The sequence below is a fragment of the Paraburkholderia bannensis NBRC 103871 genome (assembly GCF_000685015.1).
Classification (GTDB): Bacteria; Pseudomonadota; Gammaproteobacteria; order Burkholderiales; family Burkholderiaceae; genus Paraburkholderia; species Paraburkholderia bannensis.
On record NZ_BAYA01000012.1, the window covers coordinates 57,236 to 172,129 of the forward strand.

The 114,894-nt window shown below is 64.0% G+C and carries 99 protein-coding genes, 1 tRNA gene, 1 pseudogene and 1 riboswitch (1 of these 102 running past the window's edge); of the genes and pseudogenes, 43 read left to right on the forward strand and 58 right to left on the reverse strand.

Annotated elements, in window-relative coordinates; genetic code table 11:
- Positions 1-579, reverse strand: the 5' portion of a protein-coding gene (gene recA / locus BBA01S_RS19170) for a recombinase RecA (RefSeq protein ID WP_027817874.1). The gene continues 498 nt to the left of window position 1, outside the view; 579 of the gene's 1,077 nt are visible here — the first part of the coding sequence; its start codon is at positions 577-579; its stop codon lies beyond the left edge, outside the window.
- Between the two features lie 284 nt (positions 580-863).
- On the opposite strand from recA, the gene BBA01S_RS19175 reads away from it, so the two are divergent.
- The 4 genes from BBA01S_RS19175 (at position 864) to BBA01S_RS19190 (ending at position 5,292) form a co-directional block, all read left to right on the forward strand.
- Positions 864-1,598, forward strand: a complete 735-nt coding sequence (locus tag BBA01S_RS19175; protein WP_027817875.1) for a response regulator transcription factor — start codon at positions 864-866, stop codon at positions 1,596-1,598.
- Positions 1,599-1,611: 13 nt separating this feature from the next.
- Positions 1,612-3,165: a sensor histidine kinase gene (locus BBA01S_RS19180; RefSeq protein WP_027817876.1), complete on the forward strand. Its 1,554-nt coding sequence runs from the start codon at positions 1,612-1,614 to the stop codon at positions 3,163-3,165.
- 284 nt (positions 3,166-3,449) lie between these two features.
- The gene (locus tag BBA01S_RS19185) at positions 3,450-5,108 is read left to right on the forward strand and encodes an MFS transporter (RefSeq protein WP_027817877.1); all 1,659 of its coding nucleotides are present in this window, start codon (positions 3,450-3,452) and stop codon (positions 5,106-5,108) included.
- Between the two features lie 107 nt (positions 5,109-5,215).
- Positions 5,216-5,292: transfer RNA gene (locus tag BBA01S_RS19190), tRNA-Met, on the forward strand.
- Between the two features lie 104 nt (positions 5,293-5,396).
- Here the strand turns inward: BBA01S_RS19190 and BBA01S_RS41805 are convergent.
- From BBA01S_RS41805 to BBA01S_RS19210, 4 genes are all read right to left on the reverse strand, one after another.
- Complete coding sequence (locus tag BBA01S_RS41805; RefSeq protein ID WP_042297538.1) at positions 5,397-5,879, reverse strand: GNAT family N-acetyltransferase; 483 nt, start codon at positions 5,877-5,879, stop codon at positions 5,397-5,399.
- A gap of 1 nt (position 5,880) precedes the next feature.
- Positions 5,881-6,153, reverse strand: coding sequence for a type II toxin-antitoxin system TacA family antitoxin (locus BBA01S_RS19200; RefSeq protein WP_042297562.1), 273 nt, complete (start codon positions 6,151-6,153; stop codon positions 5,881-5,883).
- A gap of 226 nt (positions 6,154-6,379) precedes the next feature.
- A complete protein-coding gene (locus tag BBA01S_RS41810) occupies positions 6,380-7,393 on the reverse strand; it encodes a sensor domain-containing diguanylate cyclase (protein WP_156965993.1) in 1,014 nt (337 codons plus the stop codon).
- A 154-nt stretch (positions 7,394-7,547) separates the two neighbouring features.
- Positions 7,548-8,201, reverse strand: a complete 654-nt coding sequence (locus tag BBA01S_RS19210; protein WP_084162315.1) for a FadR/GntR family transcriptional regulator — start codon at positions 8,199-8,201, stop codon at positions 7,548-7,550.
- 150 nt (positions 8,202-8,351) lie between these two features.
- Between BBA01S_RS19210 and dgoD the strand changes: the two genes are divergently transcribed.
- Entirely contained in the window at positions 8,352-9,500 is a 1,149-nt protein-coding gene (gene dgoD / locus BBA01S_RS19215) for a galactonate dehydratase (protein WP_027817880.1), read from the forward strand.
- Positions 9,501-9,821: 321 nt separating this feature from the next.
- A complete protein-coding gene (locus BBA01S_RS19225; protein ID WP_027817881.1) occupies positions 9,822-10,121 on the forward strand; it encodes a hypothetical protein in 300 nt (99 codons plus the stop codon).
- 18 nt (positions 10,122-10,139) lie between these two features.
- Here BBA01S_RS19225 and BBA01S_RS19230 read toward each other — a convergent pair whose 3' ends face one another.
- Positions 10,140-11,066 carry a CopD family protein gene (locus BBA01S_RS19230; protein WP_027817882.1) on the reverse strand — a complete coding sequence of 309 codons (927 nt, stop codon included), beginning with the start codon at positions 11,064-11,066 and terminating at the stop codon, positions 10,140-10,142.
- A gap of 604 nt (positions 11,067-11,670) precedes the next feature.
- Between BBA01S_RS19230 and BBA01S_RS19235 the strand changes: the two genes are divergently transcribed.
- The 4 genes from BBA01S_RS19235 to BBA01S_RS19255 all read left to right on the forward strand — a co-directional run bounded on the left by BBA01S_RS19235 (position 11,671) and on the right by BBA01S_RS19255 (position 16,633).
- Positions 11,671-12,426: a c-type cytochrome gene (locus BBA01S_RS19235; RefSeq protein WP_027817883.1), complete on the forward strand. Its 756-nt coding sequence runs from the start codon at positions 11,671-11,673 to the stop codon at positions 12,424-12,426.
- A gap of 21 nt (positions 12,427-12,447) precedes the next feature.
- A complete protein-coding gene (locus tag BBA01S_RS19240) occupies positions 12,448-13,743 on the forward strand; it encodes a c-type cytochrome (protein ID WP_027817884.1) in 1,296 nt (431 codons plus the stop codon).
- A gap of 297 nt (positions 13,744-14,040) precedes the next feature.
- Positions 14,041-14,661 carry a PAQR family membrane homeostasis protein TrhA gene (gene trhA, locus BBA01S_RS19245; protein WP_027817885.1) on the forward strand — a complete coding sequence of 207 codons (621 nt, stop codon included), beginning with the start codon at positions 14,041-14,043 and terminating at the stop codon, positions 14,659-14,661.
- A 283-nt stretch (positions 14,662-14,944) separates the two neighbouring features.
- Positions 14,945-16,633: a DEAD/DEAH box helicase gene (locus BBA01S_RS19255; RefSeq protein ID WP_027817887.1), complete on the forward strand. Its 1,689-nt coding sequence runs from the start codon at positions 14,945-14,947 to the stop codon at positions 16,631-16,633.
- Between the two features lie 81 nt (positions 16,634-16,714).
- Here the strand turns inward: BBA01S_RS19255 and BBA01S_RS19260 are convergent, their stop codons facing one another.
- Positions 16,715-17,548 (reverse strand): ferritin-like domain-containing protein, encoded by an 834-nt coding sequence (locus BBA01S_RS19260; protein ID WP_042297541.1) that lies wholly within the window; start codon positions 17,546-17,548, stop codon positions 16,715-16,717.
- Between the two features lie 887 nt (positions 17,549-18,435).
- Between BBA01S_RS19260 and BBA01S_RS19270 the strand changes: the two genes are divergently transcribed.
- Positions 18,436-18,633 carry a hypothetical protein gene (locus tag BBA01S_RS19270; RefSeq protein ID WP_027817889.1) on the forward strand — a complete coding sequence of 66 codons (198 nt, stop codon included), beginning with the start codon at positions 18,436-18,438 and terminating at the stop codon, positions 18,631-18,633.
- Positions 18,634-18,898: 265 nt separating this feature from the next.
- On the opposite strand, the gene BBA01S_RS19275 is transcribed toward BBA01S_RS19270, so the two are convergent.
- Positions 18,899-19,288 (reverse strand): hypothetical protein, encoded by a 390-nt coding sequence (locus BBA01S_RS19275; protein ID WP_027817890.1) that lies wholly within the window; start codon positions 19,286-19,288, stop codon positions 18,899-18,901.
- A 222-nt stretch (positions 19,289-19,510) separates the two neighbouring features.
- Here BBA01S_RS19275 and BBA01S_RS19280 point away from each other — a divergent pair, with 222 nt between their 5' ends.
- Complete coding sequence (locus BBA01S_RS19280; protein WP_027817891.1) at positions 19,511-20,197, forward strand: HAD family hydrolase; 687 nt, start codon at positions 19,511-19,513, stop codon at positions 20,195-20,197.
- 131 nt (positions 20,198-20,328) lie between these two features.
- Here the strand turns inward: BBA01S_RS19280 and ribB are convergent, their stop codons facing one another.
- From ribB to BBA01S_RS19300, 4 genes are all read right to left on the reverse strand, one after another.
- On the reverse strand, positions 20,329-21,048 hold the full coding sequence (gene ribB / locus BBA01S_RS19285; RefSeq protein ID WP_027817892.1) for a 3,4-dihydroxy-2-butanone-4-phosphate synthase: 720 nt from the start codon (positions 21,046-21,048) through the stop codon (positions 20,329-20,331).
- A 181-nt stretch (positions 21,049-21,229) separates the two neighbouring features.
- Positions 21,230-21,394: riboswitch (FMN riboswitch) on the reverse strand.
- A gap of 140 nt (positions 21,395-21,534) precedes the next feature.
- Positions 21,535-22,368, reverse strand: a complete 834-nt coding sequence (locus tag BBA01S_RS19290) for a helix-turn-helix domain-containing protein (RefSeq protein ID WP_156965994.1) — start codon at positions 22,366-22,368, stop codon at positions 21,535-21,537.
- Between the two features lie 163 nt (positions 22,369-22,531).
- Positions 22,532-23,731: an MFS transporter gene (locus BBA01S_RS19295; RefSeq protein WP_027817894.1), complete on the reverse strand. Its 1,200-nt coding sequence runs from the start codon at positions 23,729-23,731 to the stop codon at positions 22,532-22,534.
- 49 nt (positions 23,732-23,780) lie between these two features.
- Positions 23,781-24,158 (reverse strand): VOC family protein, encoded by a 378-nt coding sequence (locus BBA01S_RS19300; RefSeq protein ID WP_027817895.1) that lies wholly within the window; start codon positions 24,156-24,158, stop codon positions 23,781-23,783.
- A gap of 140 nt (positions 24,159-24,298) precedes the next feature.
- Between BBA01S_RS19300 and BBA01S_RS41815 the strand changes: the two genes are divergently transcribed.
- The 5 genes from BBA01S_RS41815 to BBA01S_RS19325 all read left to right on the forward strand — a co-directional run bounded on the left by BBA01S_RS41815 (position 24,299) and on the right by BBA01S_RS19325 (position 29,321).
- Positions 24,299-25,306, forward strand: a complete 1,008-nt coding sequence (locus tag BBA01S_RS41815; RefSeq protein WP_042297542.1) for a LysR family transcriptional regulator — start codon at positions 24,299-24,301, stop codon at positions 25,304-25,306.
- A gap of 248 nt (positions 25,307-25,554) precedes the next feature.
- Complete coding sequence (gene miaB / locus BBA01S_RS19310) at positions 25,555-26,928, forward strand: tRNA (N6-isopentenyl adenosine(37)-C2)-methylthiotransferase MiaB (protein WP_027817896.1); 1,374 nt, start codon at positions 25,555-25,557, stop codon at positions 26,926-26,928.
- Positions 26,929-26,990: 62 nt separating this feature from the next.
- Complete coding sequence (locus tag BBA01S_RS19315) at positions 26,991-28,073, forward strand: PhoH family protein (RefSeq protein ID WP_027817897.1); 1,083 nt, start codon at positions 26,991-26,993, stop codon at positions 28,071-28,073.
- Between the two features lie 36 nt (positions 28,074-28,109).
- Entirely contained in the window at positions 28,110-28,571 is a 462-nt protein-coding gene (ybeY, locus tag BBA01S_RS19320; protein WP_027817898.1) for an rRNA maturation RNase YbeY, read from the forward strand.
- 42 nt (positions 28,572-28,613) lie between these two features.
- A complete protein-coding gene (locus BBA01S_RS19325) occupies positions 28,614-29,321 on the forward strand; it encodes a gamma-glutamylcyclotransferase (RefSeq protein WP_084162319.1) in 708 nt (235 codons plus the stop codon).
- Between the two features lie 55 nt (positions 29,322-29,376).
- Here BBA01S_RS19325 and BBA01S_RS19330 read toward each other — a convergent pair whose 3' ends face one another.
- The 3 genes from BBA01S_RS19330 to BBA01S_RS19340 form a co-directional block, all read right to left on the reverse strand.
- Positions 29,377-30,048, reverse strand: a complete 672-nt coding sequence (locus tag BBA01S_RS19330; protein ID WP_027817900.1) for a DUF799 domain-containing protein — start codon at positions 30,046-30,048, stop codon at positions 29,377-29,379.
- Positions 30,049-30,056: 8 nt separating this feature from the next.
- Positions 30,057-30,398 (reverse strand): DUF4810 domain-containing protein, encoded by a 342-nt coding sequence (locus BBA01S_RS19335; protein ID WP_042297563.1) that lies wholly within the window; start codon positions 30,396-30,398, stop codon positions 30,057-30,059.
- 72 nt (positions 30,399-30,470) lie between these two features.
- Positions 30,471-31,151 (reverse strand): CsgG/HfaB family protein, encoded by a 681-nt coding sequence (locus BBA01S_RS19340; RefSeq protein WP_042297543.1) that lies wholly within the window; start codon positions 31,149-31,151, stop codon positions 30,471-30,473.
- Positions 31,152-31,451: 300 nt separating this feature from the next.
- Between BBA01S_RS19340 and BBA01S_RS19345 the strand changes: the two genes are divergently transcribed.
- From BBA01S_RS19345 to BBA01S_RS45930, 8 genes are all read left to right on the forward strand, one after another.
- Positions 31,452-32,345, forward strand: a complete 894-nt coding sequence (locus BBA01S_RS19345; RefSeq protein ID WP_027817903.1) for an HlyC/CorC family transporter — start codon at positions 31,452-31,454, stop codon at positions 32,343-32,345.
- Between the two features lie 236 nt (positions 32,346-32,581).
- The gene (gene lnt, locus BBA01S_RS19350) at positions 32,582-34,264 is read left to right on the forward strand and encodes an apolipoprotein N-acyltransferase (protein ID WP_027817904.1); all 1,683 of its coding nucleotides are present in this window, start codon (positions 32,582-32,584) and stop codon (positions 34,262-34,264) included.
- Positions 34,265-34,459: 195 nt separating this feature from the next.
- Positions 34,460-35,467, forward strand: a complete 1,008-nt coding sequence (gene glyQ / locus BBA01S_RS41820; RefSeq protein WP_084162323.1) for a glycine--tRNA ligase subunit alpha — start codon at positions 34,460-34,462, stop codon at positions 35,465-35,467.
- 17 nt (positions 35,468-35,484) lie between these two features.
- A complete protein-coding gene (gene glyS / locus BBA01S_RS19360) occupies positions 35,485-37,584 on the forward strand; it encodes a glycine--tRNA ligase subunit beta (RefSeq protein WP_027817905.1) in 2,100 nt (699 codons plus the stop codon).
- A 35-nt stretch (positions 37,585-37,619) separates the two neighbouring features.
- Positions 37,620-38,183: a D-glycero-beta-D-manno-heptose 1,7-bisphosphate 7-phosphatase gene (gene gmhB, locus BBA01S_RS19365; protein WP_027817906.1), complete on the forward strand. Its 564-nt coding sequence runs from the start codon at positions 37,620-37,622 to the stop codon at positions 38,181-38,183.
- A 40-nt stretch (positions 38,184-38,223) separates the two neighbouring features.
- Entirely contained in the window at positions 38,224-38,985 is a 762-nt protein-coding gene (locus BBA01S_RS19370; RefSeq protein ID WP_027817907.1) for a lysophospholipid acyltransferase family protein, read from the forward strand.
- A gap of 130 nt (positions 38,986-39,115) precedes the next feature.
- The gene (locus BBA01S_RS19375) at positions 39,116-40,030 is read left to right on the forward strand and encodes a M48 family metallopeptidase (RefSeq protein WP_027817908.1); all 915 of its coding nucleotides are present in this window, start codon (positions 39,116-39,118) and stop codon (positions 40,028-40,030) included.
- Between the two features lie 121 nt (positions 40,031-40,151).
- Complete coding sequence (locus BBA01S_RS45930; protein WP_084162325.1) at positions 40,152-40,568, forward strand: serine O-acetyltransferase; 417 nt, start codon at positions 40,152-40,154, stop codon at positions 40,566-40,568.
- A gap of 60 nt (positions 40,569-40,628) precedes the next feature.
- On the opposite strand, the gene BBA01S_RS45935 is transcribed toward BBA01S_RS45930, so the two are convergent.
- The 12 genes from BBA01S_RS45935 to gloA form a co-directional block, all read right to left on the reverse strand.
- Positions 40,629-41,393, reverse strand: coding sequence for a heparin lyase I family protein (locus BBA01S_RS45935; RefSeq protein WP_084162327.1), 765 nt, complete (start codon positions 41,391-41,393; stop codon positions 40,629-40,631).
- Between the two features lie 7 nt (positions 41,394-41,400).
- Positions 41,401-42,105 carry a WecB/TagA/CpsF family glycosyltransferase gene (locus BBA01S_RS19380; RefSeq protein WP_322787832.1) on the reverse strand — a complete coding sequence of 235 codons (705 nt, stop codon included), beginning with the start codon at positions 42,103-42,105 and terminating at the stop codon, positions 41,401-41,403.
- Positions 42,106-42,194: 89 nt separating this feature from the next.
- Entirely contained in the window at positions 42,195-43,151 is a 957-nt protein-coding gene (locus tag BBA01S_RS45940; protein WP_156965995.1) for a glycosyltransferase, read from the reverse strand.
- Complete coding sequence (locus BBA01S_RS41825) at positions 43,148-44,383, reverse strand: hypothetical protein (RefSeq protein WP_156965996.1); 1,236 nt, start codon at positions 44,381-44,383, stop codon at positions 43,148-43,150. Before BBA01S_RS41825 ends, BBA01S_RS45940 begins: the two co-directional genes overlap by 4 nt.
- Before the next feature lie 53 nt (positions 44,384-44,436).
- Positions 44,437-45,765 (reverse strand): flippase, encoded by a 1,329-nt coding sequence (locus BBA01S_RS41830; protein ID WP_042297545.1) that lies wholly within the window; start codon positions 45,763-45,765, stop codon positions 44,437-44,439.
- A 118-nt stretch (positions 45,766-45,883) separates the two neighbouring features.
- Positions 45,884-47,128: a UDP-N-acetyl-D-mannosamine dehydrogenase gene (gene wecC / locus BBA01S_RS19395; protein WP_027817910.1), complete on the reverse strand. Its 1,245-nt coding sequence runs from the start codon at positions 47,126-47,128 to the stop codon at positions 45,884-45,886.
- 29 nt (positions 47,129-47,157) lie between these two features.
- Positions 47,158-48,306 (reverse strand): non-hydrolyzing UDP-N-acetylglucosamine 2-epimerase, encoded by a 1,149-nt coding sequence (wecB, locus tag BBA01S_RS19400; RefSeq protein WP_027817911.1) that lies wholly within the window; start codon positions 48,304-48,306, stop codon positions 47,158-47,160.
- Between the two features lie 46 nt (positions 48,307-48,352).
- Positions 48,353-50,563: a polysaccharide biosynthesis tyrosine autokinase gene (locus BBA01S_RS19405; RefSeq protein ID WP_027817912.1), complete on the reverse strand. Its 2,211-nt coding sequence runs from the start codon at positions 50,561-50,563 to the stop codon at positions 48,353-48,355.
- Between the two features lie 3 nt (positions 50,564-50,566).
- Complete coding sequence (locus BBA01S_RS19410) at positions 50,567-51,007, reverse strand: low molecular weight protein-tyrosine-phosphatase (protein ID WP_027817913.1); 441 nt, start codon at positions 51,005-51,007, stop codon at positions 50,567-50,569.
- Positions 51,004-52,074 carry a polysaccharide biosynthesis/export family protein gene (locus BBA01S_RS19415; RefSeq protein WP_027817914.1) on the reverse strand — a complete coding sequence of 357 codons (1,071 nt, stop codon included), beginning with the start codon at positions 52,072-52,074 and terminating at the stop codon, positions 51,004-51,006. The genes BBA01S_RS19410 and BBA01S_RS19415 overlap by 4 nt, the downstream gene beginning before the upstream one ends.
- 158 nt (positions 52,075-52,232) lie before the next feature.
- Positions 52,233-53,672, reverse strand: a complete 1,440-nt coding sequence (locus tag BBA01S_RS19420; RefSeq protein ID WP_084162349.1) for an undecaprenyl-phosphate glucose phosphotransferase — start codon at positions 53,670-53,672, stop codon at positions 52,233-52,235.
- Positions 53,673-54,329: 657 nt separating this feature from the next.
- Positions 54,330-54,713: a lactoylglutathione lyase gene (gloA, locus tag BBA01S_RS19425; RefSeq protein ID WP_027817916.1), complete on the reverse strand. Its 384-nt coding sequence runs from the start codon at positions 54,711-54,713 to the stop codon at positions 54,330-54,332.
- A gap of 209 nt (positions 54,714-54,922) precedes the next feature.
- Between gloA and panE the strand changes: the two genes are divergently transcribed.
- Complete coding sequence (panE, locus tag BBA01S_RS19430) at positions 54,923-55,867, forward strand: 2-dehydropantoate 2-reductase (protein WP_027817917.1); 945 nt, start codon at positions 54,923-54,925, stop codon at positions 55,865-55,867.
- Positions 55,868-55,899: 32 nt separating this feature from the next.
- Here the strand turns inward: panE and rsmA are convergent, their stop codons facing one another.
- From rsmA to BBA01S_RS19450, 4 genes are all read right to left on the reverse strand, one after another.
- Complete coding sequence (gene rsmA / locus BBA01S_RS19435; RefSeq protein ID WP_027817918.1) at positions 55,900-56,739, reverse strand: 16S rRNA (adenine(1518)-N(6)/adenine(1519)-N(6))-dimethyltransferase RsmA; 840 nt, start codon at positions 56,737-56,739, stop codon at positions 55,900-55,902.
- 11 nt (positions 56,740-56,750) lie between these two features.
- The gene (gene pdxA / locus BBA01S_RS19440) at positions 56,751-57,776 is read right to left on the reverse strand and encodes a 4-hydroxythreonine-4-phosphate dehydrogenase PdxA (RefSeq protein WP_042297546.1); all 1,026 of its coding nucleotides are present in this window, start codon (positions 57,774-57,776) and stop codon (positions 56,751-56,753) included.
- 22 nt (positions 57,777-57,798) lie between these two features.
- Positions 57,799-59,172, reverse strand: a complete 1,374-nt coding sequence (locus BBA01S_RS19445) for a peptidylprolyl isomerase (protein WP_027817920.1) — start codon at positions 59,170-59,172, stop codon at positions 57,799-57,801.
- A gap of 111 nt (positions 59,173-59,283) precedes the next feature.
- A complete protein-coding gene (locus BBA01S_RS19450; RefSeq protein WP_042297547.1) occupies positions 59,284-61,668 on the reverse strand; it encodes an LPS-assembly protein LptD in 2,385 nt (794 codons plus the stop codon).
- Positions 61,669-61,929: 261 nt separating this feature from the next.
- Here BBA01S_RS19450 and BBA01S_RS19455 point away from each other — a divergent pair, with 261 nt between their 5' ends.
- Both BBA01S_RS19455 and murU read left to right on the forward strand, forming a co-directional pair.
- Entirely contained in the window at positions 61,930-62,979 is a 1,050-nt protein-coding gene (locus BBA01S_RS19455; RefSeq protein WP_042297548.1) for an aminoglycoside phosphotransferase family protein, read from the forward strand.
- A gap of 62 nt (positions 62,980-63,041) precedes the next feature.
- The gene (gene murU, locus BBA01S_RS19460; protein ID WP_407668325.1) at positions 63,042-63,731 is read left to right on the forward strand and encodes an N-acetylmuramate alpha-1-phosphate uridylyltransferase MurU; all 690 of its coding nucleotides are present in this window, start codon (positions 63,042-63,044) and stop codon (positions 63,729-63,731) included.
- Between the two features lie 569 nt (positions 63,732-64,300).
- On the opposite strand, the gene BBA01S_RS19465 is transcribed toward murU, so the two are convergent.
- Positions 64,301-66,187, reverse strand: a complete 1,887-nt coding sequence (locus tag BBA01S_RS19465; protein WP_027817924.1) for an ABCB family ABC transporter ATP-binding protein/permease — start codon at positions 66,185-66,187, stop codon at positions 64,301-64,303.
- Positions 66,188-66,457: 270 nt separating this feature from the next.
- Between BBA01S_RS19465 and BBA01S_RS19470 the strand changes: the two genes are divergently transcribed.
- Positions 66,458-66,853 carry an acyl-CoA thioesterase gene (locus BBA01S_RS19470; RefSeq protein WP_027817925.1) on the forward strand — a complete coding sequence of 132 codons (396 nt, stop codon included), beginning with the start codon at positions 66,458-66,460 and terminating at the stop codon, positions 66,851-66,853.
- A gap of 62 nt (positions 66,854-66,915) precedes the next feature.
- Here BBA01S_RS19470 and BBA01S_RS41835 read toward each other — a convergent pair whose 3' ends face one another.
- Positions 66,916-70,614 (reverse strand): sensor domain-containing protein, encoded by a 3,699-nt coding sequence (locus BBA01S_RS41835; protein ID WP_245641530.1) that lies wholly within the window; start codon positions 70,612-70,614, stop codon positions 66,916-66,918.
- A gap of 243 nt (positions 70,615-70,857) precedes the next feature.
- Positions 70,858-71,340, reverse strand: coding sequence for a nitrate reductase associated protein (locus BBA01S_RS19480; protein ID WP_027817926.1), 483 nt, complete (start codon positions 71,338-71,340; stop codon positions 70,858-70,860).
- A 189-nt stretch (positions 71,341-71,529) separates the two neighbouring features.
- Between BBA01S_RS19480 and fdhD the strand changes: the two genes are divergently transcribed.
- A complete protein-coding gene (gene fdhD, locus BBA01S_RS19485; protein ID WP_027817927.1) occupies positions 71,530-72,369 on the forward strand; it encodes a formate dehydrogenase accessory sulfurtransferase FdhD in 840 nt (279 codons plus the stop codon).
- A gap of 3 nt (positions 72,370-72,372) precedes the next feature.
- Here the strand turns inward: fdhD and BBA01S_RS19490 are convergent, their stop codons facing one another.
- The 19 genes from BBA01S_RS19490 to BBA01S_RS19580 all read right to left on the reverse strand — a co-directional run bounded on the left by BBA01S_RS19490 (position 72,373) and on the right by BBA01S_RS19580 (position 95,717).
- Positions 72,373-73,143 (reverse strand): enoyl-CoA hydratase, encoded by a 771-nt coding sequence (locus BBA01S_RS19490; protein WP_027817928.1) that lies wholly within the window; start codon positions 73,141-73,143, stop codon positions 72,373-72,375.
- Between the two features lie 108 nt (positions 73,144-73,251).
- Positions 73,252-74,451, reverse strand: coding sequence for an acetyl-CoA C-acyltransferase (locus BBA01S_RS19495; RefSeq protein WP_027817929.1), 1,200 nt, complete (start codon positions 74,449-74,451; stop codon positions 73,252-73,254).
- 34 nt (positions 74,452-74,485) lie between these two features.
- On the reverse strand, positions 74,486-76,927 hold the full coding sequence (locus BBA01S_RS19500; protein ID WP_027817930.1) for a 3-hydroxyacyl-CoA dehydrogenase/enoyl-CoA hydratase family protein: 2,442 nt from the start codon (positions 76,925-76,927) through the stop codon (positions 74,486-74,488).
- Positions 76,928-77,092: 165 nt separating this feature from the next.
- Complete coding sequence (locus tag BBA01S_RS19505; protein WP_027817931.1) at positions 77,093-78,880, reverse strand: acyl-CoA dehydrogenase C-terminal domain-containing protein; 1,788 nt, start codon at positions 78,878-78,880, stop codon at positions 77,093-77,095.
- A gap of 72 nt (positions 78,881-78,952) precedes the next feature.
- Positions 78,953-79,552 (reverse strand): TetR/AcrR family transcriptional regulator, encoded by a 600-nt coding sequence (locus BBA01S_RS19510; protein ID WP_027817932.1) that lies wholly within the window; start codon positions 79,550-79,552, stop codon positions 78,953-78,955.
- Between the two features lie 283 nt (positions 79,553-79,835).
- A complete protein-coding gene (locus tag BBA01S_RS19515) occupies positions 79,836-81,203 on the reverse strand; it encodes a phospholipase D-like domain-containing protein (RefSeq protein WP_027817933.1) in 1,368 nt (455 codons plus the stop codon).
- A gap of 47 nt (positions 81,204-81,250) precedes the next feature.
- Complete coding sequence (gene nudB, locus BBA01S_RS19520) at positions 81,251-81,769, reverse strand: dihydroneopterin triphosphate diphosphatase (protein ID WP_027817934.1); 519 nt, start codon at positions 81,767-81,769, stop codon at positions 81,251-81,253.
- Between the two features lie 93 nt (positions 81,770-81,862).
- Entirely contained in the window at positions 81,863-82,390 is a 528-nt protein-coding gene (locus BBA01S_RS19525) for a hypothetical protein (protein ID WP_027817935.1), read from the reverse strand.
- A gap of 154 nt (positions 82,391-82,544) precedes the next feature.
- On the reverse strand, positions 82,545-84,350 hold the full coding sequence (gene aspS / locus BBA01S_RS19530; RefSeq protein ID WP_027817936.1) for an aspartate--tRNA ligase: 1,806 nt from the start codon (positions 84,348-84,350) through the stop codon (positions 82,545-82,547).
- An 83-nt stretch (positions 84,351-84,433) separates the two neighbouring features.
- A complete protein-coding gene (locus BBA01S_RS19535; RefSeq protein WP_027817937.1) occupies positions 84,434-85,063 on the reverse strand; it encodes a DUF502 domain-containing protein in 630 nt (209 codons plus the stop codon).
- Positions 85,064-85,141: 78 nt separating this feature from the next.
- Positions 85,142-85,516 (reverse strand): FmdB family zinc ribbon protein, encoded by a 375-nt coding sequence (locus BBA01S_RS19540; protein ID WP_027817938.1) that lies wholly within the window; start codon positions 85,514-85,516, stop codon positions 85,142-85,144.
- Between the two features lie 224 nt (positions 85,517-85,740).
- Positions 85,741-86,382, reverse strand: a complete 642-nt coding sequence (locus BBA01S_RS19545; protein WP_027817939.1) for a methyltransferase domain-containing protein — start codon at positions 86,380-86,382, stop codon at positions 85,741-85,743.
- A 50-nt stretch (positions 86,383-86,432) separates the two neighbouring features.
- A complete protein-coding gene (gene ubiB, locus BBA01S_RS19550; RefSeq protein ID WP_027817940.1) occupies positions 86,433-88,013 on the reverse strand; it encodes a ubiquinone biosynthesis regulatory protein kinase UbiB in 1,581 nt (526 codons plus the stop codon).
- Between the two features lie 3 nt (positions 88,014-88,016).
- Positions 88,017-88,673: a ubiquinone biosynthesis accessory factor UbiJ gene (locus tag BBA01S_RS41840; protein ID WP_042297567.1), complete on the reverse strand. Its 657-nt coding sequence runs from the start codon at positions 88,671-88,673 to the stop codon at positions 88,017-88,019.
- Between the two features lie 134 nt (positions 88,674-88,807).
- Complete coding sequence (locus BBA01S_RS19560; protein WP_027817941.1) at positions 88,808-89,803, reverse strand: Tim44 domain-containing protein; 996 nt, start codon at positions 89,801-89,803, stop codon at positions 88,808-88,810.
- Positions 89,804-89,839: 36 nt separating this feature from the next.
- Positions 89,840-90,571 carry a bifunctional demethylmenaquinone methyltransferase/2-methoxy-6-polyprenyl-1,4-benzoquinol methylase UbiE gene (gene ubiE / locus BBA01S_RS19565; protein WP_027817942.1) on the reverse strand — a complete coding sequence of 244 codons (732 nt, stop codon included), beginning with the start codon at positions 90,569-90,571 and terminating at the stop codon, positions 89,840-89,842.
- A gap of 102 nt (positions 90,572-90,673) precedes the next feature.
- A complete protein-coding gene (locus BBA01S_RS19570) occupies positions 90,674-91,099 on the reverse strand; it encodes a gamma-butyrobetaine hydroxylase-like domain-containing protein (RefSeq protein ID WP_027817943.1) in 426 nt (141 codons plus the stop codon).
- 85 nt (positions 91,100-91,184) lie between these two features.
- Positions 91,185-91,619, reverse strand: coding sequence for an HIT family protein (locus tag BBA01S_RS19575; protein ID WP_027817944.1), 435 nt, complete (start codon positions 91,617-91,619; stop codon positions 91,185-91,187).
- A gap of 42 nt (positions 91,620-91,661) precedes the next feature.
- Positions 91,662-95,717: a DUF3683 domain-containing protein gene (locus BBA01S_RS19580; RefSeq protein WP_027817945.1), complete on the reverse strand. Its 4,056-nt coding sequence runs from the start codon at positions 95,715-95,717 to the stop codon at positions 91,662-91,664.
- A gap of 591 nt (positions 95,718-96,308) precedes the next feature.
- On the opposite strand from BBA01S_RS19580, the gene ilvA reads away from it, so the two are divergent.
- The 3 genes and pseudogenes from ilvA (at position 96,309) to queF (ending at position 99,686) form a co-directional block, all read left to right on the forward strand.
- A complete protein-coding gene (ilvA, locus tag BBA01S_RS19585) occupies positions 96,309-97,835 on the forward strand; it encodes a threonine ammonia-lyase, biosynthetic (protein ID WP_027817946.1) in 1,527 nt (508 codons plus the stop codon).
- 31 nt (positions 97,836-97,866) lie between these two features.
- Positions 97,867-98,772: pseudogene (locus tag BBA01S_RS41845) on the forward strand (5'-nucleotidase); the annotation flags it as partial.
- Positions 98,773-98,861: 89 nt separating this feature from the next.
- Positions 98,862-99,686 (forward strand): NADPH-dependent 7-cyano-7-deazaguanine reductase QueF, encoded by an 825-nt coding sequence (gene queF / locus BBA01S_RS19595; RefSeq protein WP_027817947.1) that lies wholly within the window; start codon positions 98,862-98,864, stop codon positions 99,684-99,686.
- A gap of 98 nt (positions 99,687-99,784) precedes the next feature.
- Here queF and mtgA read toward each other — a convergent pair whose 3' ends face one another.
- From mtgA to mpl, 5 genes are all read right to left on the reverse strand, one after another.
- Positions 99,785-100,483: a monofunctional biosynthetic peptidoglycan transglycosylase gene (gene mtgA / locus BBA01S_RS19600; RefSeq protein WP_156965999.1), complete on the reverse strand. Its 699-nt coding sequence runs from the start codon at positions 100,481-100,483 to the stop codon at positions 99,785-99,787.
- A gap of 128 nt (positions 100,484-100,611) precedes the next feature.
- Positions 100,612-101,490: a shikimate dehydrogenase gene (aroE, locus tag BBA01S_RS19605; RefSeq protein ID WP_027817949.1), complete on the reverse strand. Its 879-nt coding sequence runs from the start codon at positions 101,488-101,490 to the stop codon at positions 100,612-100,614.
- Positions 101,487-103,622 carry a ribonuclease catalytic domain-containing protein gene (locus tag BBA01S_RS19610; RefSeq protein ID WP_027817950.1) on the reverse strand — a complete coding sequence of 712 codons (2,136 nt, stop codon included), beginning with the start codon at positions 103,620-103,622 and terminating at the stop codon, positions 101,487-101,489. Before BBA01S_RS19610 ends, aroE begins: the two co-directional genes overlap by 4 nt.
- Positions 103,623-103,739: 117 nt before the next feature.
- Entirely contained in the window at positions 103,740-104,315 is a 576-nt protein-coding gene (locus tag BBA01S_RS19615) for a YqiA/YcfP family alpha/beta fold hydrolase (protein ID WP_027817951.1), read from the reverse strand.
- Positions 104,312-105,703 (reverse strand): UDP-N-acetylmuramate:L-alanyl-gamma-D-glutamyl-meso-diaminopimelate ligase, encoded by a 1,392-nt coding sequence (gene mpl / locus BBA01S_RS19620; RefSeq protein WP_027817952.1) that lies wholly within the window; start codon positions 105,701-105,703, stop codon positions 104,312-104,314. The genes BBA01S_RS19615 and mpl overlap by 4 nt, the downstream gene beginning before the upstream one ends.
- 258 nt (positions 105,704-105,961) lie before the next feature.
- Between mpl and BBA01S_RS19625 the strand changes: the two genes are divergently transcribed.
- The 10 genes from BBA01S_RS19625 (at position 105,962) to BBA01S_RS19670 (ending at position 114,690) form a co-directional block, all read left to right on the forward strand.
- Entirely contained in the window at positions 105,962-106,603 is a 642-nt protein-coding gene (locus BBA01S_RS19625; RefSeq protein WP_027817953.1) for a hypothetical protein, read from the forward strand.
- A 19-nt stretch (positions 106,604-106,622) separates the two neighbouring features.
- Positions 106,623-107,189: a TlpA family protein disulfide reductase gene (locus tag BBA01S_RS19630; protein WP_027817954.1), complete on the forward strand. Its 567-nt coding sequence runs from the start codon at positions 106,623-106,625 to the stop codon at positions 107,187-107,189.
- Between the two features lie 194 nt (positions 107,190-107,383).
- Positions 107,384-107,836, forward strand: coding sequence for a type II 3-dehydroquinate dehydratase (gene aroQ, locus BBA01S_RS19635; RefSeq protein ID WP_027817955.1), 453 nt, complete (start codon positions 107,384-107,386; stop codon positions 107,834-107,836).
- Between the two features lie 102 nt (positions 107,837-107,938).
- Positions 107,939-108,409 (forward strand): acetyl-CoA carboxylase biotin carboxyl carrier protein, encoded by a 471-nt coding sequence (gene accB / locus BBA01S_RS19640; RefSeq protein WP_027817956.1) that lies wholly within the window; start codon positions 107,939-107,941, stop codon positions 108,407-108,409.
- Positions 108,410-108,597: 188 nt separating this feature from the next.
- Positions 108,598-109,977 carry an acetyl-CoA carboxylase biotin carboxylase subunit gene (accC, locus tag BBA01S_RS19645; RefSeq protein WP_027817957.1) on the forward strand — a complete coding sequence of 460 codons (1,380 nt, stop codon included), beginning with the start codon at positions 108,598-108,600 and terminating at the stop codon, positions 109,975-109,977.
- Positions 109,978-109,981: 4 nt separating this feature from the next.
- The gene (gene prmA, locus BBA01S_RS19650) at positions 109,982-110,878 is read left to right on the forward strand and encodes a 50S ribosomal protein L11 methyltransferase (protein WP_027817958.1); all 897 of its coding nucleotides are present in this window, start codon (positions 109,982-109,984) and stop codon (positions 110,876-110,878) included.
- Between the two features lie 108 nt (positions 110,879-110,986).
- On the forward strand, positions 110,987-112,483 hold the full coding sequence (locus BBA01S_RS19655; RefSeq protein WP_027817959.1) for a DUF3426 domain-containing protein: 1,497 nt from the start codon (positions 110,987-110,989) through the stop codon (positions 112,481-112,483).
- Positions 112,484-112,629: 146 nt separating this feature from the next.
- Positions 112,630-113,130 carry a thiol peroxidase gene (gene tpx, locus BBA01S_RS19660; protein WP_027817960.1) on the forward strand — a complete coding sequence of 167 codons (501 nt, stop codon included), beginning with the start codon at positions 112,630-112,632 and terminating at the stop codon, positions 113,128-113,130.
- Positions 113,131-113,218: 88 nt separating this feature from the next.
- Positions 113,219-114,160, forward strand: coding sequence for a carbohydrate kinase family protein (locus BBA01S_RS19665; RefSeq protein ID WP_027817961.1), 942 nt, complete (start codon positions 113,219-113,221; stop codon positions 114,158-114,160).
- Between the two features lie 53 nt (positions 114,161-114,213).
- Entirely contained in the window at positions 114,214-114,690 is a 477-nt protein-coding gene (locus BBA01S_RS19670; protein ID WP_027817962.1) for an outer membrane lipoprotein, read from the forward strand.
- The last annotated feature ends 204 nt before the right edge of the window (positions 114,691-114,894 follow it).

Below are 114,894 nucleotides of genomic sequence, written 5' to 3' on the forward strand. Positions count from 1 at the left end.
CTTGATCGTGCCGGTGAGCTTGCGCAGCGCCTGCGACATCAGACGCGCCTGCAGACCCGGCAGCGAGTCGCCCATTTCGCCTTCGATTTCGGCCTTCGGCACGAGCGCCGCAACCGAGTCAATGACGATCATGTCGATCGAGCCCGAACGCACGAGTGCGTCGGCGATTTCGAGCGCCTGCTCGCCCGTGTCCGGCTGCGAAATGAGCAGTTCCGGCACGTTCACGCCAAGCTTGGAAGCGTATTGCACGTCGAGCGCGTGTTCAGCGTCGATGAACGCCGCCGTGCCGCCGATCTTTTGCAGTTCGGCGATCACTTGCAGCGTCAGCGTGGTCTTGCCCGACGATTCCGGGCCGTAGATTTCGACCACGCGGCCGCGCGGCAGACCGCCGACGCCAAGCGCGATGTCGAGACCGAGCGAACCGGTGGAAACCACCTGGATGTTCTCAACCGCATCGCCGTCGCCGAGTCGCATGATCGACCCTTTGCCGAACTGCTTTTCGATCTGCGCGAGCGCGGCGGCCAGCGCCTTGCTCTTCTCAGCAGTCAGCCCAGCCGAGCCTTTCTTGCTATCTTCCATGAATCGTCCTTTGCTATGATGAACGGCGTCTGATGACGGTGCACGCGGCCGCCGGCGTCACCTGGGTGACGGATGGCGAGCGGTGCTAACGAACTCGGACACTGTATAAAAAAACAGTGGTTTTGGCAAGCACGTTTTCAACTAACGCGCGCGCCGAAACCGCGAATTTTCGGAGACCGCCGTGCGCCGCCCGCAGCGAGACACCTCGCCCGCGAACCCGGCGCCGGTGCTGCGAAGCGTGCCCAGCAAGACGCGGAGCGCTTCGAAGGCAACGCTTGCGCACCATGCGAATCCTCATTGCCGAAGACGACAGCATACTCGCGGACGGTCTGGTTCGATCACTCCGCCAATCGGGCTATGCCGTTGATCACGTACGTACCGGCGTGGATGCCGATACTGCCTTGTCGATGCAGTCTTTCGACCTGCTGATCCTCGATCTGGGCCTGCCCAAAATGCCGGGCCTCGAAGTGCTGCGGCGTTTGCGCGCGCGCAATTCCAACCTCCCCGTCCTGATCCTCACCGCCGCCGACAGCGTCGACGAACGCGTCAAAGGGCTCGATCTCGGCGCCGACGATTACATGGCCAAACCCTTCGCGCTCAACGAGCTGGAAGCGCGCGTGCGCGCGCTCACGCGGCGCGGCGCGGGCGGCGGCCCGACGGTCGTGCGCCACGGCGCGCTGTCGTTCGATCAGGTCGGACGCGTCGCGCGCATTCATGACCAGGTGCTCGATCTGTCGGCGCGCGAACTGGGCGTGCTGGAAGTCCTGTTGCAGCGGCTCGGCCGGCTGGTGTCGAAGGAGCAACTGGTCGATCACCTTTGCGAATGGGGCGAGGAAGTCAGCAACAACGCGATCGAAGTCTACGTGCACCGTCTGCGCAAGAAGCTGGAGACCGGCGGCGTGCAGATCGTGACCGTGCGAGGTCTCGGCTACTGCCTGGAGAAAGAAAAAGAGGCGGCGGCGCCAGCGCAGACCCAGTCCGCCCCGCCCGCCATGCCGTCCAGCCACTACTTCAAGTAACCAGGCCGCTGCGATGGCCGATCCGGCTCTCGACGACGAAGCGCGCGACGCGCGTTACGCCAATCCCTTCGCCCCGCCCGACGAAGCCGAAGCCGCCGCCGAGGCGCGCCCGCGCTCCCTCTTCGGCGAAATCCTCGACTGGATGCTCGCCCCGCTGCTGCTGCTCTGGCCGATGAGCATTGCGGTCACCTATCTGGTCGCCAAGTCGATCGCCAACGGGCCATTCGACCGTGCGCTCGAAACCGATGCCTACGTGCTCGCGCGCCAGATCCACCCGGTCAACGGCGTAGCCGAACTGACACTGCCCGACTCCACGCGCGACTTCCTGCGCGCCGACAACGTCGACAGCGTCTATTACCAGGTGCTCGGCAGCCGCGGCGAACTGGTGGGCGGCGACCGCGACATGCCGTTGCCGCGTGACGACGACCGCCCGTCGCCCGGCCTCGTCGAATTCCGCGACGACACGCTGCATGGCATCGATATCCGCGTCGCCTATACCACGGTCGAGCCGCCGCATCTGAGCGGCTCGCAGCCCGTGCTCGTGCAGGTGGCCGAGACGCTCGACAAGCGCCGCGCGCTCGCCAACGACATCATCAAAGGCGTGATCCTGCCGCAGTTCGTGATTCTGCCGCTCGCGATCCTGCTCGTCTGGTTCGGTCTTTCGCGGGGGCTCGCGCCGCTGCACGCGTTGCAGTCGAATATCCGCATGCGCCGCCCCGACGATCTTTCGCCGCTCGAAGCGCGCCGCGCGCCGCCCGAGATCGAGCCGCTCGTGACCTCGTTCAACGACCTGCTCACGCGCCTCGAACAGAACATGGAGCTGCAAAAGCGCTTTATCGCCGATGCCGCGCATCAGATGAAAACGCCGCTCGCGGGCCTGCGCACCCAGGCCGAACTCGCGCTGCGCCAGGACGCCTCGCCCGAGGTGCATCGCTCGCTCGAACAGATCGCGATGAGTTCGGAGCACGCGGCGCGGCTCGTCACGCAACTGCTCGCGCTTGCGCGCGCCGAGAACCGCATGTCGGGGCAAATCTTCACGCCCGTCGATATCACCGAAGTCGCGCGCCATGCGGTGCGCGACTGGGTGCAGCCCGCGCTCGCGCGGCAGATGGATCTGGGCTACGAAGGCCCGGACGAGATCGTTTCCGACCGTGAACCGCAGAGCTACGAAGGCGAAGGCGCGGCATCGAGCGTCGTCGTCGAAGGCAATCCGGTGATGCTGCGCGAAATGCTGTCGAACCTGATCGACAACGCGATCCGCTACACCCCGACAGGCGGACGCATCACCGTGCGCGTGCGGCCCGAACCTGCCGCGCGCGTCGTGCATCTGGAGGTGGAGGACACCGGCATCGGCATTCCCGCCGCAGAACGCGAGCGCGTGCTGGAGCGCTTCTACCGCATCCTGGGCCGCGATGGCGACGGCAGCGGCCTGGGTCTCGCGATCGTGCGCGAGATCGCGACGATGCACGGCGGCACGCTCACCATCGACGATCACGTCTATCAGGAAACGCCGCGCCTGGCGGGAACGCTCGTGCGCGTGACGTTACGCCTGCGCACTGCCAACTGACGTACGTAAGCCGAAACTGACGACGACAGCGTCAGAAACCGGCATGGGACTTTCCCTTATCCGGCTGCCGCGCAGCGATCGCAAGGTCGCACGATCAATTAAGTTAGATGCACGTTGATAGACGTTTGCGGGTAATTTGGCGAAATTACGAGCACAAAAAGCACTCCACCCTCATTTCCATGCCCCTATAAGCGCGTCAGAACCCCGTAAGTTTCCATTCCAATAATGCTGCGCAGGACCGCCTCGAACGCGGGCCCACACGCACATCAAAATTGGAGACACATATGGCAACCGTTGGCGGACAAGTCTCGCACGCGCCGATGACCAGCGACGAAAAACGCGTGATCTTCGCGTCGTCGCTCGGCACGGTGTTCGAGTGGTACGACTTCTATCTGGCCGGCTCGCTCGCGGCCTTCATCAGCAAAAGCTTCTTCTCCGGCGTCAATCCCACCGCAGGCTTCATCTTCACGCTGCTCGGCTTCGCCGCGGGCTTCGCGGTGCGTCCGTTCGGCGCGATCGTGTTCGGGCGGCTGGGCGACCTCGTGGGGCGCAAGCACACCTTCCTCGTCACCATCGTCATCATGGGTCTGTCGACGTTCGTGGTCGGCTTCCTGCCCGGTTACGCGTCGATCGGCATTGCCGCGCCGGTGATCTTCATTGGCATGCGGCTGCTGCAGGGCCTGGCACTCGGCGGCGAGTACGGCGGCGCCGCGACCTACGTCGCGGAACATGCGCCGCCCGGACGCCGCGGCTTCTACACGGCCTGGATCCAGACGACGGCCACGCTCGGCCTGTTCCTGTCGCTGCTCGTGATCCTGGGCGTGCGCACGACCATCGGCGAAGAAGCGTTTGGCAACTGGGGCTGGCGCGTGCCGTTCGTCGCCTCGATCCTGCTGCTCGGCGTGTCGGTGTGGATCCGTCTGCAACTCGACGAATCGCCGGCCTTCAAGCGCATCAAGGCCGAAGGCAAGGTGTCGAAGGCGCCGCTCTCCGAGGCATTCGGCCAGTGGAAGAACCTCAAGGTCGTGATCCTCGCGCTGATCGGCGTGACGGCGGGCCAGGCCGTGGTCTGGTACACGGGCCAGTTCTACGCGCTGTTCTTCCTCACGCAGACGCTCAAGGTCGACGGCGCGAGCGCCAACATCCTGATCGCGCTGGCGCTCCTGATCGGCACGCCGTTCTTCCTGTTCTTCGGCTCGCTGTCGGACAAGATCGGCCGCAAGCCGATCATCATGGCCGGCTGCCTGATCGCGGCGCTCGCCTACTTCCCGCTCTTCAAGGCGCTCACGCACTACGCCAACCCGGCGCTCGAAGCCGCGACCGCGCGCGCACCGATCGTGGTGATCGCCAACCCGGACGAGTGCTCGTTCCAGTTCAACCCGGTGGGCACCTCGAAGTTCACGAGCTCATGCGATATCGCCAAGAGCGCGCTGTCGAAGGCCGGCCTGAACTACTCGAACGTGGCCGCTCCGGCGGGCACGCTCGCGCAGATCAAGGTGGGCGACACGACCATCGATACCTTCAACGGCAAGGCGCCGGGCGCCAAGGAGGCAGGCGCGGCGTTCGACAAGACGCTTTCGGGGGCGCTGAAGAGTGCAGGCTATCCGCTCAAGGCCGACCCGGCGCAGCTCAACTGGCCAATGACGGTGGTCATCCTGACGATCCTCGTGATCTTCGTGACGATGGTGTACGGGCCGATTGCGGCGATGCTGGTGGAGATGTTCCCGACAAGGATCCGCTATACGTCGATGTCGCTGCCCTATCACATCGGCAATGGCTGGTTCGGCGGCTTCCTGCCCGCGACGGCGTTCGCGATCGTGGCGGCGCGCGGCGATATTTACTCGGGCCTCTGGTATCCCATCATCATCGCGCTGGCGACCTTCGTGATCGGCATGCTGTTCGTGAAGGAGACCAAGGATTCGGATATCTACGCGCAGGATTGAGAGGGCATGCTGTTGGCGTAGTAGCCGCGATGGCTCCGGCTTCCTGAAAAAGTTTTGCCAAAGCGCTTGACAGGGTGCCAGGAGCCAGACATAATCTCACTTCTCAAGGCGAATTAGCTCAGCCGGTTAGAGCGACGGAATCATAATCCGCAGGTCCGGGGTTCGAATCCCTGATTCGCCACCAAATGCGAAAGCCGCTGTTTCGAAAGAAACAGCGGCTTTTTCTATTTCTCCACACCGAAACTTCGCTGTGCATTCACTCCCCGACTTAGCGTGCAGAAGCTATCGCTATCGCGCTTTCATGGGGAGCATCAACGTTAGCGGATGCACCGGCGACTCCCGGAAACCGTAGTACTCGTAAAACTGTTTTGCTCGCTCGTTCAGCGCATGAACCAGCAACGCTCGCACACCGGCATTTTCGGCGACGAATTGCACACGAGTCACGGCGTCCTGAAGCAAGGCTGCACCGAGTCTGGCGCCCTGCGCACGGGAATCAACGGCGAGTCTGGCGAGCACCATCACTGGTATCGGATCGGGCATATTGCGCCGTATGGCGCTTGACGTGTCCTGATGCGCAGCGGCCCCTGCTGCCAGAGCGTAATACCCAAACACGCACTGGTCCGCATCAGTCACAACAAAAGTGCGACTGGCCCCGTTCAAGTGATTGGTTAGCGCCCGCCGCTTGAGCCAGTCGTCCAGCGACGGCTCTCCGCAATTAAACCCGTCGAGTCGATGCGTCGCGGCGAGCGACTGAGGTGCTAAAAACTGCATTTCAAGCCTTGTCTGTACTCCACGGAGCCTTTATGGCCATCAGCCGCTCAAGGCCCGGATTGGCGTCTTGCGGCGCATCGAGCAACGCAGTGAACTGCCGGAATCGATCCTCGTCCAGGCTGAAAAACACCTGGTCCAGCACGATTGCTCGCGCGCGCTCGCATGCAGCCTCTAGCATGAAATCGGAGCGATTCTTGCCAAGCAGGCTGGCCGCATGGTCGATCAAATCACGCTGCTCGGGCAGTGCTCGTAAGTTGATGGAGGCGTCACGCATGACCTTCCCCTTAATGTATACACAACAGCTACACATACTATGGCGGCGTGTAGCTGTTGTCAACACAAGGCGCTCCGCTGTGATCGGCGCAAATTACACCAAACTCGTCACGCAAAATCGTCACTTGGCTGCCTGACTCCTGAATCTCTGCGCGTCGTCAAAGAAAAAGCCGCTGTTTCTTTCGAAACAACGGCTTCGTTTTTTGACGACTCAACTTCTGCCGCCCTCACCCCATCACCTTCCGCCCTCGCTTCGTCTCATACATCGCCTTATCCGCGAGATCGATCAGCGTCGTCATCTCCACACCGTCCTCAGGCAGCACCGCCACGCCAACGCTCACGGCCAGTTCGATCGTCTGCCCTTCGAACTCGAACGGCTCGCCGACCTTTTCGGTGATCCTCTGCGAGTACACCTCTGCGTCGCGCCGCCCTTCGATCCCCGGCAAGATCATCGCGAACTCGTCGCCGCCCACGCGCGCCGCCGTATCCACACGCCGGCTATTGCTCGCAATTCGTTGCGCCGTCTCCTTGATCGCAGCGTCGCCAGCACGATGACCGTAGCGGTCGTTGATCGGCTTCAAACCGTCCATGTCGAGATTGAGCACGCCCAACCCGCCCGCCGAGCGCACCGCCAGATCCACCGACTGACGCAGGCGATCGTAGAACAGCGCGCGATTCGGCAATCCGGTCAGCGCATCGTGCGTCGCGCGCAGATAAAGCTCGCTGGTCTCATGGCGCGCGGCGTGGAACATCGCCGCCGCAATCAGCCCCGAGATCAGCGAGAGCGCCGCGATGTCGTCGTCGCTGAACGCGCCGACTTCGGGCGCCACCACCTTCAGCACGCCCACCGTCGTTTCCAGGTGCTTGAGCGGCGTCACGATCATCGATCGCAATCCCGCGCGCCGACAGGCTTCGCGATCCACGCGTGGGTCGTCCTCGGAATCGTCGCAGCGCAGGATCTCGCCCGTGCTCACGCACAGTCCCGAGAGGCTCGACCCACGCGCGAGGCGCAGTCCCAGCATGTTCGCCACGCTGCCCGAGGCTGCGCGGTAGACCATGTCGTTGCCTTCGGCGAGTTCGACGGCAGCGCCCTGCGCGCCCGTCAGCAGTTCGGCGCGTTCTGCGACGAAGGCCATCACGCCGCCCAGATCGAGCCCAAGCCGGGCGATGTCCGATTGCGCGCGAATGATTTCGAGGAGCGTTGCGTTGTCGAGTTGCGAGCCGCCAGGTGCGTTCATCATCGTGTCAAACGTTTGCGGAAAGGGTTCAACGGTGAAAATGGCCAGGTTCGATGCCTACGACGTTGTAAGGCGCGACGCGCGGCATGCGCGCAGAAGCATAGCAAAATCGCGCTCGCCATCGATGGCCTGCGTGGTATGCGTGATATGCGCAGCTTCAGCCTTCGATGCGCTCGCGCGTCACGCGCAGCAACGCGGCCATCGCCGTGCGCGCGGCGTTGACGTCGCGCTGTGCAATCGCATCGGCAACGATGGTGTGGTCGGGCAGCGCGGCGTTGAAAACGTCGGCCCGTTTGGCGTTCACGCGCAACTGGCCTTCGAGTGTGCGCGCGATCAACGCCCCCAGCGGCACGAGCAGTTCGTTGCGGCATGCCGCCAGCACGGCCAGGTGAAAGCGCAGGTCGGCGCGCACCCATTCGTCCTCGTTGCGCGCGGCGGCCATCGCTGCGTGCGCTTCATCGATGCGCGCAAGCGATTCGGCGTCGTGCGCGCTTGCGGCGAGTCCCGCCGCGTACGGCTCGATCATCTCGCGCATTTCCTGGAGCTTGAGCGCGAATGCGAGCGGCGGCGCAACGCGCGCATACCAGTCGAGCAGGTCGGCGTCGAGCAGGTTCCACGCCGTGCGCTCGCGCACCCGCGTACCCACCTTCGGCCGCGATTCGACGAGGCCTTTTGACGTGAGCGTGCGCAGCGCCTCGCGCAGCACCGTGCGGCTCACGTCGAAGCGCTCCATGAGTTCGGCTTCGCGCGGCAGGACTTCGCCGGGCGCATGCTCGCCGCGCAGGATCGCGCTGCCGAGTTCGAAGGCCACCGTGCCGTGCAGATCGCGCTGAATGGCTTTTCTCCTGGATATTGGGAATCGACGAGAAATAATACTATTAATAGCACTTTAACGCGAATTCCACCGGTTTTTGCAGTAGCATGTGCTCCTACCGTTCTGCGATAGACATGGAGACACCGCATGAAAATCACCAAGCTCGAAACCTTCGTCGTCCCGCCGCGCTGGCTGTTTCTCAAGATCGAAACGGATGAGGGCATCGTCGGCTGGGGTGAGCCGATCGTCGAAGGCCGCGCGCACACGGTCGAGGCCGCCGTGCAGGAGCTGGCCGATTACCTGATCGGCAAGGATCCGCTCCTGATCGAGGATCACTGGCAGGTGATGTATCGCGCGGGCTTCTATCGCGGCGGCCCGATCACGATGAGCGCGATTGCGGGCGTCGACCAGGCGCTGTGGGACATCAAGGGCAAGCATCATGGCGTGCCGGTGCACGCGCTGCTCGGCGGCCAGGTGCGCGACAAGATCAAGGTCTATTCGTGGATCGGCGGCGACCGTCCGAGCGATGTCGCCAACAATGCGCGCGCCGTCGTCGACCGCGGCTTCAAGGCCGTGAAGATGAACGGCTCGGAAGAGCTGCAGATCATCGACACCTGGGACAAGGTTCAGGGCGTGATCGACAACGTCGCGGCCGTGCGCGAGGCCGTGGGCCCGAACGTCGGCATCGGGGTGGACTTCCATGGCCGCGTGCACAAGCCGATGGCCAAGGTGCTCGCGAAGGAACTCGATCCGTACAAGCTGATGTTCATCGAGGAGCCGGTGCTCTCGGAGAACGTCGAGGCGCTGCGCGACATCGTCAACCAGACCAGCACGCCGATCGCGCTGGGCGAGCGTCTCTACTCGCGCTGGGACTTCAAGCACATCCTGGCGAACGGTTTCGTCGACATCATCCAGCCGGATGCGTCGCACGCGGGCGGCATCACCGAATGCCGCAAGATCGCCGCGATGGCCGAGGCCTACGACGTGGCGCTCGCGCTGCACTGTCCGCTCGGGCCGATCGCGCTCGCGACCTGCCTGCAGATCGACGCGGTGAGCTACAACGCGTTCATCCAGGAGCAGAGCCTGGGCATCCACTACAACAAGGGCAACGACCTGCTCGACTACATCCGCAATCCGGAAGTGTTCAAGTATGAAGACGGCTTCGTGTCGATTCCGCAGGGGCCGGGCCTGGGCATCGAAGTCAACGAAGAGAAAGTGCGCGAGATGGCGAAGACCGGTCACCGCTGGCGCAATCCGGTGTGGCGCCACGAAGACGGCAGCGTCGCCGAGTGGTGATCGCGTGGTGAACGGCAGCGATCACGCTCGCTGACGAGCGCCGGATGTTACGGCGTTACGTGACGGCCCGTATAGGCCACGTTTCAACGCCGTAACGTTTGAGGCCGGTTTTCGGCCTGAAGGCCGCGAAGCGCCATTTGGCGCTCGCGGCCTTCGTCGTTTTCGCACACAACGATTTCTCCCGCGAAGCCGCGCCGCATAAGGCTCGCCCGCTCTCGCGAAAGCGCTCAACGCCTTGTCCGGCGCGGCCGACGCGCCGCTGGCCTGCTCCTTGCTGAATCCCCTGTGAGACCAACACAAAAAGCTACAGGGGATAACAACATGGACACCATGCTCCCGGACTACCTGATCCGCGAACAGGCCGCCGTGCTCGCACTCGTCGTCTTCGGCCTGACGCGCATCATCGCTGCCGCCGTCGCCTGCACGCGCGGCTGGCGCATCGCCGTGCTCGAACAGAGCTTTATCGGCGTCGCGGTTCTGTGGTGCGCGCCGCAACTCATCGACCTGATCGCGCATCCTTCGTCAGTGGCGGCGCTGGCCGAACTCGAAGGCAAGGCCATCGGCTGCGCGATGGCCCTGTTCTTCTCGCCGATCCTCAGCCACCGCCTCGGTTACGAATAACGGCGAGACAGCGACGTTTCAACCTTGCAACACGTAGCCCGGCACGCTGTGCGCAAGTACGGCTGCGATCACCAGCACGGCCATCATCACGAGCGCTTCGAGATGCAGCACGTTGACGAAGCGCCGGGCCGCGCCGGTCGAAGCCGCACGGCGCAGTTCGGGCATCGCCACCACGCGGTTGAAGCCGCCCAGCAGCAGCGCGAGCACGACGAGCGCAAGCTTGGCGAGCAACACGTGGCCCCACGTGCTCGCCTCCAGCGCGTCGATTGAGCCGCCGGTGCCGCGAAGGCCGTTGAACACACCCGTCGCCAGCACGAGGCCGACGGCAAAGAACGCCACGTTCGACACCTGCCCCGCCGTGCGGATCAGCACGCCGCGCGCCGTCGATGCGCCCAGCGCGGGCAGCACCGCCAGCCCGCCCGCCATCACGACGCCACTCCATGCGCTCGCGCTCAGCACGTGCAGCGTGTGCAGGCCGAGCGCCGCCGAAGCGAAGCCCGCGTCCGCCGCATGACCGAGGCCCGCGCGGCCCGCGGCCACGACGATGATCGCCAGCCACATCACGCCGTCGCGCAGCGCGCCGTTCGATGCGAGCGCCGTTGCGAGCAGCACGAGCGCGCCCGCGAACGCGATGCTCCACGCATGACCGACGTGTGTCTGGGTCAGCACCGTCGAGAGTTCGCCGAACGCGCCCGGCAGTGTCTGGCCACTGATCGACGCGCTTTCGTACAGCAGCCACATCGCCAGCGCGACGACGAGCACGAGCGCCGCCGCACGCAGCGAACGCTGCGCGCGCAGCCACGCGAGGCGAGCGGGCGCGACGGCGCTGCGCGCGTCTTTTTCGAGCCACGCGCCATAGAGCGCGGAACCCAGTGCGAAGGCATAGGCGAGATTCACGAGGGCGGCCATCGCGACCTGCCCGATCCAGAGCCAGTCAGCTTTCATCGCGCGGCGCCCTCCGCGAGTGCGAGGAATCGGCGGGCTTGAGCGGGCACATCAGCGGGCAAATCGCAGTACGCGCGGTCATCAGAGCGCGCTTGCAGCATCGGTAAGGAAAGTGCAATTGGAGTCATCGAGACGAGTGGCAAGGAAACAACAAGAAAACGGGCCGGAGGCAGTTGAGGGAGTCGCAGGCAGCATGCACGCCTTTTCGAGACGCGCCTGCTTCGATAGCCGGGGCGCGGATCGGTTCAACGGCAATGCCATCGACGCAAACCCGCTGCGCCCGCAAAGACGCAAAAAATCATGAGCGAAGGCAGGGACAATCCCGAGTCACGGATCCGCTAACAGGTGCAGAATCATAACCGGCGTCGTTGCGACCATCCGTCGCTATCGGGTTCGGGCAAGCGTGGAGACGAGGCAAGCTCACCGAAGCGGGCAGCAGGAACGTGGGAGAAGTCTCGAAAGTCGCGCAAGCGGGTCGCGCAGGTCACTTTCGGGTCGCGATGATCAAAGTTGGCTGCGTCGCCCAAGCGCACGGTCTCTTCGCTTTCATCGCGCGCAGCCTCAAGCCGGGCCGCACGAAGCCTGGTCAGGTCCACGATAAAGAATGGAGTCACGCGTGTCCCCAAGACGTATCCTCCGACCGCTCATTGCGCTCGTCGCGCCGCTGGGAGCCGCACTGCTGTTCGGCACGACCGGCATCTTCAGCGTCGCTTGCGCACAGACCCCGCAACCCAAGGCCCCCGACACGATCGAATCGCGCGTGCAGGGCTGCACAGCCTGTCACGGCTCGCACGGCCAGGGAACCGATAACGACTACTTCCCGCGCCTCGCCGGCAAGCCCGCCGAGTATCTCTACAACCAGTTGATGAACTTCCGCGACGGGCGCCGCAAGTACCCGCCGATGAATTACCTGGTCACCTATCTCTCCGACGAATACCTGCACGAGATCGCCACGTACTTCTCGCAGCAGCGGCCGCCCTATCCGCCGCCTGTCAAGCCGACGGTCGGCGACAGCGTGCTCGCGCGCGGCGAGGCCATCGTGCTGCACGGCGACGCCGGCAAGCAGATTCCCGCATGCGCCGCCTGTCACGGCGGCAAGCTCACCGGCATGGAGCCGGCGATTCCGGGTCTGGTCGGCCTGCATTCGGACTACATCAGTGCGCAGATCGGCGCGTGGCGCTCGGGCTCGCGCCACGCCAAGGCGCCCGACTGCATGCACGAGATCGCCACGCGCCTCACGGACGACGACGTGAACGCGGTCGCGGCCTGGCTCTCGACGCAAAATGCGCCGCAAAATCCCGTGCCGGCAGCGGCGGGCTCGTTGAAGACGCCGCTTGCCTGCGGCAGCGAACCGCAATAACGCGCCGGGGGAGACAGCCATATGAACCGCAAGTCCCTGTTCGCCCTGTCCGCAGTCGTGTTCGCCGCCGCCGCGGCGCTCGTGCCCGTGCTGTGGACCGGCAACACTTATCTGCACAACAGCTCGGCGCAAGCGGCCACGCCCGCCGATCAGTCCGACCTCATCAAGAAGGGCGAATATCTCGCCCGCGCCGGCGACTGCATCGCCTGCCACACGGTGCGCGGCGGCAAGATCTTCGCGGGCGGCCTGCCGATGGCGACGCCGTTCGGCACGCTCTACACGCCGAACATCACGCCCGACGACAAGGCCGGCATCGGCAAGTGGAGCGCCGACGACTTCTACCGCGCCATGCACACGGGCCGCTCGAAGGACGGCAGCCTGCTCTACCCGGCCTTCCCGTTCACGAGCTACACGAAGGTGTCGCGCGCGGATTCGGACGCGATCTACGCCTACCTGCGCTCGGTGGCGCCGGTGAGCGTGCCGAGCCGCCCGCACGAGCTCAAGTTCCCGTTCAACAACCGCAACCTGCTGATCGGCTGGCGCACGCTGTTCTTCCGCGAAGGCGAGTACAAGCCCGACCCCACCAAGTCGGTCGAGTGGAACCGCGGCGCGTATCTGGTCGAAGGCCTGGGCCACTGCGGCATGTGCCACACGTCGATCAACATGATGGGCGCGCCGGTCAACTCGTCGGCGTTCGCGGGCGGGCTGATTCCGCTGCAGAACTGGTACGCGCCGTCGCTCACGTCGAGCGAAGGCGGCCTGGGCGACTGGGACATCAAGGACATTTCGAGCCTGCTCAAGACCGGCGTATCGGAGCGCGGCGCGGTGTTCGGCCCGATGGCGGACGTGATCCACAACAGCCTGCAATACGTCTCGGACGACGACATCCACGCGATGGCGACGTATCTCAAGACCATTCCGCAGAAGAAGGAAGCGCCCGAAAACATGCAGATGGAAACATCTGATACGTTCGGCGGCGAACTCTTACAACAAGGTCAGAAGATCTACCATGACCAGTGTGCAAAGTGTCACGCGGAGAACGGCCTCGGCATGCCGCCGAATTTCCCGCCGCTCGCGAACAACCAGTCGATCCAGATGCATTCGGCTGTGAATCCGATCCGCATGGTGCTCAATGGCGGCTATCCGCCCAGCACGCAGGGCAATCCGCGCCCTTATGGCATGCCGCCGTTCGCGCAAGCGCTGTCGAACCAGGAAGTGGCAGCGGTCGTGACCTTTATTCGCATGTCGTGGGGCAACAAGGGCACGCCGGTGTCCCCACAGCAGGTGGCCGATCTGCGCTCTGCGCCGCTCGACTAGGGTTCGCCCTGCTATAGTGACGTCTGCCTGATGAGGGCGCAGCCGGCAAAACGCCGTCGGCTGCGCCCTTCGCCATTTGGCGGTCTGCGCGCTTAAGGCTGCGGCAAACCGCCCGATGCAGTCGAACGAATTTGAACGAACGTTTTTTTGAGCACGGCGCGCGAGGCGCCCGGATGCGGCGGCAAAGCGGGTTTGCCGCGGCTCCGGTGCCGGATCGGCATGACGACCCAGATCGGTCTGGAACCGACGTGGGATCGACACGACGCCGCGGGGCAAGAAGAACAAGGAGTTGTCGTCATGCACGCTGGTGAGCGTCTGAACAGCATTACTCACCTCGTGGGCGCAATGTTGTCGATCGCGGGGCTGGTTTCGCTCGTGACGCTCGGAGCGCTCGATCACGACGCGTACAAGGTCGTGAGCTTCGCCGTCTACGGCGCGATGCTCTGCGCCCTGTACACGATTTCCACGCTGTATCACGGCGTGCGCGGGCCGCGCATCAAGGCCGTGCTGCAAAAGTGCGATCACGCCGCGATCTATCTGCTGATCGCGGGCAGCTATACTCCGTTCTCGCTCGTTACGCTGCGCGGGCCGTGGGGCTGGTCGCTCTTCGGCGTGAGCTGGGGGCTTGCCGCGCTCGGCATTGCGCAGGAGCTCACGCTCGGGCGCCGCACGCGCATGTTGTCGATGGTGCTGTACGTGGTGATGGGCTGGCTCGCGCTGGTCGCGGTCAAGCCGCTCATCAGCACGCTGCCCGTGGGCGGCGTCGCGTGGCTGCTGGCCGGCGGCATCATCTACAGCGTCGGCATTTATTTTTTCGTCAATGACGAACGCATCCGGCACGGACATGGAATCTGGCATCTGTTCGTGCTCGCCGGGAGCGTCTGTCAATTCGTGAGCGTCGCGGCCTACGTCGCCTGACGCGTCGCTTCGGGAAGCGCCCTCCGGGGAATCCACACGAAGTCCATCGCGCGGCGGCCGCAGTGTCCGCGGCCGCGCGATGCAACCCAATGCCAGCCGGCGCTCTTGAGAAGCGTCGACAAGCGGCGCGCGCACTGGCGCGCCGTCCGAATAACGCGAGTGATGTACGCGCAGAGTGTGTGCACCGCATAGGCGAGCACAACACGCAGAATGCCCCCGCCGCACAGCGCGCCGGATGACGGCAGCGCCTGCCGCTCGCGATACTGCAATACAACAGGTATTTATGTCTTTCGATTCTCTCGGCTTGTCCGAACCGCTGGTCCGCGCTGTCAACGAACTGGGCTACACAACGCCCACGCCCATCCAGACGCAAGCTATCCCGGCCGTGCTCGGCGGCGGCGACCTGCTCGCCGGCGCGCAGACCGGCACCGGCAAGACCGCCGGCTTCACGCTGCCGATCCTGCAACGCCTGTCCGACATGGCGCCCCACGCGAGCGGCAAGCGCGTCGTGCGCGCGCTGATCCTCACGCCCACGCGCGAGCTCGCCGCCCAGGTCGAGGAAAGCGTGCGTGCCTACGGCAAGTACCTGAAGATCAAGTCGACGGTCATGTTCGGCGGCGTCGGCATCAATCCGCAGATCGACGCACTCAAGCGCGGCGTGGATATCGTCGTGGCGACGCCGGGCCGCCTGCTCGACCACATGCAGCAAAAGACGATCGACCTCTCGCAGCTCGAGATCCTCGTGCTCGACGAAGCCGACCGCATGCTCGACATGGGCTTCATCCACGACATCAAGCGCGTGCTCGCCAAGCTGCCGCCCAAGCGCCAGAACCTGCTCTTCTCGGCGACCTTCGCCGACGAGATCAAGGCGCTCGCCGACAGCCTGCTCGACTCGCCCGCGCTGATCGAAGTCGCGCGCCGCAACACCACGGCGGAAACCGTCGCGCAGAAGGTGTATCCGGTCGACCGCGACCGCAAGCGCGAACTGCTCACGCACCTGATCCGTCAGCACAACTGGTTCCAGGTGCTCGTGTTCACGCGCACCAAGCACGGCGCGAACCGCCTTGCCGAGCAGCTCACGAAGGACGGCATCAGCGCACTCGCGATCCACGGCAACAAGAGCCAGTCGGCCCGCACGCGCGCGCTCTCCGAATTCAAGGACGGCACGCTGCAGGTGCTGGTCGCGACCGACATCGCCGCGCGAGGCATCGACATCGACCAGCTGCCGCACGTGGTCAACTTCGACCTGCCGAACGTGCCGGAAGACTACGTGCACCGTATCGGCCGTACCGGCCGCGCGGGCGCGACGGGCGAAGCGGTGTCGCTCGTCTGCGTGGACGAGCATCAGCTGCTCAAGGATATCGAGCGCCTCATCAAGCGCCCGGTGCCGCAGGAAGTGATTGCGGGCTTCGAGCCGGATCCGGATGCCAAGCCGGAGCCGATCCAGCGTCGCGGCCAGCCGCAGGGACGCGGCCAGCAACAAGGCCGTGGCCAGCAGCAAGGTCAGGGGCGCGGTGCGTCGCAAGGCGCGAACGGTGGCGGCGCGAAGCCCGCGCAAGGCCGCGAGTCGCGTGGCGGCCAGCGCGAAGGCGGCCGCGAAGGTGGCCGTGAAGGTGGTCGCGACGGCGGCCGTGACGGCAACCGCGCTTCGGCTGGCAACGGCGGCCGTAACGGTGGAAATAATGGAAATGGTGGCAACGGCGGCCAGCGCGCAGCCAGGCCCGAATCGAACGGCATCCGCACCGCCAAGCCCGTGAAGCAGCAAGGCGCAGCGAATCATAGCGCAAGCCAGGGCGGCAACCCGGGCAACCGTGGCGAGCACACGCGCCGCGAAAGCCAGCGTGGCGTCTCGCACGAGAGCGCACTGGGCCGTCCGCAGCGCAAGCCGCAGTCGAATCCTGGCGCCCTGCTTGGCGGCGGTGGCCGCTCGGGCGGCTCGCGCCGCGACGGCAACGGTCAGCGCGACCGCTAAGCCGCCAGCCAGACGAACAAAAGGCCCGCTAAGCAGCGGGCCTTTTGTTTTATCGACGCCGAATTGATCGACGTCTAGGAATCAGCGGAAAAACACGTGCTGCGTGATCTTGGTGAGCGGGTAATGCACGCTCGGCTGAATGCGCGCAGGCAGATTGAGCGGCTTGAGCAGCATCTTCACGCACATATCGGCGGAGAGGTTGTGGCGCACCAGCTTGTTCACGCGCGCGGTGAGTTCGCGATTGTAGGCGGCATCCTGCACGCGATCGGGATAGCGAACCGCGAACACGTGGCGCAGCGCGATCTCCGAGTCCTCGTTCTTGATCTCCATCACGCGACGCATCAGCGCACCGAGCACCGCCAGGCGGCCCTGCCCCTCGACCTGGTTGTACTTCTTGAAGTACTTGAAAAAGTGCTTGTAGTGGCGCACTTCGTCGCTGCGGATGTTGTCGGTGATTTCCTTGAGCACCGGCTCGTCCGAACATTCGCCGATCGCGCGATACAACGTGGCCGTGCCCGTCTCCACTACGCAGCGCGCGACCATCTCAAGCGCGCGCGTCTTCTCGAACTCTTCGAACGAGCAGGTCTTCGAATATTCCTCGAAGAAGTTGCGGAAGGCGGTGTCCCAGTCGAATTCCGGCCACACGTAGTTGATGTAGGTCTTCAGCGCGCGGCCGTGCTGCATCTCCTCGTGTTCCCACTCGTTGTTGAGCCAGTCGGAGACTTCCGGGTCGCCGTTGAAGAACACGCTAAGGTTGCTCGTGTAAAGATCCGAGCCACTTTCAATAAACGACGACGCGCACAGAAGCAGCAGCAGATCTTCGTTGGCTGCGGCACGCTGTCGGTCGATCCGCGTGAGGTCGATGTCTTCGATGCGCCAGGGCATCACGTGTCCCGGCTCATTTTCATTGCGCATTGTGTCGTACTCCCAAAGCGGTATCGGCCATGCTGCGCCGGTCCTCGCTACCCGGTCTTGCGCCCAGGCCGCGTAGCGAAAGGTACCAGCCCTTATTAGTTCATCTTAGCTGCTGTTTCGCAAAGCTGCAGTCTGAGAGCACAGACCGATCCCGATCCCCACAGTTCCAGGAAGGTTCGACTTGTAAGCCCCGTGTGAGCGGGTGGCCAGACTTATGCAATCTGCGACAAGCAGCGGATTCAGGCCGGCCTTTCAAATGGCTTTGGAGCCCTGTCTCGCGCCGCGCCCGATGGCTTCTGGCGCGCAATCCTCTGCAATCCTTTGCAATTGGCGCGCCTGAAAGGAAGTATTCAGCCGACCAGGCGCTAAAACGCATAACCGAGGAATCCTTCCACTCCCCGCGCTTGACGACCTGCGCCGCGGCGTCGCGACGCTCGCGCAGCAAGCCGCAGGCGCACGCGCACAATGACGGCGACCCATGCCGCATTGCATCGACGCGGACAGCAGCAAGCGCCGCGAACCATTGCGCATTCTTGCGTCGCGGCACGAACTTCAAGTGAAATCAAGGATCTGCGCGCGAGCCTCGACCGCCGCTGCGCGCACCGAATGTCAAACGGAATATTTTTGGGGTGTGGTTTGTACAACGCAGCGCGTTTGCCTACACTGCAGTTCCCCGGCGCCGATCCAGGCTGGATGCCGTTTTGTTGATTCGGTTGTCGCGTCGATCGACCTTCAGGCCGATGACGCACGACAGCAAACGGGCCGCTCATCCAGCACACGCATCGCGCCGTCGCAGGCTTTCGCGCACGATCACCGCATGACTGTCAGCACGCCGTCCCAGCCCGGCCGCGCATGTTGACCTCTGATGCGGCAACACGGAGAGAAAGATGCTGAGTCCGCATGAATTCGCCACCCTGCTGCTAGTGAAGGACGCGCCCAACCAGATCGACATGGAACGCGAAGAACTGGACGCCCTCCTCGAACGCCAGCTTGTCCAACTGGAACGCCTCGCCTCCGGGCTCCAGCAATGGCGGCTGACTGAAATCGGCGACTCTGCGTTGCGCGCGATCAAACGGTGTTCATGAACCCGGTGTTCATGACCCAGACAGGCTTTTGGCTATATGCCCGTCTTTCAGCCATGACTAGCCACGACTTGCTTTAATCCCCATTTTCTCGACCTGTGCGGACGCCGGGATCGTTCGCCAGCACGCTGTGTCGAGTCCGTCCCCGATGCAGGCGCACGGCAGTCGATTTCGCGCCTGCAGTGCATGGTCACGCGGACCCGCGCGCTTCATGCCCGCGTGACCATCTTTTTCTGCAGCAGGTGTGTCCGCGTTTGCTCAACCTCGCTTAACCGCCGCGCAAGGTCGGATCCGCCGATGCGCGCCAGGTGAGCGCCTGCGCGCGCTGCGCATTGAGGTAGGCGACCCACGCATTGCGCGCCTGCGCATCGCCGGCATTCGCTGCATTCGCCGAGTAGTGCTGCGCGAGTCCCGCCTGGAAGCCGCAGAACTGATCCTGCGGCAGCTTGCCGTGGCGGTTCGCGACATACGCGTCATAGACCGCCGAATAGACCGCCTGCGCGTCCGCGCCGTAATCGGCTTGCTGCGCGCCGCACATCTGCTGCAAATCGGCATATGCCGGCGCACGCCAGCCACCAGGCAGTCCCGACGTATTCGCGCAGCCGGCCGTCGTTGCCGCCACCAGCACCATCGCGCCGATCATCGCAAGTCCACGCATCGTGTTCCTCGTTTGTCTCGATTGTTCCGTTGCCCATTGGATCGCTCATTGTCGCATCGTGCGGTGCGCGCGACAGCCTGGCCGTCCGGCCTGACCTTCCCGGGCGCCGCCCCACGCTCAAAAGCACGTATCATTAGGCATTCAATCTCCCGCCTTGCCGGCCCCGCGCGGACTCGCCGCCTGATTCGGGCCGCAAGCTTCCCCGCTTTTTTCGTCTTGCGCATGATCGACCATCTCATCTGCGACTGCGACGGCGTGCTCGTCGACAGCGAAGTCATCGCCGACCACGTCATCTTCGAAACCCTCAGCCGCACGTTTCCCGGCGTCGACTTCCGCGCCGCCGTGGCCGGAGCGTTTGGCCAGCAGACCTCGCGTTTTCTCGCCGATGTCGCCTCGCGCTTCGACCTGACGATGCCCGAGAATTTTCTCGACACCATCGATCACAACTGCGAAGTCGCCATCGCCGAATCGGTGAGCCCGATCAACGGCGTGCGCGACGCGCTGCGCCGGGTCACGCTGCCCGCCGCCGTGGTCTCGAACAGCCGCCTCACGCGCGTGCACGCCTCGGTGCGGCGCGCCGGGCTCGATACGATTTTCGGCGAGCGCGTCTTCAGCGCCGAAATGGTCGCGCGACCCAAGCCCTATCCGGATGTCTATTTGCACGCGGCGAAGACGCTCGGCGTCGAACCGTCGCGCTGTCTCGTGGTCGAGGACAGCATCTCGGGACTGAACGCCGCGCGCGCGGCCGGGATGAAAACAATCGCCTTCGTGGGCGCGAGCCATATCCCGTCGGGTTACGCCGACGTCCTGCGCGAAATGGGCATCACGCGCATCATGGAACACATGGACGAGTTGCCCGCGCTCGTGGAAGCGGGCGTGCGCGGCGAATTCGGCGACGTGCAATCGTAAAGTCAGCAGATCGCCAGCCATTCGCCAGCCGCGCGATAAACAAAACGGCGCGTGGGCCATCAAGGCCGCACGCGCCGCTTTCGCTTCGTTTTCGCTTTCAGGGACGCTGCGCAGCGTCCTCGATCATCAGGTCAAACCAGCTCGGCGCTACGCTCGCGCGCGAGTGCCAGCGATTCGCGGAACTCGACCAGTTCGGCGATCGTGAGCATCGGCAGGTTGTGCAGCTTCGCGAAGTCGTCGACCTGCTGGCCGCGCGCCATCGTGCCGTCCGGGTTCATCAGTTCGCACAGCACGCCGGCGGGCGCGAGACCCGCGAGCGCAGCCAGGTCGACCGTGCCTTCGGTGTGGCCGCGGCGCGCCAGCACGCCGCCCGGCTGCGCGCGCAGCGGAAACACGTGGCCGGGGCGCACGATGTGCTCGGGCTTGGCGTCGGCGGCGATGGCCGCGCGGATCGTCGTCACGCGGTCGGCAGCCGACACGCCCGTGCTCACGCCGTCGCGCGCCTCGATCGAGACCGTGAAGGCGGTGCGGTTGCGGCTTTCGTTGTGCGAGACCATCGGCGGCAGTTCGAGCGCGCTCACCTTCTCGTCGGAGAGGCACAGGCAGACGATGCCGCTGCATTCGCGGATGAACAGCGCCATCGTCTCGTTGGTCAGGTGCTCGGCGGCGCAGACGAGATCGGCTTCGTCTTCGCGGTCGTGGTCGTCCTGCAGCACGACCGGACGGCCTTCGCGCATGGCTTGCAGCGCAGCGGCGATACGCGGCGGCACCACTTCGGTTTCAAGAAGGGGAAGATCGTCGATGGCGTCGAAAGGCACATCGGCGGACACAGCATTGCGGGTAAAGGACATGTGAAACGCTCCTCGCAAGAGTTGGGCGAAAAACGTTTCAGGGCATTGCAAACAGACAGGAATCCCCGTCGCACGTCGTCCGGCGCACGCCACGCGTGCCGACAACCGGCCGATAGAGCCAATCGACGACAACACGCGCGCAGGCCGGCAAGCCGCGGCGGATGGGCAAACATGACCATCTGCACATCTTCTTCCATCCGGACTATGACCGTCGGCTCTGGCTTCGCACCAGATCTGCTGACCCCGCGCCATACGGCACGCGGGCGCTCGCGGGCTTGCTGGCCTTGCCTTGCGGCGCGGCCGGCTTACCGCCGGTGGGGAATTTCACCCCGCCCTGAAGACGCACTGATTACCGGCTCAATACCTGATTTTGCCGGCGGGCAAAGGATACAACAGGCCGCGCGATCGTGCAGCGCGGTAAAAAACCAGTAGACAACTGGGGCGCGATGCGTCTTGTGCACCGCACCACTTCAGGATGCGACCGGCTCACGCCGGTTGCTGCGCGGCCAGCGCTTCGCTGCTGCCGGGCGCGCCCACGCCGTGCGGGACGTCCCAGCGCGGCGGCGTTTCGGCATTGAGCGTCACGCGGAACACGCGTGCCTCGGTGTCGCCGGGGTTGCGCAGGCTGTGCGGCTGATCGGCGTCGAACACGATGGCGTCGCCGGTCGCGAGCAACTGGCGGCGCTCGTGCACGCTCACTTCCAGCGTGCCTTCGCTGACCACCAGGTTGACGGTCGTGCCCGGCGCGCGGCGCGTGCCGGGTTCCGTGTGCAGCGGCGCGATGCGCAGTTCGTGGAATTCGGCGGGGGCCGGTGCATCCTCGGGATAGAGCGCACGCGCCGAGTAGCGGCCGTCGGCGCTGACGCGGCGCGCGGCGCGATCGGCAGGCAGATGCTCGAAGCCGCTCACCGCGTGGCGGCGCAGGAACGCCGACACCGACACCTTGAGCGCCGCCGCCACCTTGCACAGCACCTTGATCGACGGCACGCTGCGCGCCGACTCGACCTGCGCGAGCATGGCGCGCGAGACGCCCGACGCGCGGGCCAACGCGTCGAGCGACAGTTGCCGTTCGGCGCGCAGTCGCGCGAGATTCACGCCGACCAGGTATTCGAGCGCGTCGAACGGGCCTTCGCCGCGCGCGGCCCCGCTGGCGCCCAGCGCATCGGCGGAAAGCGCCGACGTCTGCAACGAAACATCGTCAGAAAGATCGTGTTGCGGGTGTTGCGGATGCTGTGAATCCGAAGTCCGATGCGTAGTACTGCGATGCACAGTCGAACGTTCGGTTTGCGCGTCCCTCACGAGCGCGAGCGGTGAATGCATGGCTGCCTCCCAGGCGCGCCGTCAGTGGCGCTAGAGCTTGAATGGAGGCAAGACTAGCATCGCGTCCCGCCGCGCCCAACGAAGTTATCTTCACACTGATATCAGCATTGCAGAGCGCAATTTCGGGAATGCTTTCGCATCCTGACGATATGCGCGCGGCACTTCAGCACGCGTCCTGCCGCACAGCCACGTCGACGCGTGCCGCCGCGCTCGAAGACGCATCGCGCGAGTCCATGCGCGCCGCGATCCACGTCAGCAGCAGCGCCGCGATCGCGACCACGGCCGCCACCCACGGCAGCGCATCGAGCGCCACGCCGCGCGCAATCGCCAGCCCGCCGAGCCACGCGCCCAGCGCATTGCCCATGTTGAACGCGCCGATGTTGAGCGTCGAAGCGAGGTTCGGCGCGGCGGCGGCCTTCGCGACTACGCGCATCTGCAACGGCGGCACGGTCGCGAACGCGGCAATGCCCCACACGAACAGCGTGATCGCCGCGGCGACGCTCGAATGGCTGGTCTTCGTGAAGATCGCCATGACCACGGCGAGCGCGACAAGAATGCCCATCAGCGACGGCATCAAAGCGCGATCCGCCAGCTTGCCGCCGAGCGTGTTGCCCAGCGTCAGCCCGACGCCGAACAGCACGAGCATGAGCGTCACGCCGTGCGGCGAGAAACCGCTCACCTGTTCGAGGATCGGCGCGATATAGGTGAACACGACGAACACGCCGCCAAAGCCCAGCACCGTCATGCCGAGCGCCATCCACACCTGCGGGTCGCGCAGCACGCGCACTTCGCGGCCGAGGCTCACGGGGCCGCTGTCATGCTTGTTCGGCACCAGCACCGTCACGCCGATCAGCGAAATCACGCCCAGCGCGCTCACGATCCAGAACGCCACGCGCCAGCCGAACTGCTGCCCGATCGCCGTGCCGAACGGCACGCCCAGCACGGTCGCGAGCGTGAGGCCGGTGAACATCAGCGCAATCGCGCTTGCGCGCTTTTCCTGCGGCACGAGCGAAGCCGCCACCACCGCGCCGATACCGAAGAACGAACCGTGTGCGAACGAAGCCACGACGCGAGCGACCATCAGCAGCGAATAGTTGCCGGCCATCGCGCACATCACGTTGCCGACGATGAACACGCCCATGAGCAGTTGCAGTGCGAGCTTGCGCGGCATGCGGCTCGTGAGCACGGCGAGCACCGGCGCGCCCACGGCCACGCCGAGCGCGTAACCGCTCACGAGCAGGCCCGCGGCGGGAATCGTCACGCCCAGGTCGCGCGCAACGTCGGGCAAGAGGCCCATGATGAGGAACTCGGTCGTGCCGATGGCAAAGGCGCTGATCGCCAGCGCAAGTAAGGGAATAGGCATCGAAGTCTCCGGATGCAGCGTGAAGGATTGAAGTTGCGCTCAGGGTGTCTCAGGCGGCCGTCGTCACGAACTCGACGACTACGCCCGGCGCCAGCGCCACGAACAACTGGCGCTCGCCGCTCAACGGCACGTCCGCGACCTGGTACGGCACGTCATGCGCCGCCAGCCGCGCGAGCAACGCCTGCCATTCACCGCCGGGCGCCACACGAAACGCAACGTGATCGAGGCGCGGCGACACGCACGCGGGGCGCGCGCCGGGCGTCGTCGACGCAACCAGGTGGACGACGGGACGCCCGTTCGCGTAGAGCCAGTAGCCGTCGACCGAAAACGGCGGACGCGCGCCGTCGGCAAGGCCGGCGACGTCGCAGAAAAAGCGGCGCGCACCTTCCAGGTCGGGCGTGACGAGCGTGACGTGATCGAGTTGCATGGCGGCTCCAGCAGCACTGAAGTACACGGGTAAAAGACAAGGGAAAACCCTGGAACACGCGCATTGTGGGCGCTACACGCGCTTTTGATAATTGGCGTAGCATTTGAAGCATTTTCAATTGCTATCGAATAATCAACGGCATGGACAATCTCGGCGATGTGCGCCTGTTCGTGGAGGCGGCGCGGCTCGGCAGCCTGTCGGCGGCGGGGCGCAAGCTCGGCCTCACGCCTGCTGCGGCTAGCGCCCGCCTCGCGCGGCTCGAAGCCGAACTGCGCGCGCGCCTGTTCGACCGCACCACTCGCCAGCTCAGGCTCACCGACGAAGGCCGCAGCTACCTCACCTGTAGCGAACACGCGTTGCGCTCGCTCGACGACGCCAAGGCCGCGCTTCAGGAGGGCCAGAACGCAGTGCGCGGCAAGGTGCGGATTTCGGCGACTTCCGATTTCGGGCGCAATCTGCTGATGAAGTGGCTCGACGAATTTCGCGCGCTTTATCCCGAGGTGCGTTTCGCGCTCACGCTCACGGACTCGATCTCGAATCTCTTGCAGGAAGACATCGACCTGGCGATTCGCTTCGGCACGCCCGCGGATAGCTCGCTGATCGCGCGGCGACTCGCACCGAACCCGCGTGTCCTGTGCGCCGCGCCCCAATACGTCGCGCAGCACGGCGAGCCGCGCGAGCCCGCCGATCTGGCCCGCTTCGACTGCATCGTGATCGGCTCGCCCGCGGGGTCGGTCAATGAATGGCGCTTCACGCGGGACAACGAATCGCAGACCTACGTCGTGCCGCTGGAGAGCGCGCTGGAAAGCTCCGACGGCGAAGCCGTGCGCCAGTGGACGCTGTGCGGTTACGGTTTATCGGTGAAATCGATCTGGGACGTGGCCGACGACCTGCGCGCCGGGCGCCTGCAGATCGTCATGCCGGACTGGCGCTACGCCGAGCAGCCCGTGCACGCGCTCTATCACCGCAACCGTTACCTGGCGCCGCGCGTGCGGGTGCTGCTGGATTTCCTGACCGAGCGCTTCGCGCAGGCGGCGCAGGAGTTGAGCGCGCTCGTGCCCTGCGCCACGGACGCGCCGAGCGCCCCGAAGGCTGTGGCAAACCCCGCTACATCCGGGTCGCGGCGTCGCAAGGCCGCGAGCGCATAAGGCTATAATGTCGGATTAAGCTGAACGATGGTTCGCGTTGTCATCCAGCGGCATTAAAAGCCCATGCGCACGCAAAAACGTACGCAAAAGCACCAGCAAAACCCGCTAGCGAACCGCCCCACTGTGCGCCACGGCCTTCGCAGGCCGGCCACCCGCTTCAGCCCCAATTTTCACCGTAGTCCCGACGTGCATTTCGTGCATCAACCGGACGACGCCCCCAGGTGAACCACTGCGAACGGCGAAACCCGATGACCAAGAAAGTTTATGTAAAGACGTACGGCTGCCAGATGAACGAGTACGACTCGGACAAGATGGTCGACGTACTCGGCGCGGCTGAAGGCCTCGTCAAGACCGACACGCCCGAAGATGCGGACGTGATCCTGTTCAACACCTGCTCGGTGCGCGAGAAGGCACAGGAAAAGGTGTTCTCCGAACTCGGCCGCGTGCGCGAGCTGAAGGAAGCGAACCCGAACCTGCTGATCGGCGTGGGCGGCTGCGTGGCAAGCCAGGAAGGCGCCTCGATCGTGCAGCGCGCTCCGTACGTCGACCTGGTGTTCGGGCCGCAGACGCTGCATCGCCTGCCGCAGATGATCGACGCGCGCCGTGCCTCGGGCCGCGCGCAGGTCGACATCACCTTCCCCGAAATCGAGAAGTTCGACCATCTGCCGCCCGCGCGCGTGGAAGGCCCGAGCGCATTCGTCTCGATCATGGAAGGCTGCTCGAAGTACTGCAGCTACTGCGTCGTGCCCTACACGCGCGGCGAAGAAGTCTCGCGTCCGCTCGACGACGTGCTCACCGAAGTCGCGGGTCTGGCCGACCAGGGCGTGCGTGAAGTCACGCTGCTCGGCCAGAACGTCAACGCCTACCTGGGCGCGCTCACGCAAGGCGCGACCGATGTGGCCGACTTCGCCACGCTGATCGAATACGTCGCGGACATCCCCGGCATCGAGCGCATCCGCTACACGACTTCGCACCCGAAGGAATTCACGCAGCGCCTGATCGACACCTACGCGAAGGTGCCCAAGCTCGTGAGCCACCTGCACCTGCCGGTGCAGCACGGTTCGGATCGCGTGCTGATGGCGATGAAGCGCGGCTACACGGTGCTCGAATACAAGTCGGTGATCCGCAAGCTGCGCGCGATCCGTCCGGATCTGTCGCTGTCGACGGACATCATCGTCGGCTTCCCGGGCGAGACCGAAGAAGACTTCGAAAAGACCATGAAACTGGTCGACGAGATGAGCTATGACACGAGCTTCTCGTTCATCTACAGCCCGCGTCCGGGTACGCCCGCCGCGAACCTGGAAGACGACACGCCGCGCGAAGTGAAGCTCAAGCGCCTGCAACATCTGCAGGCGACCATCGAAGCGAACGTGCAGCGCATCAGCCAGTCGATGGTTGGCCGCGTCGAGCGCATCCTGGTCGAAGGCCCGTCGCGCAAGGATCCGAGCGAACTGTCGGGCCGCACGGAAAACAACCGTGTGGTGAACTTCCCGGCGCCGCTCGCTTCGCACGCTCGCCTGATCGGCCAGATGATCGACGTGAAGATCAATCACGCCTACCCGCACTCGCTGCGCGGCGAACTCGTGCTCGCGCACGAGGGCGATGCGACGGTTTCGCACTGAATCCGCACCAAAACGCTACGCACCAGCACGCCACCCACGGAACACGGGAGTTCAGAGACACCTTGAAGCCGAATCAGCAGCATCTGGAATTCACCGCGCCGCGCGAAGACAATGCGCGGCTCGCCAACCTCTGCGGCCCGCTCGACGAGAACCTGCGGCAGATCGAGCAGGCGCTCGACGTCACGCTCGCGCGCCGCGGCCATCGCATCTCGATCCGCGGCCGTGGCGCGAAGCTCGCGCTCGCCGCGCTCGAAAACTTCTACAACAAGGCACGCGATCCGCTGTCCGTGGACGACATCCAGCTCGCGCTGGTCGAGGCGCGCCATCCGGCTGCAATGGGTTTGAAGAGCGGCGGCGCCAATGGCAACGGCGACGATGCCGGGATCGACCCGCGTTTTCGCGGCGACCCCGACCATCCGTTCGACGAGCCGGCGGGCAACGACATCGACATCGAAGAACAAGGCCCGAAGCTCTACACGCGTCGCGCCGACCTGCGTGGGCGCACGCCTGCGCAGCGCGAGTACCTCAAGCAGATCATTTCGCATGACGTGACCTTCGGCATCGGGCCGGCGGGCACGGGCAAGACCTATCTCGCGGTGGCCTGCGCCGTCGACGCGCTCGAACGCGACCAGGTCAAGCGCATCGTGCTGACGCGTCCGGCCGTCGAAGCGGGCGAGCGTCTGGGCTTCCTGCCCGGCGACCTGTCGCAGAAGGTCGACCCGTATCTGCGTCCGCTCTACGACGCGCTCTACGACCTGCTCGGTTTCGACAAGACGGCGAAGATGTTCGAGCGCCAGATGATCGAAATTGCGCCGCTCGCCTACATGCGCGGGCGCACGCTCAATCATGCGTTCATCATCCTGGACGAGGCGCAGAACACCACGCCCGAACAGATGAAGATGTTCCTCACGCGTATCGGCTTCGGCTCGAAGGCGGTCGTGACCGGGGACACCACGCAGATCGACTTGCCGCGCGGCCACAAGAGCGGCCTGATCGAGGCGCAGCACGTGCTGAACAACGTGCGCGGCATCGCCATCACGCATTTCACGAGTGCGGACGTCGTGCGCCATCCTCTCGTCGCGCGCATCGTCGAGGCCTATGACGCGCACGCGAAGAAGGACGATGGCAACGGCGACGCACGCTGACGCGGGCGGCATCCGGGTGTATTCGATATAACCATCATGGCACGCGCACCGAAACTCAAACTGAACGTGCAGTTCCCCGCCGCGAAGGCGTTCCCCGAGCACAAGGCCGCGCTGCCCCGCGCGACGCTGGCCGCGTGGATCAAGGCGGCGCTGTTCGCCGACGCGGAACTGACCGTGCGCTTCGTCGACGCCGAGGAAGGCCGCACGCTCAACCGCACCTATCGCGGCAAGGACTACGCGACCAACGTCCTCACCTTTGCGTACGCGCAGAGCGAGGACGATCCCGTGACCGGCGACCTGATCCTCTGCTGCCCGGTGGTGGCGAAGGAAGCCGCCGAGCAGGGCAAGCCGCTGTCGTCGCACTACGCCCACCTGCTCGTGCACGGCGCGCTGCACGCGCAAGGCTACGACCACGAGGACGACGCCGAAGCGGAAGAGATGGAAGGCATCGAAACCGAAGTCCTCGCCTCGCTCGGCTTTCCCGATCCGTACAAGTAAGGGCGCGATCGCACGATCCCCCCGCTCTCCAGCTAGCCCGACATGAACGACAAGCGCACGAACGTTTCCGGCGAAGTGACCTGCTCCGACATCGACGAGCCGCTGGAGAGCGCGGCGCCCTGCCCCGGCTATCCGCCGTCTCTGGGCGAATCCCGTTTGCTCAGCGAAGACGAACTGCGCGCATCGCTCGACTGCACGCTCCAGCAATGGGACGGCAAGAGCGACATCTGGCTGTTCGGCTATGGCTCGCTGATCTGGAACCCCGGTTTGCCCACGGTCGAGAACGTGCGCTCGCGCGTGCATGGCTACCATCGCGGGCTCTACCTGTGGTCGCGCGTGAATCGCGGCACGCCCGAGCAACCGGGCCTCGTGCTCGCACTCGATCGCGGCGGCTCGTGCGCGGGCGTGGCATTTCGCCTCGCCGCCGAAGGGGTCATGCCGCATATGGAAGCGCTCTGGCGGCGCGAAATGCCGATGGGCTCGTACCGGCCCGCGTGGCTGCCCTGCGTGCTCGCCGATGGCCGGCGTGTGTCGGCGCTGGCTTTCGTGATGCGTCGCGAGGCCGCCACCTATACCGGCAAGCTCGGCGAAGACACCGTGCGCACCGTGTTCGGCTGCGCGAGCGGGCGCTACGGCACGACGCTCGACTACGTGCGCCGCACCGTCGAAGCGCTGCGCGAAAGCGGCATGCCAGACCGCGCGCTGGAGCGGCTGCTCGCGCGCTGCGCTCAAACGCCCGCGCAAGAATAAAAAAACCGCGGCAAGCGCCGCGGCGAAGGTGCTAGTCGAACCGCGTCATGCGGGTTCAGTCAGTACCGTATTTGGGCGAATGCGGCCCGTACAACAAGCCGTTAGTCCGCCCGGCCGACAGCAGCTTGCGGCTCGTGAGCCCCGCCACATCCCAGCTTTCGTCGCTCAGCGTATGCGCGATCTGCTTCACCGCCGCCTGCACGAGCGCGCCGACCAGACCGCCTTGCGCATACGCGTTGCCGAGTTCCTTCCCGCTCGCTCCCGCCGCGCCTTGCCAGAGCACATCGCCATTGCCCAGATTCACGAGTTTCGCAGACGCTGTCACGTAAGTATTGGCATCGACGACCTGATAGACCGAGCCGTATTGCGTCACTTTGGTGTAGAGCGCGGCGTCCGCGCCGAAGATCTGGCGCAGCTTCGCCGCTGACACGCCCTGAATGTCTGCAGGCGTAGTGAGTCCGTTCTGGCGGAAGGTCTCCGCCACCTCGGCGACGGGCAGCACGTAGTAGCCTGACTCAGCCAGCGGCTGCGTCATCTGCGAAAGCATGCCGTTCGTGGCGTTCACGTCGCTGGTTTCGTTGAGCGGCGGCAGGACCACGATCGTGCGGGGTTTGGCTGCGCGCAGCGCGGAATAGTCGACGGTCTGCCTGGGCGCGCCCGCACAGGCAGCGAGCATCGCGGCCAGCGTGAGCGCCAGCACCGATTTGAGGTGTGAAAGAGTCAGCATAGGTAGTCTTACCTCTTAAGGTTCGTCAGCAGAAAGTCCATGTAGACGGACGACTCGGGGAAAGACTCTTTCTCGGCCAGCAACTCCTGCTGGGCCTGCTGCCCCTTGCCCACGCTCGCATAGAGCGCCCCGAGGTGAGCGTGGAAGCCGGGCGGCGGACGCTCGCCTTTACCGCGTATCTGCTGGAGGTTTTTTTCGAGCGCGTCGATCTGTGTTTCGGGTGTCGATTTGCCTTGCAGATACGCGTAGACCTGCGGCTGATAACCGTCCCAGCCATAGAGCGGCGGCGTGGAATTTGTCGCGCAACCGCTCGTCAGCACACTGCCCGCGGCGGCGCATATAAGGGCCATCGCGCGCACGCGATTCGGTCGAATATTCATCGATAGGGTCTCCATAAGGTTTATCGGTGATGCCGGTTGTGCCTAGCGCGAGGCGCCGAGCGCACCGCCGTCGACACGCTCGGACAGCCGGTTGACGGCCTCCTGGATCGCCATGTCGAGCACCTTGCCGTTGAGCGTCGAGTCGTAGCCCTGGGTGCCACCAAAGCCGATCACCTCGCGGCTCGACAGGCTGTATTCGCCCGCTCCCTGGGCAGACATCACGACTTCGGACGTGACCGTATCCACCACGTTGAGACTGACCTTGGCGTAGGCGACCTGGCTCTTGCCGCGACCGAGAATGCCGAAGAGTTGCTGGTCGCCGACTTCCTTGCGGCCGAATTCGGTTACGTCACCGGTCAGGACATAGCGCGCTCCCTTGAGCGCCAGCGCCTGCTTCGCGAAGCCCGCTTCCTGACGGATTTCGTCGAGATTGTCGCGATCGAGCACGTTGAAGCGTCCGCTTTGCTGGAGCGCCGTGATCAGGATGGTCTTCGCCTGCCCGCCCAGGCGGTCGATGCCGTCGGTGAAGATGCCGCGCATGTAGCTGGAGCGGTTGTCGAATTTACCGACGGCAACGGCCACCGGTTTGCCCGCGTATGGCGTCACGGCGACGGCCACTGGCGCAACGGGCAAGGTTCGCGATGCTTCGGTCGCGCAACCGGCCAGCACGGCGAGCAGCGCCGGCGCGCACCACGCAGCGCGCCTGAACGATGAATGGAACATCAAGGTCTCCTGTGTCTTGAATCGGCGGCCATTAGAGCCACGTCGCGGAAAGCGAACTGTCAAGAACACACGGAGAGACTGATGGCCATCAAGTAATCGGCCAAAAAGGGCGGGAACCGTCGCGCCGCCACCGCGCCGCACACGACGGCCCGGCCAGTTTTTTTCCGCAGGGCAAGCGCGCTGCATCTGCGATACGATGAACTGCGTGGCATCCCCTACATGGGCGCGCCACACGCATGATGTATCCTTTCCCTTCCGCAACAGCGCGTCCGGCCACGAAGAGGCCAAGGGCGCACCACCATGAACGACTCCTATCCCAGTCGACGACAGAACGACAAACAGCAGGAAAAGCGCTCCCTCCTTGAGCGGCTGACCGACTTCATCTCGCCCGAGCCCGACTCGCGCAGCGAGCTTCTCGAAATCCTCCAGGACGCCCACGCGCGCAATCTGATCGACGCCGATTCGCTGTCGATGATCGAAGGCGTCTTCCAGGTGTCCGAGCTGTGCGCCCGCGACATCATGGTGCCGCGCGCCCAGATGGACGCGATCAACATCGCCGAGAGCCCCGACGATTTCATCCCCTTCGTGCTGGAAAAGGCGCACTCGCGCTATCCGGTCTATGAGGGCAACCGCGACAACGTGATCGGCGTGCTGCTCGCGAAAGACCTGCTGCGCTACTACGCCGAAGAAGAATTCGACGTGCGCGGCATGCTGCGCCCGGCCGTGTTCATCCCCGAGTCCAAGCGCCTGAACGTGCTGCTGCACGACTTCCGCCAGAACCGCAATCACATCGCCATCGTCGTGGACGAGTACGGCGGCGTGGCGGGCCTCATCACGATCGAGGACGTGCTGGAGCAGATCGTCGGCGATATCGAGGACGAGTACGACTTCGACGAAGAAAGCGGCAACATCATCGCCTCGCCGGACGGGCGCTTCCGCGTGCGTGCGCTCACCGAGATCGAGCAGTTCAACGAGGCGTTCGGCACCCATTATTCGGACGAGGAAGTCGATACGATCGGCGGCTTCGTGACGAATCACTTCGGCCACGTGCCGCATCGCGGCGAGAAAGTGCGCATCGACGACCTGATCTTCGAAGTGCTGCGCGCCGATGCCCGCCAGGTGCACATGCTGCTGGTGCGCCGCGACCCGATGGCCGGCCAGCGCGAAGCGGTGCTCGCACCGCCGGGCACCTGAGCCTGAATTTGAGCCTGATTGCACACGCTGAAAACGCCGGCCTTCGCGCCGGCGTTTTTTCTTCCGGTGATCGATCCCCAGGACGATTCCCCGACACCGCGAATTCCTGTCGCGTGAAAATGCTATCGTTGCGCTCGCTGTGCGCCCCTGGCGTGGCAGCGAACGTCTGAAACGCACGACCCCAGCAACCCGCGCCCCGCGCGCGCCTGCTGCCGCACCGCAGCCACCGCACATTCATGGCCGAACCGATCGATTCCCGCACGCGCGCCGCGCAGTCTGCCGCACCATCCGCCGCCGCCCCTTCCAGCGTCGCCGCGCGCCGCGCCCTGCCCGCGTGGCATTACCTTGCGGCGCTCGCACTGGGCGCGCTCAATACACTGTCGTTCGCGCCGACGCCGCACGGCGGCTGGCTCGAAATCGCCATTTTCGCGGGCCTCTATTTCTGGCTCACCCGCACCACTGGCTGGAAAAGCGCGCTGTTCACGGGCTGGGCGTTCGGCTTCGGCAACTTCGTCACGGGCGTCTGGTGGCTGTATGTGAGCATGCACTTCTACGGCGGCATGCCCGCTCCGCTTGCAGGCGCGGCGCTCGGGCTGTTTTCGCTGTATCTGGGCGTTTATCCGGCGCTGGCCGCGTTGCTCTGGTCGTTCTGCGCAGGGCACGCGCGCAAGAACCGCGACTTAAGCCGCGAAACTAGCGCCGACGCCCTGCCGTACTCGCCCACCTGGCACGGCGCGTTTGCATTCGCGAGCGCCTGGGCGCTTGGCGAATGGGCGCGCGGCTACATCTTCACGGGCTTTCCGTGGCTCTCCAGCGGCTATGCCCAGGTGGACGGCCCGCTGGCCAGTTTCGCGCCGATCGTCGGCGTGTATGGCGTGGGCTGGGTGCTGGCGCTGGTCGCGGCGCTGCTCGTGCAGGCGCTCGTGAGCCTGCGCGCCGCGCGCGGCGGTGCGCTCACGGCGGCGCTCAGCGCGCTTGCCGTGGTTATCGCCGGGCTGCTGCTGCCGCGCGTGAACTGGACGCATCCGGAAAATGCGCCGCTCGACGTGCGCCTGCTGCAAGGCAACGTCAAGCAGGACATGAAGTTCTCCGAATCCGGCACGCAGGACGCGCTCAACGAGTTCCAGAAGCTCATCACCGAAAAGCCCGCCGATCTCATCGTCACGCCCGAAACCGCCGTGCCCGTGCTCGTGCAGGAGATCCCCGAGAAGTTCGGCCGCGATATCCGCGCCTTCGCCGACGGCACCCACACCTCGATCCTGTTCGGCGCGGTGGGCGGCACGATCACGCCCGAAGGCCGCGTCGTCGATTACACCAACAGCCTCTTTGGCGTGACGCCCGGCACGAACGGCCTGTACCGATACGACAAGCACCATCTCGTGCCGTTCGGCGAGTTCGTACCGTGGGGCTTCCGCTGGTTCGTGAACCTGATGAACATTCCGCTGGGCGATTTCGCGCGCGGCGCGCCGGTGCAGCCGCCGTTCCTCGTGCATAACCAGCCGGTGGCCGTCGACATCTGCTACGAGGACATTTTCGGCGAGGAAATCGCGCGCACCGTGCGCGAGAACCCGGTTTCGCCGGGCATCCTGGTCAATTCGACCAATCTGGCGTGGTTCGGCGACACCATCGCGCTCGACCAGCACCTGCAGATCGCGCGCATGCGCTCGCTCGAAACCGGCCGGCCGATGCTGCGCGCGACCAATACCGGCGCGACCGCCGCCATCGACGCGCACGGCAACGTCATCGCGCGCCTGCCTACGTTCACGGTCGGTTCGCTCGACGTGCACATCACGGGGACGCAGGGCTTCACGCCCTACGTAACGAGCGGCAACAACACGGTCATCGCCGTTTCGCTGCTGATGCTGGCGTTCGGCTTTGCGTTCGGCCCGGCGCGGATCGGGCGCAAGAAGAACGCCTGATAGAACGTCTGTTCCGCGGCAATCGACGCAGTATTCCGGCGCGCCAACCCCGCGCCGGTCTCAACGCCGCGCCAATCCGGTAAAATTCATCGTTTCAGCACCTGGCCGTCACGCACCGGTTGCCGCGCGGGCCACGCCTGCCGCCGCAACCCGCGTCTCCCGCCCCAAAAGACACCGCAGACACAGCAGGCACACATGCTCACGTTTCAGCAAATCATCCTGACGCTCCAGTCCTACTGGGACAAGCAGGGCTGCGCACTGCTCCAGCCGATCGACATGGAAGTCGGCGCGGGCACCTCGCACGTCCACACCTTCCTGCGCGCAATCGGCCCCGAGCCGTGGCGGGCCGCCTACGTGCAGCCGTCGCGCCGCCCGAAGGACGGCCGTTATGGCGAGAACCCCAACCGCCTCCAGCACTACTACCAGTACCAGGTGGTGCTCAAGCCCGCGCCTGAGAACATCCTCGACCTGTACCTCGGCTCGCTCGAAGCACTCGGCTTCGACCTGAAGCAGAACGACGTGCGTTTCGTCGAAGACGACTGGGAAAACCCGACGCTCGGCGCCTGGGGTCTCGGCTGGGAAGTGTGGCTCAACGGCATGGAAGTCACGCAGTTCACCTACTTCCAGCAAGTGGGCGGCATCGACTGCAAGCCCGTGCTCGGCGAGATCACCTACGGGCTCGAACGCCTCGCGATGTACCTGCAAAAGGTCGAGAACGTCTACGACCTCGTCTGGACAGAGTGGGAAGAACAAGGCCCGAACGGCCCCGAGATCCGCCGCCTGACTTACGGCGACGTGTACCACCAGAACGAAGTCGAGCAATCGACCTACAACTTCGAGCACGCGAACGTCGACCTGCTGTTCACGTTCTTCAACGCGTACGAAAGCGAAGCCAAACGCATGATGGAGCAGCAGCTCGCGCTGCCCGCCTATGAGCTCGTGCTCAAGGCCGGTCACACCTTCAACCTGCTCGACGCGCGCGGCGCGATCTCCGTGACGGAGCGCGCGGCGTACATCGGCCGCATCCGCACGCTGTCGCGCAGCGTGGCGCAGTCGTACTACGAGTCGCGCGAGAAGCTCGGCTTCCCGATGCTCGGCAATCCCGTGCACGGCGTGCCTGGGCTGACCACCGACGAACAGGACGCCGCGATGCCCGCGTGGGCGCCGCCGCTGAAGGTCGAACGCAAGTTCGACGAGGAATGACCGGATCTCCGACAACAATGACCCAAGCTCATCAAGCCACTCTCCTCGTCGAACTGCTGACCGAGGAACTGCCGCCGAAGGCCCTCGCGCGCCTGGGCGACGCATTCGCCGAAGGCATTGCGCAGCGCCTCGCCGCGCGCGACCTCATTGAAGGCGACCTGTCGTTCGAACGCTTCGCCACGCCGCGCCGTCTGGCCGTCACGATCAAGAACGTGCGCAGCGTCGCGCCCGAAAAGCAGGTGCGCGAAAAAGTGCTGCCGGTGTCGGTCGCGCTCGACGCCAATGGCCAGCCCACTGCGCCGCTCGCGAAGAAGCTCGCGGCGCTCGGCTTCCCCGACTTCCCCGTGGGCGACCTCGAACGCGCAGGCGAAGGCAAGAACGAAGCGCTGTACCTGAGCTACTCGGCGCCGGGCGCGACGCTCGCCGACGGCCTGCAAGCCGTGCTCGACGAAGCGCTCGCCAAGCTGCCGATCCCGAAGGTCATGAAGTACCAGCGCCCGGACGGCAGCGACGTGCAGTTCGTGCGCCCGGTGCATCGCCTGATCGCGCTGCACGGCGAGCAGATCGTGCCCGTGAGCGCGTTCGGCGTCGACGCCGGCGACACCACGCGCGGCCATCGCTTCCTGTCCGAAGGCCTCATCGCCATCACGCACGCCGACGACTACGCGCACACGCTGCAACACAAGGGCCGCGTGATCGCGAGCTATAGCGAGCGCCTCGACGCGATCCAGGCGCAACTCGCCGAACTGGCGGGCGACGACAAGGTCGTGATGCCGCAAGCGCTGCTCGACGAAGTGAATTCGCTGGTCGAATGGCCGGTGGTCTACGAATGCAAGTTCGAGGACGAGTTCCTGCAAGTGCCGCAGGAATGCCTGATCCTCACGATGCAGACGAACCAGAAGTACTTCGCGCTGACCGACGACCAGGGCCGACTGCGCTCGCGCTTCCTGATCGTTTCGAACATCGAGACGGCCACGCCCGTCGAGATCGTCGAAGGCAACGAGCGCGTCGTGCGCCCGCGCCTGGCCGACGCCAAGTTCTTCTTCGAGCAGGACAAGAAGAAGACGCTGGCCGACCGCGTGCCGCTGCTCGCCAACGTGGTCTATCACAACAAGCTCGGCTCGACGCTGCAGCGCGTGGAACGCCTTGAAGCGATCGCAGGCGCGATCGCCGGCATGTGCGGCGCCGATGTCGCGCTCGCGCAGCGTGGCGCGCGTCTGGCCAAGGCGGATCTCTTGACCGACATGGTCGGCGAATTCCCCGAGCTGCAAGGCACGATGGGCACCTACTACGCGCGCCACGACGGCGAAGCGGAAGAAGTGGCTGTCGCCTGCTCCGAGCACTACCAGCCGCGCTTCTCCGGCGACGAACTGCCGGGCACGCCGACGGGCACGATCGTCGCGCTCGCGGACAAGCTCGAAACGCTGGTTGGGATCTGGGGCATCGGTCTCGCGCCTACCGGCGAGAAAGACCCGTTCGCGCTGCGCCGTCATTCGCTGGGCGTGCTGCGTATCCTCGTCGAAAAGCAGTTGCCGCTCGACCTCGTCGAACTGCTGCGCACGACCTACGCGCAATTCGCGGGCATTGAAGCGGTGGCCGAATCGACCCAGGCGATCTACGAATTCTGCATGGATCGTCTGCGCGGCCAGCTGCGCGAGCGCGGCTATGCGGCCCAGGAAGTGGACGCCGTGCTGGCGCTGAACCCGACGCGCTTCGACGACGTCGTCGCGCGCCTGGACGCCGTGCGCGAATTCGCGGCGCTCAACGAAGCGGCTTCGCTCGCTGCAGCCAACAAGCGCATCTCGAACATCCTCAAGAAGTCCGAGGGTGCGGAAGACGGCGGCGTGCAGACCACGCTGCTCGTGGAAAACGCCGAAAAAGCGCTCTACGCGCAGCTCGAACAGGTCGCGCCGCGCGTGGAATCGCAACTGGCCGCACGCGAGTACACGGGCGCGCTCACCGCGCTCGCCGCACTGCGCGAAACCGTCGACACGTTCTTCAACGACGTGATGGTCAATGCCGAAGATCCGGCGCTGCGGGCCAACCGCCTCGCGCTGCTCAAGGCGCTGCATCGCCAGATGAACAGCGTGGCCGACATTTCGCGACTCGCGGCGTAATGGCCGTCGTGACACGACACCACTGACACGACACCATGCCGACCAGCTCCAGCCGTAAGCTCGTGATCCTCGACCGCGACGGCGTGATCAACGTCGATTCCGACGCCTTCATCAAGTCGCCGGACGAATGGGTCGCGCTGCCGGGCAGCCTCGAAGCGATCGCCCGCCTGAACCAGGCGGGTTATCGCGTCGCCGTCGCCACGAACCAGTCCGGCATTGGCCGTGGCCTGTTCGACACGACGGCGCTCAACGAAATGCACGCGAAGATGCACCGCCAGGCTGCAGCCGTGGGCGCGCGCATCGACGCGGTGTTTTTCTGCCCGCACACCTCGCAGGATCACTGCGACTGCCGCAAGCCCAAGCCCGGCATGTTGAAGATGATCGCCGACCGTTTCGAGATCGACCCGAACGAAACGCCCGTAGTGGGCGATTCGCTGCGCGACCTCGAAGCGGGCGCCGCGCTGGGCTGCCGTCCGCACCTCGTGCTGACCGGCAAGGGCCAGAAAACGCTCGCGGCGGGCGGCCTGCCCGAAGGCACGCAGATCCACAACGACCTGCGCGCCTTCGCGCTGGACTTCCTCTCCAACGAAGCGGCCTGACACCCACTCAGGCCGCCCCGCTCCCTCGACCGGTTCCCCGATGCGCTTCATCCGTTCACTGCTGCTGTTCATCTACCTGATCGTGTACACGATGCCGTACGCCACGGCGTGCTTCATCGCGTTTCCGTTCTTGAACGCCACGCGGCGCTACTGGATGGCGGTGGGCTGGTGCCGCTCGACGCTGTTCGTGTCGCGCTGGCTCGTCGGCATCAAGTACCGCATCGAGGGCATGGAGAACCTGCCCAACGGCCCCGCCGTGCTGCTCTCCAAGCACCAGTCGGCATGGGAGACGCTCGCGTTTCCCGCGCTGATGCCGCGGCCGCTGTGCTACGTGTTCAAGCGCGAGCTGATGTTCGTGCCGTTCTTCGGCTGGGCGCTGGGCATGCTGAAGATGGTTCACATCAACCGCAAGGAAGGCAAGAACGCGTTTGCTTCGGTGATCCGCCAGGGCAAGCTGCGCATGGCCGAAGGCGCGTGGGTCATCATGTTCCCCGAAGGCACGCGCATTCCGGTGGGCAAGACGGGCAAGTACAAGACGGGCGGCCCGCGCTTCGCCATCGAAACGGGCGCGCCGGTGGTGCCGATCGCGCACAACGCAGGCCACGTCTGGCCCCGTAACTCGTTCATGAAATATGCGGGTATAGTCACGGTGTCGATCGGCAAGCCCATCGACACCACGGGGCTCACGCCCGACGAAGTGAATACGCGCGTGGAAAACTGGATCGAAACCGAAATGCGCCGTATCGATCCGGACGCGTACCGCAATACGGATAGCAACGCGGTCAAGGCCGCGAAGATCTGACTGCCGGATTCTGGTCGGCGCTTTGGGTCGGTTTAGTCGGCATTTGATCGGCTTCGGCCAGCGCCTCTGGTCGGGTCTGACGGGCTATCCGCTGCGCGGGCGCACACGCCAACCCGCTCCCGACCTGACGATGCAGAAGTCCCCCTCGCCGCGACACGCCGCGGCGCTTGACCATCAACAACTCGATCTGCCGCTTTTTTCCGAGGCGCTGCAGTCGCCGGTGGTCGCCTCTCCCGCTCCTTTGGCGGGTTCCCCTTCGCCTTCGCCTGCTCCCTCGCCTGCTCCCGCTACGCTGTCGCCGGGCAGGTCGCCGCTCGCGCCCGATGGGTCGAAACTACGCACGCTCGAACTAGGCGCGCGCACGTTGCAGTATCGGCTCAAGCGTTCCTCGCGTAAGTCGATCGGGTTTGCGATCGATTCCAGCGGTCTCACGATTACCGCACCGCGCTGGGTGACCATCGCGGATATCGAGAACGCGATCGCCGAAAAGCAACGGTGGATTTTTTCGAAGCTGATTGAATGGCAGACGCGCGTCGAACAGCGCGCGCTGCCGAAGGTGGACTGGCGCGACGGGGCTGAGTTGCCTTATCTCGGCAAGCCCATGCGGGTACGGCTGGGCGCGGGTGCGCTGGCTTTTGATGAGGCGACCAGGGTGCTTTCGTTGCCCCTGCCGCCTCATGCGGACGCGCAGCAGATCAAGGATCGGGTTACCGGATGGTTGCAGGGCGAGGCTACACGGATCTTTGGCGAGCGGCTTGCGGTCTATGCTGCGCGGCTTGGGGTGACGTTTCGGTCGTATGCGCTTTCTTCGGCTATGACGAGGTGGGGCAGCTGTTCAAGCGAAGGGCGGATTCGGTTGAACTGGCGGTTGATTCACTTTCCGCTTTCGATTGTGGATTATGTCGTCGCGCATGAGCTCGCGCATTTGCGCGAGATGAACCATAGCCCGAGGTTCTGGCAGACGGTTGAGTCGATTTTTCCTGAATTCCGCGAGGCAAGGAAGCAGTTGAAGCAGCATCCGCCAGAGATGGTGCCGGGGATGTGAGGGGGCTTCGAACCGGCCTTGGTCTCTAGCTGATGATTGCTCAATTTAGGAATAGTATTATTGAATTGCAAACACCTCGCATGAGACGCTATCCGGTGGCTCCTACTTATGCGACCTTGCAATGATCTATATCTATCGGCTAGCAAACCTGCTCTTTCGCTTGCACATTCCCGTTGTTCCGTGGACTCTGAAAATCCTGAACCGGGTACTTTTCTCCGTCTCATTGCCACCTTCGGTTCGGGTTGGACGTAACGTCACGTTCGGTTATCAAGGGCTTGGCATCGTCGTTCATAAAGGCGCAAGCCTTGGATCGAACATCATTATTTCTCCCAACGTCGTCATTGGCGGAAAGGGAAAAGGTCGACCTGGCGCGCCGATTATCGAGGACGATGTAGTCATAGGCGCAGGCGCATGCGTCCTCGGTGCCGTTCGAATTGGTCGTGGCGCCACAATCGGCGCAAATTCCGTTGTACTTTCGGACGTCGCACCGGGTGCGACGGTGGTCGGGATACCGGCCAAAGAAATCATTCATAAATAGAAATGCGTTGAGGCCCAATTTACGGGCCTCATATTAATTTATAAATTGACGATGATTTAACTAGTAACCTTTAACATCTACATCACCAAAGTAAAGACTTCTCGCATTAACATCCGACGGCCTCGTCTTCCACCACCATTTATAAATTCCGATTTTAAAGTAAGCATCATTGTCGTTTTCGTATGCGTTTCCACATCCAGAACAATGAACAACCTTAATATCATTCATATATAAATCCGTGACCGCATCTCGCCCTGTACTATCCGGTCGATACAGCAATCTCCACCGAACAAGCCTTCCCTTATCGGCTTGCGGATTACCGAAGGTAAATACGTTGGCCTTCGCATCGCGAGCATTTCGAATCTCTACCTCGTATTTTCCGTCAACAAATCGGATGGAAAATGGCGGAGATCCTAGACCTGCATTCTTCCCCTGCAATATTTGGGAGAAAAGTTCGGGCTGCAATGAGTCAAATTTATAATCATCGGGTATCAATGTCGACCAGTTGACATCATAAGTCTTTCCTAGGGAATACCGAAATATCTTGGCAAATGCAATTTCCCCGCGAGGTGTACCATTTGCCACACCACTAAAATCATCACTTCGATGTACTACAACTTTCAGCATCGAGCGATGCTGAACAGGATTTTCGACAATCGATATCGCCCCTTGTGGAGCCTGAATAACCAAACGGGAATCAATCCCACCCCCCCAATCGCTACGATATATTTGTTCATATCGAGCACCCTCTTCACTACCCGCACAACTACACAGGCCTACAAAAAAGCCCATCAGGCCCCACAGATATTTTCTATTTTTTGCCATGATCCCTTCACGAAGATGACGCTGACTTCATTGATAGTCGTTCTTTAATCAGCATTAACGCGAATTTCCCGTTCGTTACCAGATATCGTCGCCACATTCTGCGTGGCTCCTGGATCACGCGAAACAGCCACTCCATCCCCCAGTTCTGCATCCATTTTGGAGCCCTCTGAACGACGCCCGCCATAACATCAAAAGTCCCACCAACTCCCATTACAAAATCAACCCCTAGCTCTCGCTGCCAACGATTGATAAATATTTCCTTTTTTGGCGAACTGATTGCCACGAAGAGAAGTTTTGCTCCACACGTGCGGATTTGATCAACCACGCTCTTCTCATCGCTCCAAAAATAACCATGGTGAGTACCCGCAATCTTTAACTCTGGGTGCCGGGTTACCAGCACAGCTGCGGTGCGTTTCACCACGTCGTCCGTACCTCCCAGAAAATAAACCGGGAACCCTCTAGTGGCCGCCAATGCAATCAATTTCTCAAAGAGATCCACACCGGCAACGCGCTCGGGTATATCGCGCCCTAAAAGACGGCCAGCCCAAACAACGCCCATTCCATCTATGTTGATAATGTCGCAATCACGCACAGAATCAGCCAGTTGCGTATCGCTTCTCATATTGACGATTTTTGCCACGTTGACCACTACATGTTGCGTGAATTGCCCACGCAATACGCGCTCATCAATTAGAGACAACGTTTCATCCATAGTCCCGGAATCCATGGGACACGAAAATAAATTAATCCGTTTCATTCTCATCCTCCCGGTATAAACCCGGAAAATCTGATAAATACGTCTTATGGCGTTACGCTCTTATAAATCTCAACTATTTCGCCAGCAACATCATCGGAAAAATATTTCAATTCGGCCAATCGAATTCGCCCTTTCGATCGAGCCTCACGCCCGAGTATCCGAGCAACAGCCTCGGCTAAAACTCCAGGATCACGACCATCAATCACCTCATTTCCGTCGCACCCTGTCAGTAACTGGCGTACATCGCCAACGTCAACGGTCACGATCGGTAAATTCATCGCCATCGCCTCTTTGATAGCCTGCGGAGATCCCTCCCGCTTTGAGGTCATGACAAGACAGTCCGCGCGATCAAGAAGATCTCTAACTTCGTGACGATCTAGTCCGTCAATATGCCTTTCTTCAATATTTATCAGATATTTACTGCTCAATATATTCGTTACATTCTTGAACAACTGATAATCCTTCTCGGGCCGCAATGGTGACGAAGGAAAAACAACTGTCTTGCATTGCCTCTTTACTGGTAATTTATCAGGTGATTCACGAAACAGGATCTCGTTAACTGCACACGGAATAACTCTACAGCGCGCTGAGGAATTTGAAATCTTTGATTTTATTTCTGCACTAACAGCAATAGAAATATCGGCAAATTTCGAAAATAGCAGAGATAATTGTCTCATCAACCCTGCACCCATTACATCCGAACCGTGAAATGTAATCACCACTGCGGCAGACGTCAGTTTTTTAACCAACGGTGCGGAGCATGCCGACAAACCGAAGTGATAATGAACGACATCGTATTTACCGTGCCAAACTCTCCAGACAATTGGAAATATACTTAAAAGATAAGCAAATTTCCCACGAAATCCATCGATCGAAAAAATATCAACAGTGCATGCCCTTGTACGTCCAATCGCTTCAACTTGTTCTTTGACAAAAATCCCTTGCGTCGAAGCATCCCGTCTCCGGCCAGGATACATATTCGTTACCAGCAATATTTTCAAGGCTGCACCCCCCGTTTATTCAGTATTATTTTTTTGCCTGCATCCATCTGATTACAGAGATACATGACCAGGAAAGCACAAAACACATATGACGGAGACAAAATCGCCAACGAAAAAGCATTGTCAAAAAGAAATGAAATAACTACAAACAACCATATTCTGTTTGACATAGCTCGCTGACCATACGTGACGACAAAGTAAAGCCACAGGGCTCCGCCAATCAGCCCCAACTCAACAAATAAGTGCGGGTAAAACGTGTCCGTTGTTTTCAATATCCCCCCCATGCCAAACCAGTTAAAATGATATTGAGCATAAAGAGGAGAGTTGTACTTAACGGAGGCAGGGCCACCAAAACCACCAAGTCCTTCACCCAACATGTTTCCATTCGTGAGGGACTCCCACATCACACGATACGACTCCGCACGAGCTGAATTCCCAGACGTGACATAGAAGGATATTTTTGACGCGGCAAGCCCCGTGATATTGTCAAGATAGCCCATAATAAAGGCGCCAATCAGTGCAAATATGACTATCAGAGGAAAAATATACGCTTTCCAACCGACCTTTTTAAATACAATCGGATATAAAGCAAGCACGACAAACAACTTAAATGAAAAACTAAGAAGCGCGAAGGATAAAAAAATTACTTTAAAAAATCCGTCCCGCTTCCCGCCTCTCAACGCGCACACGATCAGTGCGCAGAAATTCATAAAGCCAAATTCAGAGAAAAACCCGATCCAACCTTGAGCTCGAAGGTAAAGCCCCGAGTCGATTCTCACTGGAACCAGTAGAGGTAACTTAGCGACATAGGCTAAATAAAAATAACATTGGAAAATGTCGTTCGACAAAACCACTGCAACAAAAACCGAAACCAGTAAATTTATACGATCTCGATAAACATATAATGCAACTGTTATCGCAACCGGGAATATAAATCTCTGAAATTCCTCGACACCAGCAGACTCGTTGAACGAGCGCAACATCGCAACAATGAATACAAATAGCATCGGCCCGACGAGCAATATCCGTCTATGGAATCTTGGTCGCAAGATTACAGCAAGTCCGATGATTGCAAACGCAGCAATTTTTACAAACTGAGAATTATCATTCTGTATCGACAGCATCATGTCGGACACACAGAATGCTAAATACGCGAATGCGACAAGCCAAACACCAAGGGTTGGCAAGCTCATACGCATTGACAAGCCATGTCTTTTAACTTGATCGCGCATACAACACATCTATATAGCAAGGAGGAAGGTATTAATCTGATACTAATTTCGATTCATTTTTCGTGGCGACGGACAAGCGCGCACACACCAATAATTCCAATTTTCAGATATGCAATCAGATCTCGACGCATGATAATAATCAACACATACAGAGCAGCGATAATGATTTCCGACACCAGCAGCGAAGCTGCAGCGCCTTTAGCACCAAATCGCGGCGCACAAAATAGTGCTACAAGCACGTTAATCACGCCGCCGAAAAGCATAATCCCAGATCTTATTTTTTCTCCTCCGAAAGGGATCAACACTTGAAGCCCTATAAAGTACGAAAAATTACCAATGATCATGCACATCCCGAGAGTTCTCAGAACCGAAACAGCGCCTGAGTACGCATCTCCTAGAATGACGTTTGATATTTCACTGGCAAAGATACAAAGACCCACGACAAACACACTGGTAACAGCCTGAACAATGCAAAGCCCCAGGGCAGTCAATCTCGCCGACTCATCGCGTCGATCTCTGAACAATGCGTTGATTCTGGGGAAAAAGACCTGGTTGATCTGTGCTGGAACGATGTTTCCCGCATTTCTAATTTTGTCAGCGGCCGCAAAGACGCCAACTTGGTACGCACCAGACGTAGCGCCCAATATCAGCGTATTTGCTGTACTAAACAAACTGACCGATGCCGTTGCTACAAACATGCCGAATCCCTGAGCGAGGCGCATTCGTGCAGCACGCAGCGATATGTAAGGACGGGAAAGAACACCACTACGGTGTGCGACGACCATAGAAATTGCGGCTGCAACAAATGGACCGCTCGCCTGGATGAGTGCGGCCACCATGACGTCCTGTGGACGGCGCACAAAGATAAATGTGAGCGGCAGCATAAGGAGACGCGCTACGAGGACGACGATGGCCAAAAGCCGGAATCGCTCCAGCCCTTGCATCAGCCAATACATCGTGAACACATTGGCGACTACGGCTACCCAGGAGCACAGCACCACCGAAAGGTTGTCAGCCAATCGATGGTCAAAGGAAATAGCCAGCCCAAGTGCGCCAAGTGAGATCACGCACAGAATTGCTTTGCCAGAGATAATCGACCAGATCAACTCGTTCAGACGCACCGGATCGGCCCGAAACTCAACAACAGCGCGAGGGCCGCTAAGGTTGAATCCCCACTCCGTGAGAGTTGTTCCGTACGCGGCGATAGCAGTTGCGTATCCGAAAATGCCGAATTGGTGGGGGCCGAGAACTCGAGCCAGATACGGGAACGTAGCGAATGACATCGCATATGCCCCTAGCTGGAGTGCCATCATCGCGATGAAGTTGTGGCCGACTCCAGCCGCGGCTCTCCCGTCGCTCTTTTTCCCAATCGCCATTTTCATTTAATTCGAAACTGCTTTTGTGTAGCAGCGAGAGAGTTTCACTTGCTCCTCGCCACACGTGACAAGAACGCCCTTTAAATCAATTTCGAAACCGTACGCTCCATGGTTTTTCACTTCCCTACCCACGCGCCAACACCCCACGCGTATCAATCACCACCTTCGCCTGCAAGCGAACCGGATCGACCTGTTTGAACTGCGCGTGATCGACCAGAATCACGATCACATCGGCCTCGGCCAACGCGGTGCGCAGATCGCAAAGATGCAGCGCGCCCTGCAACCCACCCGGCAGCTCGCGAATATTCGGCTCCACCGCCACCACGTGGCCGGGAAAACGCTCAGCCAGCGTCCTCGCAATCTCCACAGCCGGGCTCTCGCGCAGATCGTCGATATTCGCCTTGAACGCGAGCCCCAGGCACGCGATCACCGGTTCCCGAAAGCGCTTTGCCGCACGCTCGACACGCTCGACCACCCAATGCGGCTTGTCGTCGTTCACGGTGCGCGCGGCGCGAATCAATCGCGCCTGCTCCGGCGCCGAATCGACGATGAACCACGGATCGACCGCAATGCAGTGGCCGCCCACACCCGGCCCCGGCTGCAGAATATTCACGCGGGGATGGCGGTTCGCCAGCTTGATCAGTTCCCAGACATTGATGTCGAGTCGATCGCAGATCAGCGAAAGCTCGTTGGCAAACGCGATATTCACGTCGCGAAACGAGTTCTCAGTGAGCTTGCACATTTCGGCCGTACGGGCGTCGGTGATGATGCATTCGCCGCGCACAAAGACCTGATAAAGCTCGCGCGCCGCGTCACTGCAGCGATCCGTCATGCCGCCGATCACCCGGTCGTTCTCCACCAGCTCGCGAATGACATGCCCCGGCAGCACACGCTCCGGGCAATGCGCGACGCGGATATCCGAGGCGTCGCCCATCTGTTGCGGGAAGGTGAGATCGGGGCGCATTTCGGCCATCCATTCGGCCATCTTCGCGGTCGCGCCCACCGGCGAGGTCGATTCGAGCACGACCAGGTCGCCCTTCTTCAGCACTGGCGCTACGGCGCGGCTTGCTGCTTCGATATAGGACAGATCCGGCTTGTGGCCTTCCGAGAACGGCGTAGGCACGGCGATGAGAAAAGCATCTGCTGGCTCGGGCGTCGTCGTGGCGCGCAGATGGCCCTGCGTCACTGCGGCGTGCACAAGCATGTCGAGTTCCGGCTCGACGATATGGATGGCGCCGCGATTGATCGTGTCCACAGCATGCTGGTTCACGTCCACGCCGATCACTTTCTTGCGACGCGCAGCAAATGCTGCCGCCGTCGGCAGACCGATGTATCCCAGCCCAACTACTGAAATCGTTTCGAAGTTCATGATGTCAATGTCCTGCTTGGTCGTTGGCTTTACGCGGCGCGCAAAGCAGATTGCCAGCGCGCGTTGAGCGCGTCTGCGATGCGCTCGCACGCCAGGCCGTCGCCGTACGGGTTATCGCCGCGGCACATCGCTGCATAGGTCGTGCTGTCTTCCAGCAGGCAGGCAACGCTGTCGACGATGGCGCGCACATCCGTGCCGACCAGTTGCACGACGCCGGCGTCGATGGCCTCTTGTCGTTCCGTGGTCTCACGCATCACGAGCACGGGCTTGCGCAGCGAAGGCGCCTCTTCCTGGATGCCGCCCGAGTCGGTCAGGATCAGCGTGGCGCGATCCATCAGGCTCACGAACGGCAGGTAGTCGAGCGGCTCGATCAGGTGGACGTTGGCGATGCCAGTCAGCAGGCGGTTCACCGGTTCGCGCACGCTCGGGTTCAGGTGCACGGGATAGACGATGTCGATGTCCGGATACGCGTTCGCGAGTTGTGCGAGCGCGGTGCAGATGCGCTCGAAGCCGTCGCCAAAGCTTTCGCGGCGGTGCCCCGTCACCAGCACGAGACGACGATTCGCGTCGAGGGCCGGCAAGACGCGCTGCGCTTCGTCGCGCAGCGCCGCATCGCTGGCAAGCCGCTCGCGCACGTGCAGCAACGCGTCGATCACCGTGTTGCCCGTCACGACGATCGATGCATCGCTCAGGCCTTCGGCAAGCAGGTTCTTGCGCGCGCGTTGTGTCGGCGCGAAATGGAGTGCTGCAAGCGCACCAGTGAGCTTGCGATTGGCCTCTTCGGGCCACGGTGACAGCAGGTTGCCGGTGCGCAACCCTGCTTCCACATGGCCAACGGATATGCGCTTGTAGAACGCGGCGAGCGTCGCCGCCATCGTCGTGGTCGTGTCGCCGTGCACCAGCACGATGTCGGGCTTCGCTTCGTTCAGCACGCTGCGCATGCCGGCCAGAATCGAGGTTGTCACGTCGTAGAGATCCTGGCCGCGCTTCATCACGTTCAGGTCGAAATCCGGCTCGATATCGAACAGCGCGAGCACCTGGTCGAGCATCTCGCGATGCTGGCCGGTCACGCAGACCTTGCAATCGATATTCGGATCGCGTTGCAGCTGCCGCACGAGCGGCGCCATCTTGATCGCTTCCGGTCGCGTACCAAATGTGAGGAGTACTTTCTGTTTCATTGTCGTGCTCTCTTACGGTCGGCCCGTGTGGGCCGAATGCTCCGCTTTAATCGGGCTTCTTCCGGTAGTCGGAATAAGCGCCGTACGTCGCGCCGCGTTGCGGCACGTCAGTCAGCAGTACGCCGTCCACACCAACGCCTGCGCTGGAAAGATGGCGCGTGGTTTCGCGCAGTTCCGCTGCCGAGTGCTCGCCGTAACGCACGACCATCAGCGTCGCGCCAGCTTCCTTGCCGATCAGCACCGGATCGGTCACCGCCAGCACCGGCGGCGAATCGATAATCACCATGTCATAGGACGCTGCGAGCGTCTTGAGCGTCGCGGAGAAGTGCTCGCGCAGCAGCAGTTCGGAAGGACGATCCGGCGTCATGCCTGCCATCATGACGTCGAGATTCGGCAATACCTGGCGATGGATGACGGTGCCCGGCTCGCGGCCGGTCAGCACCTCGGCAAGACCGGGTTTGCTGTTGATCGAGAAGTACGAGTGCACGTTGCCGCGCCGCATGTCGGCGTCGATCAAGAGGATGCGCTTGCCGGTCGCGGCCAGCACGGTCGCAAGGTTCACGGAGACGAAAGACTTGCCCACGCCGGGGCGCGGCCCCGTGATCATGACGATGTTGTTCTCGGGCTTGAGCACGCCAAACTGCAATGCTGTGCGCAGACTGCGCAGCCCCTCGACAGCCACATCGTCCGGGAACACGGCCGCCAGCACGCCAGGCTTCGACGGGTTGCGGCGCACCGATTGTTCGAGCGTGATCTGCTTGTCGCTGTGCGAGATGATCGCGTAGACCGGCACCTCGATGGCGTGCTCGATGTCCGCCGGGCTTTCCAGACCGCGATTGAGCATGCGGCGGCCAAGTGCAATCGCGCAACCGATCAGCAGGCCCAGCGCGGCAGCCAGCGGAATCACAAGAATCTTCTTCGGCCGCACGGGGTCTTCGGGCACCACGGCGAAGTCCACCGTGCGCACGTTGCCGAGCTGGCCCGCCTTCAGCACGCGCAATTGCTGCGTGCTGTCGAGCAGCTTCATGTAGAGATCCGTGTTGACCTTGACGTCGCGCATCAGGCGCAATGCCTCCTGTTGCGTCTGCGGCAGGCCGCTCACCTGGCTCTCGTACTGATCCTGCTGATGTTCGAGCTCCGCGATGCGCGCATTGATCGCCGCGACGGCGGGATGCGACGGCGTGTAGCGCTGCACGAGATCGGCACGCTGCTGCTGCAGTTCGGTGAGATGCGATTTCGTATCGACGACGGACTGCAGCAGAAGCTTGCCCTGCGTATCGAGATCGATCGCACCGGACTTTTCGCGGAACGCGTTGTAGCGCGCCTCGGATTGGTCGAGGTCTGCGCGCAGCTGGGGCAACTGGTCGCCGAGGAAGCTGAGCATCTGCTGCGCTTGTGCCGACTTGCGGTCGACGTTGCGCTGCACGTAGAGGCTCGAAATCATGTTGATGGTGGCGGTGATGCGCTGTGCGTCCGTGCCATCCAGCTTGACCCCGATGATGCCCGATTGCTTGGTCTTCTCCGCAATATCCAGCGTCTTCTGGAGTTCGTCGACGGTGCGCTGGGTCGAGTAGCGCTTCAGGTCGAAGCGCGTACCGGCTCTCGCCAGGAGCGACGAAACGTTCACCAGGACAGGCCCCGCCGCGGTCGAGCCAGCCGCCGCCTCCCCGACCTTCGCGCGCACGATGATGGTGCCGTCCGGGTCGGTGAGTTCATAGCGCTCGCCATCCAGCGCACGCAGGCTGAAGGTCTTTTCACGCAATTCGGCGGGAACGTCGAATTGCGACACGTTGATGCGCTCGCCGCCCCACGCAAAACTGTTCATGCCGAGCAACGGCGCGGCGATACCGTTTGCGCCCTGCGAACGACGGGCAATTGCCGCGCCGATCAACGGGAAAGTATGCGGCTTCGCGCTCACGTCCAGATGCAGACGATCGACCGTCTCGCTCACCACCGTGCGCGAGCGGATCAGTTCGATTTCAGCGTCCGCCGTGGCCTTGTTCTGAAACAGCGACGCCAGGTCGCCGAGCTTGTCGTTGATCGAACCGGCGCCCGAATCGTCATCCACCTGGATCATCGCGTCCGCGCGATACACAGGCGTCCCTATCACGGCATACGTCGTACCGAGCAGCAGCACGCACGCAGCGACAAGAGCAATCAGTTTCCAGCTTTCACGCAGTACTCCGAAGACTTCGGAGAGGTCGATTTCATCGTCGTCCGGCTTTTCTGCCGCACGGTTTTGCTTAAGTAGATTCATGATTCAGTGAGCCATTCCTGCCAATACGCCACGCCAGTGCGCGACGCCGTGCTCGATTTGCGCGAACGCCAGTTCGAATGCCGCGCGGTGGCGGCGATAGGGATCCACGACGTCGATGCCGTCGTTTTCGCTGAGCCGATACACCTTGCCGCGCACGTACGGCCACGCCTGCTCGATCTGCTCGCGCTGGGTTTTCGTCATCGTCAGGATGAGGTCGGCCTCGCGAACCTGCGCCGCAGTAAGGGCCGTGGCGACGTGAGCTTCGAGCGCCACGCCGCGCTCACGCGCCATTTCCAGCACTTGCGGATCTGCGCCCTCGCCCACGAGCGCATGCGTGCCCGCCGAGCTGAAGTCAATTTCCGGCAATTCGCGTGCGAGCATCGCGCAGGCAAGCGGGCTACGGCAGATATTGCCTTCGCAAACAACCAGGACTCGATCGATCATTTCGCCACCAATCCCGCGGTCAAACCGGCGTTGATAGCCGGAATCAGCAACGTCAGCACGCGGTTGAAGCGGACGAGGCCATTGCCGTCGACGTACACGACATCCTTCGGCTGAAGATCGAATTCCTTTGCAACCAGCATCGCCACTGGCGAGCGTCCGTCGAGATGGAACACTTGGGGCGTGCCGCTCAGCGAGCCGCGAATCACGAACATCTGTGCGGCGTCAGCCGTCGACGAATTGACGCTGCCTGCCTGCGCGATCGCATCGGCCAGCGTGATACGGCCCGTGCGGCGCGGAATCGCGGACAGGGGCTTGTTGACCTCGCCCATGACATAGACGTCGTTTTCGTCGCGCGCCACCACGCGCAGCAGGTCGCCGGGCCGCAGGTACAGCCGCGACGGGCTCACGCCGCTCGCCAGCATCTGCGTGAGGTTGATGCGGTGGGACTCGCCGTCGCGCACGAGCACGAGATCGCTCTGGTCGGCCGTATCCGCAAACCCGCCCGCGCGAGAGATCGCCTCATAAAGCGACATTGGCACGTCGTTGACGGCGACCACGCCAGGCGTGCGCACTTCGCCGTCCACATAGACCTCATGCGCGCGGTAAGACGCCATGCGCACCGTCACCTGCGGCTTGACGAAGTACTTGCCGAGCGCCGACGTCAAACGCCGCTGCACTTCCTCCGGACGCAGTCCGGCCACATGCATCGTTCCGGCGTAGGGGAACGACAAATCGCCCGACTGATCGACGGTGAAGCCCGAGAAGGGATCGCCCGGACGCGTCGAAGACTGCGACTGGGACGCCCCCATCGCCGAAGCGATTTCCGGGTGATCCCAGACGACGATCTGAAGCACGTCGCCCGCGCCGATCACGTAAGGCTGCGGTGCGCCCGAGAGCAGCTTGACCTGCTCCTTCTGCTTCTCAAGGCGCGCGTCCTGCATCTGGCGCACGGCCGCGACGTCGAGTTCGGTGATCGGGACTTCCGGCGTAGCGGGCGTTGCATTGGCCACCTGCGTCGAAGCGACCGTGCCCGCCGCGTCCGTAGTCGTGGCGGCGGACGTCGCCATACGCATACCAGGCGCCACCGCACATGCCCCTAGCAGCGAGCACAGCGCAACCGTAACGCTCGCACTGGAAATCCGAAGGAGTCCTTGTCGATGTGGAGTTTGCGTCGTATTACCAAACGGCATTTTTGTTCGTTTCAACACTTCTGCGTTCCAGCTATTCAATAGGCGTTGCGATGAACCAGTCCCTTGAAAATCGTCGCCATGACGATTCGCATGTCGAGCCCGAAAGACCAGTTGCTGAGGTAATAGAGATCGTGTTCGACGCGGCCCTGCATCTTTTCGATGTGATCGGTCTCGCCGCGGAATCCATTCACCTGCGCCCAGCCCGTGATGCCAGGCTTGATGCGATAGCGGTGGATATAGCCGTCCACGATGTTCTGATAGAGCGTGTCGTGCTCGATGGCGTGCGGACGCGGCCCCACGACCGACATTTCGCCGCGCAGTACGTTGAAGAACTGCGGCAGTTCGTCCAGGCTCGTCTTGCGCAGGAACGCGCCCACGCGTGTAATGCGCGGATCGTTGCGCGTCGCCTGCTTGATGACGCCTGGCGCCGGCGCATGCACGCGCATGCTGCGGAATTTGTAGATGCGAAACACCTTGCCGTTGGCGCCCATGCGTCGCTGCGTGAACAGCACCGGTCCGCGCGACGTCAGCTTGATCGACAGCGCAACGGCAAGCAGCACGGGCGAGATCGCCAGCACCGCGAGGAACGCGAAGATGCGGTCGAACACGTCCTTCTGCGCGAGCGCATCCGACGAAAGCGGCGAACCCACCAGATTGATCGCCGACGTGCCGTCGAGATTCACCATTTCGCCGTCGAACAGCGCAAGGCCGCTCACATCCGGGATGAAACGGATGTTGAGGAGGTCGTTACGGAACAGCTCGGTAAATTCGAGGATGGTCTTTTCCTCGGACAGCGGCAGGGCAAGCCAGAGTTCGTCGATGCTGTAGCGGCGCACGAACGCCGCAAAGCCTTCCCGATCGCGAAACGCCGGAGCGCTGCCGGGCGCCGAGGCCAGCGCCGAACCCGTGTCGAAAATCGCGGCCACCTGGTACAGCGAGTCATCGGCGGTTTCGACTTTGCGCAGCAATTGCCGGCAGTGTGCGCCGCTACCGACGATCGCGACCGAGCAGGCGCTGCCAGCCTGATCCGCGCGCCGCAAGCTAAGCGCCGAGACAAGCAGTCTGCACGCGATGATTCCCAGGCCGGAGAACAATGCCCACTCGGAAAACCATGCGCTGGACGGCGCGTAGCTGCGATGCAGCGTGCAGACGAGCAGCGCGGCCGCACCCAGCACGCCCAGCCAGACGACGCCCGGCGCGAAGATGCAACGCCAGACGAGATGGCGCCGCATGGTGCGATACATGCCAAACACGGGAAAGGCGACGAATGCGAAGAGCAAGGCGAACGCCACCATCGCGCTGTCGTATCCGGTCTGGCCAGGCAGTCCGCGCGACGGCGTGGCGATCTGCGCCCCAACGAAGATGATCAACAGATCCAGCAAGCGGGCGAACAGCTTGCCATTGGGCGGCGGCGCACTGGAATCGATCTGGCTGGGCAGATTGACAGGACGTGTTGTTTCGTCGGATGCCGACATGTCTGCATCGGCGTGCAAATGCTGTGGCGCGGCGGTCATCGTCCGACGACGGCGCAAAGCAGACGATTCATTCGAGGAATTTCCGGCCAAGCTACACACCCATGCACGTCGAGGACAAAAGATGCCCAGGTTGAAGAAGGAGGAGTCATTTGCATGCTGCTCACGGATGAGCCCGAGGAAGTCGCATCAAGCCCGAACCGGGATTGTGATTTTCTCCACTGCGAATACCGCGATGCGAAGTCTCGCCCTATCGCGCGATATCGCATATAGGAACAGTCCGAAATACGAGAAGGACGTAAGGTTTAGATGCTCATGCGCATATCCAGAAATTTTCTGTGCGATGCGACGGGCAAAGGCTTTGGTCGTTCCGGCACGTCTTTAAATAAGCAATCCGAAACATTTGTAACGAATGATTTCGCCCAGGATCGCTGCCAGCCTGAAACTGAATAAATACTCGATTGCGCACGAGCGGCGCAATAGAAATAATTCGATTGCCAACCGAACTATTAATTGGATTTAAAAATCCAGATCATTAAATTTGTACAAATCCAGCGCTAATTCTCATTTTTAATCGCGCGCAGGATGTACCGGTCGATTATTTTCTGATGACCATTGCGGGCGGCATAAGAACGCTCTCATGCCGCCCGCCATCAAGCTTTACTTCTTCTGAATAAACTCGATCTTGTACCCGTCCGGGTCGGTCACGAAAGCGATCACGGTCGTGCCATGCTTCATCGGCCCGGCTTCGCGCACCACCGTGCCGCCCTGCTCCTTGATCTTCGCGCAGGCCGCGTAGGCATCTTCCACCTCGACAGCCAGATGGCCGAAGCCCGTGCCCAGGTCGTACGACGGCGTGTCCCAGTTGTGCGTGAGTTCGATCACCGTGCCGTCGCGCTCATCGGTGTATCCGACGAAGGCCAGCGTGAACTTGCCGTCGGGATAGTCTTCGCGGCGCAGCAGTTTCATGCCGAGCAATTCGGTGTAGAACTTGATCGAGCGGTCGAGGTCACCGACCCGGATCATCGTGTGCAAAAGGCGCATGGGGGACTCCAGTTTTTTGCCATCGTCAAAAGCGGGACTCTACCAAAAACTTTCCAGCCCTGCCGACGCCGGTTCAGCGCCGGGCTTGGGCCGCGTCCGGCAAGCCGGCCCGATTTGCTCTAGGATTGTCGCCATCCTGAAATGGCCGCCCGCGCGCCAGCGCATCGCGGCCGGTTTTGCGAACGACGACAGAAGAGATAGGAGCGGACATGCGGATTCTGGTAGTGGGTGCAGGCGCGACGGGCGGCTATTTCGGCGGGCGGCTCGCCGCTGCCGGGCGCGATGTCACATTCCTGGTGCGCGAGGCGCGCGCGGCGCAGCTACGCGCGGACGGTCTCGTCATCCGCAGTCCACACGGTGGCGACCTGACGCTGCGCGATCCGCAGACGCTCACGCGCGAGGCGCTTGCCGCGCCCGGCGCACAGCCCTTCGATCTCGTGCTGCTGAGCTGCAAGGCCTATGACCTCGATGACGCGATCGACTCCTTCGCGGGCGCGGTCGGCCCCGAAACGGTGATCCTGCCCCTGCTCAACGGGATGCGCCACCTGGAGATCCTGCAAGCGCGCTTCGGCACCCAGGCGGTGCTCGGCGGCGTCTGCCTGATCGCCTCGACGCTCAATGACAAACGCGAGATCGTCCACCTGAACGACGCGCACGCGATCACGTTCGGCGAGCTCGGCGGCGGCGTTTCGGCTCGCGTGGAGGCCATCGCGGCGACGTTCGGCAACGCAGGCTTCAACCTCAAGGCGAGCGAGCGCATCCTGCAGGAGATGTGGGAAAAGTGGGTGTTCCTGGCGTCGCTCGCGGGCAGCACCTGCCTCTTTCGCGCGCCGGTGGGCGTCATCGTCGCGACGCCGGACGGCGCGGCGACGGTCGAGCGCCTGTTCGCGGAATGCCGCGCCGTGGCCGCGGAACACGGCCATGCGGTGCGCGACAGCTTCCTGGAGCGTTCGCGCGCGATGCTGTTTGCGACCGGCTCGACGCTCACGGCTTCCATGCTGCGTGACGTGCAGAACGGTTCGCGCATCGAGGCCGATCACATTCTCGGCGACCTGATCCGTCGTGGCGGCGCGGCGCAACGCGCATCGAGCGAGCTGTCGGTGCTGCGCATCGTCTACAGCCAGCTCAAGGCATACGAGGCGCAGCGCGCGTAAGCCTCACATCGGGAGGCGGCAGAACGCGGCGCTTATTGCGGCGCCGCTTCTCCCAGCGCCTGCGCAACGCGCACGTATTCGTCCACCGGCACGTCCTCCGCGCGGCGCTGGAGATCGAAACCAAGCGCCTCGAAATCCACGCGTTCGCGGTAGTCCGCCAGCGTGTTGCGCAGCATCTTGCGGCGCTGCGAGAACGCCGCCGTCACGAGTTCGCCGAGAATCGCGGCATCCACCTTCGGCAGCTCATGCGGCGCGTACGGAATCATGCGCACGATCGCCGAATCCACCTTCGGCGGCGGCTGGAACGACTCCGGCGGCACGTCCAGCACCTTGTCCATCACGTAGCGGTACTGGAGCATCACCGACAGGCGGCTGAACGCCTTGGTGCCCGGCTCGGCGATCATGCGCTCGACCACTTCGTTCTGGAGCATGAAGTGCTGGTCGATCACGCGCTCCGCAAAGGTGGCGAGGTGAAACAGCAGCGGGCTCGAAATGTTGTACGGCAGGTTGCCGACGATGCGCAGCGACGGCACGTCGCCCGGCGCCGCGAGCGAACCGAAGTCGAACGCGAGCGCGTCGCCCGCATGCAGTTCCAGCAGCGGGCCGAACTTCTTCGTCAGGCGGCCGATCAGGTCACGGTCGAGTTCGACCGCGTGCAGCGGCGCTTCGGGCGTGGACAGGCGCTCGATCAGCGGCTCGGTGAGCGCGCCGAGACCCGGCCCGATTTCGACCATGCGTTCGCCACGCTGCGGGCGAATGATGTCGACGATCGACTCGATCACATACGTATCGACGAGAAAGTTCTGGCCGAAGCGCTTGCGTGCGAAATGGCCCTGGTGCTGCTTGCTGCTCGATTTGCTGCTATTGGACATCTTGGTCTGGTCTATTGAATGGCGCGACGGTGGCGCGCCATCGAAACTGCGGTGTCGATGGCGGCGATCAGGCTGCCCGCGTCCGCGCGGCCCGTGCCGGCGAGGTCGAGCGCGGTGCCATGATCGACCGAGGTGCGCACGATCGGCAGGCCCAACGTGACGTTGATGCCCTCGCCGAACGTCGCGTATTTCAGGACCGGCAGGCCCTGATCGTGAAACATGGCCAGCACGCAGTCGGCCTCGTTGAGATAACGCGGCTGGAACAGCGTGTCGGCGGGATAAGGGCCGCGCGCGTCGATGCCTTCGGCGCCCGCCTGGGCCAGCGCGGGCGAAATCGTGTCGATCTCCTCGCGGCCCAGGTAGCCGTTCTCGCCGGCATGCGGGTTCAGGCCGGTTACGAGGATGCGCGGCGTCGGCACGCCGAAGTGGTGACGCAGGTCGTGATTGACGATGCGTAGCGTCTCCAGCAAGCCTTCGATGGTGAGCGCGGCGGACACGTCCTTGAGCGGCAGGTGCGTGGTCGCTAGCGCGACGCGCAAGGGCCGTGCACCCGTGCCGGCGAGCATCATCACCACGCGCGGCGTGTGCGTGCGTTCCGCGAGATATTCGGTGTGGCCGGTAAACGGCACGCCGGCGTCGTTGATCGTGCTCTTTTGCAGCGGCGCGGTGACGATGGCGTCGAATTCCTGCGCCACGGCGCCGTCGATCGCGCGGTCGAGCAGCGCAAGCACGTAAGGGCCGTTGGCGACGTCGAGCTTGCCCGCTTTCGAGGGCGCGGCGAGCGCGACGTGTTCGACGCTCACCTTCTGCCCTGCCTGCACGGCTGCCCAGTCGACGCCCGCCGAGCCCGCGCGCGCTTCGATGAGCGCACGGTCGCCGAGTACGACGAATTCGGCATCCGGCCAGTGCGCCGAGGCGCCCGCCAGCGCGGCCGCAGTCAGTTCGGGGCCGACGCCGGCCGGCTCGCCGGTGGTGATGGCAATGCGGATCGGCCGCGGCCCCCGCGGCGCTGAAGACGAAGAAGCGGGGACATTCACGGCGCGATTCCTTTCAGGCGGATCAGTGTTGCTGCGGCGGCGTCATGCCGCTGATCTTGTAGTCGACGTAGGCCGTGTCGCGCAACTGGCGCAGCCAGTCGGCGTAAGCCTGTTCGGCCTTGCGCTGGCCGATCGCCTGACGCGCCAGATCCATCTGTTGCGCGACCGAGCCTTCGGCTTCGCGGCGGCCCAGCACCTGGATCAGGTGGTAACCGTATTCGGTACGCACCGGCTCGCTGAGCTGGCCGTCCTGGAGCGTGTTCATGGCGCGCTCGAATTCAGGCACCGTCTCGCCCGGGCTGATCCAGCCGAGGTCACCGCCCTGCGAGGCCGAACCGTCCTGCGAATAGGTACGCGCGAACTTGGCGAAGTCGCCGCCCGCCGCCACTTCACTGCGGATTTCCAGCAGCTTCTGGCGAGCCTGCGGTTCCGACATACCGTCGCCCACGCGCAGCAGGATGTGGCGCACGTGCGTCTGCGTGAGCTGCGGCGCGGCGGCGCTCGTGCCCTGCCCCTGGCGGCGCTCGACCAGACGGACGATTTCGAAGCCGTCGTTGGTGCGGATCACCGAGGGATTCACTTCACCCGGACGCAGCGTGCCCGCGGCGGTCACCCACTCGGGCGGCAGCTTCGACGGGGCGAGGAAGCCCATGTCGCCGCCCTTGCTGGCGTCGGCGGCCTGCGAGTTCGACTTCGCGAGGCTAGAGAACTTGCTGCCCGACTGCGCTTCCTTGAGCAGCGCATCGGCCTTCTTCTGCGCGGCTTCGATGTCGGTTTCCGACGCGTTCAGCGGCGCCTTGATGAAGATGTGCTCGAAGTGCAGGTCGCTTTGCTGACCGGCGTTCGGGCCGCGCTGGCTGGCGATGTAGTTGGCGACTTCGGCATCCGACACCGAAATCTTGCTGTCCACTTCCTTCTCGCGCAGCTTCGAAAGCGTGAGCTCCGTGCGTGCGTCCTTCGTGAAGGTCGACCACGGCACGCCAGCGGCTTCGATGCGCGAGCGGTAGGTGGCGAGATCCATGCCGTTGGCCTGGGCGAGGCGTTCGAGCGTGCGGGTCACCGACGCGTCGTCCACCGAAATGCCGTCTTCCTTGGCTTTCTGGAGCTGGATGCGCTCGAGCACCATCTGGTTGAGCACCTGGGCGCGCAACTGGTCGGACGGCGGGATCGGCGCGTTTTGCTGGGTCAGGCGGCGCGAGATGAGCGCGACACGGCTGTCGAGCTCGCGTTGCGTGATGACGCCGTCATTGACGACGGCGGCGATCAGGTCGACGGTCTGGCCGTTGCCGCCCTGCGCGAGCTGCTGCGCGTAAGCCGGAGCTGCCGGCAGCAGGCCTGCGACGGCGAAGAGACTCGCAGCGTACGCTGCCAGGCGAAGCTTTTTCATGATTCCCACAGATACTCCAAAGTTGGCGGGCAGCTTCGCCCGTCTCTAAGCACCGACCCGCGCTGCACCGGAGCGCGGCCAATCGAAACTGCCGAAAAGCCGCGTGCGCCAGATCACGCGTTATTGATAATCCGTGAATCGCGACGGCGACGGCGGCTGGCCGGGCAGTTGCGTATAGCCCGGCACGCCAGCACGGAAGGCCGCCACCAGGCCGTTGTCCACGTTCGACAGGCCCTTGAGCGTGAGCTGCGCAAGGAAACGCGTCGCCGAATTGTTACCGCCCGTCGAGTTGATCCCGTTCGCGTAGCGCTGGATACCGATGCCGAGCGCCCAGCAATCGGCGTCGTACTGCATGCCGAGCAGACCGTCGACGATCTTGTGACCGTTCAGATCGTAGTTGAAGCGGCCCACGGCGAACACCCGGTGCGAGAACGGCCATTGGGCCGAAATCAGCACCTGGTTGATCGGCTGGTTGTCGAGCGTGCTGCTGTTCTCGCGCGTGTAGCGGTACGCGACGTTCAGTACGCGGCTCGGCCCCGGGCTATAGCCGAAGCCGACGCTCGCCTTCTCCAGCTGGTTCTGGTCCGCATTATATTGGAACGCAGTTTCCGACGCGAAACCGCCCCCGATCTTCAGCGACATGCCCGCGATCAGGTCGGAATGCGCCGCACCCGTGGTCGTCTGATCCTGCGTGAGCGTCACGCGCTGGTCGCGGAAGTAATACTCCTGGGCCAGCACGAAGCGCGCGCGTTCGTCGCCCGTCGCCGCGTCGATGAAGCGCGTCGTCAGTGCGGCGGTGATGCGGTTCGAGTCGGCGATACGGTCGTCGCCGACGAACGTGTTCGGCGTGAAGATTTCCGCGAGGCCGAAGTCGGCTTCCGCAGTATCGAAAAGGGGCGCGAACTCCTGGTTGCGATACGGCGTGTACACGTAGTACAGGCGCGGCTCCAGGGTCTGGATGTAGTCCGTGCCGAAGATATGCACCGAGCGGTCGAACACCAGCCCCGTATCGAAGCTGAAGGTCGGGATCGACTCGGTGAAGTTCTTCGGCGTGCCGGCGGGCGAGCCGAAAGTCGAATCCGAACCGATGTTGCTCAGGTTGTACGACGCGAAGTGCCACTGCACCTTCGGCGTGACGAAGTAACCCGGGCCGGTCAGCGAATACGACAGATACGGATTGAAGACGACGCGATCGCCTTCGGTCGCGTCAGCCGTCGTGATCCGGAATCGCGAGTAGTCGGCTTCCGCACCGTAGTCGAAGCCGTCGACGTTGAACTTCGCGTACTTCACGTTCAGTTCGGGCTCGCGGCCGTACGGCGCCTGCGACGGCGCGAGCGTCTGCCAGTGCTGCCAGCGGCCGAGCACCGACCACGGGCCGTTGTTGTACGTGACGCCCGCTTCCTGCTGATACAGCATCTGCGTGCCGTTCAGGAACTGGTTGGCGGGCGACGCAAGGTCTTCCGGATAGGTGTTGTCCGAGACCTTGTTGTAGTAGATGTAACCGCCGAACCCGTTGCCGAAGTTCTGGTTGTGCTGGATGAACAGCGCGTAGCGGTTGGTCTTCGTGATCGCGTCGTCGGGCAGGAACGTGCCGGTGATCGAGCCCGAGTAATTGGCCGACAGGTACCGGTACGTGCCTTGCAGGAACACGCCGCGCTTCGAGATCAGCTCGGGCGTGAACGTGAGGTCGCGATTCGGCGCGATGTTGAAGTAATACGGCAGCGAGATTTCGTAGCCGTTGGTCGAGCTGACCGAGAACGTCGGCGGCAACAGGCCGCTGCGGCGATCGCCCGAGAGCGGGAACGAGATCCACGGGCTCGCGAAGATCGGCACGTTCTGGAAGAACAGCACGCTGTTATGCGCGACGCCTTCGTCGGCGCCCGTGTCGAAGTCGAACTCGGTGCCCTTGATGTACCACGCCGGGTTGGTCGAGCACTGGCAGGCCGTATAGGTGCCGTTGGTCAGCACGGAGCGCTCGTTGTCGAGCAGGTCTGCACGCTCGGCGCTGCCCGAACCGCCCGTCACCGAAAAGTGATACTTCGGCGTGGTCATGAAGCCTTCGTTGGCTTCGACCTTCAGGTGAGCTTCGGGGCCGGCGAAGGTCGTGCCGTTTTGCACCACCACGACCTGGCCGTAAGCGTCGGCGAAGTCGGTGTCTTCGTCATAGTGGAGCGCATCGCCCTTGACGATGTTGGTGCCCTGGCGCAGTTCGGCCGCGCCCTTGACGGCGGCGTCGGTGCCCGAGGTGCCGGTGGTCGAATCGCCGAGTACGAAGGTCGCCGGGTGCTGTCCCGGTGCGTTGGGCGTGTCGCCGAGCTGCGGCGCGAGGCGCAGGCTCCACGCGTCGTCCAGGCGCTCGGCCTGCGCGGAAGCGCCCGAGAGCTGGGCGTGCGCGAACGCGGGCATGAAGCCCGGCACGGCCACGAGTGCCGCGATGAGCCGCCGCTTGCCCGGCACGCCGTCGTCACTGTTGGAGATCGTCTGGAAAAACTGTCTGGGCGGCATGTATGGTTTTGGCGTATCGGCCCGGCCGGATGCCCACCCATGATGGCTGTCCCGCCGGTATCGGGCAAGCTCCGGGCGAGAAACCGGAACAGCGTCGATCAGGGCAAGGTTGCGCGCAATTATTTACAATTCATCGGACGATGGACTGAAGATAAGTGCGGCAGGCGAACCGTCATGCAGGCTTTGGCGCGAGTCGCGTCAAAAAAGTCGTGGGGTATTATATGGCAAGACGTTGATCCACTGATTTTGCCTCTGGTTTACATGACCTTCTCCGTGCCGCCCTCCTCTGCCGACGCCCGCCGCGACCAGCTTGCCGCCTGGCTTGCCGGCCATGCCAGCACCTACGCCCTTGACCTCGCCACGCTCGCCCCGGCCTCCGCCGACGCGAGCTTTCGCCGCTACTTCCGCCTTGCGAGCGCAGGCGAGCACGGCGCGACGCTGATCGCCGTGGATGCGCCGCCGCCGGAAAAATGCCGCGAGTTCGTCGAAGTCGCGAAGCTGCTCGAAGCCGCAAGCGTCCATGTGCCGCGCGTGCTCGAAGTGGATCTGGACGCCGGCTTCATGCTGCTGACCGACCTGGGCACGGCGCCCTACCTGCCGGCGCTGGTCGAAGCCGGCCCCGGCCCGCGCTCGCGCGAACTGATGCGCGATGCCATCGACGCGCTGATCCGCTTCCAGTCGAGCTCGCGCGAAGGCGTGCTGCCGCCGTTCGACGAGGCCTTCCTGCGCCGCGAGATGGAGCTGATGCCCGAGTGGTATCTGGAGCGCCACCTGGGACGCAAGGTCGACGACGCCACCCGCGCGATGCTCGACCGCACCTTCGCGCTGCTGATCGCGAGCGCCCGCGCCCAGCCGCAGGTGTTCATGCTGCGTGACTACATGCCGCGCAACCTGATGATCGCCACGCCCAATCCTGGCGTGCTCGACTTCCAGGATGCGGTGTACGGGCCGATCACCTATGACATCGCCTCGCTGCTGCGCGACGCCTTCCTGAGCTGGGACGAAGAGTTCGAGCTCGACTGCTTCGTGAGTTACTGGGAACGTGCGAAGAAAGCCGGACTGCCTGTCGATGCGGATTTCGGCGAGTTTTACCGTCAGCTCGAATGGATGGGCCTGCAGCGGCATATCAAGGTGCTGGGACTGTTCTGCCGCATCAACTATCGCGATAACAAGCCGCATTACATGGCCGATCTGCCGCGCTTTCTCGACTACGCAAGCAAGGTGTCGCGCCGTTATCGGCCGCTCGCGCCGTTCGCGCGCTTTCTCGATGAGCTGCAGGGCACCGAAACTCAGACCGGCTATACCTTCTGAGCGTTTTCACTTCGTTTTCATTTCATGACAAGGTCGAATTCATGACGCCCGTGCGCACGGCAATGATCTTCGCCGCCGGACGCGGCGAGCGTATGCGCCCGCTCACCGACACCTGCCCGAAGCCGATGCTCGAAGCAGGCGGCAAGCCGCTGATCGTCTGGCAGATCGAGCGGCTGGCTGCGGCGGGGTTCACGCGTATCGTCATCAATCACGCCTGGCTGGGCGCGCAAATTGAAGCTGCGCTGGGCGATGGGGCGCGGTTCGGTGTGCAGTTGCTTTACTCCGCTGAGGGCGATGCGCTGGAGACTGCTGGAGGTATCGCGCAGGCGCTGCATTTGCTGGAGCAGGATGGCGAGTCGTGTGTGTTTCTTGCCGTGGCCGGCGATGTGTATAGCGATTACGATTTCGCGCGCCTGGATGCGCCCGCCAAAGCGCTCGCCGCGCGCGCCGAACCAGGCATGCATCTCGTGATGGTGCCGAATCCGCCGTTTCATCCGGATGGCGATTTTGCGTTGGGCGACGATGGCGTGCTCGCCATTGAGGGTGAGCCGCGTTTTACTTTTGGCAGCATCGGGCTGTATGACACGCGGATGTTTCGCGATCTTGAACCGGGTATCAAGCGCGCGCTCACGCCTTATTACAAGGCCGCTATTGCGCAGCGGAGCGCTACCGGCGAACTCTTCGAAGGGCGATGGGAGAATGTTGGGACTGCTGCGCAACTCGCTGCGCTGGATGCTGAATTGCGTGGCTGAAGTTGTCTTTGGCCTTTGGCATTTCCTTGAGTTCGCGTCGGTCTGCAAGCGTTGCCCCTGTGCGGGGCGGCACTTACTTTCTTTGCCGCGGCAAAGAAAGGTAAGCAAAGAAAGCCGCTCAAACCGCCAGTGTGACGCAGTCCACCACGCGCCCACCAGGGGAGTGGTGACTGGGCATTGCTCGCATCACTCGCCGTATAACGGATAGGCGGCACCCGCACATCCGGGGGCGCAAGCGCCCCGTTGGGTATAACAAAAACCCCTGGTTTGCTGGCGTTTTCGTTCTCGCTGCGGCGATTAGAACCATTGGTTTCCCGTGCATACCCAGCCGTTGCGAGCGCAGCGAGCAACGGGATGTGCGGGCGTCACCACTCTGTTGTGTGGTGCGAGAAGCGAGCGCTGCCCAGTCACCACTCCGATCATGGGCGCGTGGTGGACGGCGTCACACTGGCGGTGTGAGCGGCTTTCTTTGCCTACTTTCTTTGCCGCCGCAAAGAAAGTAGGTGCCGCCCCGCACAGGGGCAACACTTGCAGACCGACACGAAAACAAGGAAACGCGAAAAAAAACCTCAACCCTGCCCAGGCGCAACCTCATCCCGAGCCACATCAGGCGCCCCAGCCGTCCGCTGCTGCAACGCCCACATCTGCGCATAGTGCCCTTGCGCATCGAGCAACTCGGCATGCGTGCCACGCTCGACGATACGCCCGCGATCCATCACGATAATCTGCTGGGCATGCACGACCGTAGAAAGCCGATGCGCAATCACCAGCGTAGTCCGCTCCCGCGCAATCAAATCGAGCTCATGCTGAATAGCCCGCTCCGACCGCGAATCAAGCGCCGACGTAGCCTCATCGAACAACAAAATCGGCGGATTCTTAAGCAAGGTGCGCGCGATCGCCACACGCTGCTTCTCCCCACCTGAAAGCTTCAACCCGCGCTCCCCAACCGGCGTGTCATACCCTTTCGGCAAGCTCTCAATGAACGCATGAATATGCGCCGCACGCGCCGCAGCGATCACTTCCTCGCGACTCGCCGTCGGCCGCCCATAGGCGATGTTGTAGTAAATCGAATCGTTGAACAGCACCGTATCCTGCGGCACGATGCCGATCGAAGCGCGCAACGAATCCTGCGTCACGTCGCGAATATCCTGCCCGTCAATCGTGATCGCGCCACCCGCGACCTTATCGAGATCGTAAAAGCGGAACATCAACCGGGCGAGCGTCGACTTGCCCGATCCGCTATGCCCCACCACGGCCGTCGTCGTCCCCGCCGCGATCGTAAAGCTCACGTCGTGCAGGATCTGCCGCGCCGGATCATAAGCAAAATTCACGTCGGTAAAACGCACTTCGCCGCCACGCACGGCAAGCGCAGGCGCACCCGACGCATCGGGCACTTCGCGCGCAACGGTGAGCAGCGTGAACATGCGATCCATGTCGGTGAGACTCTGCTTGAGCTCGCGATACACCACGCCCAGAAAATTCAGCGGAATGTACAGCTGCAACATGAACGTGTTGATGAGCACGAGATCGCCCAGCGTGAGCTTGCCCGCCATCACGCCTTGCGTCGCGCGCCAGAGAATGAACACGAGCCCCGTGCCGATGATCGCCTGCTGCCCGAAGTTCAGCGCCGACAGCGAATGCTGCGACTTGATCGCCGCCGCGCGATAGCGATGCAGGTTCTCGTCGTAACGCCGCGTCTCCCACTCCTCGTTGCCGAAGTACTTCACCGTCTCGTAGTTGAGCAGCGAATCAATCGCACGCGAATTGGCGCGCGAATCCAGTTCGTTCATCGTGCGGCGAAAATGCGTGCGCCACTCGGTCACCTTCACCGTGAAGACGATGTACGCCGCCAGCGCCGCCAGCGTGACGAGCGCGTAATAGGCCTCGTATTTCACCGTGAAGAAGCCGAGCACCAGCCCCACTTCCACGAGCGTCGGCAAGATGCTGTAAAGCGAATACGAAATCAGCTGCGTGATGCCGCGCGTGCCGCGCTCGATATCGCGCGACATGCCGCCCGTCTGCCGGTCGAGGTGAAAGCGCAGCGACAGCGCATGCAGGTGCCGGAACACCTTGAGCGCGAGCTGACGCACGGCGCTTTCCGTCACCTTCGAAAAGAGGATTTCGCGCAGTTCGGTGAACAGCGATGTCGATAGCCGCACCATCGCATAGGCCACCACGAGCAAGCCCACGCCGCCCATCAGCACGATGCCGGGTGCGTGCTCCGCGCGGCCGAGCGCGGTGAGATGCTGCACCGGCGCGAGACCGTCGACGATGTGCTTCATCACGATCGGCACGCCCAGGTTGGCAACCTTCGCGCCGATCAGGCAGGTCAGCGCGAACGCGACGCGCCATTTGTATGCGGTGAGATACGGCAGCAGCGAGACGATGGTCTGCCAGTCGTTGCGCGGCCCGGTGGCGGGCAGCGCGGGTTCGTTAGAGGCTGGAAAGCGGCGCATGGAGGTTGAACGCGCCACGCACGAAGATGCGGGGCACTGCGAGAGTTGGGGACTGAAAACGGCTTGGGAACCGGTTAGGCGCGGGCTTCTACTCCAGCGGCCTGGCCGGCTGGCCGACCCGCTGCGCATGGCGCTTTCCCGTACAATTCCTGATCGCTGTATTGTCGCAGAAGGCGGCAAGCGCCGCTGGGCGCGCCCTGAAGGCGCTGGCCGCGCGGCGCTGTTGTTGCCCCGCTCTCGCCCTGTCCCCGCTCTTTTCCTGGATTCCCGATGACCGACTCTTATCCGCTCCCCCAGAAGTCGCCCGCGCTGCGCGTCGTGCCGCAGCCGTCGGACGCCAATGTCCACGGCGACGTGTTCGGCGGCTGGATCATGTCGCAGGTCGATATCGCCGGCTCGATCCCCGCGAGCCGCCGCGCCAACGGCCGTGTCGCGACCGTCGCGGTGAATTCGTTCCTGTTCAAGCAGCCGGTGTTCGTCGGCGACCTGCTGAGTTTTTACGCGGATATCGTCAAGACCGGCACGACCTCGGTGACCGTGCAGGTCGAGGTCTACGCCCAGCGCATGCGTTTGCAGGAAGAGGTCGTCAAGGTCACCGAAGCCACGCTCACCTATGTGGCGACCGGCAACGACCGCCGTCCGCGTCCGCTGCCCGCCGCGCAGTAACGGCTGCGCAGTAACAGCCGCTCAGTAACAGCCACTCAAAACGCGCGCGCGGTCACCCAGGCTCAGTCCGCCCAGGCGAGTCCCGCGCCCTCCTCGTAGGCCGCGCTCGCCGATAGCAGCGCGGCGATCTCCGGCCCCGGCAACGGCGGCGCGAAGAAGTAGCCCTGCAACTCGTCGCACGCGCGCTCGCGCAAGAACGCGAACTGCTGCGACGTCTCCACCCCTTCCGCGATCACCTGCAGGCGCAGCTCGTGGGCAAGTGCGATGATGGCCGCCGTGATCGTCTCGTCGTCGCTGCTGGTGCCGATATCGGCCACGAACGAGCGGTCGATCTTGAGCCGGTCTACCGGCAGCCGCTTCAGGTAGCTCAGGCTCGAATAGCCCGTGCCGAAGTCGTCGATCGCAATGCCCACGCCCTGCTCGTGCAGCGCATTGAGCATCGACACCGCTTCTTCCGTGTTGCGCATCAGCGTGCTTTCGGTGAGCTCGACTTCCAGCCAGCACGGCTCCAGCCCCGTCTCCTGCAGCACGTCGCTCACCTGTTGCGCGATGTCGCGCTGATGGAAGGTCTTGGCCGACAGGTTCACCGACACGCGCACCGGCGGCAGCCCGGCGTCCTGCCACGCGCGGTTCTGCCGGCAGGCTTCGCGCAGCACCCAGTCGGACAGCGGCCCGATCAGCCCGCTTTCCTCGGCGACCGGAATGAACTGCGACGGCGACACGAGCCCCGCTTCCGGATCGTGCCAGCGCACCAGCGCCTCCATGCCGACGATGCGCCCAGTCTCGATCTCCACCTGCGGCTGGTAGTGCAACAAAAATTCGCTGTCGCGCAGCGCGCGGCGCAGCCGCCGTTCGAGATTCATGCGCGCGCCCGCGGCCGCGTTCATTTCCGGCTCGTAGAACTGGAAGGTGTTGCGGCCCAGTTCCTTGGCGCGGTACATCGCCACGTCGGCTTTCTTGAGCAGCGCTTCGGCGTCGTTGCCGTCCTGCGGGAACACGCTCGCGCCCATGCTGCAGCCGACGTACAGCTCGGTGCCGTCGATCATCACCGGCTCTGAAATCATCTGGCGCGCGCGCTCCATCCAGCCGATCAGCGATTTTTCGTCGATGGTGTCGGTGAGCACGATCACGAACTCGTCGCCGCCGTGGCGCGCCACCGTGTCGCTCGTGCGCGTGCAGCGCGTGAGGCGCTCGGCGACCACGCCCAGCAGCCGGTCGCCGACGCTATGGCCGAGACTGTCGTTGACGTTCTTGAAGCCGTCGAGGTCGATAAAGACCACGGCCACGCCGCGCTCATGGCGCTGCGCCGCGACCAGCGCCTGTTGCAGGCGATCGCGCAGCAGGTTGCGGTTGGGCAGCAGCGTGAGACTGTCGTAGTTGGCCTGGTATTCGAGCTGTTCCTGGTAGCGGATCAGCTCGGTCACGTCGTTGATGATGCCGATGTGATGCGTGATGCGCCCGTCCAGGTCGGGCACCGGCGCGATCAGCAGCTGGTTCCAGAACAACGCGCCGTCCTTGCGGTAATTGCGCAGCACGGCGCTCACTTCGCGGTTGCCCAGCAGCGCCTGGCGGATCGCGACGAGCCCATCCTGGTCGCGGTCGTCGCGCTGCAACAGACGGCAATCGAGGCCGATCACATCGGCGGGATCGTAGCCGGTGATGCGGCGGAACGCCGGGTTCGCGTACTCGATCAGGTTGCTGCCGCCCGGCCCCGGGCCGGTAATCAGGATCGCGTTCACGCAGGCGTCGAGCGCCCGGCTTTGCAGACGCAGCGCAAGGTCGGCGCGCTTGCTTTCGGTCGTATCCGAATAGGTGCCGAGCACGCCCATCACGCGGCCATCGCCGTCGAGCAGCGGCAGCTTGCTCGTGATCGTCGTGCGATGCAGGCCGTCGATCGTCAGGTCTTCTTCGTAATTCAGGCGCGGCAGGCCGGCGTCGATCACCTCGCGATCCTGCTCGCGCATGGTGTGCGCGTAGGCGCGCCACGGCAGATCGTCGTCGGTGCGCCCGACGATCTGCTCGGGATAAGACAGGCCCGCGTCGCGCGCGAAGGTCATGTTGCAGCCGATATAGCGCGACTCGGCGTCCTTCCAGTAGATGCGCTGCGGGATGTTGTCGATCACCGTTTCGAGCATCTGGTTCGAGCGCTGCGCCTCGACCTCGGCCTTGATCTGCTCGGTGACGTCGTCGGCTAGCACGAACACGGCCTCGCGGCCCATGAAGGTGAGCGCGTGGTGCGAGATATCGGCGCTGATGAGCGTGCCGTCGCGGCGCATGTGATGCCAGATGCCGGCCATCGTGCGCACGTTCTGCGTGAGCATGTCCGAGCGCGTGAGGTGCTGTTCGAGCCGCGAGACGTCCTCGCTCGGGCGGATCTCGCGGATCGTCATGTCGAGGAATTCTTCCTCGCTGTAGCCGTACTGCTGGATCGCCGCCGCGTTGACGGCGAGAAAGCGCAGCGTTTCGCGGTCGAACACGTACATCGGCACCGGATGAGCGTCGAACAGGCCCTGGAAGCGCTCGTTGCGCGTGCGCATGCCCGCGAGCGCGCGCAGCTTTTCGCGCGCGGCGTTCTCGCGTGCGCCGAAGGTGTAGATAAGCAGCGTCGCGCCAGCGAACATCGTCACGATCAGCAGGATCGAGGCGCGGCTGCCCGCACGCGTCGATTCGGCCAGCGCGGCGGCCAGGGCGAGATCCTGCTCGCCTTGCAGCGCGGAGAGCCGCGCGTCGACGCCGTCGACGCGCGTGTCGAGGCGGATATATTCGCTCGCGACCCAGGCCGCTACGCTGGCAGGAATCGCGCCTGGCGCCGTCGGTGCGCTGGCTGCGTCTGCTGCGGCGATGGCGGGAGCGACGGGGGCGTTCGACGTGCCAGGCGCCACGCCCGACGCTGCGCCTGCTGCAGCCGCGACGGCATAGGGCTCGGCGAGTGAACCGGCTGCCGCGCTCGAAGGCGCGGCGGGATTGGCGTACGGTGCGGCGAGACTCCCGTTGCTCGCGAGCGCGCCCGACGCATAGGGCTGCGCGAGACTATGTGCGCCCGCGGCGCTGGCGCTCGCATAGGGCTCAGCGAGACTTCGGGTTTGCTGCGGCGCGCCCGAACTCGCCGGCGACGACAGATCGTGTGGATGCGCCTTGTGCGTGTGCGCCTTGTTCGCGCCCAGGTGCGCGGCGACGCCGATGAACTTGCCGCGATGCGAGGGGCGCACGATGGCGTTGGGGTTGGTCGCTGGCGCGGCAGCGGGCTGCGAAGCCGCAATGGCTGGCGTGGTGGCGCTGGCAGCCACCGCGGCAGCCGGTGCAGTCGTGGCAGCGGCAGCCGCCGAAGCCGCCGCCGCGCTCGCCTGCACGCGCGCATCGGCGACGCGTTGTTCGGCACGCGCAAGCGTCTCGTCGATGTCCCGTGCGAGCAGGATGCCTTCGGTCGCGATCGCGTCGAAGCGGTGCACCAGTGCCGGATCGCCCGCCAGCTCGGCGTGCAGGGCCTGGGCGGCGTCGTCGAGTTCGCTGGCGCGGGCTTCGCGCGTGTCGGCGGACTCGGCATCGCCATTGGCGCCAAAGCGGCCCAGCGCGGCAAGTCCGCCGCCCAGCACATCGCGAAAATGGTCAAGATCGTGGCGCACACGGGCGGCCTGGGAGGCGCGCTGGTCGATTTCGCGTTGCCCGCCAATCTGCGTCCATGCCACGAAAGCGTTTGCGCCGACGGCAGCCACCACCACCAGGAGGTTGATGAGGTGCCGCTTCGAAAAATGAAGGTTCATGAATGCCGGAACGTCGTTCGTCGCCGTACGGCGGGCATGGGATGACTGCTAACGACCTGCGCAACAGGACGGCGCGCGATGCGCCCTTCCGGATAACGGCACTTCAAGGCAAGGCTTGAGGGGAGATTCGCGCAATTTCTCGCGCGCGAGGCGGTTTTAGGGGGCGCGCTCTAACGCCTGGGGCGCGTGCGGGCCGGAAAAACCGCCCAAAGCGGTGATAAAGCGGCAATAAAGCGGGGATATTCAGCGCGGCGCCGCGAGACCGAATTCCTTCATCGCTGGCACGAAATCGTGGTTGGCCTCGGGCTTGCGCGCGAGCTTGGCCAGCACGTAGCGCTGGAACGGCGCGAGTTGCGCCCAGTCCTCGACGTCCGGCGCGCGCAGGTTGGCGAGCGCCGCCTGATTGCCGATGCCGCCCGGCACGGCGTTGACGTCGCGCCACGCGGGCGCTTCCTCGGGCGAGAACCACTCCGGTTCGACGTTGGCATGGGTGCGCAGCATCTCGAACAGCGCGTGATCGAAATTCGGCTCGATCTCGGTGTCTTCGTCGACGGGAAAACGCGCCAGCAGGCGGCGATCCTCGTAGGGCAGCAACTGCCACTGCGCCAGCGAGATGCGCAGCCCGAAGCGATCCAGGTTGAAGCGCACGCACATGGGGATGAAGGTGAGGTCTTCGGACGAGACGACCTCGAACTGGAACAGGAGCGGAGCTTCGGTCAATGCCATGGCGGTAATCCTCGGAAGCGGGCCGGGTTGAGCGAAAGACGCCCGCTTGAGGTATTTTAGAACCTTCCGCGCCGGGGGCCGGCCAGCTTGCAAGCGCCGCCCATCGACACCCGACGGCGCCGCACAGGCATGACTGGAGTACCCCGCTTGAATTCCGCGAATTCCCCGCATTCCCCCGCTACCGCTCCCCTGCCCACCGACGAGCACGACGACCAGCCCGGCGCCGTGGCGCTGCGCGTGCACCGCCATCGCGGCGACAGCGTCGAGACGCGCGACGACCACGTCGGCCAGGAATGGCCTGTCGCGCTGGTCTTCAACGGTATCTCGCACGCAGTGATGATGTGCACCCCACGCGACCTGGAGGCGTTCGCCGTGGGCTTCGCGATCTCGGAAGGGATCGTCGGGCGCAACGCCGACATCCAGGACCTCGAAGTGTTCTGGCACACCGACGCACACATCCCGCACGCCGAAGTGCATCTCACGGTCGTGCAGCAGGCCTTCGTCGAATTGAAGGAAAAGCGCCGCGCGCTGGCAGGACGCAGCGGCTGCGGCGTGTGTGGCATCGAGAGCATCGACCTGCTCGATCTCGAACCGGAAATCGTGCCGGACACTGGCTTTCTCGCGCGTCTCGCGCCCGACGCCATCGCCCGCGCGGCGCGCGACCTGCCGCAGCATCAGGCGCTCACGAAACTCACCGGCGGACTGCACGCCGCCGCCTGGTGCGACGCCGATGGCCAGATCCTGCGCGCCTTCGAGGACGTGGGCCGTCACAACGCGCTCGACAAACTCATCGGCCAGCTGGTGCTCGATCGCGCCGATACGCAGCAGGGTTTCGTCTTCCTCTCCAGCCGCGCGAGCTACGAGCTGGTGCGCAAAGCCGCACGCGTAGGCATGCCGATGGTCGCGACGATCTCGGCGCCCTCTTCGCTCGCCGTCACCATTGCGAAGCGGGCCGGACTGCGGCTCGTGAGCTTTTGCCGCGAGTCCGGTTTCGTCGATTACGACACGGCCGGGTCGCCCCAGCCCTGACGCTTAATCGAACTGCCGGAAATCCGGCTTGCGCTTTTGCAGGAAGGCCGTGAACGCCTCGCGCGCTTCGGGCGCGAGCAGCATCTTGCCGAAGTGCACCGATTCCTCGCTGATCTGCGTCTTGATCTCGTGCTCGCTCGCGCGCTTCATGAGCGACTTGGTCACGCGCAGCGACGACGCCGGCAGCGCCACCAGCTTCGCCAGTTGCGCGGCAACGAACGCCTCCAGGTCGGCGGCCGCCACGACGCGGTTCACGAAGCCCATGCGATGCGCCTCGGCGGCATCGAAGGTCTCGCCGAGCAGCAGCTTTTCCGCCGCGCCCTGGTAGCCTGCGATGCGCGGCAGCAGCAGCGACGACGCCGCTTCCGGGCACAGCCCCAGTTGCGCGAACGGCATGGCGAAGCGCGCCGTATCGGCGGCATAGACCATATCGCAATGCAGCAGCAGCGTCGTGCCCACGCCGATGGCCGCGCCCGCCACGGCCGCGACGAGCGGCTTTTCGAACGTCGCGATGTTGCGCAGGAACTGCATGACCGGCGAGTCGCCGCCGGTCGGCGGGTTCTTCAGGAAGTCCTCGATGTCGTTGCCCGCCGTGAAGATTTCGGCGTGGCCGCGCAGCAGCACGGCGCGCACGGCGCCGTCTTCCTGCGCCGAAGCAAGCGCGTCGGACATCGCCTGGTACATCGCGGGCGTGAGCGCGTTCTTGCGCTCGGGACGGTTGATGGTGATGCTCAGCACGCCGTTTTCGCGTGCGATCAGGATTTCGTTGCTCATCAGCGAGTCTCCTCGTCTCGACGGTTCAGTTTCCGCCGGATATGAAAAACGGCTCGCAGACCGTGAAGCCTGCGAACCGTGTGTCTTATGCGCTAGAGCCCGAGCCGCTTACAGACGCTCGATAATGCCCGCCGCGCCCATGCCGGTGCCGACGCACATCGTCACCATGCCGTACTTGTAGTTGCGGCGACGCAGACCGTGCACGACCGTCGATGCGCGGATCGCACCGGTCGCGCCCAGCGGGTGGCCCAGCGCAATCGCGCCGCCCAGCGGGTTGATCTTCGACGGATCGAGGCCCAGGTCCTGGATCACCGCCAGCGACTGCGCGGCGAACGCCTCGTTCAGCTCGATCCAGTCGAGGTCGTCCTGCTTCAGGCCCGCGGCCTTCAGCGCTGCCGGAATCGCTTCCTTCGGGCCGATGCCCATGATTTCCGGCGGCACGCCGCGCACCGCGAAGCTCACGAAACGCGCAAGCGGCGTGAGGTTGAACTGCTTGAGGATCTTCTCGGAGACGACGATCAGCGCGCCCGCGCCATCCGACGTCTGCGAGCTGTTGCCCGCCGTGACCGAACCCTTGTTGGCGAACACCGCGCGCAGCTTCGCGAGGCCTTCGAGCGTGGTGTCCGCACGCGGGCCTTCGTCCAGCTCGATCAGGCGCTCCTTCACCTTCACTTCGCCGGTGGCGAGATCGGGGAAACGCTCGATGATCGTGTACGGCGAGATTTCGTCCTTGAACTCACCCGCCTGTTGCGCGGCAAGCGCCCGGCGATGCGACTCCACCGAAAACGCGTCCTGCGCTTCGCGGCTGATCTTCCAGCGCTCGGCGACTTTCTCGGCGGTCAGGCCCATGCCGTAAGCAATGCCAACATCTTCATTGCGATCGAAGATATGCGGCGAGAGCGACGGCTTGTTGCCCATCATCGGCACCATGCTCATCGATTCGCAGCCGCCCGCGATCATCGCGTCCGACTCGCCGACGCGAATGCGGTCGGCGGCCATCGCCAGCGCCGTGAGACCCGACGCGCAGAAGCGGTTGACGGTCACGCCGCCCACGCTTTGCGGCAGGCCCGCGAGCAGCGCACCGATACGCGCCACGTTCAGGCCTTGCTCGGCTTCCGGAATCGCGCAACCGACGATCGCGTCTTCGATCACGCTCGTGTCGAGGCCAGGCACCTGCGCCACGGCCGACTTGATCGCGTGCACCAGCAGCTCGTCGGGGCGCGTGTTCTTGAACACGCCGCGCGGCGCCTTGCCGATGGGCGTGCGGCTCGCGGCGACGATGTATGCATCCTGCAACTGTTTGCTCATCTTTGACTCCAGTATCTCGTATGCGTCGTGCCGCTTAGTTGCGCACCGGCTTGCCGGTTTGCAGCATGCCCATGATGCGTTCCTGCGTCTTTTGCGTGCCCAGCAGGTCGACAAAGGCGCGGCGCTCCAGCGTGAGCAGCCATTCCTCGTCGACGAGACTGCCCGCCTCGACGTCACCGCCGCACACCGCTTCCGCGATGCGGCCCGCGATCAGGTAATCGTGGTCGCTGATGAAGCGGCCATCGCGCATGTTCACAAGCGACGCCTTGATGGTCGAGATCGCCGAGCGGCCCGCGACCGGAATCTGCTTCGCACGCAACGGCGCACGATAACCGGATGCGCTCAACGCACGCGCTTCCTTCTTCGCCGTATCGAGCAGCTCGAACACGTTGAAGACGATCGTGTCCGACGGCTTCAGGTAGCCCATCGTGCGCGCTTCGAGCGCCGAACCCGAGACCTTGGCCATCGCCGCGTTTTCGAACGACTTCTGCAGGAAACGCAGCAGGTCGCTCGGCACGGCGCCGATCTGCGCTGCCGCATCGGCTGCACGCACGGCGGCTTCCTTCAGGCCGCCGCCCGCCGGCACCAGGCCCACGCCCACTTCCACCAGACCGACGTAGCTTTCGATGTGCGCCACGCGCTTCGCGCTGTGCAGCATGATTTCGCAACCGCCGCCGAGCGCGATGCCCGACACCGCCGCCACGACCGGCACGTTCGCGTACTTCACGCGCATCATCGTGTCCTGGAACTTCTTGACGAACGGCTCGATGCCCTTCGCGCCGCCCATCATGAAGGCAGGCATGGCTTCTTCGAGGTTCGCACCGGCCGAGAACGGGCCGCCCGGCGCGCCGAGCTTGAGCGACGTCGGCTGCCAGATCACGAGGCCCTTGTAGCCGTCTTCGGCGATCTCGATGGCCTTCACGAGCGAATCCAGCACGCCCGGGCCCATCGTGTTCATCTTGCTCTTGTACGAGACGATGACGACATCGTCCTCGCCTGCGCGGTCATCGACCCACGCGCGCAGATGCTCGTTCTCGAACAGCGTCTTGCCGTAGCTCTTCGGATCGCGTGCATTCGATTCGCCGAACAGCGCCGCGCGGAACACCTGACGCTCGTAGACCGGCAGGTTCGAGCGCGGCTCGAAGCGCGCCGCAGCGGGCGACCACGAACCTTCCGCACCGTGCACGCCGCCGTTCGCAGCGACCGGGCCTTCGAACACCCAGGCGGGCAGCGGTGCATTCGACAGCGTCTTGCCCGCGTCGATGTCTTCCTTCACCCATTCGGCGACCTGCTTCCAGCCTGCGGCCTGCCAGCCCTCGAACGGGCCTTCGTTCCAGCCGAAGCCCCAGCGGATCGCCAGATCGACGTCGCGCGCGTTATCGGCGATCGACTCCAGGTGCACGCCGATGTAATGGAACACGTCGCGGAAGATCGACCACAGGAACTGTGCCTGCGGGTGCTCCGATTCGCGCAGCAGCTTCAGACGTTCTGCCGGCGGGCGCTTGAGGATGCGGCCCACGAGTTCGTCGGCCTTCGCGCCGCCGTCCACGTACTCGCCGGTGTTGCCGTCGAGCACCTTGATCGCTTTGCCTTCCTTGCGATAGAAGCCGCCGCCCGTCTTCTGACCGAGCGCGCCCTTCGCCACCAGGCCCGCCAGCACCGCCGGCGTTTCGTAGACCGCGAAGAACGGATCGTCCTTCAGGTTGTCCTGCATCGTCTTGATGACATGCGCCATCGTGTCCAGGCCGACAACGTCAGCAGTCCGGAACGTCGCCGACTTCGCGCGGCCCAGACGGCTGCCGGTCAGGTCGTCGACTTCGTCGAAACGCAGGCCGAACTTCTTCGCTTCGGTGATGACCGCGAGGATCGAGAAAATGCCGACGCGGTTGGCGATGAAGTTCGGCGTATCCTTCGCGCGCACCACGCCCTTGCCGACGACGCTCGTGAGGAACGATTCGAGCTGGTCGAGGATCTCGGGCTTCGTGTGCACGGTCGGGATCAGCTCGACCAGGTGCATGTAGCGCGGCGGGTTGAAGAAGTGCACGCCGCAAAAGCGCGCCTTGAGGTTGTCGTCGAAACCTTGCGACAGTTCCGTGATCGACAGACCCGAGGTGTTGGACGCGAAGATCGCGTTCGGCGCGAGGTGCGGCGCGACCTTCTTGTAGAGGTCGTGCTTCCAGTCCATGCGCTCGGCGATCGCTTCGATCACCACGTCGCATTCCGCCAGCTTCGCGATGTCGTCTTCGTAGTTCGCGGGCGTGATGTACTGCGCGTCGTCCTTCACGCCGAACGGCGCGGGCGAGAGCTTCTTCAGCGTCTCGATCGCCTTGAGCGCGATGGCGTTCTTGGGGCCTTCCTTCGCGGGCAGATCGAACAGCAGCACGGGCACGCGGGCGTTGATCAGGTGCGCGGCGATCTGCGCGCCCATCACGCCGGCGCCGAGTACGGCGACCTTGCGAATATTAAGATTGCTCACGTTGTTCCTCCAGCGGATATGCAATGTCGAGCGAAAACGGGACAAATACGGGATGGTTTCGCGGCGCGATCCGGTGAGTTGTTGTTCTGGCCGGTGCGCCGCTTGAGAGATTCGGTGATGCGATATCGGGCGATGCGCTCCCGCAGAAGCGCATCGCTTGCGCGCTTAGAACAGCGCTTCGTCGACTTCCATCAGCGTCTTCGAGCCCGCGCGCGCCTGGCGGATCGAGGTCGCCGTTTCGGGCAGCAGCTTCGCGAAGTAGAAGCGCGCCGTGGCCAGCTTCGACTTGTAGAACGGATCGCCCGAGCTTTCCTTGTCGAGCGCGATGCGCGCCATGCGCGCCCAGAAGTACGCGAACACGAGGTGGCCCGCCGTGCGCAGGTACGGCACAGCGGCCGCGCCCACTTCGTCCGGGTTCTGCATGGCCTTCATGCCGATTTCCATCGTGAGCTTCTGCATCTTGTCGCCGATGTCGGCGAGCGGATTCACGAACTCCTGCATCTCCGTCTTGATGCCTTCGGCTTCGACGAAATCCGTCACCAGCTTGCCGAACTTCTTGAGCTTCGCGCCCATGTCGCCCAGCACCTTGCGGCCCAGCAGGTCGAGCGACTGGATCGTGTTGGTGCCTTCGTAGATCTGGTTGATACGCGCGTCGCGCACGTACTGCTCCATGCCCCACTCGGAGATGAAGCCGTGGCCGCCGTACACCTGCATGCCGAGGTTGGTGCTCTCGAATGCGTTGTCGGTCAGGAACGCCTTGATGATCGGCGTGAGCAGCGCGACCAGGTCGGCGGCTTCCTTGCGCTCGGTTTCGTCGCCGTGCGACAGTTCCTTGTCGATCTGCAGCGCCGACCAGTACGTGAAGGCGCGCGCGCCTTCGGCCCAGGCCTTCTGCGTGAGCAGCATGCGGCGCACGTCCGGATGCACGATAATCGGATCGGCGGCCTTTTCAGGCGCCTTCGGGCCGGTCAGCGCACGCATCTGCAGACGCTCCTTCGCGTACGTGAGCGAGTTCTGGTACGCGACTTCGGTCAGACCCAGGCCTTGCATGCCCACGCCCAGACGCGCGGCGTTCATCATCACGAACATGGCGTTCAAGCCCTTGTTCGGTTCGCCCACGAGCCAGCCCGTCGCGCCGTCCAGGTTCATGACGCAGGTCGAGTTGCCGTGAATGCCCATCTTGTGTTCGATCGAGCCGCACTTGATGCCGTTGCGCTCGCCCACTGCGCCAGAGGCCGTGGGGATGAACTTCGGCACGATGAAGAGCGAAATGCCCTTGGTGCCTTGCGGCGCGTCCGGCAGGCGCGCGAGCACGAGGTGGATGATGTTCTCCGCCATGTCGTGCTCACCGCTCGAAATGAAGATCTTCGTGCCGGAGATTGCGTAGGAGCCGTCGCTGTTCGGTTCGGCCTTGGTGCGCAGGATGCCGAGGTCGGTGCCGCAATGCGGCTCGGTCAGGCACATCGTGCCCGTCCACACGCCTTCGACGAGCTTCGGCAGGTAGGTCTGCTGGAGTTCGGGCGTGCCGTGCGCGTGCAGGCATTCGTAGGCGCCGTGCGACAGACCCGGGTACATCGTCCACGCCTGGTTCGCCGAGTTGAGCATTTCGTAGAGCGCGTTGTTCACGAACGCGGGCAGGCCCTGGCCGCCGTATTCGGGATCGCAGCCCAGTGCGGGCCAGCCGGCTTCGACGTATTGCTTGTAGGCTTCCTTGAAGCCCGTCGGCGTGGTGACAACGCCGTCGCCGGCATACGTGCAGCCTTCACGATCGCCGACCTGGTTCAGCGGAAACAGCACTTCCGAGCAGAACTTGCCTGCCTCTTCCAGCACCTGGTTGATGGTGTCGGCGTCGAGGTCAGCGTGCTTCGGCATCTGCTTGACTTCGCCTTCCACGTTCAGCAGTTCGTGCAGCACGAATTGCATGTCGCGCAGCGGCGCGGTGTACTGTCCCATGTTTTTCTCCCTAGATAGAGCTGTAGAGTTTCGGGCTTTCGCGTACCGCCGCGACGCTGTGCACGGCGTTCGCTACTCGCTCACGCTCTGGTACGAAACAATCAGTTTTTCGAACGCGGCCCACGTATGCTCGACCGCGTCCGGCAGGTGCAGGAAGCGGCCGTCATGATGCAGGCCGAGTGTCACGCTATACAGTTCGAACAGCATCAGCGCGGGATCGGTGTCGCGTCGCAGATGCCCTTCTTCGATCGCCTGCGCAATGGCCCTGAGCAGCGCCGCACGCCACATCGTCACGCTCGCCACCAGTTGCTCGCGCACCTGGCTGTCCGCGCGGTCGTCGTACTCGACCGCGCCGCTGATGTAGATGCAGCCGGTCGTCACTTCGTGGATGCGCTTTTCGAACCATCGCGACAGCATCGCACGCAGACGAGGCAAACCGCGTGGTTCGCGCAAGCTCGGAAAGAAGACTTCTTCCTCGAATCTGCGATGGTACTCACGCACCACCTCGACCTGCAGGTCTTCGCGCGAACCGAAGTGCGCGAAGACGCCGCTCTTGCTCATCTGCATGCGCTCAGCCAGCAATCCGATGGTCAGACCTTCCAGTCCGTCCCGGCTCGCGAGGTCGAGTGCTGCATCCAGAATGGCGGCTCGTGTCTGTTCGCCTTTACGCATAGCTTTAATTTACCGTGACGATGTGGCCGCGATGTTGGCTTGATCTGCTCGCATCTCGGCCTGAATTAAATCGAACGGCCGTACTATTGTTGAGGACAGCCGCCCGCGAAACAAGGACTTTATTAGAAACCGATTTCTAACCGGTACTCTAATTTTCGGGGATCGCAAGAAGCGCACAAGCGAACATTTCTCGATTGCACGCGGGGCGATTCGTGTGGCAGGCATGGGCCTGGCGTCGCGCTCGCATCGGCCACGGCTTGGCGTGTTGCGGCGCACTAGAAAGCTAGTCGTAACCGCCTACGGTGAGTAGTTTCATGACCACGCGATAGGAGTTCCACGCGAGCCAGTTCACCGCGCGCACGTGCCACGGACGGGCCTCGTAGCGGGCGCGGTCGATCTTGGGCGATTCGTCGAAGCCACTCAGGATTGCGTCGCGCAACTGCGCGATCTGGGGATGCTGCACGAGCAGCACGTTGGCCTCGTTGTTGAGCACGAGACTCAGCGCATCGAGATTCGACGAACCGACTGTCCCCCACGCGCAATCCACCACGGCCACTTTGCCGTGCAGCATGGTCTTTTCGTATTCCGCAATCTGCACGCCCGCGCTCAGCAACTGGTGATAGAGAAACGGCGTGCCGTAGTCGAGCACCTTGAACTCTTTTCGTCCGATCAAAAGCTTGACGGTCACGCCTCGCGACGCGGCCTCGACGAGCGCGCGGCGTAACCGCCGCCCCGGCATGAAGTACGGATTGGCGAGCAGCACTTCCTTGCGCGCCTCGCCGATGGCGTCCAGATAGGCCTTTTCGATGGCGCGCCGGTTCACCACGTTGTCGCGCGCGACGAACGCCACGCAGGGCACGTGCGCCGTGCGCGGATCGGGCACGCCCGCGCGCAGGCGCTCGCGCAGCCGCGCGATGATGCGCTGCGCGCGTCCGGTGCGAACCACGGGCGCGAGTTCGCGCAGCACTTCGTTGACGGCCTTGGCGGGCTGCATCACCGTGTGGCCCGTGGGATGCGGCGCGAGAAAACCCGCGCTCGCAGGCACGCCAGGCGAGAGCGTGGCGAGCCCCTCGGGCGCGCCTGCGCCCGCGAGCGGCGGCCGGTGCCCGAGGCGGATACGCCGCCACTGCATCTCGATCGCCTCGCGCACGTCCACGACCACTGGCCCCGCCAGTTCCACCGCGAAGTCCCAGCGCGCGAACGGCAGCGGTTTGCCGTCGTTCTCCATGTCGTCGACCACGTTGATGCCGCCGCAATACGCGTACTGATCGTCGATCACGGTGAGCTTGCGGTGCGTGCGCGAAAAGCCGAAGCGCCCGAAGATGTGCGGGTTATAGATGCGATGCTCGATGCCCGCGGCAGGCCAGCTGTTGAACAGATCGAGCCGCGCCGTGCCGACGCCGTCAGTGATGACGCGCACGCGCACGCCGCGACGCGCCGCGCGGATCAGCGCTCCGGACAGCGCCTGTCCGGTCGCATCGCTGCAAAAGATGTAGGTTTCGAGCGCGACATCGCGCCGGGCGGCGTCGATGCGCTCGATCATCGCCGCAAACAGGCCCTCGCCGGAGTGGAACAGGCGCACCTCGTTGCCGCTCGTGAAGCGGTAGCGCGAACGATAGCGCCGCCCCAGCAACGCCTCGCGCAGCCGCATGACGCGGCGCGGTTCGAGGTCGGCTTCGGGATCGGCGCGGGTGTCGCTCACTGAGGCTCTCCGGGATGACTCGCGGCAAGGCGTGCGGGCAGTTGCAGGATCGCCTCGCGATTGGACGACGAGAAGCACTTCGCGGCGGCTTCTTCGTAGGGCAGCCACAGATACGCGGTGTGCTCGCGCGGCGCGAGCGTGACAGGCGTACCGGCGGGTACTTCGAGACTAAACCAGTGCTCGGTATTGCGTGTGACGCCCTCGGCGTAGCGATGGCGCCAGACCGGATAGATCTCGTAGTCGATCTCGTGATGCCAGTCGCGCAGCGCCCCGGCGGGCACAGTCGGCACATCCGGCACGCCGGGCGAACCCACGACGATGCCCGTTTCCTCCGCCACTTCGCGCACGGCGGTTTCCGTAAATGACTCGTCGAGGCGATCCTTCGAGCCCGTGACCGACTGCCAGAAGCCGGCGCGGTCGGCGCGCTCGATGATCAGGACGTCCATGCGCCCCGCCACAGGCGGCGTATGGATGACGACGAGTACGGATTGCGGGATCTTCGGCGGCTTCTGCATGGCGATAAAACGGGTAGGGGCCGCGATGTTTGCGACTGTCTTGTCGGAATTTAACGCAAAAGGGGCAAATAGCGCTTGGGTTCGATGGCGCAATCAGCGTGCGTGCGGCTCAAGATCGGCGTCGGGACACGTGGGTTCGAAGTCGGCATCGACATGCTGGGACAGATGCACCAGCGTCTTTCCATCGCCGATCCGCTTGCCGAGATAATGCACGCCCTCGCCCGACGTGCAGGTGGAAAGGCGCACCTTCAGGCCGCCTTCGAGCGTGGCGTCGGCGGTCTTGCCCACCTGCGCGAAATGGGCCTCGCCCGTCACGCCGAAGCCAGAAACGTCCTTGTCGATCGTTGCTGGCAGCTTGATCGCGTAAGCCGTCACGGCGCGATCGCGCAGGTCGTCGAACACATTGGGATTGGCGGGCGCGTGGCCGCTGATGATCGCGCAACATTGCACGGCCGGATGATCGACGTCCGGCACGATTTGCAGCGTCGTGCCATTGGACAGTTGCGGATTCACCGAATAGTAGACGCCGAACGAGATGAAACCGACCTGCTGCGCGTGCGCAAGCGTCGCCGAAGCGAGCGAAACGACGAGGAACAAGGCACGAAGCGCGCGTAGCGACATGGCAGGTCTTTTCAATTCGATGGCCGCGCAGTCTAGCAAATCGGCGTGATTTGAAGGCGCACGTTGCTGGAAACTTGCCAGACGCGCGGCGAAAAAAAAGAGGCGCCTAAGCGCCTCTTCTTCGTGCAGCGGCTAAACCGGCTTAAAGCGCGGCTTACTGCGCCGTCTTCGGCTCCGGCTGACGCAGACGGATGTGCAGTTCCTTCAGCTGACGCTCGTCAACTTCGCTCGGCGCCTGCGTGAGCAGACACTGTGCGCGTTGCGTCTTCGGGAACGCGATCACGTCGCGGATCGAGTCGGCGCCGGCCATCATCGTGACGATGCGGTCGAGGCCGAACGCGATACCGCCGTGCGGCGGCGCGCCGTACTGCAGCGCGTCCAGCAGGAAGCCGAACTTCGCACGCGCTTCTTCCGGGCCGATCTTCAGCGCGCGGAACACCTTGCTCTGCACGTCTTCCTGATAGATACGAACCGAACCGCCGCCGATTTCCCAGCCGTTGAGCACCATGTCGTACGCCTTCGCGAGGCAGCGGCCCGGATCCGTTTCCAGATATTCCAGGTGCTCGTCCTTCGGGCTCGTGAACGGGTGGTGAGCGGCCACGTAGCGGTTTTCTTCCTCGTCGTACTCGAACATCGGGAAGTCGATCACCCACAGCGGCTTCCAGCCCTTCTCGACCAGGCCGTTGGCCTTGCCGAATTCCGAATGGCCGACCTTCAAGCGCAGCGCGCCCAGGCTGTCGTTCACGACCTTCGCGCGATCTGCCGCGAAGAAGATGATGTCGCCGTCTTGCGCGCCGGTGCGCTCAAGGATCGCTGCGATCGACGCGTCGTGCAGGTTCTTGACGATCGGGCTTTGCAGACCGTCACGGCCCTTCGCGACTTCGTTGACCTTGATCCAGGCGAGGCCCTTCGCGCCGTAGATGCGCACGAATTCCGTGTAGCCGTCGATGTCGCCACGCGAGAGTTCCGCGCCCTTCGGCACGCGCAGTGCGGCAACGCGGCCGTCCTTGCTGTTGGCCGGCGTGCTGAACACCTTGAAGTCCACGTCCTTCATGGCGTCGGTGAGTTCCGTGAATTCGAGCTTCACGCGCAGGTCGGGCTTGTCCGAACCGAAACGGCTCATGGCTTCCGAATACGGCATGACCGGGAACTTCGCGTCGAGTTCGACGCCGATCGTTTCCTTGAACACGTGACGCGCCATGTCTTCGAACAGGTCGCGGATTTCCTGCTCGCCGAGGAACGACGTTTCGCAGTCGATCTGCGTGAATTCGGGCTGACGGTCAGCGCGCAGGTCTTCGTCGCGGAAACACTTGACGATCTGGTAGTAGCGATCGAAGTTCGCCACCATCAGCAGCTGCTTGAAGAGCTGCGGCGACTGCGGCAGCGCGAAGAACTGACCCGGGTTCGTGCGCGACGGCACGAGGTAGTCGCGGGCGCCTTCCGGCGTGCTCTTCGTGAGCATCGGCGTTTCGATGTCGATGAAGCCGAGCGCGTCCAGGTACTTGCGCGTTTCCATCGCCACGCGGTAACGCAGGCGCAGGTTGTGCTGCATCTGCGGACGGCGCAGATCCAGCACGCGATGCGTGAGGCGCGTCGTTTCCGAGAGGTTGTCGTCGTCGAGCTGGAACGGCGGCGTGACCGACGCGTTCAGCACCACGAGTTCGTGGCACAGCACTTCGATCTTGCCGCTCTTCAGGTTGGCGTTGACCGTGCCTTCCGGACGATTGCGAACCAGGCCCTTGATCTGCACGCAGAACTCGTTGCGCACGCCTTCGGCCACCTTGAACATCTCTGCACGGTCGGGGTCGCACACGACCTGTACCAGACCTTCGCGGTCGCGCAGGTCGATGAAGATAACGCCGCCATGGTCGCGGCGGCGTTGCACCCAACCGCACAGCGAAACGTTTTGGCCCAGCAGCTGTTCGGTCACCAGACCGCAGTATTCAGATCTCATCGACATGATGTTCGTCTTTCGTTATGCGTAAATTAAACGGGAAGCCCGCGCGTCTGGAACCGTCTGGAACCCGACGCGGCATCCGGTATTTAAAGCGGGGGATCGATGGGGCGCCGAGGAGTCGCGGCTGGCGCGACGACGCCCATCGAAACAATATACTTGAGCGCGGCGTCGACCGTCATGTCGAGTTCGACGACTTCGCTCTTCGGCACCATCAGGAAAAAGCCCGACGTGGGATTGGGCGTGGTCGGCACATACACGCTCACGTGATCTTCCTGCAGATGGTTCACCACGTCGCCGCCCGGAATGCCGGTCAGGAACGCGATGGTCCACGAGCCCTTGCGCGGGTACTCGATCAGGAGCGCCTTGCGAAAGGCATTGCCATTGCTGGAAAGCAGTGTATCGGAAACCTGCTGGATGCTTCCATAGAGCGGACCGATGATCGGGATGCGGCGCACCAGCGCATTCCACCATTCGACCAGCTTCTGGCCGATGAAGTTATGCGTGAGCAGGCCCACCACGAAGATGAACGCCAGCGTGAGCACGGCGCCAAGGCCCGGCAGATGGAACGGCGGCCGCCACGACTCCGGCAGCAACAGCAAGGTCTGATCCATCGTGCTGATGACGAGATTCAGCACCCACAGCGTGATGGCCAGCGGCACCAGCACGAGCAGGCCGGTCAGGAATACCGATTTGAAAGTCGCTTTCTTGATCGTCATGTACACGCCATCCAGGCTGCGCGCGTCGCGCAGTGTGTGCGGCCTGGCCCCGGAAAACCGGGCCCGGGCCGCCGGGTTTCAGGTCGAGCCTGCCGTGCTTGCGCTGCTGCTTGCGCCGCTCGTGCTCGACGCAGCGGGTGCGCTCGCGGCAGGCGCAGCGGGCGCGCTGTCGGCTGCCGGCTTGCTGGCTTCGGACGACGACGATGCGCCGTCAGCCTTCGCGCCGGTTGCAGCCGCGCTCGTGCCGCCACCGTTGCCACCGTTGCTATTGCCGCCGCGGAAGTCGGTGACGTACCAGCCCGAGCCCTTGAGCTGGAAGCCGGCAGCAGTAACCTGCTTGCGAAATGCGTCCGCACCGCAGCTTGGGCACTGCGTCAGGGGCGCATCGCTGATCTTCTGCAGGCAGTCCTTGTCGAAGCCGCACGACTCGCAGCGGTAAGCGTAGATCGGCATGATCTCTTTCCTGATGAAACGAGTGAAAGTCAGGCCTGAAAACCTGACAAATGCTTGCAAAGCCTTGAATTATAGCCGCAAACGCTCCCCTGGCCTGGGAATTGCCGGGAGGGGACGAACGTAGCGCACTCGCGTGTAGTTGGGGACGGCTTGCCCCCTATCAAGGGTTTGCAGGTGTTTTCAGGCGCGCGGCGCGCTTTGGGCGGCGTCGCCGCATGCCGTTTCTAGGTGTTGCGCCGCCACGTCAGCCAGCGCTCGCGCCCCTGAAATACGGGCAGCGAGCCCTCGACGCCCTGGTCGTCCATCAGCGTGAAATACGGCGTGAGCAGCGCGTCGAGTTCGGCGCGATCGATGCCGAACGGCGGCCCCTTGGGCGTCTCGCCAATGAAGAAGTAGCCCGCCAGCAGCGCGCCCGGCGCGAGCAGTTCAGCCATGCGGCGTGCGTAATCGGCGCGCTGGGCTTTAGGCAGCGCACACAGGAAGGCGCGTTCGAAGATCCACGCGGGCGCGAACGGCGGCGCGTAGGTGTAGAAGTCGGCTTGCTCGACGACGTTCGCGTAGTCGCCCAGCGCCGCGCGCGCGTGCGCGACGGCAGTCGGCGAGAAGTCGATGGCGCGCACCGTGCGGCCGCGCTCGGCCAGCCAGCGCGCTTCCCACGCGTTGCCGCAGCCGGGAATCAGCACGGCGGCATCGGGATGCGCGGTGGCGAACGCCTCGAAGGCCGGCAGCACGCCCGCCTGGTCCCACGGCGTGAAGCCGCGCTCGAAGCGTTCGTCCCAGAACGCGGGCGCGGCTGGGTCGCGGCTTTCGAATTCGGGCGCCTGGCCGGTTTGCCCTGCTTGCTCCGGCGTTGTCGGGTCGCTCATCGTCTCACTCCTTGTCTGCGGTGGCCTGCGCTGGCTGCACTACGCCTCGATCAACCGCCGTATCCGTAGGCCAGCGCCAGCCACACACGCGCCGCCACCATCCCCACGCCCACCGCCACGCCGAACACCACCAGCCCCTGCAGCAGCCGATTGGTGCGGCGCTGCTCGATGAGAATCTGGCGGATCGCCTCGTCGTTGGCGTGGCCGGGCTCCTGGCGATGCAGCAGCGCCTGATGCACGAGGCGCGGCAACTGCGGCAGTGTCTTGCTCCATTGTGGCGCTTCGATCTTGAAACGCTCGAACCAGCCGCGCAGGCCGATCTGCTCGGTCATCCAGCGCTCCAGATACGGCTTGGCCGTCTTCCAGAGATCCAGTTCGGGATCGAGAGAGCGCCCCAGCCCTTCCACGTTCAGCATGGTCTTTTGCAGCAGCACGAGCTGCGGCTGGATTTCCACGTTGAAGCGGCGCGACGTCTGGAACAGGCGCAGCAGCACCTGACCGAGCGAAATATCCTTGAGCGCGCGATCGAAGTACGGCTCGCAGACCGCGCGGATCGCGCTTTCCAGCTCCTCGACGCGGGTCGTCGGCGGCACCCAGCCCGACTCGATATGCAGCGTCGCCACGCGGTGATAGTCGCGCTTGAAGAAGGCGAGGAAGTTCTGCGCCAGGTAGTTCTTGTCGAAGTCCGACAGCGCGCCGACGATACCGAAGTCCAGCGCGATATAGCGCCCGAAGTGCGCCGGATCAAGGCTCACCTGGATGTTGCCGGGGTGCATATCGGCGTGGAAAAAGCCGTCGCGGAACACCTGCGTGAAGAAGATCTCGACGCCTTCGCGCGCGAGCTTGGGAATGTCCACGCCCGCCGCGCGCAGCCGGTCGACCTGGCTGATCGGCACGCCCACCATGCGCTCCATCACGAGCACATTGGCCGTGCTGAACTCCCAGTACATCTCGGGCACCATCAGCAGATCCAGCCCCGCGAAGTTGCGGCGCAGCTGGCTGCCGTTGGCGGCCTCGCGCATCAGGTCGAGTTCGTCGTGCAGATACTTGTCGAATTCGGCGACCACTTCGCGCGGCTTCAGGCGCTTGCCGTCGGCCCACAGGCGCTCGGCCCACACGGCGATATCGCGCAGCAGCAGCAGGTCGGAGTCGATCACTGGGCGCATGTTCGGGCGCAGCACCTTCACCGCCACGGCCTTGCCCGCGTGCTGGCCCGACTTCACCTTGGCGAAGTGCACCTGCGCGATCGAGGCGCTGGCCACCGGCACGCGCTCGAAATCGTCGAACAGCGTGTCGACGGGCGCGCCCAGCGATTTTTCGATGATGTCGATGGCCACCTGCGATTCGAACGGCGGCACCTGATCCTGAAGCTTGGCGAGCTCATTGGCGATATCGAGCGGCAGCAGGTCGCGCCGCGTCGACAGCACCTGGCCGAACTTCACGAAGATGGGGCCGAGGCTTTCGAGCGCGAGGCGCAGACGCACGCCCGGCGGTTGATCGAACTTGCGGCCAATCGTGGTGATGCGGAGCAGCAGTCTGACGCGCCGGTCATTGATCCGGCTCAACATCATTTCGTCGAGACCGAAGCGGATAACCGTAAAAACAATCTTCAGGAAACGCAGAAAACGCATGTCTTAATTGCCTTGTAGCGGGCTCGGGCCGCGCGAGGCCGGGTGCTGAACCCCGCCTGCGCCGCGCGCTTGTGTTTTTTGTTCAAGGCGCTCGATGCGCTTTTCGACGCGCGCGAGCGCATCGCGCGCGCGGGACAGCTCGGTGTTGAAGCTGTCGAGCTCGGCGTGCCGCACGAGTTGCGGCTGTTCGTCGAGCAGATACTCGGTCACGGAGCCCAGCACGTTGCGGCCGGTGCGCATCGCCTGCTGGTGCGCGGCGCGCGCGAACGACGCAATGCGCGAGGCCGGCGCGTCACCGATCAGCTTCGCGAGATCCTCCTCTGGCTCCCAGCGCAGGTGCTCGGCGAGCTTGCCGATGATCTGCGCGAATTCGGCGTCGCCTTCGATCTTGACGTGCTTCATGACGGCGGACTGGCCGCCCTGGACATACGAGGACAGCGCGCCCGCCGGCAGCGAGAGCGCGACATCGGCGTGACCCGCGTCCTGCTCCTCCACTGCCGCCAGATAGCCGTCAGGCTGCACGAGCATGGTGAGAACGACGGGCGGACAGGACAGGCGCGCCGTCTTGCCGGCGTAAGGAGCGAGGCGGTTGCGGGCCCACGATTCGCGGGCGAGCAGGTGATTGACAGCGGCGGCGAAGGGCTTGGCGGCGAGAGTCATCGGCTTGGAAATAAAAAAACCCGCGCGGGCATCGAGCTCGCGCGGGTTCCTATTGTAGCGTTCGAGGCGCAAGGCCGCGCCGCCACAGGGCGCGCGCTAGTGGGCCACGCCGTCGAATGTGCTCAGTGCGTCGCTCAATGCGACTCGACCTGCTGGATGCCCGCGAGCAGCCAGCCTTCGCCTGTCGAGCGCGACTTCGACAGATTCCAGATCTCGACGAACGGCTCGGCGGCAGCGCCCGCCTCTTCGCGGATCAGGCCGGAGAAGCGCACGCTCGCCAGGTAGTCGCTGCCGCGCTCGTCGACCGCCAGCAGGTCGGCGTTGAGCTGCACGACGTCGGTCTGGTTGCTCTGCGCGCCACGGCTCGCGAGGTCGACGCGGATCTCCGCGAACATCTCGGGCGTGGTGAATTCGCGGATGTCCTCGATATTGCCCACGTCCCATGCGGCCTGCAGTCGCACGAAGTAGACCTTGGCGTTACGCAGGAAGGATTCGGTGTCGAAGCCCGCGGGCACGTCAGGCGCGGCGCTGATCTGCGGCGTGGTCAGCGGCTGCGCTTCGGGCGCGAGGTACTGGCCCGTGGGCGGCGCGGTGTAGCGCGGCTCCTGCGGACGGTAACCACCCGCCTGGTTCAGGCTCGCCCCACCCGTCTGATACGCGGGCTGCGACTCGCGACGGCGGCTCATGAACTTGCGGATCAGCCAGATGGCGACGAACGCGATCAGTGCAATCACGATCATGTTGGCCATCATGCCGGCGAACGCTTCGCCCAGACCAAAGTGCGAGAGCAGTGCTGCAATGCCCAGACCGGCCGCGAGACCCGCGATCGGCCCGAGCCAGCGGTTGCGCGCCGGTGCGGGCGTGGGCGCCGGCGTGGGTGCGCCGGGTTGGGCGCGCTGCGCGCCGGCTTGCTGCGTGGGGCTGGGTTGCGCGGGCGGCGGCGTGGTGCTGCGCTGCGACGCCACCGACGACTGACGGCCCAGGCTGCGTCCGCCACCCATGCGTCTTGCTTCAGCGTCGAGCGAGGCCAGGCTGCCTGCCACGATCGCGCCAATCACTGCGAAAGTGCCAATCCGCCTCGCCCAAGACGTTGAAAGCTTTTTGGAAGCTGAACTACAGGTCTCAGACATGGCGAAATTTCCTTTAAAGACAGTGATTTAGGAACATTAGTATTTTGTCCCGACGTGTAAGGCTACCACGCCAGCTGACAAATTGTAATATTTGACGGCGTCGAGGCCGACTTGTTCCATCATCGTCTTCAATGTTTCCTGGTCAGGATGCATGCGGATCGACTCCGCGAGGTACTGGTAACTGTCCGCGTCCTGGGCAAAGCGTTTGCCGAGCCACGGCAGCACCTTGAACGAATAGACATCGTAAGCCTTCTTGAGCGGCTCCCAGACCTTCGAGAATTCGAGCACCATCACGCGGCCGCCCGGCTTGATGACGCGGCGCATTTCGGCGAGCGCGCGATCCTTGTGGGTCATGTTGCGCAGGCCGAAGGCCACCGTCACCAGATCGAAGTAGTTGTCCGGGAACGGAATCTTCTCCGCGTCGCACAGCAGCGCGGGCGTGATCACGCCCTTGTCGATCAGGCGGTCGCGGCCCACGCGCAGCATCGATTCGTTGATGTCGGTGTGCCAGACTTCGCCGCTCGGGCCGGCCTTCTTCGCGAACGCCATCGACAGGTCGCCCGTGCCGCCCGCGATGTCGAGCACCTTCGCGCCCGGACGGATGTTCGCCTGTGCGATCGTGAAAGCCTTCCAGGCGCGGTGCAGCCCGCCCGACATCAGATCGTTCATCAGGTCGTAGTTCGAGGCGACCGAGTGGAACACACCGGCCACCTTCTTCGCCTTGTCCTGTTCGTCGACTGTCTGATAGCCGAAGTGGGTTTTGCTCATCGCGCTCGTCCTTTCGCGGGTCTTGAACCGGATCGTGTCCGGATCTTTTTAGATGGAGTGCGCCGCGCCCCTCGCGCGGCGGCTGGATCGTAACAGGAAGCGTCAGTGGCAGTGGCCGTGCGCGGCAGCGCCGGGTGGTAACTGCGCTGCCATCGGCGCATCGCGCTCGACGCCGGCCGCCTTGAGCTTCGCGAAATACTCGGCCCACAGCGCGTCCTGACGCGTCGCCAGCTCGTAGAGCTGGTCCCAGGAATAGATCCCGGTATTGTGACCGTCGGAGAAAGTGGGTTGCAGCGCGTAGTGACCGACGCCTTCGAGCGCCGTGATCGTCACCTCGCGCTTGCCGGTCTGCAGCGTCTCCTGGCCGGGGCCGTGACCGCGCACCTCGGCGGAGGGCGAAAAAACGCGCATCAGTTCGAACGGAATGCGATAACTCTCGCCGTTCGCATACTGGAGTTCGAGCACACGCGACAGCGCGTGCACCACCACGCCGGTCGGCACCGGCGTATCGGATTTCAGTCCACTCATGATCGTCCCTGATCGAACATTGCGAGCACCGCGCTCATCCTGCACATCCCGCTCATCCGTCAACTAGCGACGCTCACGCCCGCATTCACGACGCCAGCGCCTGCTCCATTTCCTGGCGCACCGCTTCGCGCAGCAGCGTGGCCTGCGCGCGGCGTTGCCCGAGCATCGCCTCGGACACCGTGCGCTGACGCGGCGACCACACCGACATCGGGAAATGCGCGTCGTTGGTGAAGCGCGGAATCACGTGCCAATGAACATGCGGCACCTGGTTGCCGAGGCTCGCCAGGTTCACCTTGGACGGCTGCATGATGCGGCGCAGCGCGCGCTCGACCGCATATACGGCGCGCATAAGGTGTTCCCGGTCGGCATCGGCGAGATCCGAGAACTCGGCGACATGCGTATTCCAGATCACGCGGCAAAAGCCCGGATATTCGGCTTCGGCGGTCGCGAGGACGACGCGCATACGCTCGTCTTCCCACAGCACTTCACCGCCTTCCTCATTACAGAATACGCATCCCATCGTCGTCCTCGAACCCGTGTTACGGAAAAATTGGCGCAGCCATTAGACCAGCACGCGTTCGATTCCGCCATTGTTCGCGTGGTTCACATAGTCGGCCATCCAGTTTTCGCCGAGCACGTGGCGCGCGATCTCCACCACGATGTAATCGGCTTCGATGTTGGCGTCCTCGTTGTAGCGCGACAGGCCCTGGAGGCAGGACGGGCAAGACGTCAGGATCTTGACGTCCTGCGTCGTTCCCTGGCCGCCCGCTTCCTGCTGCGTGGCCGGCTGCACCACGGTCTCACCGCTCACGCCAGACGCGACGATCGGGATATTGCGCAGCTTCGCCGCTCCCTTGCGGAGTTCCTCTTCCTTGCGGAAACGCACCTGCGTCGAAATGTCCGGACGCGTCACCGCGAGCGTGCCCGACTCGCCGCAGCAACGATCGTTCTTCTCGATCTTGTAGCCGTCTTTTTCCGAACCCATGAGTTCGTTGACGAGCTTGACCGGATCCATCGTCTTGATCGGCGTGTGGCACGGGTCGTGGTACATGTAGCGCGTGCCGCTCACGCCATCGAGCTTGATGCCCTTTTCGAGCAGGAACTCGTGGATGTCGATGATGCGGCAGCCCGGGAAAATCTTGTCGAATTCATAACCGGCGAGCTGGTCGTAACACGTGCCGCACGACACCACGACGGTCTTGATGTCGAGGTAGTTCAGCGTGTTCGCCATGCGGTGGAACAGCACGCGGTTGTCCGTCACGATCTTCTCGGCCTTGTCGAACTGGCCCGAGCCGCGCTGCGGATAGCCGCAGCACAGATAGCCCGGCGGCAGCACGGTCTGCACGCCCGCTTCCCACAGCATGGCTTGGGTGGCCAGACCGACCTGCGAGAACAGACGCTCCGAGCCGCAACCCGGGAAGTAGAACACCGCTTCCGAATCCACATTCGTGGTCTTCGGATTGCGAATGATCGGCACGATCTTGTTGTCTTCGATGTCGAGCAGCGCGCGCGCCGTCTTCTTCGGCAGGTTGCCCGGCATCTTCTTGTTGACGAAGTGGATCACCTGCTCGACCACCGGCGCGCGGCCCGTCGATGCAGGCGGATGCGCCGTCTGCTTCTTGACGAACTTCTTGAGCACGTCGTTGCCCAGGCGCTGCGCCTTGTAGCCCACGCCCATCATCGCGGTGCGCGCGAGGTTGATGGTCTGCGGATTGGTGGCGTTCAGGAAGAACATGCCCGCCGCGTTGCCCGCATTGAACTTCTTCTTGCCCATCTTGCGCAGCAGGTTGCGCATGTTCATCGTCACGTCGCCGAAGTCGATCTTGACCGGGCACGGCGTCACGCACTTGTGGCAGACCGTGCAGTGGTCGGCCACGTCGTTGAACTCGTCCCAGTGCTTGATCGACACGCCGCGGCGCGTCTGCTCTTCATACAGGAAGGCTTCGACCAGCAGCGAGGTCGCGAGAATCTTGTTGCGCGGGCTGTACAGCAGGTTCGCGCGCGGCACGTGGGTGGCGCACACCGGCTTGCACTTGCCGCAGCGCAGGCAGTCCTTGACCGACTCGGCGATCGCGCCAATGTCGGACTGCTGCATGATCAGCGATTCGTAGCCCATCAGGCCGAACGACGGCGTGTAGGCGTTGCGCAGGTCGGCGCCTTCGAGCAGCTTGCCCTTGTTGAAGCGGCCTTCCGGATCGACGCGCTGCTTGTAGGCGCGGAATTCGGCGATCTCGTCTTCGGTGAGGAATTCGAGCTTCGTGATGCCGATGCCGTGCTCGCCCGAGATCACGCCGTCGAGCGAACGCGCGAGCTTCATGATGCGCGCCACCGCGACGTGCGCGTCCTGCAGCATCTCGTAGTTGTCCGAGTTCACCGGCAGGTTGGTGTGCACGTTGCCGTCGCCGGCGTGCATGTGCAGCGCCACGAACACGCGCCCGCGCAGCACCTTCTTATGGATCGCCTGGGCTTCGTCGAGGATCGGCTTGAACGCGCCGCCGTTGAAGATCTGGCGCAGTTCGGCACGGATTTCCTGCTTCCACGAGATCCGCACGGTGCGGTCTTGTGTCACATGGAAGACGTTGGCGTCGGGCTGCACGTCCACGCGATCGGCGAACTTTTCCGCCAGCGCTTCGTAACCCAGTTGCACGAGATAGTGCTGCGCCTCGCGCAACGACATGTCGAGCTTTTCGCCCACGAAGCTCCAGCGCTCGCGCACGCGCTTGAGCAGGTCGAGCGCCTGCTGCACGCGGTCTTCGAGCAGCTCCGCCGACGGGATTTCGTTCGCGTCGTCGGTCTTGCCCAGCGGCAGCTTGCCTTCCTTGAAGAACGCTTCGAGCGCGTCGACCAGTTGCAGCTTGTTCTTGATCGACAGTTCGATGTTGATGCGCTCGATGCCGTCCGTGTACTCGCCCATGCGGTTGAGCGGAATCACGACGTCTTCGTTGATCTTGAACGCGTTGGTGTGCTTCGCGATCGCGGCCGTGCGGCTGCGGTCGAGCCAGAAGCGCTTGCGCGCCTCGGCGGAGACCGCCACGAAGCCTTCGCCGCTCTTGCCGTTGGCCATGCGGATGACTTCCGACGTAGCGGTGGCCACCGCATCGGCGTCGTCACCGACGATATCGCCGATCAGCACCATCTTCGGAAACGCGTTGCGCTTGCTCTTGGTCGCATAGCCGACGGCGCGCAGATAGCGCTCGTCCAGATGCTCCAGGCCCGCGAGAATCGCGCCGCCCTGCTTCGAGGTTTCGAACAGGTAGTCCTTGATTTCGACGATGCTCGGGATCGCCTCGCGCGCCTGGCCGAAGAATTCCAGACAGACCGTGCGCGTGTTCGCCGGCATCTTGTGCAGCACCCAGCGCGCCGACGTGATGAGACCGTCGCAGCCTTCCTTCTGGATGCCCGGCAGGCCCGCGAGGAACTTGTCCGTCACGTCCTTGCCGAGGCCTTCCTTACGGAAGCGCTTGCCTTCGATGTCGAGCCATTCCGTCTTCAGCAACTTTTCGCCCGGCGCGTACTCGCCGTCGAACCACTTGAGCTCGAAGCGCGCGACCGGAATGTCGTGGATCTTGCCCATGTTGTGGTCGAGGCGCGTGACTTCGAGCCAGTTGCCCTGCGGATCGACCATGCGCCACCAGGCGAGATTGTCGAGCGCCGTGCCCCACAGCACGGCCTTCTTGCCGCCCGCGTTCATCGCGACGTTGCCGCCAATGCACGAAGCATCCAGCGAGGTCGGGTCGACCGCGAACACGAAGCCCGCCGCATCGGCGGCTTCGGTCACGCGGCGCGTGACGACGCCCGCGCCCGAGAAGATCGTCGCGACCTTGCGATCGACGCCAGGCAGGTCGGTCATCTCGACCGGGCCGAGCTGTTCGAGCTTTTCGGTGTTGATGACGGCCGAGAACGGCGTGAGCGGCACTGCGCCGCCGGTGTAGCCCGTGCCGCCTCCGCGCGGAATCACGGTCAGGCCGAGTTCGAAACACGCCTTGATGAGACCGGCGATTTCGGCTTCGGTGTCGGGCGTGAGCACCACGAACGGATATTCGACGCGCCAGTCGGTGGCGTCGGTCACGTGCGAGACGCGCGCGATGCCGTCGAAGCGGATGTTGTCCTTCTGCGTGCGCTTGCCAAGCACCTTGGTGGCGCGGCGGCGCAGTTCGGCCATCTTTTCGAATTCGGCGGCGAACTCGTCGATAGCGCGGCGCGCGGCCGAGATCAGCGTCTCCACGCGCGCGGCGCGCTCCAGCCCTTCCTGGTCGTTGTGCTCGACGAGGTCGGCACGGCGGCGCTTTTCGATTTCGGCGATGCGGTGGTTCAGCGCCTCGATCAGCAGCGCGCGGCGCTTCGGGTTGTCGAGCAGATCGTCCTGCAGATACGGATTGCGGCGCACGACCCAGATATCGCCGAGCACTTCGTACAGCATGCGTGCCGAGCGGCCGGTGCGGCGTTCGGCGCGCAGCTCGGCGAGCGCGTTCCAGGCCTCTTCGCCTAGCAGGCGAATGACGATTTCGCGATCCGAAAAGGACGTGTAGTTGTACGGAATCTCGCGCAAGCGCGGTTCGACGTCGGCGGCCACGGCGGCGGCTGCGCCGTGAGGATCGAAAACTTGAGGTGCGTTCATGGTTGGACGACTCTTTGAGCCAGTCCCGCTCAGTGGGCTGCCAGATGGGCAAGCGGCCTGCATGGCGGAAGCTGACGGGGCGCGTGGGGCGCTATTCTGAAATCGAGTCCGCCGGTGGCTCGCGGGTGGCGTGCGGTGGCTGATAGCGGACGAAGGGGGTGGGGAAGCATGGCGGCAGCGCTCACGCCGATGGTTCCCCGGCGCTCGGACTTAGCGACACGATCGTGCGTGGCGGGCATGCCGCTGCGCCGCGGGGCGGGTCTCGCGCCGTGCGGGCATCAAATGGGCTGTCCGGGGTTGCCAGTGCATCTTCCGATCCTTGTTTCAAAACACGATTTTAACGCATGATCCGCACACGCGCTGACGCTCCACGGGAACAGTACGGACATATAACTTTCATTTTTTGACATTCGCGTCGGAATTGATTCGCCGTCCGGAAGGTCGGGCAATCGTTCAGATGTCTGGGCGCGGGGCTGCGGCGCGGTGCTGGCCGGTGCTCGGCCCTTGCCGCCGTTGGCGCTATCATTTGCGTTTCGGCGCTCTTTCGGCGTCCCTCCCCCGCTCACTTGCCGCGCCCGGCGCGCCCTTCGCATGGCTTCCCACGACGATTACCTGAAGAAAGTCCTCACCGCCCGCGTCTACGACGCCGCCCGCGAGACCGAACTTGAGCGCGCACCGAATCTTTCGACGCGTCTGCGCAACACAGTCCTGCTCAAGCGCGAGGACAACCAGCCGGTGTTCTCGTTCAAGCTGCGCGGCGCGTACAACAAGATGGCGCATCTGTCGGCGGAACAATTGCAGCGCGGCGTGATTACGGCTTCGGCGGGCAATCACGCGCAGGGCGTGGCGCTCTCGGCGGCGCGGCTGGGCGTGAAGGCGGTGATCTGCGTGCCGGTGACCACGCCGCAGGTGAAAGTCGATGCCGTGCGTGCGCATGGCGGCGCGATGGTCGAGGTCGTGCAGGCCGGCGAGTCCTACAGCGACGCCTACGCCCACGCCGTGAGCCTTCAGGAAGAACGCGGGCTGACCTTCGTGCATCCGTTTGACGATCCGTATGTGATCGCCGGCCAGGGCACCGTGGCCATGGAAATCCTCAGCAAGCATCAGGCCCCGATTCACGCGATCTTCGTGCCGATCGGCGGTGGCGGTCTGGCGGCGGGCGTGGCGGCTTATGTGAAAGCGGTTCGTCCGGAAATCCGCGTGATCGGCGTGCAGACGGACGACTCCTGCGCGATGGCGCAGTCACTCAAGGCGGGCAAGCGCGTCGAACTCAGTGAAGTCGGCCTGTTCTCGGACGGCACCGCAGTGAAGCTCGTGGGCGAGGAAACCTTCCGCCTGTGCCAGGAGTACCTCGACGATGTGCTGACGGTCGACACCGACGCGCTTTGCGCCGCGATCAAGGACGTTTTCCAGGACACGCGCAGCGTGCTCGAACCCGCGGGCGCGCTGGCCGTCGCAGGCGCAAAGCAGTACGCCGAACGCGAAGGCATCGACGGCAAGACGCTCATCGCGATCACCTCGGGCGCGAACATGAACTTCGACCGCATGCGCTTCGTGGCCGAGCGCGCCGAAGTCGGCGAAGCGCGCGAAGCGGTCTTCGCGGTGACGATTCCCGAGGAGCGCGGCAGCTTCAAGCGCTTCTGCGAACTGGTCGGCACGCGCAGCGTGACCGAGTTCAACTACCGCATCGACGACGCCGAGCGCGCGCACATTTTCGTGGGCGTGCAGATCCGCAACCGCGGCGAATCAGCGCAGATCGCGCAGAGTTTTGTGGATCACGGTTTCCCGAGCGTCGACCTCACCGGCGACGAACTCTCGAAGCAGCACATCCGCTACATGGTCGGCGGACGCTCGCCGCTCGCGCATGACGAACGCCTGTTCCGCTTCGAATTCCCGGAGCGTCCGGGCGCGCTGATGCGCTTCCTCTCGTCGATGGCGCCGAACTGGAACATCAGCCTGTTCCACTACCGCAACCAGGGCGCGGACTACAGCTCGATTCTCGTGGGCATCCAGGTGCCCGCAGCGGAAGACGCCGAGTTCCGCCGCTTCCTCGCGACGCTCGGTTATCCGCATTGGGAAGAGACGCAGAATCCGGCGTATCGTTTGTTCCTCTCGTAACCCTGCAACCCTGTAGCGGAGGCCCGCCAACGTGTCCGTTTCGCTCACCGACAAGCTCGTCGTCGCAATCTCGTCGCGCGCGCTCTTCGACTTCGAGGAAGAGAACCGCGTCTACGAAGCCGGCGACCTGCGCGCCTACGAGGCGTTGCAGCGCGAGCGCCTGAACGTGCCCGCGCGGCCCGGCGTCGCGTTCGCGCTGATCCGCAAGCTGCTCGCGCTCAACAACGGCGCGCATCACGTGGAAGTGGTGATCCTCTCGCGCAGCGATCCCATCAGCGGCTTGCGTGCGTTCAGTTCGTGCCGCGAGCATCAACTCGATATCCAGCGCGGCGTGTTCACGCGCGGACGCGAGCCGTGGCATTACCTCAAGCCGCTCAACGCGTCGCTGTTTCTGTCGGCGAATCCCGAGGACGTACGCGGCGCCTTGGACGCAGGCTTTCCCGCCGCGCGCGTGTTTCCACCCGACGAGCAGAATTCGGCGACAATGGCGCAACACAACGCGCATGAGATTCGCGTCGCGTTCGACGGCGATGCGGTGCTGTTTTCCGACGAAGCCGAGCAGATCTTCCAGCGCGACGGGCTCGGCGCGTTCGTGAGCCACGAGCGGGACAACCGCGAACTGCCGCTCGCGCACGGGCCGCTCCAGCCGCTGCTCGCGGCGCTGAACCGGCTGCAGAAACTCGCGGACGCCAATGCGCAAATGCGTATCCGCACGGCGCTCGTGACCGCGCGCTCGGCGCCGGCGCACGAGCGCGCGATCCGCACGCTGATGGCCTGGAACATCGACATCGACGAAGCGATGTTCCTGGGCGGACTCGAAAAAGGCCCGTTCCTGCGCGAGTTCGAACCTGATTTTTTCTTCGACGACCAGATCCGCCACTGCGAATCGGCCCGCTCGGTCACGGCGACCGGGCATGTGGCAAGCGGCGTGGCCAATCCCGTGGCGGCAGCGCACCCAGCGCGCACCGCCACGAACGACGCAATAAGCGACGCAAACTCCGACGCAACCTCCGAAACCAGCGCATCATGACTCCCGAACAATCCCCGCTCGGCAAAGCGTCGAGCTACACCGAGCAATACGACGCGACCCTGCTGTTCCCGATCCCGCGCATTGGCGCACGCGAACAAATCGGCATTGGCGCGCAACTGCCCTTCTTCGGCACCGATATCTGGAACGCCTACGAGCTTTCCTGGATCAACGCGCGCGGCAAGCCGCAGATCGCCATCGCCACGTTCTTCATCCCCGCCGATTCGCCCAACATCGTCGAATCGAAGTCGTTCAAGCTGTATCTGGGCTCGTTCGCGCAAACGGCGTTCGAATCCGCCGATGCCGTGCGCGAGTTGCTCAAGCGCGATGTGTCGGCAGCATGCGGCGCGTCGGTCGCGGTGAAGCTCGAACAGCCGGGCGCATTCGGCAAGATTGCGTTCGAGGAATTCGACGGCCTGTCGCTCGACCGCCTCGACCTGGACGCCGACGCCTATCACCCGGATCCGTCGCTGCTGAAGGCCGCGCACGACGAATCGCCGGTCGAGGAAACGCTGGTGTCGAACCTGCTCAAGTCGAACTGCCCGGTGACCGGCCAGCCCGACTGGGGCAGCGTGCAGATTCACTACGTCGGGCCGCAGATCGATCAGGCGGGCCTGCTGCGCTACATCATCTCGTACCGCAACCACACGGGCTTCCACGAGCAGTGCGCCGAGCGCATCTTCATGGACATCCTGCGCGAGTGCAAACCGGATCGCCTCGCGGTCTACGCGCGCTATACGCGTCGCGGCGGGCTGGACATCAACCCGTTCCGCACCAACTTCAACATGCCGATGCCGGATAACGCGCGACTTGCGCGTCAATGACGGCTAGCAAGCGGAAGTACCATGAAAAAAGCGCCGGTTTTGCCGGCGCTTTTTCTTTGTGGCGTTGAACGCCGTCGCTTTGACTGCTTCTACGGCTTCTATTGCGGCTGCGACTGCGGCAACTCCGCCGCGCCCATGCGACGCGCAATCACGCCCGCTCGCTGCGACAGATACGCCGAATTGCGATGGTCGTCGAAGAACTTCGGACGCGGCAGCATCACCGCCAGCCGCGCCGACTGCCACGCTGTGAGCTTCGTCGCGCTGGTGCGGTAGTAATGCTGTGCGGCGGCCTGCGCGCCATAGACACCGTTGCCCCACTCCACCGAGTTCAGGTAGATCTCGAAGATGCGCTCCTTGTCGAGCAGCGTCTCCAGCATCCACGTGATGATGAGTTCCTGGCCCTTGCGGATATAGCTTTTCTCGCGCGAAAGGAACAGGTTGCGCGCGAGTTGCTGCGTGATCGTCGAACCGCCGCGCACGATGTGGCCGCGCTTCTTGTTGCGCTCCCACGCCTGGAGAATGGCGTCGGTTTCGTAGCCGTTGTTGTTGACGAAGTTGGCGTCCTCGGACGCGATGATCGCGCGCTTGAGGTTGCGCGAAATCTGGTCGTAGGGCACCCATTGATGCTGGATGTCGAGATCGGGGCGCTCGGCGGCAAGATGCGCGGCGTCCGAACGCATGAACGCCGTGCTTTGCGGATCGACGACATTCCATGCGGCGATCTGCGCGAAGTAGAACAGTTGCAGCGCGAGCCACGACACCACCGTCACGCAAGCCGCGTAGATCAGCCAGCGCATTGCCCCAGGGCGTTTGACGGCTTGCTGGCCGCGCGCCGCACTGGCGCGCTGGGCGAAGCCGCGCACGTACTGGCTTGCGCTCGGCGGTTGCGCCGCGTCTCTACGCATGGCCTCGCGCTCCCGCCCGCTCAGACCTGCGCCGCCAGCTGCGCGCGCAGACCGGCCAGCACCGGCGCGCCGTCCGGACGCACGCCGCGCCAGACGAAGAACGACTCGGCGGCCTGCTCGACCAGCATGCCCAGGCCATCCGATGCGCGCGCGCCGAGCGACTCGGCGTGGCGCATGAAGACCGTCGGCTCGGCGCCGTACATCATGTCGTAGGCCAGCGTGCCCGTGCCGAACGCCCGCGCGTCGCACTCGGGCAGCGCGGCGTCGAGACTGCCGGCCGTCGCGTTGATGATCACGTCGTAGGGCTTCGGATCGACCGGGTCGCGCAAGACAGCTTCCGGGCCGCCACCGTTGATGAGGCAACCGAACTCGCGCGCCGCGCCTTCGAATTGGGCGATCAGCGCATGCGCCTTCTGCGCCGTGCGATTGACGATGGTGATTTCGAGCGGATGGCGCTCCAGCATCGGCAGCACGACGCCGCGCGCTGCGCCGCCCGCGCCCAGCAGCAGCACGCGCGCCCCCTTGAACGCCACGCCCAGATTCACTTCGATGTCGCGAACGAGGCCGAAACCGTCGGTGTTGTCGCCGAAAATGCCGTCTTCGTCGAAACGCAGCGTGTTGACCGCACCCGCTGCCGCCGCGCGCGGCGACAGACGGTCGGCCAGTGCATGCGCTTCGAGCTTGAACGGCACCGTCACGTTCAGGCCGCGCCCGCCCGCCGCGCGAAACGCCTGGACGTGCTCGACGAAGCCATCGAGCGGCGCGAGCAGGCGGTCGTACTCGACCGACTCGCCCGTCGCGGCGGCAAACTGCGCGTGGATCGACGGCGACTTGCTGTGCGCCACCGGATTGCCGACTACCGCGTAACGGTCGCGATGCTGGGCTTGATCGGCGCTCATTCGCGCGGCTCCGTGGCGTGCTGCTCGGCTTGCTGGACTTCTTCAGCGCTTTCCGGCGTGTCGCCTTCGGCGTTTGCGTCGCCGGCCGTGTCGGCTTCGGCTTGTGCTTCCGCTTCGCTTTCGGCGGAATCATCGGCGGCGTCGATCAGCTCTTCGTCTTCCGCCGCTTCTTCCTCGGGCTGCTCGCCGCTCGTCACGACCGGCGCGTCGAGCACGCGCAGCATGCGCACCGACGCCTCGATCGTCAGCTCGTCGATCGACATGACTTCCATCATCAGGCGCGTGCCGCGCGCGTGCACGCCGAGCGCGGGCACGTGCATGAGCAGCGGCACTTCCTCGAAGCGCACCAGATCGTCCTTGACGACCGTGGCCGGGAATTCGCGACGCGGCTCGACGCCGCCGTCACCGCGCATTTCCTGCTGGAGCCAGCGCAGGCACCAGAAGTACTCCATGCGGCGCTGGTGATCGGCATACGCCGTATAGGTTTCGTCGAAGCCCTGCACGACGGCGAACAGGTCGGCGTCCTTGGGCTTGAACGGCGCGACCAGCTTGGCGGCCACGCCGTGCTCCACGCACGCGAGCAGCTGCCACTGGTTCACGAGGTCGACATAACGGCGCAGCGGCGAGGTGCTCCACGCGTACTGCGCGACGCCCAGGCCTTCGTGCGGCGCGGCGTTGGTCTGCATGCGCGTGCGCTTGGGGCCCGTGGGCGCACCGAACGCGCGCTGCGAGCGGTAGATGCCCGGCACGCCGTGATCGTTGAGGAACGCGCCCCACGTGGAGTTCGCGAGAATCGCGAGTTCGGCGACGATCATGTCGAGCGGCGACCCGCGGCGACGCGGCGTGATGTTGACGTGCTCGCCTTCCACGTAGAAGTTGTAGTCGGTGTTGCGCTGCACTTCGCGGCGCAGGCCGTAACCGGCACGCGCCTGCTGGCGCTTCTCGAACAGCGCCTGGGCGAACGGCCACAGCACGGCGATGTCGTCCTTGTGCGGATAGTCGCCCGTGCCTGCGGCGAGGGTCTCTTCCGTGACGACTTCGTCGAGCGTGTTGTGGCGCAGGTTGCTCTTCACGAACACGCGCTCGGCGCGCGTTTCGCTGGCGACGATCTCCTGCGTCTCGCGGTTCACGATGCTGTAGAGCGACAGCGCCGGGCGCAGGCCGCCTTCCTTGAGCGTGAAGGCATCGACGAAATCGTCGGGCAGCATGGTGATCTTGTCGCCCGGCATGTAGACCGTCGACAGACGCGTGCGCGCGATCGTGTCGGCCGTGTCGCCGCGCGCAATGCCCAGCGCCGGAGCCGCGATGTGGATACCGATGCGCACGCGGCCATCGGCCAGATGCTCGATGGAGAACGCATCGTCGATTTCGGTCGTGGTGACGTCGTCGATCGAGAACGCCTGCACGTGGTCGCCCGCTTCCGGCAGCGTCTCGGGCAGCGCGCCCACTTCGACCGGCGGGAAACCGGTGCCGTGGGGGAAGAATTCCGCGAGGAAGCGCGCTTCGTGCAGCGCGCGCGGCGAGGCAATCCCGCCGCATTCGAGCATCAGGCGCGGCATCGAAATACCACGCGCGGCAGCGGCGGCTTCGAGCGCCTTGTATTCGATCGAGTTCTTGTCCGGTCGGGTGAGCAGCCCCAGCGCCTTGTCCTTGAGCGCCTCGGGCAATCTGCCCGCCTTCATCTCGTCTTCGTAGCCGGCCTGCACGAGCGCCTGCTGGCGCTTGCGCTCCAGCGACGCGAGCGCCATCTTGAGCTGCTCTTCGGGCGCGCGCTGATACTGGCCACGACCCTTGCGGCGGAAGTACACGGGCGAGCCGTGCAGGCGCAGCACGAGCGCGGCGCGTTCGACCGGGCCATAGGTTGCGCCGAAGTATTCGGTGGCGAGCGCCGTGTAGGCGAATTCGTCAGCGGGCGCGCACTCCCACAGGAAATCGAGATCGATTTCCTGTGCAGCGGCGTCAGCCTGCTCCAGCAGTTCTCCGGCGGCGGGCTTCTCGAATTCGATCAGCACGTCCTTGGCGCGCACCTTGGCGCGGCGGCCGCCCGGCAACTCGACCTGGAACGCGTCGCCCTGCTTCGACAGCACGCTGCCGGCCTTGAAACTGCCCGATTCCTCAAAGAAAACGTTCACTCAACACTCTCGTTCAGTCTTGCTATCACCGTCGGGCGCGGCGCGCCCGGGCGGTGCTGCTGTATACATATAGGCGCTCGCGCAATGCGCGAACGGCGCGACGCCTGGGTTCTTCCCCTAAGCTGCGTCGCAGAAACGGATCACTTCGTCGACGTAATCGGCGAATTCGCTGATGCCATGGTCACTGCCTTCGATCAGGTGCGTCGTGACACCCGGATAGTGCGCCAGCATCTCGCGGTAATCGAGCACTTCGTCGCCGGTCGCCGCGAGCAGGTAGTAACGCTGCGGCTGGCTGATCTGCGCGACGGCCAGCGCGCGCAACTCATCGAGATGGCGCGGTTCGACGACGATGCTGCCGCCGCCATGCCAGAGCGGCTGCTCGCCCAGGTACTTCGACAGGTCGCGCTGCGGCACCACCGCCGGATTGAGCAGCGCGGCATGCCAGCCGTGTTTCTCGGCCAGATAGGTGGCGAAGTAGCCGCCCAGCGAACTGCCGATCAGCGCAATCCGCTCACCTGCTTTGGCCTTGTCGGCGATTTCGCGCTCGATCTGCGCGATGGCCCCGGCGGGCGAAACCGGCAGCGTCGGGCAAAGCCACTCGCTAGCGCGGCCCGTTTCGGCCAGACGCGCCGCCAGCAGGCGCGCCTTGAACGACTGCGGCGACGAGCGGAAACCGTGCAGATAGACGATCACGCCGCGCTCCGCGCCGACAGCGCATCGAGCAGCTTCTGATGCACGCCGCCAAATCCGCCGTTGCTCATCACCAGCACCTGGTCGCCCGGACGCGCGGCGGCAACCACAGCCTTCACCAGCGCGTCGAGGTCGTGGAACGCATGCGCCTTCTCGCCGAGCGGCGCGAGCGCACCCGCCAGATCCCAGCCGAGCGCGTCATTGCCGCTGGGCGCGCCGTAGCCGAACACGAGGTCGGCATCGGCAAGACTTGCGGGCAGTTGCGCCTTCATCACGCCGAGCTTCATCGTGTTCGAGCGCGGCTCCAGCACGGCGAGGATGCGGGTGTTTTCATGGCCGACGCGCGTACGCAAACCGGCGATGGTCGTTTCAATTGCGGTCGGATGGTGCGCGAAATCGTCATAGACGGTCACGCCGTCCACGCTGCCGCGCACTTCCATGCGGCGCTTCACATTGCGAAAACCACTGAGTGATTCGGCGGCCTGCGCGGGCGGCACACCCACGCTGCGCGCGGCAGCGATCGCGGCCAGCGCATTCAGGCGGTTGTGCTCGCCCTGGATCTGCCAGTCGACCACGCCCACGCGTTCGCTGTTGTGATAGACGGCGAAGCGCTCGTCCACGGCCACGCCGTCTTCCGCCGGCAGCGCCTGCCAGCCGCCATCCACGCCGAAACGCTCGACATCGCTCCAGACGCCGCGCGCGAGCACGCGCTCCAGCGCGTCGCTGCGGCCGTTCGAGACCACCCGGCCCACACCCGGAATCGTGCGGATCAGGTGGTGAAACTGCGTCTCGATGGCGGCGAGATCGGGGAAGATATCGGCGTGATCGAATTCGAGGTTGTTCAACAGCGCCGTGCGCGGACGGTAATGGACGAACTTCGAACGCTTGTCGAAGAACGCCGTGTCGTACTCATCAGCTTCGATCACGAAGAAGCTCGAATCGGTCAGGCGCGCCGAGATACCGAAGTTCAGCGGCACGCCGCCGATCAGGAAGCCGGGGTTCAGGCCCGCGTCTTCGAGCAGCCACGCGAGCATCGAGCTCGTCGTGGTCTTGCCGTGCGTGCCCGCCACCGCCAGCACCCACTTGTCGCGCAGCACGTGCTCGCCGAGCCACTGCGGGCCCGACGTGTACGGCAGGCCGCGATTGAGGATCTCCTCCATCAGCGGGTTGCCGCGCGACACCACGTTGCCGATCACGTAGAGGTCGGGATTCAGCTCGGTCTGGCTCGCATCGTAACCTTCGATCAGGCGGATACCCTGCGCTTCGAGCTGCGTGCTCATCGGCGGATACACGCCCGCGTCGCAGCCGGTGACCGTGTGGCCCGCACTGCGCGCGAGCACGGCGAGACCGCCCATGAACGTGCCGCAGATGCCGAGGATATGGATGTGCATAAGCCTGTCGCGCCGCGCGGGCGTCGTGAACGGGTTGATCGGTTTTTTGGGATGGGTGACGCAAGACGGCGGCTTAATCGGGTTAGCCGCCGGAGCAAAGAACGGTATTGTACCCGAGCCCTCCGGCCTTTTTCGCCGCGGCGGCCCTGGGGTTGGCATGCGCACCAACCTCGGCCCAGCTCGCGAAGCCAGCCGCGACGCCTGGAGCGCCAGCGGGAGCCCGGGGGAGCCATAAGCGTTCTCTAGTATGATGGGTGCATGATTCGCAGATCTCATTTCGATCCCCAGCGCGTGCGCGAGGAAATCGCCATCGCGGCAGCACGGATGATTGCCGAGGATGGCCTCGATTACGCCACCGCCAAGCGCAAGGCCGCGCGGCAGGTGGTGGGGGACACCCGTATCGAAGGCGTCTGGCTGCCCGACAACGACCAGATCGAGGAAGAAATCCGCGAATATCAGGCCCTGTTTCAGGGAGATAGCCAGCCAGCGGTGCTGCGGCGTCTGCGCGAGATCGCGCTCGACTGGATGCTCAAGCTCGCGGCCTTCAACCCGTTCCTCACGGGCGCGGTGCTCAACGGCACGGCGGGCGAGCATTCGGACATTCATCTGCAGATCTTCTGCGATGACGCCAAGGGTGTCGCCATCTGGCTGCTGAACGCGAACGTGCAGTACGACGTCTCGGAAACGCGCCACTTCGCCGCGCGCGGTTATGTCGAAACGCTCAGCTTCCTCTGGAAGCCTTCGCGCACCGAAGAGCCGGTCGGCATTCACGTCGCGCTCTACAATACCGACGACCTGCGCGGCGCCGTACGCGCCGACGGACGCGGGCGTCTGCCGCGCGCAAACGCGCAGGCACTCCAGGCGCTGATCGACGCGAGCGGCGCCACCTCGACCACCTGACTCATATAGACAGGCAGCAATGAACACAAAGCGGATTCTGGCCGGCGTCGCAGTCGCGGCGGTGGCAGCCTGCGGCGGCATTCTTGCAGGACACTTTGCGGGCGGCGCACATGAAAGCGCCTCCGCTATCACGAACGCCGACGCGGCGACGGTCGCCGGCAAGCAAAGCCCGGTAGACCAGCTCTGGACGGCCGCCGTCACCACTCCGGACGGCAAGCCCCAGTCGCTCGCCATCTATAAAGGCCATCCGATCGTCGTGAACTTCTGGGCCTCCTGGTGCGGCCCGTGCGTCGAGGAAATGCCGGAGCTCTCCGCCCTGCATCGCGAGTATGCAAAGAAAGGCATCCAGTTCGTCGGGCTCGGCGTGGATTCGGCGGCCAACATCAAGACCTTCCTGGGCAAGGTCAAGGTCGATTACCCCATCTACATCGCCGGTTTCGGCGGTGCGGACGTCGCGCGCGCCTTCGGCAACAACGCCGGCGGCCTGCCTTACACGGTCGTAATCGACGCGAACGGCGCCGTTCGTGCGACAAAATTAGGCCAAATCAAACCGGACGAGCTGCGCCACACGCTTGATGCACTTTGACGCGGCTGAACAATTGACCGGGGCTTAACAGCCGTAGAGCACTTTTTGCCGCTCGATTTGACGAAATTGACTGAAGATCGGCCTCACCGCGCCTTACAGCGCGGTCTTGGGGTCATATCGAGCGTTTGGAAAACTAGACAAATTTCTCTAATCAGCGCTAAAGTTCGCGCAATTCCACGGAAAAAGAAGCGACCATGACGCGACTGCTGGTTTTGCACGGCCCCAACCTCAACCTTCTCGGCACCCGGGAACCGGAGGTCTATGGGCGCGTGACGCTGCCGCAGATCGATCAGGCGCTCGCCGACCGTGCCGCCGACGCAGGCGTGGAGCTTGCGACGTTCCAGAGCAACCACGAAGGCGCGCTGGTCGACCGCATCCAGGCGGCCCGCACGGAACAGACGGATTTCATCCTGATCAACCCGGCGGCGTACACGCACACCAGTGTGGCGATCCGGGATGCGCTGGCAGGCGTGGGCATTCCGTTCGTCGAGATCCATCTCTCGAACGTGCATCGTCGCGAAGCCTTCCGGCATCACTCGTATTTTTCCGACCAGGCCGAAGGCGTCATCTGCGGCCTCGGCTGGAAGGGTTATCTCTACGCGCTCGAATACGCGCTCGACCGGCTTGCTGCCCGGTCGGCCACGTAACTTCGGCGCCGGATAACCGACGCACTCTGAAAGACCACTCTTATCCCGTGCCGGGACGCGCGCGCCCCGGCACCTCACGTATTCAAGCAAAGGGGCTGCACCATGGATCTACGTAAGCTGAAGACTCTGATCGACCTCGTCTCCGAATCGGGCATCTCGGAACTCGAAGTCACCGAGGGCGAAGGCAAGGTGCGCATCGTCAAGAACGCGCCGCCGGTCTACGTGCAACCGACCGCCGCGCAATTCGCCGCACCGATGGCAGGCGCCCCGATGGCAGCCGCACCGGCCCAGGCTGGCGAAGCCGCAGCACCCGCCGCTGCTGCGCCGGCAGTGCCGCAAGGTCACGTCGTGACGTCGCCGATGGTCGGCACGTTCTACCGCGCACCGTCGCCGGGCGCTGATCCGTTCGTCCAGGTGGGCGACACGGTCAAGGAAGGCCAGACGCTGTGCATCATCGAAGCGATGAAGCTCCTGAACGAAATCGAGTCGGACGTCGCGGGCGTGGTCAAGGAAATCCTCGTCGAGAACGGCCAGGCGGTCGAATACGGCCAGCCGCTCTACGTGGTCGCGTAAGTACGCCCACCCGCAGATCACGAGTGATCGCATGAGCGCGCCGGCGCTTCGCGCGACATCCCTCTGGCGCCGCACCGCCCTCGCCGGTCGCGGCGCGCGCGGCCACCAGCGCCGCGCGCACCACCGGTCCTCCCTGGCGGCCCGCCTGCACGGTCATGCGGCGCCCATTGATGAGTCGAATACCCACCATGTTTGAAAAAATCCTTATTGCCAATCGTGGCGAAATCGCGCTGCGCATTCAGCGCGCGTGCCGCGAACTCGGCGTCAAGACGGTCGTCGTCTATTCGGAAGCCGACAAGGAAGCCAAGTACGTGAAGCTCGCGGACGAGGCCGTCTGTATCGGCCCGGCGCCGTCGAACCTGAGCTACCTGAACATGCCCGCGCTGATCAGCGCGGCGGAGGTCACCGATGCCGAGGCGATCCACCCCGGCTACGGCTTCCTGTCGGAGAACGCCGACTTCGCCGAGCGCGTCGAGCAATCGGGCTTCACCTTCATCGGCCCGCGTCCGGAAACGATCCGCATGATGGGCGACAAGGTCACGGCCAAGCAGACCATGATCAAGACCGGCGTGCCTTGCGTGCCGGGCTCGGAAGGCGCGCTGCCGGACGATCCGAAAGAAATCGTCAAGATCGCACGCACGATCGGCTACCCGGTCATCATCAAGGCGTCGGGCGGCGGCGGTGGCCGCGGCATGCGCGTGGTGCACACGGAAGCGGCGCTCGTGAACGCGGTCAACATGACCAAGGAAGAAGCGGGCCGCGCCTTCGGCAACCCGCAGGTCTACATGGAGAAGTACCTTGAGAATCCGCGTCACATCGAGATTCAGGTGCTCGCCGACTCGTTCAAGAACGCCGTGTGGCTCGGCGAGCGTGACTGCTCGATGCAGCGCCGCCACCAGAAGGTGATCGAGGAAGCGCCGGCGCCGGGCATCGCGCGCCGCCTGCTCGACCGCATCGGCGACCGTTGCGCCGACGCCTGCAAGAAGATGGGCTACCTCGGCGCGGGCACGTTCGAGTTCCTGTACGAAAACGGCGAGTTCTACTTCATCGAAATGAACACGCGCGTGCAGGTCGAGCACCCGGTCACCGAGCAGATCACCGGCATCGACATCGTGCAGGAACAGATCCGCATTGCCGCGGGCGAGAAGCTTTCGTTCCGTCAGCGCGACATCCAGCTGAAGGGCCACGCGATCGAGTGCCGTATCAACGCGGAAGACCCGTTCAAGTTCACGCCGTCGCCGGGTCGCCTGACCTCGTGGCACATGCCGGGCGGTCCTGGCGTGCGCGTCGACTCGCATGCCTACAATGGCTATTTCGTGCCGCCGAACTATGATTCGATGATCGGCAAGCTGATCACCTACGGCGCGACGCGCGAGCAGGCGATCCAGCGCATGCGCATCGCACTGTCGGAAATGGTGGTCGAAGGCATCTCGACGAACATCCCGCTGCACCGCGAACTGATGCTCGACGCCAAGTTCGTCGAAGGCGGCACGAGCATTCACTACCTGGAAAGCCGCCTGGCCGAGCGTCAAGCGATGAACCAGGGCGTGAAGAAGGACGAAGCGTAATTCCATGAGCTACCGGGAACTGATCGTCGAACTCGAGCGCGACCGCGCGGAAGAACTGTCCGACGCGCTGATCGAGCTTGGCGCCCTCTCGGTGTCGGTGGAAGACGCCGACGCCGACACGCCCGACGAGCAGCCGCTCTTCGGCGAGCCGGGCCTCAACCCCGAGCGCACCGCGTGGCAGCATTCGCGCGTGATCGCGCTGATCGGCGACGACCAGGATCCCGCCGTGCTGCTCGCGGCGGCGTCCAATGAGCTGGGTCTGCCGGAAGTGCCGAAGCACACGCTGCGCGAAGTCGAGGAGCAGGACTGGGTGCGCCTGACGCAATCGCAGTTCGATCCGATTCCGATTGGCGAGCGCATCTGGGTCGTGCCCTCGTGGCACGATGCCCCCGATCCGGACGCACTGGTGCTCGAACTCGATCCGGGCCTTGCGTTCGGCACGGGCAGCCATCCCACCACGCGTCTGTGCATGGAGTGGCTGGAGCAGAACGTGACGCCGGGTACGTCGCTGCTCGATTACGGCTGCGGCTCGGGCATCCTCGCGATCCTCGCGAAGAAGTGCGGCGCCAATCCGGTGATCGGCATCGACATCGATCCGCAGGCGGTCGAATCGGCGCGCCATAACAGCGAACGCAACCACGCGGACGTGACCTATGGCCTGCCCGACGACCTGCAAGCGGGCGAGTTCGACATCGTCGTTGCAAACATTCTTTCGAATCCGCTCAAGCTGATGGCGTCGATGCTGTCGTCGCGCGTGAAGCCGGGTGGACGCATCGCGCTGTCGGGCATCCTGGCCCGCCAGGCCGAGGAAGTGGCGCAGGTGTACGCGCAATGGATCGATATTTCGGTCTGGCGCGAGCACGAAGGCTGGGTCTGCCTGGCCGGTACGCGCCGCGCATAACGCTTCACGAACGCCGCTCGCCCTCGGGGGCGGCGGCTCAAGTCGTTAAGCGTCGTGGATTGCCATTAGAATGGCGGGTATCGCCAACCATCCGGGTCCACGGCACACATGCTCCTGGCCACGCGCTGCCCCTTCTGCGAAACCGTATTCCGAATCCAGCCGGCGCAGCTCGCCGCGCGCCGCGGCCTCGTGCGCTGCGGCCATTGCCAGGAAGCTTTCGACGCATCGGGCAGCCTCTATGATGTGCCGGAAGACGGCGATTTCGGCCTGGCCACGCCCGTTGCGGCCGACATCGCCGCGAGCCTGACGACGCCGCATGCAGCGGCATCCGCCGCGACGCATTCCGCACACGTCGCGCAGCCTGTCCATCCCGAACCGATCGTTGAGCCGGCACGCGAGCCGGAGCCTGAATTCGCGCCGGAAGTTGCTGCGCCGGGTCACGAAGCGGCAGCCGACGTTGCCACTGAAGTTGCGCCTGAAATCGCACCCGAAGTCGCGCCCGATGTCGCGCCCGAAAGCGCGCAAACACCAACGGCCGAACCCGCGCCGGAACCCCGGCTGCAACCCGCGCAAGAACACGCCCCCGAGCCTGAACCGGCTCCAGCCCGCCCCGCTGCGCCGCCGAATTTTGCGGGCGCCGCCTGGGATCCGTGGGCGCCGCTGCCGGATAGCCACATCGATCCGCGCCTGCAATACAACGCCGATCATCTGCCGCAGGCGAGCCTCGCCGCCGCCGCGACACGCAAGGCCGCGCGTGCAACCGAGATGCGTGTGATCCACGACGACGAACCGACGTTCGCGTCCGAGCCCGCCGCCCCCCACGCCACACCCGAAACACCTGCGGAGCCCTTCCCGCCCGCCACGCGCTGGACGCGTAGCGAGCCCGAACTGGTGCCGCCGGAGCCGATTGCACCGGGCAGCCCGCATCCGGGCCAAACCGAGCCGACGCTTTCGTCGGCTGAAACGGCCCGCACGCCGACCCGCGCCCCCATCGCCGATCCCGAACCGACGCTGCATCGATCGACGGCGATCGCGGCCAGCACGCCCGCCTTCACCGCGCTCGAACCCAGCGACGGCGACGAACCGTTCGCGGTCACCCGCGAAGCGCCCGCGCGCGCGAAAGGTCATCCGGGCTGGCGCATCTTCGGCTGGATCCTGATGCTCGCGCTGATCGTGCTGCTCGCGCTGCAACTCGTCTGGTGGCAGCGCGAAAGCGTCATGGTCTACTGGCCCGCGTCGCAACCGGTCTATCAGCAGGTCTGCGCGCAGCTCGGCTGCCACGTGAGCCCGCCGCGCGACATCGACGGCCTGCAGGTGCAGCCGTCCGATCTGCGTCAGGTCGACGACCCGCATCATCTCGAACTGAAGGTGCCGCTGCGCAACCGCTTCCAGGTGGCGCTGGCTTACCCAGCGATCGAACTCACGCTGCTCGACCGCCAGAACAACGTCGTGCTGCGCCGCGTGCTGTGGCCGCAGGACTACGTGCCGCCCGGCACGCGCATCGACGACGGCCTGGCGCCGCACCTCACGCAGACGATGATCGTGCGCCTCGACACCGGCAACGTCATCGCGTCGAATTTCCGCATCGAGATTTTCTATCCGTAACTGCGTTCAGTCACTGCGATCTGTCAGCGCGCATCCCTGCGCGCGCGCCCGTGCCGCTCCTGCGATGCGCGAGCCGCGCGCTCCCGGCACCCGGCCTTGCCGGGTGCGCCACTCACCACAACAGCTTTGAATCCGGAGAGCACATCATGAGTCAAGTCACGCTAGGCGGTAACCCGATCGACGTCGCAGGCACCTTCCCGGCGCCCGGCCAGAAGGCCCCGACGTTCTCGCTCGTCGGCAAGGATCTGAAGCCCGTCGCCCTCGCCGATTTCGCCGGCAAGCGCAAGGTGCTGAACATCGTCCCGAGCCTCGACACGCCGACCTGCGCCACCTCGACGCGCAAGTTCAACGAAGCCGCCGCGAACCTCGACAACACGGCTGTCGTCGTGATCTCGGGCGACCTGCCGTTCGCAGCCGGCCGCTTCTGCACGACCGAAGGCATCGAAAACGTCGTCACGGCGTCGACCTTCCGCGGCCATGAGTTCGCGCAAGCCTACGGCGTGGACATCACGAGCGGCCCGCTCACCGGCCTGACGGCGCGCGCCGTGGTCGTGATCGACGCCAACGACAACGTCGTGTACGCCGAACGCGTCAGCGAAATCAAGAACGAGCCGAACTACGACGCAGCACTCGCCGCGCTGAAGTAATCACGGCGGCGGCGCGCAGCGGCGGCAACACTTTGCAACGCGCCGCGCGCCGCCCTCTTTCATCACACGCATCACAGGAATTCCCGCCTTGGCTACGCTCATTTGCGGCTCGCTCGCCTACGACAACATCATGACCTTCGAGGGTCGCTTCCGGGAGCACATCCTGCCCGAGCAGGTGCACATCCTGAACGTCAGCTTCCTCGTGCCGACGATGCGCCGCGAATTCGGCGGCTGCGCGGGCAATATCGGTTACGCGCTGCACCTGCTGGGCGGCGATGCGCGCATCATGGGCACGCTCGGCGCCGCCGACGCACAGCCCTATATGGATCGCTTCAACGCGCTCGGCCTGAACACGGCGCACGTGCGCGTGCTGCCCGACATGTGGTCGGCGCAGGCGATGATCACGACCGATCTCGAAAACAACCAGATCACCGCGTTCCACCCGGGCGCGATGATGCAATCGCACGTGAACAAAGCGGACGAAGCGCCCGGCATCAAGCTCGGCATCGTCGCGCCGGACGGCTTCGACGGCATGGTTCAGCACGTAGAGCAACTCGCGGCGGCAAAAATCCCGTTCGTTTTCGATCCGGGTCAAGGTTTGCCGCTGTTCGATGGTGCGTCGCTGCGCCGCGCGATTGAACTTGCGACCTATCTCACGGTCAACGATTACGAAGCCAACCTTGTGAGCCACCGCACCGGCTGGTCGATCGAAGAGATGGCCAGCAAGGTCGAAGCGCTCATCATCACGCGCGGCGAGCAAGGCTCGCAGATCTACCACGACGGCCAGATCGAAGAGATCCCCGTTGTGCAGGCCGAGCGCGTGCTCGACCCGACCGGTTGCGGCGACGCCTTCCGCGGTGGTCTGCTCTACGGCATCGAGAACAAGCTCGGCTGGGCGACCAGCGGGCGTCTGGCCAGCCTCATGGGCGCGTTCAAGATCGAGCAGCAAGGTCCGCAGAACTATGCGCCCACCAAGGCGCAGATCCAGGAACGATTCAAGGCGGCGTTCGGTTACGAACTGTCGCTCTGAACACGCAGCGCCGCGGGAACGGCGCGCACAGAAGCGCATTGGAGTTACGGGAAATGAAAACAACAAATCGTCTGATTGTGGCCGTCATGATCGCGGGTTCGCTCGCCATGTCGGGTTGTGCCTATAACAGCAGTTCCGCCGACGTGTACACCGCCTCGCAGGCGCAGCGCGAAGCCACGGTTCGCATGGCCGTCGTGGAAAGCGTGCGCGCGGTGAAGATCAGCTCGAACAACGGCCAGCCTAGCGGCCTGGGCGCAGTGGGCGGCGGCGCGCTTGGCGCGGTTGCCGGCAGCGCCATCGGCGGCGGCCGCGGTTCGATCGTCACCGGCATCATCGGCGGCATTGCGGGCGCAGTGGCCGGCAATGCGGTCGAAAACGGCGTGGCCGTGCATGATGGTCTCGAGATCACCGTGCGACTGGACAACGGCGACTATCGCGCCATCACCCAGTCGGCGACGGGCGAGGTGTTCCAGGCGGGCGACCGCGTGCGCCTGCTGTCGAGCGGCGGCGTGACGCGCGTGACGCACTAACAGGCTTAGAGAATCACCCACGCCGGCGTGTGTACACGCCGGCAACCGAAGACCGGTTTCCCCTGTACCGCAGCGCGGCGCTTCGCGCCTTACCTGCGGAACCTCAGGCGCATGCTCTCCCCTGTGCATGCGCCTTTTTTCATGCCCGTTTGCCGCACCGTCCCGGGCGCGCAAGACGTACGGACGAAAAAAATCCCGTCGCGG

What these genes read in the sequence shown, in the direction of transcription:
- accB (WP_027817956.1), top strand. Translation starts at nt 107,939, where the DNA reads ATGGATCTACGTAAGCTGAAGACTCTGATCGACCTCGTCTCCGAATCG.
- miaB (WP_027817896.1), top strand. Translation starts at nt 25,555, where the DNA reads ATGACCAAGAAAGTTTATGTAAAGACGTACGGCTGCCAGATGAACGAG.
- aroQ (WP_027817955.1), top strand. Translation starts at nt 107,384, where the DNA reads ATGACGCGACTGCTGGTTTTGCACGGCCCCAACCTCAACCTTCTCGGC.
- BBA01S_RS19580 (WP_027817945.1), bottom strand. Translation starts at nt 95,717, where the DNA reads ATGAACGCACCTCAAGTTTTCGATCCTCACGGCGCAGCCGCCGCCGTG.
- BBA01S_RS19655 (WP_027817959.1), top strand. Translation starts at nt 110,987, where the DNA reads ATGCTCCTGGCCACGCGCTGCCCCTTCTGCGAAACCGTATTCCGAATC.
- mpl (WP_027817952.1), bottom strand. Translation starts at nt 105,703, where the DNA reads ATGCACATCCATATCCTCGGCATCTGCGGCACGTTCATGGGCGGTCTC.
- BBA01S_RS19240 (WP_027817884.1), top strand. Translation starts at nt 12,448, where the DNA reads ATGAACCGCAAGTCCCTGTTCGCCCTGTCCGCAGTCGTGTTCGCCGCC.
- rsmA (WP_027817918.1), bottom strand. Translation starts at nt 56,739, where the DNA reads ATGTCCAATAGCAGCAAATCGAGCAGCAAGCAGCACCAGGGCCATTTC.
- BBA01S_RS19260 (WP_042297541.1), bottom strand. Translation starts at nt 17,548, where the DNA reads ATGCGCAATGAAAATGAGCCGGGACACGTGATGCCCTGGCGCATCGAA.
- BBA01S_RS19465 (WP_027817924.1), bottom strand. Translation starts at nt 66,187, where the DNA reads ATGCGCCGCTTTCCAGCCTCTAACGAACCCGCGCTGCCCGCCACCGGG.
- prmA (WP_027817958.1), top strand. Translation starts at nt 109,982, where the DNA reads ATGAGCTACCGGGAACTGATCGTCGAACTCGAGCGCGACCGCGCGGAA.
- BBA01S_RS19535 (WP_027817937.1), bottom strand. Translation starts at nt 85,063, where the DNA reads ATGACGATCAAGAAAGCGACTTTCAAATCGGTATTCCTGACCGGCCTG.
- BBA01S_RS19295 (WP_027817894.1), bottom strand. Translation starts at nt 23,731, where the DNA reads ATGCCTATTCCCTTACTTGCGCTGGCGATCAGCGCCTTTGCCATCGGC.
- wecC (WP_027817910.1), bottom strand. Translation starts at nt 47,128, where the DNA reads ATGAACTTCGAAACGATTTCAGTAGTTGGGCTGGGATACATCGGTCTG.
- lnt (WP_027817904.1), top strand. Translation starts at nt 32,582, where the DNA reads ATGGCCGAACCGATCGATTCCCGCACGCGCGCCGCGCAGTCTGCCGCA.
- BBA01S_RS19335 (WP_042297563.1), bottom strand. Translation starts at nt 30,398, where the DNA reads ATGGCCCTTATATGCGCCGCCGCGGGCAGTGTGCTGACGAGCGGTTGC.
- BBA01S_RS19490 (WP_027817928.1), bottom strand. Translation starts at nt 73,143, where the DNA reads ATGAGCAACGAAATCCTGATCGCACGCGAAAACGGCGTGCTGAGCATC.
- BBA01S_RS19570 (WP_027817943.1), bottom strand. Translation starts at nt 91,099, where the DNA reads ATGAGTGGACTGAAATCCGATACGCCGGTGCCGACCGGCGTGGTGGTG.
- BBA01S_RS19450 (WP_042297547.1), bottom strand. Translation starts at nt 61,668, where the DNA reads ATGCCGCCCAGACAGTTTTTCCAGACGATCTCCAACAGTGACGACGGC.
- BBA01S_RS19255 (WP_027817887.1), top strand. Translation starts at nt 14,945, where the DNA reads ATGTCTTTCGATTCTCTCGGCTTGTCCGAACCGCTGGTCCGCGCTGTC.
- BBA01S_RS19505 (WP_027817931.1), bottom strand. Translation starts at nt 78,880, where the DNA reads ATGGGACAGTACACCGCGCCGCTGCGCGACATGCAATTCGTGCTGCAC.
- nudB (WP_027817934.1), bottom strand. Translation starts at nt 81,769, where the DNA reads ATGCAGAAGCCGCCGAAGATCCCGCAATCCGTACTCGTCGTCATCCAT.
- BBA01S_RS19225 (WP_027817881.1), top strand. Translation starts at nt 9,822, where the DNA reads ATGGACACCATGCTCCCGGACTACCTGATCCGCGAACAGGCCGCCGTG.
- BBA01S_RS45935 (WP_084162327.1), bottom strand. Translation starts at nt 41,393, where the DNA reads ATGGCAAAAAATAGAAAATATCTGTGGGGCCTGATGGGCTTTTTTGTA.
- BBA01S_RS19300 (WP_027817895.1), bottom strand. Translation starts at nt 24,158, where the DNA reads ATGCAACTCGATCACGTCACGCTCGTCACGCCCGACCTGGAAGGTGCG.
- BBA01S_RS19415 (WP_027817914.1), bottom strand. Translation starts at nt 52,074, where the DNA reads ATGGCGACGTCCGCCGCCACGACTACGGACGCGGCGGGCACGGTCGCT.
- panE (WP_027817917.1), top strand. Translation starts at nt 54,923, where the DNA reads ATGCGGATTCTGGTAGTGGGTGCAGGCGCGACGGGCGGCTATTTCGGC.
- BBA01S_RS41810 (WP_156965993.1), bottom strand. Translation starts at nt 7,393, where the DNA reads ATGATGAACGCACCTGGCGGCTCGCAACTCGACAACGCAACGCTCCTC.
- BBA01S_RS19670 (WP_027817962.1), top strand. Translation starts at nt 114,214, where the DNA reads ATGAAAACAACAAATCGTCTGATTGTGGCCGTCATGATCGCGGGTTCG.
- BBA01S_RS19515 (WP_027817933.1), bottom strand. Translation starts at nt 81,203, where the DNA reads ATGCGGCTGCGCGAGGCGTTGCTGGGGCGGCGCTATCGTTCGCGCTAC.
- BBA01S_RS19280 (WP_027817891.1), top strand. Translation starts at nt 19,511, where the DNA reads ATGATCGACCATCTCATCTGCGACTGCGACGGCGTGCTCGTCGACAGC.
- gloA (WP_027817916.1), bottom strand. Translation starts at nt 54,713, where the DNA reads ATGCGCCTTTTGCACACGATGATCCGGGTCGGTGACCTCGACCGCTCG.
- BBA01S_RS19480 (WP_027817926.1), bottom strand. Translation starts at nt 71,340, where the DNA reads ATGGCATTGACCGAAGCTCCGCTCCTGTTCCAGTTCGAGGTCGTCTCG.
- BBA01S_RS19275 (WP_027817890.1), bottom strand. Translation starts at nt 19,288, where the DNA reads ATGCGTGGACTTGCGATGATCGGCGCGATGGTGCTGGTGGCGGCAACG.
- BBA01S_RS41830 (WP_042297545.1), bottom strand. Translation starts at nt 45,765, where the DNA reads ATGAAAATGGCGATTGGGAAAAAGAGCGACGGGAGAGCCGCGGCTGGA.
- BBA01S_RS19290 (WP_156965994.1), bottom strand. Translation starts at nt 22,368, where the DNA reads ATGCATTCACCGCTCGCGCTCGTGAGGGACGCGCAAACCGAACGTTCG.
- BBA01S_RS19525 (WP_027817935.1), bottom strand. Translation starts at nt 82,390, where the DNA reads ATGTCGCTACGCGCGCTTCGTGCCTTGTTCCTCGTCGTTTCGCTCGCT.
- murU (WP_407668325.1), top strand. Translation starts at nt 63,042, where the DNA reads ATGATCTTCGCCGCCGGACGCGGCGAGCGTATGCGCCCGCTCACCGAC.
- BBA01S_RS19560 (WP_027817941.1), bottom strand. Translation starts at nt 89,803, where the DNA reads ATGTCTGAGACCTGTAGTTCAGCTTCCAAAAAGCTTTCAACGTCTTGG.
- BBA01S_RS19235 (WP_027817883.1), top strand. Translation starts at nt 11,671, where the DNA reads ATGGAGTCACGCGTGTCCCCAAGACGTATCCTCCGACCGCTCATTGCG.
- glyS (WP_027817905.1), top strand. Translation starts at nt 35,485, where the DNA reads ATGACCCAAGCTCATCAAGCCACTCTCCTCGTCGAACTGCTGACCGAG.
- ilvA (WP_027817946.1), top strand. Translation starts at nt 96,309, where the DNA reads ATGGCTTCCCACGACGATTACCTGAAGAAAGTCCTCACCGCCCGCGTC.
- BBA01S_RS19410 (WP_027817913.1), bottom strand. Translation starts at nt 51,007, where the DNA reads ATGATCGATCGAGTCCTGGTTGTTTGCGAAGGCAATATCTGCCGTAGC.
- BBA01S_RS45930 (WP_084162325.1), top strand. Translation starts at nt 40,152, where the DNA reads ATGATCTATATCTATCGGCTAGCAAACCTGCTCTTTCGCTTGCACATT.
- BBA01S_RS41815 (WP_042297542.1), top strand. Translation starts at nt 24,299, where the DNA reads ATGGACAATCTCGGCGATGTGCGCCTGTTCGTGGAGGCGGCGCGGCTC.
- BBA01S_RS19340 (WP_042297543.1), bottom strand. Translation starts at nt 31,151, where the DNA reads ATGTTCCATTCATCGTTCAGGCGCGCTGCGTGGTGCGCGCCGGCGCTG.
- BBA01S_RS19270 (WP_027817889.1), top strand. Translation starts at nt 18,436, where the DNA reads ATGCTGAGTCCGCATGAATTCGCCACCCTGCTGCTAGTGAAGGACGCG.
- dgoD (WP_027817880.1), top strand. Translation starts at nt 8,352, where the DNA reads ATGAAAATCACCAAGCTCGAAACCTTCGTCGTCCCGCCGCGCTGGCTG.
- BBA01S_RS19345 (WP_027817903.1), top strand. Translation starts at nt 31,452, where the DNA reads ATGAACGACTCCTATCCCAGTCGACGACAGAACGACAAACAGCAGGAA.
- mtgA (WP_156965999.1), bottom strand. Translation starts at nt 100,483, where the DNA reads ATGCGCTGGCTGATCTACGCGGCTTGCGTGACGGTGGTGTCGTGGCTC.
- BBA01S_RS19230 (WP_027817882.1), bottom strand. Translation starts at nt 11,066, where the DNA reads ATGAAAGCTGACTGGCTCTGGATCGGGCAGGTCGCGATGGCCGCCCTC.
- BBA01S_RS19455 (WP_042297548.1), top strand. Translation starts at nt 61,930, where the DNA reads ATGACCTTCTCCGTGCCGCCCTCCTCTGCCGACGCCCGCCGCGACCAG.
- BBA01S_RS19380 (WP_322787832.1), bottom strand. Translation starts at nt 42,105, where the DNA reads ATGGATGAAACGTTGTCTCTAATTGATGAGCGCGTATTGCGTGGGCAA.
- BBA01S_RS19625 (WP_027817953.1), top strand. Translation starts at nt 105,962, where the DNA reads ATGATTCGCAGATCTCATTTCGATCCCCAGCGCGTGCGCGAGGAAATC.
- BBA01S_RS19375 (WP_027817908.1), top strand. Translation starts at nt 39,116, where the DNA reads ATGCAGAAGTCCCCCTCGCCGCGACACGCCGCGGCGCTTGACCATCAA.
- BBA01S_RS19325 (WP_084162319.1), top strand. Translation starts at nt 28,614, where the DNA reads ATGAACGACAAGCGCACGAACGTTTCCGGCGAAGTGACCTGCTCCGAC.
- gmhB (WP_027817906.1), top strand. Translation starts at nt 37,620, where the DNA reads ATGCCGACCAGCTCCAGCCGTAAGCTCGTGATCCTCGACCGCGACGGC.
- BBA01S_RS19540 (WP_027817938.1), bottom strand. Translation starts at nt 85,516, where the DNA reads ATGCCGATCTACGCTTACCGCTGCGAGTCGTGCGGCTTCGACAAGGAC.
- accC (WP_027817957.1), top strand. Translation starts at nt 108,598, where the DNA reads ATGTTTGAAAAAATCCTTATTGCCAATCGTGGCGAAATCGCGCTGCGC.
- BBA01S_RS19630 (WP_027817954.1), top strand. Translation starts at nt 106,623, where the DNA reads ATGAACACAAAGCGGATTCTGGCCGGCGTCGCAGTCGCGGCGGTGGCA.
- BBA01S_RS19185 (WP_027817877.1), top strand. Translation starts at nt 3,450, where the DNA reads ATGGCAACCGTTGGCGGACAAGTCTCGCACGCGCCGATGACCAGCGAC.
- BBA01S_RS19370 (WP_027817907.1), top strand. Translation starts at nt 38,224, where the DNA reads ATGCGCTTCATCCGTTCACTGCTGCTGTTCATCTACCTGATCGTGTAC.
- tpx (WP_027817960.1), top strand. Translation starts at nt 112,630, where the DNA reads ATGAGTCAAGTCACGCTAGGCGGTAACCCGATCGACGTCGCAGGCACC.
- wecB (WP_027817911.1), bottom strand. Translation starts at nt 48,306, where the DNA reads ATGAAACAGAAAGTACTCCTCACATTTGGTACGCGACCGGAAGCGATC.
- BBA01S_RS19330 (WP_027817900.1), bottom strand. Translation starts at nt 30,048, where the DNA reads ATGCTGACTCTTTCACACCTCAAATCGGTGCTGGCGCTCACGCTGGCC.
- BBA01S_RS19420 (WP_084162349.1), bottom strand. Translation starts at nt 53,672, where the DNA reads ATGTCGGCATCCGACGAAACAACACGTCCTGTCAATCTGCCCAGCCAG.
- BBA01S_RS41840 (WP_042297567.1), bottom strand. Translation starts at nt 88,673, where the DNA reads ATGACTCTCGCCGCCAAGCCCTTCGCCGCCGCTGTCAATCACCTGCTC.
- BBA01S_RS19495 (WP_027817929.1), bottom strand. Translation starts at nt 74,451, where the DNA reads ATGAGCAAACAGTTGCAGGATGCATACATCGTCGCCGCGAGCCGCACG.
- ribB (WP_027817892.1), bottom strand. Translation starts at nt 21,048, where the DNA reads ATGTCCTTTACCCGCAATGCTGTGTCCGCCGATGTGCCTTTCGACGCC.
- BBA01S_RS19200 (WP_042297562.1), bottom strand. Translation starts at nt 6,153, where the DNA reads ATGCGTGACGCCTCCATCAACTTACGAGCACTGCCCGAGCAGCGTGAT.
- ybeY (WP_027817898.1), top strand. Translation starts at nt 28,110, where the DNA reads ATGGCACGCGCACCGAAACTCAAACTGAACGTGCAGTTCCCCGCCGCG.
- glyQ (WP_084162323.1), top strand. Translation starts at nt 34,460, where the DNA reads ATGCTCACGTTTCAGCAAATCATCCTGACGCTCCAGTCCTACTGGGAC.
- BBA01S_RS19175 (WP_027817875.1), top strand. Translation starts at nt 864, where the DNA reads ATGCGAATCCTCATTGCCGAAGACGACAGCATACTCGCGGACGGTCTG.
- BBA01S_RS41805 (WP_042297538.1), bottom strand. Translation starts at nt 5,879, where the DNA reads ATGCAGTTTTTAGCACCTCAGTCGCTCGCCGCGACGCATCGACTCGAC.
- BBA01S_RS19405 (WP_027817912.1), bottom strand. Translation starts at nt 50,563, where the DNA reads ATGAATCTACTTAAGCAAAACCGTGCGGCAGAAAAGCCGGACGACGAT.
- BBA01S_RS19545 (WP_027817939.1), bottom strand. Translation starts at nt 86,382, where the DNA reads ATGAGCGACCCGACAACGCCGGAGCAAGCAGGGCAAACCGGCCAGGCG.
- BBA01S_RS19180 (WP_027817876.1), top strand. Translation starts at nt 1,612, where the DNA reads ATGGCCGATCCGGCTCTCGACGACGAAGCGCGCGACGCGCGTTACGCC.
- ubiB (WP_027817940.1), bottom strand. Translation starts at nt 88,013, where the DNA reads ATGCGTTTTCTGCGTTTCCTGAAGATTGTTTTTACGGTTATCCGCTTC.
- aspS (WP_027817936.1), bottom strand. Translation starts at nt 84,350, where the DNA reads ATGTCGATGAGATCTGAATACTGCGGTCTGGTGACCGAACAGCTGCTG.
- BBA01S_RS19575 (WP_027817944.1), bottom strand. Translation starts at nt 91,619, where the DNA reads ATGGGATGCGTATTCTGTAATGAGGAAGGCGGTGAAGTGCTGTGGGAA.
- BBA01S_RS19510 (WP_027817932.1), bottom strand. Translation starts at nt 79,552, where the DNA reads ATGCGTAAAGGCGAACAGACACGAGCCGCCATTCTGGATGCAGCACTC.
- ubiE (WP_027817942.1), bottom strand. Translation starts at nt 90,571, where the DNA reads ATGAGCAAAACCCACTTCGGCTATCAGACAGTCGACGAACAGGACAAG.
- trhA (WP_027817885.1), top strand. Translation starts at nt 14,041, where the DNA reads ATGCACGCTGGTGAGCGTCTGAACAGCATTACTCACCTCGTGGGCGCA.
- BBA01S_RS19470 (WP_027817925.1), top strand. Translation starts at nt 66,458, where the DNA reads ATGACCGACTCTTATCCGCTCCCCCAGAAGTCGCCCGCGCTGCGCGTC.
- aroE (WP_027817949.1), bottom strand. Translation starts at nt 101,490, where the DNA reads ATGAGCGCCGATCAAGCCCAGCATCGCGACCGTTACGCGGTAGTCGGC.
- queF (WP_027817947.1), top strand. Translation starts at nt 98,862, where the DNA reads ATGACTCCCGAACAATCCCCGCTCGGCAAAGCGTCGAGCTACACCGAG.
- BBA01S_RS41835 (WP_245641530.1), bottom strand. Translation starts at nt 70,614, where the DNA reads ATGAACCTTCATTTTTCGAAGCGGCACCTCATCAACCTCCTGGTGGTG.
- BBA01S_RS41825 (WP_156965996.1), bottom strand. Translation starts at nt 44,383, where the DNA reads ATGCGCGATCAAGTTAAAAGACATGGCTTGTCAATGCGTATGAGCTTG.